We start from the raw sequence: 112793 nt of genomic DNA, 5'->3' as shown, positions 1-112793 counted from the left end.
CCGCGCTGGTGGCGGCCAACGCGGAGGGCGGCGGGGAACTGCGGCTCGCGCCCCGGTGCCGGTACACCCTCACCGAGGCGTTCCACGAGACCGACCAGTACGACGGCGGGATCCGTGACGCCCGGGAGCAGGCCGACGCGGCGGAAACCCCCGGCGACGCGGACGCCCCGCCGCACAACCCGGCCGACGACACGTCCGGCCTGCCGGTGATCTACCAGGCCATCACCATCGACGGCGCCGGCGCGACAATCGCCCGTGACGCCCAGGCCGCGCCGTTCCGCTTCTTCACCGTCCGTGACGGTGGCGAGCTGACCCTGCGCGACGTCGAGCTGCACAACGGCCGTTCGGCCATCGAGGGCGGCAGCGTGCACGTCGTGCACGGCGCGACGGCAGTGGTGGAGCGGGTGACTGTCACCCAGAGCACCTCGCTCTCGCCCGAGGGCGGCGGCGGCGGGATCTTCAACGACGGCAACATGGTGGTCAGCGACTCCACCTTCATCGGCAACAGCGCCTCCGGCGCCGCGGGCAAGGGCGGGGGCCTGCTCAACGGCGGCGTGCTGACGCTGAAGCGCTCGGAGTTCCGCCACAACAGCGCCAACGGCTACGGCGGCGGGCTCGGCAACTACCGGGGCGCGGCGGACGTGGACACCACCACGCTCGCCGAGAACAGCGCCGCGCAGGGCGGCGGGCTGGCCAGCTTCTCGGCCCGCACCAAGGTGTACGACACCGAGCTGCTGAACAACACCGCACAGGTCGGCGGTGGCGCCGCCAACTCCGACGCGGTGCTGGTGATGCGCAAGATGACCATCCGCGGCAACACCTCCACCGTCAACGGCGGGGCCATCTCCACGGTCAAGGGCCTGCTGCCCCTGGACGACAGCGTGGTCGCCGGCAACACCACGCACGGCATCGGGGCCGGCATCTACGCCGAGAAGTCCAACCTGCTCGTGCGCGGCAGCGACGTGACCGGCAACGAGGCGGTCGGCGCGACGTCCAAGGGCGGCGGCATCTACGCCACCGCCGGCTCGGTGGCGCTCTACACGAGCAAGGTCACCCACAACGCGGCCACGGTGAAGCCCGGCGGCATCTTCGCCGAGCACGCCCAGGTCAAGATCGACGATGAGAGCGTGGTCGTCGAGAACGAGCCGACCAACTGCGAGGGCAGCGCGGTGCCGATCGCGCACTGCTTCCGCTGAGGCGTCGACCCGCGCGCCTCGTCCCGAGCGCAGCCATCCTGAGCCCGCCCGCCCGGACAGCCGTCCGGGCGGGCGGGCGTTTCCGTGCGCCGCTGCCGGCGTGGTCGCACGCCGCGCCCCGACCGCGGTCGGTCCAGCGTCCGAGCTGGCGGGCTCAGCTCGGCGAGCGCAGCCGGCCGGAGAGGTCGGCGGCGAAGAAGTCGAGGAAGCCGTCGGGGTCGCCACCGGCGTTCTGCAGCACGATGTGGTCGAAGCCGGCGTCGACGTACGACCGGACCTTCGCCACGTGCGGCTCGGGGTCGGGGCCGACGGCGAAGAGCTCGCGGATGTGCTTCTCCTCCACGTGCGCGCTGGCCGCGTCGAAGTTGACCGGATTCGGCAGCTCGCTCATCACCTTCCAACCGGTGACCATCCACCGGCTGGTCTGCAACACCGCCTGCACCGCCTGGTGCTCGTCGGTGGCCCAGGCCAGGGGCACCTCTGCGTAGCGCGGGCCCGACCCGTCGGCACGCCGGTAGTGCTCGACGATCGAGGGGTCCGGATCGGTGGCGAACAGCCCGTCGCCGAGTTCGGCGGCGAGCCGGGCCGATGCCTCGCCGCTCGCCGCGACCGCGATCACCGGCGGGGTGTCCGGCAGGTCGAAGACCCGGGCGTCCTCCAGTTGCAGGTGTCGTCCCTCGTACGACTGGTAGCCGCCCTGCCAGAGCAACCGGATGATCTCCAGCGCCTCGCGCAGCCGTTCGTGCCGGCCCCGCACGCTGGGAAAGCCCTGGCCCACGACGTGTTCGTTGAGCCGTTCGCCGGCCCCGACACCGAGGGTGAAACGTCCGTCGGAGATCAGCGCCATGGTCGCCGCCGCCTGCGCGATGATCGCCGGGTGGTAGCGCACGGTCGGGCAGGTCACGCCGGTGGCCAGGCCCAGCGTGGTGGTGCGCGCCGCGATCGCGCCGAGCACGCTCCAGGTGAAGGACGAGTGGCCCTGCGCGTCCAGCCAGGGGTGGAAGTGGTCGCTCATCTCGACGAAGTCGAAACCTGCCTGCTCGGCCCGGACGGCCTGGCGGATGATCTCCTGCGGTCCGAAGCCCTCCGAGGCCAGCTTGTAGCCGATCTGCATGGCACGCTCCCGATTCCGTCCGCCCGCTGACGCGGGTCGGTTCCCGCCTGCGGGACCGACAAACGCCGCCCCGCGTCCAAACCAGCCTCCTAGGACGCCCTACGCGGTGTGGCAGCGCCCCCGGACTCCGGACAGCGGACGGCCCGCGCCCCTTTCGAAGGGGCGCGGGCCGGTGGGTCGCGTACGCGTCCTACTTGGACGGCTCGGGCAGCTTGCAGTCGACCTTGGGGTTGGCCCCGATGTAGTTCAGCGGTCCGGCCACGATGGTGACCAGGATCGTGCCGGCCTCGGCGCAGTTGGTGTCGTCGCCGCTGTAGTAGCCCCGCTGACCGCCGGCGATGGCGCCGATCACCAGCCAGATCACGACGATGACTCCGAGTATCGAGGTGCCGCGCATCGCTGCCTCCTGAAGGAATGTGGTGGATCTGAGGTGCAGGCGTTGTACCCAATCGGGTCGCGCGGCTAACGGTGGGCGTCCGACACCCCCGCCGGATCCTCCGTCCGGCCGATGCCGTCCGCCGTCGGTACCGCACCGGCATCGGCCGCCCGCATCGCGTACCGACCGTCGGCTATCGGATCGCCGACCGACCCGGCCCCCGGGCGGGCCACCGGACGTAGAACTGCGTCACGGCCCCGCCGAGGAGGACCCATGAACGCCCCGACCCCGTCCCTGTACATCGACCGCCCCGAGGACGTCGCGGTCGCGGCCCGCGCGCTCGCCGGCGGCGCGGTCGTCGCGGTGGCGTTCGCCAACTTCTACGCGATAGTCACCCGGCCCGACGCGGCCACCGTCGGCCGGGTCAACCTGGCCAAGGGCCGCCCGGTCCACCAGGTCGGCAGCATCACCACAGCCATCGGGCGGATCCCGGGAATGTTCGACTGGTCCCGGGTCTCGCCCCGGTTGCCGATCGCCCGGGTGCGGGCGCTGATGGACGCCCTCTACGGCGCCGGGCCGTTCGGCTTCCGGGGCCCCGCCGCCGACCGGCTGCCCGAGCACGTCACCCAGCGCGACCGCGGCCTGCGTACCACCCAGGTCATCGCTCCCGGTCTGACCTGCCCGTCCAACACGTTCTTCGAGCGGGCACTCGCCGAGACCGGCACCGATCACCTGTACATCACGTCGGCGAACCGGTCCCGGCACCACACCGGGGCCGTCGAGGAGCCGGCGCACTGGAAGGCCGGCGCGCTCGCCGCCGACTTCGCCCACCTCGACGACCTGCTGGTGCTGGCCCACCCGGACGAGGCGGCCGCCCGTGCCGCCTACCCCGGCTACCTCACCACGTCGGTGACCCTGCTCTCCTTCCACGCGCCGGAGTGCGAGCTGGAGGAGCCGCCGGTACTGACCGTGGACCGGCACGGTTCGCTGCACCTGGACGACGTGCGCCGGGCCGCCGCACCGCTGGGCCTTCAGGTGCGCCTCGGTACCGCCGCCGGACAACGGTTGCAGGTCCGGGGGTACGCGGGAGCGCTGGTGTGAGCCACCGCCGGGTCGGCCGGGTGGTGCCCGGCGCGGGGGCTCAGTGCGGCGGAGCGGGAGCCTCCGGCGGTTTGCCGCGACTGCGGCGGTAGTCGGCGTACGCGACGCCGACCAGCACCAGCAGGGCGCCGAGGGAGGCGCACAACGGCGGCAGGTACAGCACCCCCGGTGCGATCGTCAGCAACGCCAGGAGACCGCCGGCCCGCGACGGCGACACCCGGCTGAACACTTCGTACTCGAATGAGGACCGACCGACCAGGAACAGCGCCGGGCCGCCGAGGATCACCGCCGCCCAGGCCGGCGGCGTACGGCCGGGGTCGTCGTGCAGCACCAGGTCGAACCCGGAGGCCGTGACCACCACCCCGGCGATCATCAGCAGGTGGGTGTACGGCGCGGTGAGCAGGAACCGGCCCGGCGCTCCGGACATCTTGATCGCCGTCGGCAGCAGCTGGCCGGACTTGTGGACGTAGATCCGCCAGAGCACCAGGGTGGTCGCGAACGCCACGGCGAACGACGCGATGTTCTGCGCCTCGGAGTGGGACAGGTTGAACATGGTGCCGATGGTCAGGATGCAGTCGCCGAGGGCGATGATGAAGAACTGCTGGTACCGCTCGGAGAGGTGCTCGGCCGTGACGTTGCGCTGCGGCTCCGGCACCGCTCCCAACCCGGGCACCGGGTACGCGAGCCGGAAGCCGCTGTAGTCGATGGCGAGCGCGATGGCCCAGCACGCCAGCCGGGCGTCGCCGCTGACGTACGCCCCGATGATCCAGGGGATCGCCGACACCGCGAACCAGACGAAGATGCGCACCGCCCTGCGCTGGGTCTGCGGTTCCCGGCGCACGGCAGGCATCAGGAACAGCCCGCGCCCGAGGTGGATGGTCACGTACGTGGCGGCGAAGACGATTCCCCGTGCGCCGAACGCCTCCGGGATCGCGGTGGTCATCAGCAGGGCGCCGAACATGACGGCGCTGATCAGCAGCTTGATCTCGGTGCGTTCCGGGTCGTACAGGTCGGTGACGAGGGTGGTGATCGCCCACGTCCACCAGACGGCGGCCAGCAGGATCAACGACTGGCCGGCCCGATGCCAGTCGAGCTGGTTGACCATGCCCCGCGAGATGAGGGCGAGCGCGACCACGAACACCAGGTCGAAGAAGAGTTCGAGCAGCGTCACCCGGCGGGGGGCGTCCGGGTCGCGCACCGGCGGTCGGGTCTTGCGGTGCCCGGGCTCCGGCGCGGAGTACTGCACGATCGCTCCCGCGGTGCCGGTGGACTCGGCGAGCCGTCCGGCCCACCTTGACCGACGCTAGCCAGCGGCCGGCCGCGTCAGTGGCGATTCGTCCGGTCGTCCCCCGACCGGGGAGGGACCCCGTCCGCTTCGCCGAAACGACGGACCCCCGGGCCCGACCGTCGAGAAGACGGGCGGTCCCGGGGGTTCGCTGTCGGCACTCAGCCCTGGCTGCCGCCCGGCAACACCGCTGTCGCCTGGTCACCGGCGCCGGCCAGCACCCGCGCCTGCTGCGGCCAGGTGGCCAGCGCGGGTGCCGCACGCAGACCGGCGGCCCGGATCAGGTCGCGCAGCGCCGGCTCGTCCAGCTCGCCGAGCTGGCGGTAGGTGCGTACGCCGGCCGCCTGCAGGGCGGCCGCCATCTTCGGCCCGACCCCCTGGATCCGGCGGAAGTCGTCCGCCGGGCCCGTCGGCTCGGTGTCGACCTGCGTCGCCGTGGTGTCGGCCGTCCGTACCGGCGGGGCGGCCCGCACCGGCTCGGCGTCCTCGACGTCCGCCGAGGACGCGACCGCCGCGACCGCCGGCGCCGCCTCGGCCGGGGTGGCCTCGGCGTACGTGGTCTCGGTCTGCGGGGACTCCGCCGGCTCGGTCCCGGCGTCGGTGGTGTCCGCCGGGCTGGTCGCGGCCGGGCTGGTCTCGGCGTCGGTGGTCTCGGCCGGGCTGGTCTCGACGTCGCTGGTCTCGACGTCGGTGATCTCGGCCGGGCCGGTCTCCGCCCGCGGGACCTCCGCCGGGGTCACCTCGGCGTGGGACGCCTCGGACGGCAGGGTGTCGGTGCTGTCGTCCATCGGCTGGCGCGGGGCGATCACGGTCGCCGGGGCGGGCTGCTCGTCGACCGCTACCGGCTCGGGGTCCGTCGTGAACGCGGGCACCTCGTCGACCGCGCCGGTCCGCTCGGGGGCGGGCGGCGGCGCGTCGGTGAGGGCCATGTCGCTTGTGTCGACGGCGTCCGGGGCGGAGTCGTCACGCGTGGTCACCGCGGCCGGTGCGCTGACCGTGTCCACCGGGACCGGCTCCTCGCTGACCGCGGCCGGGGGAGCGTCCACGGCCGCCGCCGGGGTGGACTCGTCGGTGGCGGCCGGCGGCACCGGAGCGTCGATCACGGCCAGGCCGGCGACGGGGTCACCGTCCACGATCGACTGACCCCGCCCGCTGGCCCGCGTGTCCTGCCGGCCGCGCAGCAACCATCCGGCGGCCAGGCCCAGCAACAACGCCAGTACCACTATCAGCGAGTGTCCGATAGACCACTCCACGGCGAACCTCCCTCTCTGCTCGTCGAATAAGTCACGAGAAAAACTCGCCGCAGCTTTGCACACGCGCTTTGCCGACGACAGAGAGGACCGGCCGTCGGGACGGTCATCCCGTGGGGTGCCTGGCGGGTGACGCAGCGTCGCAGCCCCGACAGGACGTGACAGGCAGCGGCCACGCCACCGATGTGCGCGACGACGCAGGGCCGGACCCCGCACACGAAGCGACCCGGGCCGGCGCGGTCGCCGTGCCCGGGTCGGTGGTGCCGCGTTCAGTCCTGGTCGCCCTCGTAGGTGTGGAAGTCGTCGACGAAGCGGCGCCGCAGCGGGGGCACCCGGCTGGTCACTCCGAAGTAGCCGCGCGCACCGAGCAGCGCGAGTCGGCCCACCACCGGCCGGTACATCCGGTCGTCGCCGCTGGTGCCGCTGCGGTGCAGCGAGTCGGCGACCCGCGCGAAGCCGTACGGCACCATGGCGGCCTCGTAGTCCGCGACCGCCTGCACCAGCGTCTTGTCCCCGGCGGCGGCGCGGGTGAGGTGCTTGCAGAGCAGGCGTGCGTCGCGCAGCGCGGTGTTCGCGCCCACCCCACGCCCCGGCGTCATGGTGTGGATGGCGTCGCCGAGCAGGGTGACCGTGCTGCTCTTCCAGGGTGGCGTCGGCTCGGACGTGCTCACCTTGATCGGCAGGGCGCTGTCCGGATCGCTCATCCGCAACAGTTCCCGCAGGTGCGGATGCCAGTTGGGGGTGAGGTCCAGGGCGACGCGGATCAGGTCCGCACCTCGGCGTTGCAGCACGTCGGCCGGGAAGCGGCGGGCCGTGCTCCAGATGATCAGGTTGATGTAGTCGGCGCTGGTCTGCGCCGACAGGCCGGACCAGGCCCGCAGCAGGGCGGCGTCGTCGTCGCTGACGCCCGGCTTGATCGCCCGGTCGGCGTCCCACTTGAACTCCATCACGTGCAGCACACCCATGGTCCCGCCGGCGCCGAAGATCAGCGAGATGCCCTTGCGGACCCGCTCGGGTACGAGGTCGCGGGTCTGCGCCGTCAGCGGAATGCGGGTGGCGATGTTGATCGTGCCGGCGTCGCGGGTCACCGCGTGTGGCAGGTACTGGCGGCGGACCGCCGAGTGTGTGCCGTCCGCCGCCACCAGCAGGTCGCCGGTGGCGCTGGTCCCGTCGGCGAAGTGCGCGGTGACCGTGCCGTCGTCGTGCTGCTCGTACCGGACGAAGGTCTTGTCGAAGCGCACCACGTCGCCCAGGTCGGTCAGCAGCACCTGCCGCAGCACCATCCGGGCCACCGAGTGTTCGGTGTGCACCGGGTCGACGGCCGGCCGCAACTCGAACGAGGCGGTCTGGCGCAGCCGCTGGGTGACGACGTTGAAGTAGCTCGGCGGTCGGGCGCAGGTGGCCAGGAACGTGGCGAACAGCTTCGGCGGCAGGCACTCGCGCAGCGCCAGGCTGCCGGTGGGGCCGATGCCCACCCGGTAACCGAGCAGCCCTTCGGCGCTGTTGCGGTGGCGTTCGTAGACGGCGACGCTGATCCCGGCGCGGCGCAGCCCGTGCGCGAGGCACAGACCTCCGGTGCCGGCGCCGATGATCAGGACGTGCGGTCCGGCGGCGGACATGTCAGCCGGCCGGGTGGGGCGCTGCCACGTCGGCCGCGTCCCAGCGGTAGAAGCAGTCGGCGATGGCGTCGCGGGGGGAGCGCCAGGTCGACAGGTACGGCGAGGTGTGGGCCGCGAGCCGCTCGTTCACCTGCGCAAAGAGCGGGTGGTTGCGGGCTGCGGCGAGGGCGCCCGGGTCGACGTCCGAGGTTTCGATGAGGTGCACGAACACGTCGTGCAGGCAGTACAGGGACCGGTGCGTGACGCCGGTCAGACCCGGTAGTTCGGTGGCGTCGGACTCGGCGAAGATCTGGGCGACCCGCTCCTCCGCGCCCGGGATGATCCGGCTGACGATCAGTAGACGACTCATGGGAACCCTTCCGCCGGTGGCCGGTTCCGACCCGTGGGCCGGTGGTCACGTGCTCGTTGTGCCCACCGTGCCGCAGGGTGTGTCACGTCACCGTCACGTGGGCCGCCCGGCCGGTGACGGCCGGGCGGCGGTCACCGGGCCGACGGTCGCGGGGCGGGTGGCCGCCCGGATCGGGGCGAGCGTGTCGTCGAGCAGGGCGCTCATCGCCGGGCTGGGCTCCAGGCGCAGCTCCCGGCGCAACAGGTCGCGGTATACGTAGAAGGCGTGCACCGCCTCGAAGGCGTTGCCCTCGGCGAGATGGATACGCACCACCAGTCGGTGGGGCGTCTCGCGCAGCGGCTCGGCGGCCATCGCCTCCAACGCGGCCTCCAGCGCCTCGCCGTGCCGGCCCGCCGCGAGGTGCTGCGCGGCCACCTGCTCCAGCATGTGCAGGCGCAGTTGTCGCAACCGTTCCCGGTCCAGCAGGACCCAGTCGTCGTACCAGCCGGGCAGCAGGTCGTGCCGGCCGGCGGCGAGCGCGCCGGCGGTGGTCCGCGGGTCGTCGCCGTTGCGGACGCGGGCGGCCGTCTGGACGAGGTCGTCGACGTCGAGCCGTACCGCCGGGGCCAGTCGGACCGTGTCGCCGGCCACGACCATCGGGCAGCACGGGTCCTGCCGCAGCCGCCACAGCGCGGTACGCAGCGACGACAGCGCCCGCTCCTCCGACACGTCGGGCCAGAGCAGCCCGGCCAGCTGGCTGCGGGTGGCGCCGGGACGCAGCCCGATCAGCGCGATCACCCGTTGCAGGCCGCGCGGCACCACGATGTGCGCGGTGGCGTGCAGGAGCCGGAAGCCGCCGAGCAGATGCAGTGCGAGGTCGGCCTCGCCGGGACCTGCGGCGGTCGGCACGGACGGCTCAACGGCCACGGCGGCACCCCCTGCGGAACGCTCGTCCCGACTGTCTGCTGTGTCCCGGATCGGCTGCCGCCTCGCCACCGTCGACCCCGTCGATGGAATGCGACCACGGCTGTGAAGACGCGGCACCGCCCGCCGGAGCCGCCGGGCTGACCACCGTGAAGATTATCAATAATGGTCACGGTGAGTCAACGCCGATGTTGGCCTTCCCCCGACTGGGGGCAACCGTGAGATCGGTTCTGAACTGGTAAAACGTCATTCCTTTGGCTCGGGATGCACGCATGGGACGCATAGCTCATACACAGGTTGCGTCAACGCAGCGTCACCGTGCAGCGTCGACGGTCGGTTCGTCGCGGTGACGCCGCCGTGACGACGACTGCCGCATCGTGGCGGCAGTCGTCCAGCGCGACCGGAGGTTCACCGGCCGGCCCGGACGCCGTGGGGGGAGGCCCAGCCATGGAGCGATCGCTGATCGTCGCGAAGGTCGTACCGACCGCCGAGGAACAGGTCGCGGACATCTTCGCCGAGTCGGACGCGACCGAGCTGCCGCGCCTGGTCGGCGTCCGGCACCGCGCGCTGTACCGACTGCACGACCTCTACGTGCACCTGCTCGACACCGAGCATCCGGCGCAGGAGGCGGTGGAGTCCGCCCGTGGTCACCCCGAGTTCGTCCGGGTCAGCGAGCGGCTGCGGCCGTACGTCTCGCCGTACCTGCCGACCTGGCGCTCACCGCGCGACGCGATGGCGCACTGCTTCTACCGCTTCGACGCCCCGGACGCCGGAGGGCGCTCGTGACCGCCACCGCCGGGCCCGCGGAGCAACTCTGGTCCCGCTGCGCCGGCTGTGCGAGCCTGCTCTACCGTAAGCGGCTGCGCCGCAACCTGGACGTCTGCCCGGAGTGCGGTGAACACACCCGGCTCGGCGCCCCGGAACGACTGCGCCAGCTCGTGGACCCGGGCTCCCTGCGCCTCCTGCCCGACCGGCCGAGCGAGGCGGACCCGCTCGACTTCGTCGACGTGCTGCCCTACCCGCACCGGCTCAGCGCCGCGCGGGTCAGCACGGGCCTGGCCGAGGCGGTCCTGTGCGGCACCGCCACCATCGGCGGACAACCGGCCGCCCTGGCCGTGATGGACTTCCGCTTCCTCGGCGGCAGCCTCGGCTGCGCGGTGGGTGAGCTCATCACCCGAACCGCCGAGCAAGCGCTTGACGATCGCCTGCCACTGATCCTGGTCACCGCGTCCGGTGGGGCGCGGATGCAGGAGGGTGCCCTGTCGCTGATGCAGATGGCCACGGTCAGCCAGGCCATCGCCGCGCTGCGCGAGGCGGGTCTGCTCACCGTCAGCGTGCTCACCGACCCGACCTACGGCGGGGTGGCGGCGTCGTTCGCCACCAACACCGACCTGGTGCTCGCCGAGAGCGGCGCCCGGATGGGTTTCGCCGGACCACGGGTGATCCGCCAGGTCACCGGCCGGGCGTTGCCCGAGGGGTTCCAGACCGCCGACTTCCTGCTGCGCCACGGTCAGGTGGACATGGTGGTGCAGCGCCGGTCGCTGCGGGGTCGACTCGCGGCGCTGCTGGCCGCGGCCCGCGCCGGCCGTCCGGCGCGGGCACCCGTACCCCGTCAGGAGCCGGCGCGGCACCACGAACGCCTGGCCGGCGCGACCCCGACCGTCCCGCCGGCGGAGGCCGACGGCCACCGGCCGGCCGACGACGGCCCGACACCTGCGGTACGCGACGCGTGGGACACCGTGCGCACGGCCCGCCACCCGGGTCGACCCACCACCCTGGACTATCTCGACTCGGTCTTCGACGGGTTCGTCGAGCTGCACGGCGACCGGCTCGGCGGGGACTGCCCCGCCATCGTCGGCGGTGTCGCCCGGCTCGCCGGCCGGCACGTCATGGTCATCGGCCACCAGAAGGGACACACCACCGCCGACCTGGTCGCCCGCAACTTCGGGATGGCCAGCCCCGCCGGGCACCGCAAGGCGCTGCGACTCATGCGGCTCGCCGCGCGCCTCGGCCTGCCGGTGGTCACCCTCGTCGACACCCCCGGCGCGGACCCGGGGATCAGCGCCGAGGAGCAGGGCCAGGCGGCCGCCATCGCGGAGAACATCCTCACCCTCACCGTGCTGCCCACCCCCGTCCTCGCGGTGATCACCGGTGAGGGCGGCAGCGGTGGCGCGCTGGCCCTCGCCGTCGCCGACCGGGTGCTGATGCTCCAACACGCGGTGTACTCGGTGATCAGCCCGGAGGGCTGCGCCGCAATCCTCTGGCCGGACCGTTCCGCCGCGCCGCAGGCCGCCCGCGCGCTCCGGCTGACGGCGCCCGACCTGTGTCGTCTCGGCGTCGTCGACGAGATCGTCCCCGAACCGGCGACGGCCGCCCACGACGACCCTGCAGAGACCGCCCGACGGCTGCGCGCCGCGCTGCTGGCGAACCTGCTGCCGCTGCTGGACGTGCCGCCCGCCATGCTGGTCCGCCTGCGCCGGCAGCGGTTCCGCCGGTTCGGCGCCACCCGCGCCGGTGCCCGGGCGGGTGCCCGATGACCGCCACGCCCACGGCCTCCACGGTGGACAGCTCGAACGGTAGGCCGGACGCCGGGGCCCGCACCGACGAGGGCCGGGTCGACGCGGACGGCGGGCGCGTGGCGCAGACCGGCCCCGAGCCCGCCGACGCCGTCCTCCCGGCCGGACGTCAGCCGGCGGACGGGCAACCGGGGACCGACGCGGACGCCGAGGAGGTGCTGGCCGGGCTGCGTCGACAGGCACGGCACCTGCTCGCCGAACTCCCCGGCCCGGTGCGTCGGATCCGGCTGCGCAGCGGGACGACGGTGCTGGAGGTCCAGTGGCACCCGGACGAGCCGGCCGCCCGACCGGACGTACCCCCGGCACCGCCACCGGCCGGCGTCCCGCCCTCGGCGGGCGCGGGCGTGCCCGGCCCGCCGGCCGCGCTGATCCGGCCGCCGGTTCCCGGGCGTCCGGCGGTCCGGGCACCGATCGTCGGCACCTTCTACCGCGCGCCGGAGCCCGGCGCGAGACCGTTCGTCGCGGTGGGCGACCTGGTCCGCCCCGGCCAGCCGGTCGCGATCGTCGAGGCGATGAAGCTGATGAACGAGGTGACCGCCGACCGGGCCGGGCGGGTGGCCGCGATCCTCGTCGAGGACGGCCAGCCGGTGGAGTACGACCAGCCACTGGTCGAGCTGGATCCGGCCTGACGGCGGGAATGGGTGAGCGATGTTCGAGACCGTGCTGATCGCCAACCGTGGCGAGATCGCGCTGCGGGTGCTGCGGGCGTGTCGGGAGCTGGGCGTGCGCACGGCGGTGGTCTACTCCGCCGCCGACGCCGACTCGGCGGCCGTACGCCTCGCCGACCAGGCCGTGCGCATCGGACCGGCGTCGAGCCGGCGCAGCTACCTCAACGCCGCAGCGATCATGGAGGCGGCCCGGCAGGTGGGCGCGCAGGCCGTGCACCCCGGGTACGGCTTCCTGTCCGAGGACGCCGACTTCGCCGAGATCTGCGCGGACAACGGCCTGACGTTCATCGGCCCGCCGCCGGCGGTGATGGCGGCGCTGGCCGACAAGTCCTCGGCCCGGGCCCTCATGAGCCGGGCCGGGCTGCCGCTGCCGGCGGGCAGCGTCGCGCCGGTGGCGACCGCCGCCGCGGCGGCCGAGGTCGCCGAGGCCGTCGGCTACCCGGTCATCGTGAAGGCCGCCGCCGGTGGCGGGGGCCGGGGGATGACAGTGGTGCGCCACCCGGCCGAGCTCGCCCGGGCGTACGCGCGGACACGGGCCGCCGCGCAGGCCGCCTTCGGCGACGACCGGGTGTACGTCGAGCGGTACCTCACCGAGGCCCGGCACGTCGAGGTGCAGGTGCTCTGCGACTCCCACGGCAACGGCGTGCACCTGGGCACCCGCGACTGCTCGGTGCAGCGCCGGCACCAGAAACTCGTCGAGGAGGCGCCCGCTCCCGCGCTGTCCGCCGCCGTGCTCGACACCATCGCCGAGACCGCGCTGCGGGGCGCCCTGGAGGTCGGCTTCGTCGGCGCGGGCACGCTGGAGTTCCTGGTGGACGCCGAGGAACGCTTCCACTTCCTGGAGATCAACTGTCGGATCCAGGTGGAACATCCCGTCACCGAGATGGTCACCGGGATCGACCTGGTGCACGAGCAACTGCACATCGCCGCCGGCGTGCCGCTGCGGTGGCGGCAGGAGGAGATCCGGCTGCACGGCGTCGCCGTGGAGTGCCGCGTCAACACCGAGGACCCCGAGCGTGACTTCGCGCCCACGCCCGGCCGCCTGGAACGGTTCACCCCGCCCGGAGGGCCGTTCACCCGCGTGGACACCCACGCCAGCGCCGGCTACCTGGTCGGCCCCTGGTACGACTCGCTGCTGGCCAAGGTGATCGTCTGGGCGCCCGACCGGGAGCTGGCGCTCAATCGGCTGGAGCGTGCCCTGGAGGAGTTCGACATCGCCGGGCCGGGCGTGCACACCACCATCGGGTTCGTCCGGCGGGTGCTCGACGACGCCGCGTTCCGCAAGGGCCGCTACACCACCGGCCTGGTCGACCGACTGCTCACCACGCCGCCGCCGGTGCCCGCGCAGCGGTCGACGGCCACCCCCACACCCCGCGCCGCGCCCGCCGCGGAGCCCGACGTACCCAACCGGAGGACCCGATGACCGTCACCCATGGTCGCCCGATGACCGCCGAGATCACCGACATCCTGGTGGCGCACTGCGGGCTGGACGCCGACGCCGCCGCGCGGGCGCCCGCCGCGTCACTTGAGGAACTGGGCATGGACTCGCTCGCGCTGCTGGAACTTTCAGCGGTCGTCGCCGACCGGTGGCAGGTGAGCATCCCCGAGCAGGCCGGGCAGCTGAGCATCCCGGCGGTGGCCGACCTGGTCGCCCGGCGCACCGACCCGCCCGGGCACACCGAGAACTCCGTGGTCATCGACGCGCCGCTCCCGCTGGTGTGGGACGTCACCAACGACGTGGCGAACTGGACCGAGCTGTTCACCGAGTACGCAGTGGTGGAGATCCTGCACCGCGACGGGCACACCGTGCGGTTCCGGCTCACCATGTACCCCGACGAGAACGGGGTGTCGTGGAGCTGGGTCAGCGAACGCACCGCCGACCCGGTCAGCCGGCAGGTGCGGGCGCACCGGGTGGAGACCGGGCCGTTCGAGTACATGCGGATCCACTGGCGCTACACCGAGGAGGCCGACGGCACCCGGATGACCTGGACGCAGGACTTCGCCATGAAGCCCACCGCGCCTGTCGACAACGCCGGGATGACCGAGCGGATCAACACCAACAGCGTCATCCAACTCGCGGTGATCAAGGACCGGGTGGAACGGATCGCCCGCCAGCGCGAGGAGCAGAGCCGCGCGGCGACCGCGCAGGACAGCACGGTTGCCGGCGACGAGCCGACGGGGGCCCGCGATGAGTGACCTGGGCACCCGGCCGATCGCCGCGGCGGACGTACCTGCCGACCGGCGGCGCGGCGGCGAACTGCGGGTGCTGCTCGGACCCCGCACCGTCGGCAGCACCTCCGGCTTCCTCGGGGTGGCCACCCTCGCGCCGGGGGAGCGGATCGCCGAGCACTACCACCCGTACAGCGAGGAGTTCCTGTACGTGGCGCGTGGCGCGATCACTGTCGACCTGGACGACCAGCCCACCGAGGTCGCCGCGGGGGAGGCGCTGTTCGTGCCGGTCAACGTGCGACACCGGCTGCGCAACACCGGATCCGAGCCGGCCGAGGTGGTCTTCCACCTGGGCCCGCTGGCCCCGCGGCCGGAGCTGGGACACGTCGACACCGAGCTGGTCGAGCAACGGGGCGGGTCGTGAGCGCGAGGAGTGAGCCGGGTTTGCGAGCCCCGCAGTCGCGATCTGAAGGTGGCGTCGTGAGCGCGCGGAGTGGGCCGGGTTTGCGAGCCCCGCAGTCGCGATCTGGAGGTGGCGTCGTGAGCGCGAGGAGTGAGCCGGGTTTGCGAGCCCCGCAGTCGCGATCTGGAGGTGGCGTCGTGAGCGCGCGGAGTGGGCCGGGTTTGCGAGCCCCGCAGTCGCGAACAGAGGTGCCGCGATGACCGGGCGTCGCACGGTGGTGACCGGCATCGGGGTGGTCGCTCCCGGCGGCGCGAGCCGGGACCGCTTCTGGAAGACCATCACCGAGGGACGTACGGCCACCCGGCGGATCAGCTTCTTCGACCCGTCGCCGTTCCGCTCCCAGATCGCCGCCGAGTGCGACTTCAACCCGATCGCCGCGGGGCTCACCGACGCCGAACGCAGCCGCGCCGACCGGTACGTGCAGTTCGCGCTCGCCTGTTCCACCGAGGCGATCGCCGACGCCGGCCTGGTGCTCAGCGACGCCGAGCGGGACCGCGCCGGTGTGGTGCTCGGCACCGCAGTGGGCGGCACGATGGCTCTGGAACAGGAGTACGTGCGGGTCAGCGAGCACGGCCGGCGTTGGCTGGTCGACGCGGCGCTCGGCGGCCCATACCTGTACCAGGCGCTGGTGCCCAGCAGCCTGGCCGCCGACGTGGCCTGCCGGCACGGGCTGCACGGTCCGGCGCAGGTGGTCTCGACCGGCTGCACGTCGGGCATCGACGCCATCGGCTACGCCCACCAGCTGATCGTGGACGGCGAGGCGGACATCGTGCTGGCGGGCGCGGCGGACTCGCCGATCTCGCCGGTGACCGTCGCCTCGTTCGACGCGATCAAGGCGACCAGCCCCGACAACGACGACCCCGCACACGCCTCCCGTCCCTTCGACGCGGACCGGCACGGGTTCGTGCTGGCCGAGGGCGCGGCGGTGCTGGTGCTGGAGGAGGCCGGGTACGCCCGCCGGCGCGGCGCGCACGTCTACTGCGAGGTCGCCGGCTACGCGAGCCGCAGCAACGGCTACCACATGACCGGGCTGCGCCCGGACGGGCTGGAGATGGGCCTCGCCGTCACCGACGCGTTGCGGCAGGGCCGGATCATCCCGGAGCAGGTCTCCTACATCAGCGCCCACGGCTCGGGGACGCGGCAGAACGACAGGCACGAGACGGCCGCGTTCAAGCGGGCGTTGGGCCAGGCCGCGTACCGGGTGCCGATCAGCTCGATCAAGTCGATGGTGGGGCACTCGCTCGGCGCGATCGGGTCGATCGAGATGGCCGCCTGCGCCCTCGCGATCGAGTTCGGCGTCGTGCCGCCCACGGCCAACTGGAGCACCCGCGACCCGGAGTGCGACCTGGACTACGTACCCAACGAGGCGCGGGAGGTTCCCGTCAACGTGGCCCTGTCGGTAGGCAGCGGGTTCGGCGGTTTCCAGTCGGCGATGGTGTTCCGTCGGCTCCCCCCGGTGGCGGCGTGAGCACCGCCCGGGCGGTCGTCACCGGCATCGGGGTGGTCGCACCGAGCGGCGTCGGCGTGGACGCGCACTGGCGTACCGTGCTGGCCGGCACCCGGCGCACCGGGCCGATCACCCTGTTCGACCCGGCCAGCTACCCGACCCGCTTCGGCGGCGAGGTCCCCGACTTCACGGCCGGCTCCTACGCCGACAGCCGACAACTGGTGCAGACCGACAGGTGGACGCACCTCGGCTTCGCCGCCACCCGGCTGGCGCTGACCGACGCCGGCCTGCCCGAGCGGGCACCCGACCCGTACGGCTACGCGGTGTCCCTGGCCAGCTCGTCCGGGGGCAACCTGTTCGGCCAGCGGGAGCTGCAACGGCTGTGGGGCGGCACGTCGCGCACCGTCGGGGCGTACCAGTCGATTGCCTGGTTCTACGCCGCAAGCGTCGGGCAGCTCTCCATCCACCACCAGTTCAAGGGGCCGAGCGGGGTGCTGGTCGCCGAGACGGCCGGCGGGCTGGACAGCCTCGCGCACGCCGCCCGCGCGGTACGCCGGGGCACGCCCGTGGTGATCGCCGGGGCGACCGAGTGTCCACTGAGTCCGTACGCGCTGGCCTGCCAACTGCGCTCCGGGCTGCTCAGCGACGTCGCCGACCCGGAGCTGGCGTACCGGCCGTTCGACGCGGCGGCCAGCGGCTACCTGCCGGCCGAGGGCGGCGCGGTGTTCGTGGTGGAGGAGCTGGGGCACGCGCTGTCGCGGGGCGCCCGGATCTACGGCGAGGTGAGCGGCTGGGGCTCGACCCACGACGCCGCGCACACCACTGCCGACAGCGCCGGCGACCCGACCCAGTACGCCCGCGCGATGCGGCTGGCCCTGGACCGGGCGGGTGTCGCGGCGGCCGGGATCGACGTGGTGCTGCCGGACGCTCTCGGTGTGCCCCGCTACGACCGCAGCGAGGCCCAGGCGCTGCGCGTCGTGTTCGCCGACCGGCCGCCCCCGGTCACCACCCAGAAACCGTTGACCGGGCGGGCACACCAGGGCGGCTCGGCGCTGGACGTGGCGACCGCGCTGCTCGCGTTCGCGCACGACACGCTGCCCGCGTCCGCCGGCCCGGACGAGGTGGCCGACGGGTGCGAGCTGGACTTCCTGCGCGAGCACCGCCGGCCGCGCAGTCGGCTCGCGCTGGTCTGCGCGCGGGGCTTCGACGGATTCAACAGCGCGCTGGTCCTGCGGGGGGCCGCGCCGACGACGGGAGAGACGCCATGAGCGAGCAGCGGGCCCGAGTGGTCTTTCTGGTCCGGGTGCCGACGCCCCGCACCGAGGAGTTCCTCGCCGCGTACGAGCAGGTCCGGCATCTGGTCGCGGACGGCGTACCGGGGCATCTGGTCGACCAGGTCTGCCGCTCGTCGACCGACCCGGAGCAGTGGCTGATCACCAGCGAGTGGGCGAGCCTGGCCGACTTCGAGAACTGGGAGCGCACCGAAGAGCACCGGGACCTGGTACGCCCGATGCGGGAGTGCTTCACCGACGCCCGTTCACTGCGGTTCCACATCCACGCCCAGACCCCGGAGCGGGCCCGCGATGAGGTCACGGTCCGCTAGAACCGCCCGGCGGCGGTGACCGTCACCGCCGCCGGCCCAACACCTGCACCGCCTGCGACCGGTGGCCGTTCATCGTGGCGACCTCGATCCGGTCCTCCTCGGCCAGGTCGAAGTCGGCGAGCAGACCACGCAGGTGCGTTATCTCGTGATGCCGGCACACGGCACCGTCGTCCGTGGTGAAGACCCCGTACGGCGCCCCGAAACGCTGGGCGTGTGCGCGGTAGCGCTGACGGTTTCGCGCGTCGTCGTCCTGAAGGAGCCGATCGCTGACGTAGAGCAGTCCGCCGGGCACCAGGACACGGCTCAGCTCGGCGATCAGTGCCCGCTGAGCGTCATCGTCGGGGACGCAGGTGAGTACCGCGAACAGCACGACGGCATCGAAGCTCGCCGCGGGGTACGCGAGCGCCGGCGACGACTCCAGGACGGCGAACCGCAGATCGGGCCACACCTGACGGCCCCGCTCGATCAGGGCGGGGGACGGGTCCACGCCGGACACGTCGCGGAAGCCGTGTTCGGCCAACTCGCCCATGACCCGGCCGTAGCCGCAGCCAAAGTCCAAGATCCGCGCGGACGGCCGTAGCCCTGACAGCCACGTGAGATTGACCGGATGAGTGAACGTCTTGGTCGTGCCGACGCTGTCCCAGTACGCGATCTGATTTGCCGAACCGTTCATGCGCGGCGAGTGTACCCACGGCATCGGGGCACGCTCGCATATCACCCTCTGCACACCACCGGTTCGATCGGCGAACATCGCGGCGACAACCCTTGGAGAGGACACGTCCGCGCCGGTACGTCCGGGTCGCCGCAGGTGCTGGAGGTGCGTAGGGTCCTGGGGTCATGAAGGTCCTGATCTCTGTCGACATGGAAGGCATCTCGGGGATCGTGCATCCCACCGAGACGAATCCGGATCGGTACGACTACGAGCGCGGCCGTGCCCTGATGACGGCCGAGGCGAACGCGGTGATCGCCGGCGTTCTCGATGCCGCACCCGACGCCGTGGTGTGGGTCGCCGACGCGCACGGACCGTTTCGGAACCTTCTGCCGGAGGACCTCGATCGACGTGCTCATCTCGTGCGCGGCAAACCCCGCCCGCTGGGCATGCTGGCGGGGCTGGACGAGCACACGGATGCCGTCATGTTGATCGGGTATCACGCCCGGGCCGGCGCCGGGCCTGCCGTACTGGCGCACACGATGAGCGACGCGATCCTCGACGTACGCGTGGCGGGGCGGACGCTGGGCGAGATCGGTCTCAACACCGCCATGGCTGGGCACCTGGACGCTCCGGTCGTCCTGCTCAGCGGAGACGACACCGCCTGCGCGGAATTCGGTGAGCTGGTGCCCTCGGCGGTCACCGTCGCCGTCAAGCAGACCCTGGGCCAGGCCGCCGCAGTGGCCCTCCATCCGCAGGAGGCACGCGAGCGGCTGCGCCGCGCTGCCGCCGGCGCCATCTCCCGACGCGCCTCGATTCCCCCGTGGACGATGGCCGGGCCGTTGGACGTCGAGGTCGACCTGTACGGCCCGTACATGGTCGACCTCGCGGTGCTGGTGCCGGGTGTGACCCGCGTCCGCGGCGGCCGGACTGTCGCCTTCCACGCCGCTGACGTCGCCGAGGTCTACCGGCTCATTCAACTGCTCGTCCAGCTCGCCAGCATCAGACCGGACTAGTACGCCAGCCACCGTCCGGTTCCTGCTGCCCCTCAGCAGCTCAGGCCGTAGGCCGACAGGGCGGCGTCGAGCATGCGTTCCTGCTGATCCGCCGGGTACGCAGCGGGATCCGCGGCGGCGAGAGCCGCGACGCCCTCGGTCATCGCGATCAGCCCCAGGGCGACCGCGCCGACCTGGTCGACCGGCCAGTCCGGGGCGGCCGCGGCGACCAGTCGTTCGACCCGTTGCCGCCAGGCTCGGTTGTTGCGGCGGTGCATGTCGGTCAGTTCGGCGTCCGCCACCGCCGCGGCCAGGAAGCCCACCCAGACGACGCTCCAGGTGATCGTCTCCGGATCAGTCGCCATGCACTGGCGGAGCACCGCGCGCAATGCTTCCCGCGGCGAGGTGGCCGCGGCCTCGAGTGCCTCGACCCGTTGCCGGGTGGTGTCGTGCAGCAGTTGCCGGGCGTGCAGCAGCAGCGCTCGACGGTTCGGGAAGCGGTGCATGACCAGGCCCGTCGTGCAGCCGGCCGCCGCGGCGACCGCGCGCACAGTCAGCTTTTCCAGGCCCTGCTGCGCGAGCACGTCCCAGACCGCGCGCGACAGCGCCTCGCCCTGGGCCGCTCGGTCGGCGGGCGGCGGTGACACGGCTCTCACCCCTCCATCGTCGTAACGAATGTTACCGTAACGCTTGTTACCGAGTCTCGGTGAGGAGCGGCATGGCCTGGATCATCACGCAGCGGCCGTGGACCGACCCGGTGGGCGAGGCGTTGCGTGTGGCGCAGAAAGCCGAACTCGACCTCCGCTACGGTACCGACGAGCATGAGCCCGGCACGCCGCCGACGGCCGAGAACATCGACCTGTTCCTGGTCGCGGTCGACGACGCCACCGGCCAACCACTCGGCTGCGCCGCGCTGCGCCGCCTCGACCCGGTCACGGTCGAGGTGAAGCGGATGTACGTGGTACCGGAGAGCCGCGGCTCGGGGGTGGCGACCGACCTGCTCCGCAGGCTGGAGGAGGCCGCACGGGAGCGTGGTTGGACGACCGTCCGGCTGGAGACCGGGACCGCCCAACCGGACGCGATCCGTTTCTATGAGCGCGAGGGCTACCGCGAGATCCCGCTGTTCGGCGCGTACGTGGGCTCCGACGACTCGGTCTGCTACGAACGCGTCCTACCCGACGGAGCACCCCGGCCGCAGCCCACAGCGCGGCTCTGATCACGCGGTGGCCGCCCTGCGTCCACCGGCCCTGACGTGGATCCCCAACGGCGGCTGCCGTACCGGCGCGAGGCGCATGATCGACTCGGGTTCCCGGAAGCCGGGGTGTCCCGCTTGCCCGGACACCCCGCCTTCACGGAACCCGAGTCGATCATGCGCGGTAGGCCGGGATGGCGGCCCGCGTGACGGTGGGCACCGGTATGTGGCAATCGGTCCGGGCGCTCTGTTTGATCTAGCCATTTGCATCTAGCGATGCTCCGCGCGGCTGTCGTAGGGTTCCGTCAGCACCTAGAAAGTTGTTCACAAACGGTTGCTATGCCCTACTTTGTGCTGCGGGTTGAACGGCGAGGGCGATGGATCAATCGACAGGAAACCTTACGGCTGAAGACCCTGGATGGGTGGACGACATCCTGTTCTCCGGCCATCCGACCGACGTTTGTCTCCGCCTGCCGGAACCGATCGACCGGGTCACCCTGCACCGGCTGGTGACCGCCGCGCAGGACCGCCTGATCGCTGCCGGCCTGCGCCCCGGTGGCGCCGCCGCGCTACGACTGCCACCGTCACTGGCGTACGTGGTGAACCTGCTGGCCACCTGGCGCGCTGGCGCACAGGCGATCCTGCTCGACCACCGGCTGACCGACCATGAGGTGGATCGGGCGCTGACCCGACTCACCCCGCAGGTGGTGATCGCGCCGCTGCGCACGGCCGGCGGCGCGCTGAAGGTCTTCGTCGACGTCACCGAGAGCGTCACCCGCCACGCCGACCGTCCGGCGGTCAGCGGGCACGCCGTGATCCAGCTCAGCTCCGGCTCCACCGGCCCGTCCAAGGTGATCGGCCGTACCGCAGCCGACCTGGTCGCCGAGGTGGGCCGCTACACCCGCATCGACGGCGTACCGCTGCCCGGCGAACGCATCATCCTGCTGCCCTCCATGGTGCACGTGCTCGGGCTCGTCGGCGGACTGCTCTACGGCCTGCACGCCGGAGTCGAACTGGTGCCACCGCAGCGACTCAGCGGCGACGCCGTGCTGGCCGCGATCGCCGCCGACCCGACACCGGCCACCGTGCTGGGTGTGCCGTTCCACATCGGTCTGCTCGCCTCCACCCGGCCGTCCGGCCCCCTGCCACAGCTGCGGCGGATGACCACCGGTGGCGAACTGGTGCCGGCCGCTGTCGCACAGGCGTTCACCGACCGGTACGGGGTGCCGCTGGGCAACATGTACGGGATGACCGAGGTCGGGGTGATCGGCACCGACCTGCACGGAGCACACCGGCCGTCGATCGCCCCGGCGCCCGGCATCGAGGTCCGCGAGTCCGAGGGCGAGCTGTGGGTGTCCTGCCCGGCGTCGCCGTACGTCGGGCTCAGCGACCCGACCCGCTGGGCCGACGGCTGGCTGCACACCCGCGACGCCGGCACCGTCGACGCCGACTCCGGGCTGGTCACCGTGCGCGGCCGGCTCGACTCGCAGGTCTCGGTGGGCGGGATGAAGGTCGACCTCACCGAGGTGGAGGCCACCGTCGCCGAGCTGCCCGGCGTGGCCGCCGCCGTGGTGGTGTGGGACGACGGCATCACCGCGTACGTCCAGCCCGACGGCCCGCTGTCGGAGGAGATGCTCGACAAGCTCCTCGCCGAGCGGTTGGCCGGCTACAAGCGACCCCGGGTGCTGCGCCTGCTCGACGCGTTGCCCCGCACCACCACCGGCAAGCTGGTCCGCTCGACCGGCGCGCTGCGGTCGGCGGCGACACCGTGACCGGCCCCCTGCACCACCTCGACGTCGGGACCGGCCCCCTGCACCACCTCGACGTCGGGACCGGGCCACTGCGCCACGTCGGCCTCGACGTCGGGACCGGGCCCCTGCGCCACGTCGACGTCGGGACCGGGCCCCTGCGCCACGTCGACGGCGGGACCGGCCCGCTGCACCACCTCGACGGCGACCTCGACGCCCGCCTCGGCGCGTACCGCGACGGCCAGCACGAGACCGCCGCCCAGCTCCGGATGACCGACCCGCACGGGCTCGCCGCCGGGCACCTGACGCAGCGGCAGGCCGGGCGGAGGCATCTCCCGGAGCAGTCCGCCGCCGCGCAGCCCGACACCGAGCGCCTTGCCGACAGCCTCCTTGGCGGTCCACAGCCGCAGGAACTCGGCCGCCCGGCCGGCCTCGGGTCGATCGGCCAGCCAGGCCAGCTCGGCCGGCGGGAACCAGCGGCGGGCCAGCGCGAGCGCGGGCAGCGCACGGACCTGCTCCACGTCCACGCCGACCGGGCCGGCCGCACGGGCGGCGACCACCACGACCCGACCGGCGCGGCTGACGCTGACCGGCAGCTCGACGGACTCCGGCCCGGCGATACGTACGACCGGGTTGCCGGCGGGGCCGTGTGCCAGCACCACCTCCGCCTCGGCGCGGCCGAGCAACGCCGCGCCCGCCTGCCGCAGCAACCGCACGGCGGGACCCGGCCGACCGCCGGTGTCCCGACCGACCCACACGTACGCGGTGTCCCGATCGGACACCGTCAGTTGGTCCACGCAGAGAGGGTATCCATGAGAGCCGAGGTCCGCGCCTTCGTCGTCGAGCAGCTCGCCGACATGAACTACGACGTCGAGGGGCTCGACGACGACACCACGCTCGGCCCGTCCGGCGTCGACCTGGAATCGCTGGCACTGGCCGACCTGTCCGTCCGCGTCGAGGACCGCTACGGCGTGACGTTCGCCGACGACGAGTCGGAGAAGTTGGCCCTCATGACGGTAGGCGAGTTCACCACGATGGTCGCCGACCGTGTCGCCGAGGCGACGAGCGACAACGCCTGATGCCCGGTCAGCCCGACCTGGGGCGAGCTGACCTGCTGACCATGCTCGCCGAACTCACCGCGAAACCCGCCGCCGAGGTCCCCGACCGGATCGGCTCGATGGAACTCGCCTGGCTCGTGCACCTCATCGAGCAGCGCTACGAGCGTCGGCTCGACCTCACCGACGACGACCTGGCCGGCATCCGTACCGTCGACGACGCCCTGGCGGTCTTCCGGGCGTCGCTGACCGCTACCGCAGATGGCTGAGCCACCCGTCGCCCAGCTCACCGGTGTGTACGCGGTCAGCGCCCTCGGTCGCGGCGCCGACGCGCAGCTCGCCGGCGTCCTGGCCGGTGCGCCGGCGTTCGGCCCGGTACGCCGCTTCGACACCACAGGCCGCCGGGTCGCCGTGGCCGCCACCCTGCCCGACGTCGGCACCCTCGCCGACGAACTGGCCGCCGCGATCGACGCGGCCTGCGCGGCGGCCGTCCTGACCGACGTACGGCGGGCGGGGTGCGCGTTGCTGCTCGCCGTGCACGGGGGCCCGGCGCCGGGCGCGGGGCCCGCCCCGGCCGCGCTCGCCGGCCAGCTCGCGCTGCGCACCGGACTGTCCGGGCCGACCCGCGTCTACACCAGCGCCTGCGTGTCGGCGAGCACGGCGGTGGCCGACGCCGCCGCCCTGATCGCCCGGGGCGACCTGGACCGGGCGGTGGTGGCCGCCGGCTACCTCGTCGAACCGGACCAGTTCGCGCTCTTCGACGCCGGCAGGGCTCTCGCCGACGACGGTGCGGTACGCCCGTTCAGCGCCGGCCGACGGGGGTTGCTGCTCGGCGACGGGGTGGCCGCGGTGGTGCTCGAGTCCCGCGCGGCGGCCCGTCGACGGGACGGTGGACCGGTGGCCACAGTGGTCGGTTGGGGGCGGGCCGGGGACGCGTTCCACCCCTGCCAGCCGGACCCGTCCGGCACCGGGCTGGCGCACGCGGTCCGCGCCGCGCTGCGTCGGGCCGGGCTGTCACCGCAGGCCGTCGGCTACGTCAACGCCAACGCCACCGGCACCGCGCAGAGCGACGCCGCGGAGGCGGCGGCGCTGCGCCAGGCCCTCGACGGGTACGCCGCTCAGGTGCCGGTCAGCTCCACCAAGGCCCTGCACGGGCACGCGTTGGAGGCGTCCGGGCTGCTCGAACTGGTGGTCACCGCGCTGGCGCTGCGCCACGGTGAACTGCCGGTCAACGCCGGCTGGCGGGGCCCGGACGAGGCGTGCCCGCTGGATGTCATCACGGATCGTCCCCGGAGGACGACGGCGACGCACGCCCTGACCCTCAACGCCGCCTTCGGTGGCGCCAACACGGCACTTCTGGTCGGCGCCCCGTGACCACCCCGACCTCCCCGCGGTCCGGCACCTTCTGTCCCGACGAATCCGCTGACGCCCGCGAAACGACCACCGAAACCGCACGAGCGCGCCAGGCGGGGATGCGGGAGCTGGCGCGGGCCTGCTGGCCCGAGGCCGGCGACGGGGACGTGCCGGGCGTGCCGGGGTTCGTGTTCTCCGGGTTCGCACCGGTCGTGGTGGCCGTCGCCGAGCGGTGTCTGCGGCGACGGTACGGCACGGGACCGGTGCCGGCCGGGACGCGGACGGCGATCGTGCTGGTCACCGCCAGCGGCGACCGGGCCAGCGCCGAGCACGTGCGGGCCACTGTCGAGGCCGGCGGGCGGGTCGGCCCGTTGTTCTTCTACCAGTCCGTGCCCAACAGCGTCGCCGGGCACATCGCGGCTCGCTGGGGGCTGCGCGGCCCGGTGGTCTGCCTCAGCCCGACCGGTGACCCGTACGCCGACGGCACCGCCGAGGCGACCCTGCTGCGCGACGACGGCGACGCCGACGAGGTGTTGCTGGTCCTGATCGAACAGGCGCCCGACACGTCCACCGAGGCGGTCGCGGTGCTGCTGGGTGAAGGAGCACGACCATGAGGACACGGGGACTGCGCGGCGCACTGGCCGCCGACACCGAGCTGGGCGCGGGCAACATGCTGGCCCGGGTGCTGGCGCACGGCGCCGACCCGGACGGGCCCGGCCTGACCTTCGACACCGCCGTCGACGGGCACCCGGCGGACGAACCGCTCACGCTCGGCCAGCTCGACGAGCGGGTCACCGCCCGCGCCGCCTGGCTGCACGAGCGCGGGGTACGCCCCCGCGACCCGGTCGCCGTCTGGGCCACCGCTGCCGCCGACATGGTGCTGAGCTTCCTGGCGCTGGCCCGGCTCGGTGCGATTCCGGCGCTGATGAACGGCAAGCTCCGTCCCGAGATCGCCGCCGAGTACATCCGCCGCCTGCGCGGCGTCGGTGTGCTCGCCGACGACGCGCACACCGCGCTGCTGGCCGGGCACGACCTGGGCGTACCGCTGCTGGGCACGCCCGCGCGGGCCGGCACGGGCGACCCGGCTGCCGCACCGGCGCACTACCGGCACCACAGCGACGACCCGATCGTGATCACCCACACCTCCGGGACGACCGGGGTGCCCAAGGCGGTGCTGCACTCGCACGCGAGCCTCTTCGCCGCCACCCGGCACCTGCTCACCATGCCGCAGGCGCAGGGCACCCGCCGGATCCTCAACGCGCTGCCCGCACCGCACACCGCCACCGTGCTGATGGTCAACCAGGCGCTGGGCAACCGCGCGGAGATGTTCCTGCTGTCCGAGCAGGGCGGCGAGCGGGTGCTCGACGCCATCCAACGCTGGCGCCCCGACGGGGTGTTCGGTTTCTCGGTCACCTGGGCCGAGCTGGCCCGCTTCGACCTGTCCGGCTACGACCTGGACTCGGTGCGGCTGTGGTTCAACACCGGCGACTGCTCGCACGAGCCGCACATCCGCCGGCTGGTCGCGACCGGCTGGCGGGACACCGTCACCCGCGACGGCGTGGCCCGGGTGCCCGGCTCGGTCTTCATCGACGGGCTGGGCTCCAGCGAGATGGGGCACTCCATGTTCCACATCACCCACCGCGCCGACACCGACAGGTACGGCCGCTGCATCGGCCGGCCCTACGAGTTCGCCCGGGTCGCGGTGCTCGACGCCGACGGCGAGCCGGTGCCGGTCGGCGAGGTGGGTTTCCTGGGCGTGGACTCGCCGTCACTGTTCCGGGGCTACTGGAACGACTCGGTCACCACCCACCGGTTCCGCCAGCGCGGCTGGTACCTCACCGGCGACCTGGTCCGGGCCGACGCCGACGGCCGCTACTACCACCTGGACCGGGCGGTCGACTCGGTCGACGCCGGAGACGGCCGGCGGTTCTTCACCGCCCTGTCCGAGGAGAAGATCCTCGCCAGCTGCCCGGACGTCACCGACTGCACCGTGGTGATCGTCGCCGGGGCCGGGGGTGTGGTCACCGACGTGCTGCTGGAGTTGGCAGCCGGCGCCGACGAGGCGCAGGACCGCACCGAACGGGTCCGCGCGGCGCTCGGCGCGGACGTCGGCGCCACGCTGCGCCGGGTGGTGCCGGTGCGCTCGGACGACATCCCGGTCACCGTCACCGGCAAGGTCCGCAAGGTGGCCCTGCGCGAGCGCTACCTGACCGAGGCGTCGTCGTGAGCGGGCGATCCGGGGTGGCGGCGTGAGCGCGCTGATCACCGGGATGGGCCTGTTCACCCCGGTCGGGCGGGGCGTCGAGGAGACCTTCGACGCGCTGACCACCGGCCGTTCCGGGCTGACCCGGCCGCCCGCCGGTCATCCGGCGCGCGAGTCGCTGGACGTCGCCGGCCTGCTGCCGGACATCGACCCGCGCAGCGTCGTGTCCGGGCCGGAGAGCCGTGTGCTGGACCGGATCGTGGTGCTCGCTCTGCTCGCCGCCGCCGACGCGCTCGCCGACGCCGGCATCGAGGTGGGCCGCGACGTCGACGAGTCCCGGATCGGCGTGATCGTCGGCGGGGTCGGCGGGATGGCGACCCTGGAGACCCAGGTGCTCGCCCGGGCCGCGCGGGGTCGCGCGGCGGTCAGCCCGTACCTGCTCACCGGCATCCTGCCGAACATGCCGGCGGCGCGGATCGCCATCGCGCACGGCATCCGGGGCTACAGCTCGTCGGTCGGCACGGCCTGCGCGTCCGGCGCGCAGGCGGTCGCCGACGCGGTCCGGTTGATCCGGGCGGGGGAGGCCGACGTGGTGCTCTGCGGGGCCAGCGAGGCGCCGCTGTTTCCCACCTTCGCCGACACCTTCGGCAACGCGCGGGCGCTGGCCCGCGCCGGGGACGACCCGTCCCGGGCGAGCCGGCCGTTCGACACGTCCCGCTCCGGGTTCGTGCTGGCCGAGGGCGCGGCGCTGCTGGTGGTCGAACGTGCCGAGCACGCCGCCGCACGCGGTGCCACCGGGTACGCCGAGGTGGCCGGCTACGGCGCGACCACCGACGCGTACCACCCGACGGCCCCGCGCCCCGACGGCGCCGGCGCCGCCGCGTGCATCCGTGGCGCGCTGCGCAGCTCTGGCGTGCCGGCGGCCGCGGTCGGCTACGTCAACGCGCACGGCACCGGCACGAAGCTCGGGGACATCGCCGAGACCACCGCGCTCGGGGACGTCTTCGGCGACTGCGGTGTGCCGGTCAGCTCCACCAAGGCGCTCACCGGCCACCTGCTCGGCGCCTCCGGGGTGCTGGAGGCGGCGGTGACCGCGGTGGCGCTCGGTCGAGGGCTGCTGCCACCGACGTACCACCTCGACGACCCGGACCCGGCCTGCCCGGCGGACCACATCCGTGGCACGCCCCGCAAGGCCGACCCGGAGTACGCGCTGACCAACTCGTTCGGGTTCGGCGGCCAGAACGTGAGCCTGCTGCTCGCGCGGGTCGCCGAGCCGAGGAGGTGAGCGACGCGGCATCCCGGACGGGGGGCGTCCGGACGGCAACACGGGGGAAGCATGGGGAAGGGCACTGAACATGGACATCCGTGGGATCGACCACATCGAACTCTACGTAGGTGACGCCCGACAGGCGGCCTTCTACTTCAGCACCGCAGTCGGTTTCCAGATCTGCGGCCAGGGTGGCCCGGAGACCGGCCTGGCCGGGCAGCGCTCACTGCTGCTCTGCCACGGCGACATCCGCCTGCTGCTCACCTCCGGCCTGAGCGCCGAGCATCCGGCGGCCCGGTACGTGCAGCGCCACGGCGACGGCATCGCTGTCGTCGCGGTCGAGGTCGGCGACGTCGAGCAGGCGTACGCCGAGCTGGTCGGCCGGGGCGCGACAGGCGTGACGCCACCGACCACGCTGACCGGCGCGGACGCCGAGGTGGTGACCGCCGAGGTGGACGGCTTCGCCGACGTGCGGCACCGCCTGGTGCAGCGCCGGGGGAGCCGCGCCGACTTCCTGCCCGGCGTGATCACACCGACGCCGTTCACCGCGGACGAGGGCAAGCCGGTCCTGGCCGAGGTCGACCACCTGGCGGTCTGCGTGCCACCCGGCCAGCTGGACGAGACGGTCCGGCACTTCGAGGGGCTGTTCGAGTTCGCGCAGATCTTCGAGGAGCACATCGAGGTCGACGGGCAGGGGATGAACTCCAAGGTGGTGCAGAGCCCGTCCGGGCAGGTCACAGTGGTGCTGCTGGAGCCGGACCGGACCCGCCGGCCGGGGCAGATCGACGCGTTCCTCGACCAGCACGCCGGTGGGGGAGTGCAGCACCTGGGGCTGCGTACCGACGACATCGTGGCTGCCGTGGAGTCGCTGGGCCGGCGCGGGGTGCGCTTCGCCGGCACCCCCGCCAGCTACTACGAAGCCCTGGAGGCCCGGGTCGGCCGGGTGGACGCACCGCTGGAACGACTGCGCGAGCTGGGGGTGCTCGTCGACTCCGATCACGGCGGGCAGCTGTTGCAGATCTTCGCCGAGTCGATGCACGTGCGCCGCACGCTGTTCCTGGAGCTGATCGAGCGGCGCGGCGCGAGCGGCTTCGGCAGTGGCAACATCAAGGCGCTGTACGAGGCCAAGGAGCGGGAACTGGCCGCGGCCGCGGCGGTGGGCGCATGACCGCGACCGGTTACGAGTCGACGTTGACCACGGCCGAGCAGGCGCTGCTGCCGTCCGACGACGACGTGCGGCACTACGCCGAGCACGGCTGGTACCTGTCGAAGAAGCTGTTCACCGACGACGAGGTGGACGCGCTCGCCGCCGCCGCGCAGCGCTACTACGACGGTGAACGGGACCGGCGGCTGCCGGTGCGCCCACCGAAGCTCGCCTACTGGGAACCGTCGAAGGGGCCGGTGCAGCGGCACAACGACTACGTCCACCACGAGCACGACGGGCTGGGCGCGATCCTGCGCAAACCGCTGATCGGCGCGGTCGCCGCCCGGCTCGCCGAGGCCGACGAGATCCGCGTCTTCCAGTCCACGCTGATCTACAAGCCGCCGATCTCCGGCGAGCCGAGCAACATCGTGCCGTGGCACTTCGACAAGCACTACTGGGCGTCGTCCTCGTCGGAGAAGATGCTCACCGCGTTCATCCCGTTCCACGACTGCGGCCAGGAGATGGGCACCATCACCATGGTCGACGGCTCGCACCGCTGGAAGGAGATCGGCGCCGACGACACGGTCGTGCGGCACTTCGCCGACCGGGACCGCAGCCAGCTGGAGGAGATGCTGGCCGAGAATGCCGCGTACAACGGCGCGGAGATCCGCAAGATCCCGATGGTGATCCCCAAGGGACACGTGAGTTTCCACCACTGCCGCACCTACCACGGCAGCGGCCCCAACGTCAGCGGTCGCCCCCGACAGGCGATCTCGCTGCACCTGCAGGACGGCGACAACGCCTGGCGGGAGTATCCGCTCTCCGACGGCACGCTCGCCGCGTACAACCACGACGTGCTGGTCCGCCGCACCCACGACGGGCGGCCGGACTACGCGGACCCCGACTACTGCCCGGTCATCTGGCGCCACCGCGCCCAACAGGGAGGCTGACAATGTCACGGTACGACTGGGGTAGGACGCACCCGGGCATCGAGCGGCTCGAACAGGCGGTGACCGAGCGGCGCGACGCCGTGGTCAAGCACCCGCTCTACGCCAACCTCGACACCCACGAGTCGCTGGTCACCTTCATGGAGCACCACGTCTTCGCGGTGTGGGACTTCATGTCGCTGCTCAAGTCGTTGCAGCGGCAGTTGACCTGCGTGAACGTCCCGTGGATCCCGACCGGCCCGACCGGCAGCCGCCGCCTCATCAACGACATCGTCATGGTGGAGGAGAGCGACGAGCTGGGCGAGGGCTACATCAGCCACTTCGAGCTGTACGTGCGGGGCATGGCCGAGGCCGGCGCGGACACCACAGCCGTGAACAGCCTCGTCGACCTGCTGCGCGCGGGCCGGCCGGTGACCGGCGCGCTCGCCGAGGCGGGGGCGCCGGCCGCGTCCGCGCGGTTCGCCGCGACCACCTGGCACATCATCGAGTCCACCCCGGTGCACTGCCAGGCGGCGGCCTTCGCGTTCGGCCGGGAGGACCTCATCCCGGACATGTTCACCCAGGTCGTCGCGGTCAACGAGCGCAGCAACCGGCTGCACACGTTCGTCGACTATCTGGAACGGCACATCGAGGTCGACGGCGAACAGCACACCCCGATGGCCATGCAGATGCTCGCCGACCTGTGCGGCGACGACGACACCAAGTGGCAGGAGTGCGCCGACACGGTCAACACCGCACTGGCCGCCCGCGCCCGGCTCTGGGACGACATCCTCGCGGCGATCAAGGCGCCGGCGTGACCGACGCCGACCCGGTCCGGCTCTACCGCACGGTCCGGCTGATCCGCCGGTTCGAACAGCGTGCGGTGGAGCTGGTCCACGGCGGGCAGATCGTCGGCGGCATCCACCCGTACCTCGGTCAGGAGGGGATCGCCGCCGGCGTCTGCGCCGCGCTCGGGGCCGACGACGTGCTCGCCGGCACCCACCGCGGGCACGGGCACGTGCTGGCCCGCGGCGCCGACCCGGCCCGGATGCTCGCCGAGCTGTGCGGCCGGCTGACCGGCCTGAACGCCGGGCGGGGCGGCTCGATGCATGCCGCCGATGTCAGCATCGGCGTGCTCGGCGCGAACGCCATCGTCGGCGCGTCCGGGGCGATCATCACGGGCGCGGTGTGGGCCCGGCGACGGCAGGGCCGCGACACCGTCGGGGTGAGCTTCTTCGGCGACGGCGCGGTCAACGAGGGGATGCTGCTGGAGGCATTCAACCTCGCCGCGCTGTGGCGGGTGCCGGTGCTGTTCGTCTGCGAGAACAACGGCTACGCCACCACCATGCCGGTCGCCGGCGCGGTGGCCGGCAGCATCGCCGGCCGGGCCGCCGCCTTCGGCATCCGGGCCGTCGAGGTCGACGGCCAGGACCCCGAGGCGGTACGCGACGCCGCGGCCGCCGCCGTCGACCGGATGCGCGCCGGCGGCGGCCCCGAGCTGATCGAGGCCCGGACCTACCGCTTCGACGCCCACCACACCTTCGAACACGCGGTACGCCTCGACTACCGACCGCCCGACGAGGTGACCCGGGGTCGGGCCCGGGACCCGGTGCACATCCAGGGCGAACGGCTCTCCGACGCCGACCGCGCCGCGGTGGACGCCGAGGTGGAGGCGACAGTCGACGCGGCGGTGCGCTTCGCCCTGGACAGCCCGGAACCCGACCCGGCCGACGCGCTGACCTACCTGTACGCCAGCGGAATGACCGCCCGCACCGGAGGTGGCTGAATGACCCTGCGCACCGGAGGTGGCTGAGGTGCCCCGACTGTCGTACCGCCGGGCCCTGACCCGGGCCCTCGCCGACGAGCTGGCCCGCGACGAGGCGGTGTTCCTGCTCGGCGAGGACATCCAGGTCGGCGCGTCGCTGGTGACCACCGGGCTGGCCAAACGGTTCGGCGTCGACCGGGTCCGCGACACACCGCTGTCGGAGCAGGCGTTCACCAGCTTCGCCACCGGGGCGGCGCTGGCCGGGCTGCGGCCGGTGATCGAGTTCCAGATCCCGTCGCTGCTGTTCCTGGTCTTCGAGCAGATCGTCAACCACGCGCACAAGTTCCCGTTGATGACCGGCGGGCAGTGCGCGGTGCCCGTCACCTACCTGGTGCCCGGCTCCGGGTCGCGTACCGGCTGGGCGGGGCAGCACTCGGACCACCCGTACAGCCTCTTCGCCCACGTCGGCGTGGTCACCGTCGTGCCGGCCACCCCGGCCGACGCGTACGGGCTGCTGGTCAGCGCGATCCGGCACGACGACCCGGTGGTGGTGTTCGCCCCGGCGGGCGCGATGGACGTCCGCGACGACGTGTCCGATCTGGAGCCGGTGCCGCTGGGCCGGGGGCGCATCCACCGCTTCGGCGACGACGTCACGGTCGTCGCGGTCGGGCATCTCGTGCACGACGCGCTCGCGGTCGCCGCGGAGCTTGCCGACCAGGTCTCGGTGGAGGTGTTCGACCCGCGCACCCTGTACCCCTTCGACATCGACGGGTTGGCCGAGTCGGTGGCCCGCACCGGGCGTCTCGTGGTGCTCGACGACGCCAACCGCTCCTGCGGCATCGCCGCCGAGATCATCGCCTCGGTGGTGGAGCGGGTCCGACTGCTCGCCCCGCCGCGCCGGGTCACCCGCCCGGACGGGGCGGTGCTGCCGTTCGCCCCCGCCCTGGACCGCGCCGTGCAGCCCTCCCGGGCGCAGCTCGCCACCGCCATCCACCTGACCATGAAGGACTCATCATGATCGACCCGAACTACTCGTGGCCGCCGGCCGACCGGGCCTGGACCGACCTTCCGGAGCCGGCCCGCCAGGCCATGGTGGCCAGCGGCGCGGCCGCCTGGGAACGCGTCTTTCACGGACGGGCCACCTACAACAAGGAGTGGCGGTTGGCCCGCCCCCCGATCCTGACCGCCGACGCCTGGCGGGAGCTGAACGAGGTCTGCGACCGGCTGGCCCACCTCATCCTGGACACCTGCCGGCGCCGGGTGGACACCGCCGGCGAGTTGCGCCGGCTGCTCGGCGTCCCGGCGGGGGAGACCCGGCTGTTGGACGAGTCGGAGCCGCTGACCGAGGCGCTGCTGGCCGCCTACCGACCGGATGTGATCTTCACCGAGGGCGTGCCGAAGTTCGTCGAGTACAACATCGACAGCAGCCTCGGGGGAGGGTTCGACGCCGACACCGTCATCCAGCGGTTCGCGCAGCTCTACGCCGAGCACGGCATCCTCGACGACCTGCCGGTACGCGCCGCGCCGTCGCTGCTGGACCAGCGTTTCGTGGCGATCCGCGAGGAGCTGGGGTTGCCCGCCGGCGCCCGGTTGGCGCTGCTGATGGACTTCGACGCCGACTACCCGGGGCTGGACGACCCGGAGACGTTCATCCGCATCCTCAGCCCGCTCGCCGTGCGGGCCCGCGACTTCGGCATCGACCTGGTCATCGCGCCCCTGGCCACCGCCACCCTGGCGGACGACAAGCGGCTCGTGGTGGACGGTGCGCCGGTCGACGCGCTGTTCCGCCTCTTCGTGCCCAACCGGGTCACCCCGACCGCCGGCCTGGACGCGGTGGCCGGCGCGCTGGCCGCCGGCACGCTGCCGATGTTCGTGTCGGCGGCGGCCTGGCTGCTCGGCAACAAGACCACCTTCGCCTGGCTGTGGGAGGACGTGGACGCCCTGCCCGCCGACGACCAGACGCTGATCCGCCGGCACGTGCCGTACACGGTGCCGTTGACCGTCGCGGTGCTCGACCGGGCGATCGCCGAGCAGGCCGAGCTGGTGGCGAAGCCGGCGGACGGCTCCGCCGGGCACGGGGTGCTGATCGGCCCCGAGCTGAGCCCGGCGGAGTGGGCCGAGGGCCTGCGCGCGGCCGTCGACCGGGGCGGCAACATCCTGCAGCAGTACCTGCCGGCCGACCGGGTGCCGATGGACTTCGTGCAGATCGAGACCGGCGAGACGGTGACGGCCGACGTTCCGTACTCCCTCGCCCCGTACCTGTTCGGCCGCCAGGCCTCCGGCGGCCTGGCGAGGGTCGGCTTCCCCGGCGGCGACGGAATCCTCAACCTGGCCCACGGAGTCCTCCTGACCGGAGTCCTCCTGTCCGGCCCCCAACCCTCGGTTGATCATGAAGTTATTGCCGCGACACGCCGCGCCGAAGGGCAATAACTTCATGATCATCGGGCGCGGTGGGGCGGAGGCGTCGTCGGAGCGCGCGCAGGGTTTCGGCAGTCGCTATCGCGTCGCTGCGGGCGCTGCCGTGGCGGCCGTCGGTGCTGTAGAGGGTCGGGTCGGCCGTCAGCGGGTGGTCCGTGAGGTGCACGTGGACAGTTCCCAGGCGGTCGGCCAGCCGCGCCGTGTGCGCGGAGAGGCGGCGCATCCGTTCCCCGAGGCCGGCCCGCACGTGCTCGGGCACGGCCGGGCTGTGCGACACGTCGAACATGCCCACCGTGATCACGTCCGCGCCGACGTCCCGTAGCGCGCTGATCATCGCGGTCAGCTCGGCGTCCACCGCGTCCGCGTCGTACGCGGGATGAAAGGCGTCGTTGCCGCCGCAGACGACCAGCGCCAGGTCCGGCTCGAAGGCCAGCGCCGGGGCGAGCTGCGCGGCCCGCACCTGGTGCGCGTGCAGCCCGCGCCGACCCAGATTGCGGTACGCCAGCTCGGGGCGCACGGCCCTCAGCTCGGCGGCGACCCGGTCCACCCACTGCACGTCCGGGTATCCCGGCGTCGGCTCGCACATGCCCTCCACGACGCTGTCGCCGATCGCCACGAACCGCCGCCACGGGTGCCCGCGCAGCAGCTCGGTGGCCTCACCGGGGCGGAGACAGTACGGGTCTGTCGATTCGTCGAGCGTCGATGGCATGCCGGCACGCTAACCGACAGGCGCCTCCTCGGCCAGGCTGACCTCGGCCAGGTGGAACTGACGACGAACGACGAGGTTCGTTGCCCCTGTCGGATTGGCGTCGTCGGGGCGGTGGCGTCGGCGCGGTGGGCCGGTGTGCTGGCACGGGTCCGCCACGATGACGGTGGGCCGGCCGCCGTGGGGCTGGCGACTCGCTCGGAGGGAGGTGGCGGTGCTCAACGCCTTTCTGCAGGCGCTGGCGAGCAAGCTGGTCGAGGCGATCCTCGGCAAACTGACCGAGTGGCTCGCGCCGAAGGCGCTGCGGGCCGTGCCGCACCGTGCCTCGCCGGACTGTCCACGCTGCGGCGGGTACGGCGTCCGGCGATGGGCCCCCGGCGGCATGTGGGCGGTGTTCCTGCTGTCGCTGCTGGCCTTCGCGTGGGGCTTCGGGTTCACCCTGCTCGGCGTGCCGATGGTCGTTGTGGTCGTGGTCGGCGCGGTGCTGTCCGACGGCGTCGGCGCCCTGTGGCCCGCCCTGCTCGCGCCGCTGGGCCTGCTGGTCCCCGGTGCCCTGATGGTCGGGGGAGCGTTCGGGCTGGCCTGGTACAACAGCTACCCGCCGAAGTGGTGCGCCCGCTGCCACAGCCGGTGGCCACGGCGCGACCGCGCCGAGTACCTGCGCTCGGCCCGGGAGTTCACCTGCGGCTGCGGGCAGCGCCTGCGCGTGCCGACCGCCGTCGCCGGGTCGAAGCTGCGCTGCCCGCGCTGCCGGACCGAACACGCCACCCCGGTCCGAACCGGTCACTGACGAGACGCCCCAGCCGGGGCCGGTGCGCGGGGGATCAGCGGGACACGGCGTGCTCGGCGAGCAGTTCGCCGAGCACCCGCCGGGCCCAGGCCGCCGTGGCCGGCTCCGGGGCGTCAAGCGTGATGAGCGCCTTCCACAGCGCCCACCCGCGTCCGCGCGCCCAGGTGGCCGCGTCGACGTCGAGCGCGTCGCGGAACGCCGCCCGGGCGGCGCCGCGCAGCAGCGTCCAGGCGATCACCGTGTCGCAGGCGGGATCGCCGACACCGCAGCAGCCGAAGTCGATGACGGCGGCGAGCCGGCCGTCGCGGACCAGCAGGTTGCCGTCCGCGACGTCGCCGTGGAACCAGACCGGGGGCCCGTCCCAGGCGGCGTCGAGCGCGGCCTGCCAGATGTCGGTCACCACGTCGACGGGCAGCCGGTCGCGGTGCGTCCCGATGGCCGCGCGGGTCTCCGCGTCGTACGTGGACAGCGGGCCACCGCGCCAGGCGCTGTGCGGGCCGGCCGCCGGGCCCTCGGTGGTGTCGACGTCTCGCAGGGCCCGCAGGAAGGCGGCGAGGTCGGTCGCGAATCGGGTCAGGTCGTCGATCCGCTCGACGGCCGCGGTCCGGCCGTCGATCCAGCCGTAGACCGACCACGGGTACGGGTAGCCGGCCCCGGGCCGGCCCTGGGCCAGCGGGGTGGGGATGTCCAGCGGCAGCTGGCCGCCGAGGAGCGGCAGCCAGCGCTGTTCCTTGGCGACCTGCTGGGCGTAGCCCTCGCCGCTGGGCAGCCGGACGGTCATCTCGTCACCCAGGTGGAAGGTGCGGTTGTCCCAGCCGCCGACCTCGACCGGGCGCACCGGCAGCTCGGCCCAGCGGGGGAACTGCTCGGCGACCAGTCGACGGACCAGGCCCACGGTGATGCGCCGGGCCGTCGTCTCGTCGGTGTGCGGCGCGTCGGGTGCGGGCTGTGCGCTCATCCGCCCGAGCCTGCGGGCTCCGCCGGGCGCCCGCAACCGATTTGCGCCGACGGTGGGGCCGGTCGGGCCAGCGCCTGGGCCACGCGTGCGGGAGGTGCGCGCCTGGCCGTACCTCAACCGGCTCCTTTGCTCTGCTTCCACCCAGGCAACGGTTGGGGCCTCGTACTGTTGCCTCCGTTGAAGCAGAGCAAAGGCGGCGGGCGAGGTGGTCGCCACCCGCCCGCCGGCCAGCAGGACGTCAGGCGGCTGCAGGTGTGGGTCGCGTCGGTGTCTTCGGGTTGGATGCCCTGGCCACCAGGGGGAACGCGGTGACGAGCAGGCACGCCACGGCCATGACCAGCAGCGCCGGGGTGAGCCCGAGCGCGTCCACCGACCAGCCGCCGAGCAGCGCGCCGACCGGCAGGCCCACGAAGGCCAGCGATCCGGCGATGCCGAGCACCCGGGTCTGCAGATCCGGCGGCACCCGCTCGTAGAGCGCCACCCCGAGCAGCGGGTTGACCGCCGCGATGCCGATGCCGGACAGGAACGTCACCACGAGCACGACCGGCAACTCGTCGCTGATCGCCAATGCGATCAGTCGAGGCGTGCCGGCGACCATCGCCCCGAGCAGGAACGTCAGCCGGCCCGGCAGCCGCGGGCCGAGCGCGGTGAACAGCACGTTGCCCAGCAGCGCGCCGGCCGAGAACGCCGCAAGCACGAGGCCGAGGCCGCTCGGGCCGTGCAGCTCCCGGGCGATCCAGAACGGGATGTAGACGGCCACGCTGGCGTTGGCGACCATGTTCAGCGCCGAGACGACGACAAGCATCCCCAACAGCGGTCGGTCCCGGACGAGGTAGCCGAACCCGTCACCCAGCGCGCGCAGGTAGCCGACCGGGGCGGCGGGCTGCGCCGGAGCGGCCGAAGGGCGGACCAGGAGACCGATCAGCAGGGCGCAGATCGCGAAGCTGGCCGCGTCGATGAGGATCGCCTGGCTCACCCCGAACGCGGCGATCAACAGACCGCCCACGGCGGCGCCGAACAGCGTCACCACCCGGCTCAACCCGTCGTACGCCGAGGTCAGGCGGATCAGCGGCACCCCGGCGGCCTCGGCGACCGGCCGGAACATGACGTGCTTGACCCGGTCCCCGATGCCGCGCAGCGCGCCGGCCACCGCGACCAGCGCCACCAGGGGGGCGAAGCCCAGCCACGGAGTCAGCGCGACGACGACCATGGCCACCGCGCTGCCCGCGTCGCACAGGATGGAGGTGCGGCGCAGGCCGAACCGGTCCGCCCAGGGCGTGCCGAGGGCGCTGGACAGCAGGTACGGCAGCGTCTCGGCGAACGCGACCAGACCCATCTTGGTCGGGCTGCCGGTGGTGACCAGCACCAGCCAGGGGATGGTTACCACCGAGATGCGGGTGCCCAGGTTGGAGATCAGGTCCGCGCTGACCAGGACGACCAGCTGCCGGCGGGGGGTCATGTCCCGACCGCCGCCGTCCGGCGGGCGGCGTACCGCGCGCGCAGCGCCTGCTTGTCCACCTTCACCGACCGGTTCACCGGCAACCTGTCGACGAACTCCACCCCGGCGGGCGCCCACATCTCGTTGAGCTCGGCGGTCACCAGGTCGATCAGCTCCCGTTCGGTGACTGTCGCGTCCGGCGCCGGCACGACGTAGGCGTACGGCACCTCGCCGGCCGTGGGGTCCGGCACGCCGATCACCGCGGCGGCGCGTACCTGCGGGTGCCCGGCGAGCACGTCCTCGATCGGGCGGCTGTAGATGGGCCAGCTGCGCTGGCGGGTCAGGATCATGTCGTGGGTCCGGTCGACCAGGTAGAGGTAGCCGTCGGCGTCGAGGTGGCCGATGTCGCGGCTGCGGACCCAGCCGTCGACCAGCGTCTGCGCGGTCAGTTCCGGCTCGCCGTGGTAGCCGGCGAAGCTCAGCTTCGTGTGCACCCACACCTCGCCGTCGCGGCCCGGCGGCAGCACGGTGCCGTCGTCGTCGCGGATCTCGACGCGTACGTCGCCGTAGGGCCGCCCGCAGGAGCGCAGCCGCTCCGGGTGCTCCGGATCGTCGGTCAGACCGGGCAGAGCGGTGATGACCACGGCCTCGCTGAGGCCGTACACGATGCGCAGTACCGGGCCGAACCGCGCGATGGCCTGGCGCAGCCGGGCGGGCGCGGCGGGCCCGGCGCCCACGTTGAACATGAACATGGCCGAGAAGTCGGCGCCCACCAGCGCCGGATGGTCCAGCAGTTCGTAGAGCATCGGCGGGGTGACGAACGTGGAGTTGATCCGCTCCCGCTGCACGGTGGCCACGAACGCCGCCGGGTCCCAGTCGTCGCGCAGGAACAGCACGCCACCGGTGAACAGGTTGATCAGGGCGGTGATCTGGCCGCTGGCCAGCCACATCGGCGAGTGCGACAGGTGCCGCAGCAGGGGGAACCCGGCGGCGCGGAAGTCGGCCGCGAGGGTGAGGATCTGGGCGTAGAAGCTCTCGGTGTGGTGCACCAGCTTGGGTGTGCCGGTGGTGCCGCTGGTCTGCAGGAACGACTCCGGCGCGCGGGCGGCCGCCGGCAGCGCCATGGAACCGGCCGGATCGGTGTCGGCCGTGACGTCCGGGCCGGCGCCGCCGGGGCCCAGGCAGCACACGGGCACGCCCGGCAGCGCGGCGGCCAGCTCCGGTCCCAGGCTGGCGGGGTCGCGGGCGTCGTAGACGAGGGCGTCGGGGCAGGCCAGCCGGATGAACTCGTCGACCTCCCGGCGGGCGGTGACCGGGGCGACCCACATCGTCCGGCAGCCGATCAGGTGCAGGGCGAGCTGGAGCAGCGGCCCCTCCACGGCGTTCGCGACGGTCACCAGCACCGCCGAGCCGGGCCGTACGCCGTGCCGGGTCAGAGCCCCCGCCATCGCCCGCACCAGCGCGGCGGCCTCGGTGTACGTGATGCGGCAGTCACCGCCGACCAGCGCCTCCCGATCGCCGAAGTCGGCGAAGAGATCCAGCGCCCTGTCCACATAGGTCGCGTGCCCGGGCCCGTCAGTCATCCGGCAAACCCCCATCGTCGCAAGGAAGCGGCGGTCTCCGGGTCGGTCTTCCCGGTGACACCGCGGGCGGTGGGCGCGCGTTCGGCGACCGCACCGCCGCCGCCTGCGAGCCTAGGCCGGCGAGGGCGCTGCGGGACCGGGCCGAAGGGCGATCCGGCAGGCCCGGTGGACATTTGATCGCGTCGATCAGGTTGATTGACGCCCGTCATCGGCGGCGGCTAGGTTTCTGGACCATCGTCCAGGCGGGAGCCGTCAGCGGACGGCCCTGGGCTGCCACACGATGGAGGTTCAATGTCGACCCCGAAGAGATGGCATGTCGTCGCCGCGGCCGCGGCGCTGCTGGTCACGGCAACACCCGCCGTCGTCGCCAGCGCCGGCGGATCCCCGACCGTCGCGGCCCGGCCGGACCGGGGCGAGTGGGCGGGCAGCTGGGCCGCCGCGGTCACCCGGGGCAACTCGGTCGGGTTGACCAACACCGGCCTGAACGACCAGAGCGTCCGGATGGTCGTGCACGTCTCGGTGGGTGGCCCGGCGTTGCGCGTACGGCTGAGCAACCTCTACGGCGAGCAGGCGGTCCGGGTGGGCCGCGCCACAGTCGCCCGGCCGAACACCGCGACAGTCGACGACGTCTCCGACATCGACCCGGCCTCGCTGCGCGCGTTGACGTTCACCGGCGCCGCCTCGGCCACCATGAACCGGGGCGCCGAGCTGCTCAGCGACCCGCTGACCTTCACCGTCGCGGACGACAGCGACCTGGTGGTCACGCTGCACTTCCCGACGCCGACCGGGCCGACGACCTTCCACGGGCAGTCCCAGCAGAGCAACTTCATCGGCGCCGGCGACCTGACCGGGGCCGCCGACGGCGGCGGGTTCACCATCCGACCCACCTGCTGCTGGTTCTTCCTGTCCGGCGTCGATGTGCAGCGCAAGGGCAGTCCGGGGGCGCTGGTCGTGCTCAGCGACTCGATCGGCGACGGCAACGGCAGCACTGTCAACGCCAACCGGCGCTGGCCGGACCTGCTCTCCGACCGGCTGCTCGCGGACCGGCCGGACCGGCGCACCCCCGGCGTGCTCAACCTGAGCCTGGCCGGCAACCGCCTCAACCACGAGGGCACCGAGCCGGGCGCCGGCGACTACCCCGGCTACTTCCAGCTCGGCCCGAACGCGGCGGCCCGCCTCAACGAGGACGTCTTCCCCCAGACCGGGGTCCGTACGGTCGTCACGCACCTGGGCATCAACGACATCTGGATGTCCAACGACTCGCCGGAGGCGATCATCGCCACGCTCCGGCAGATCAACCAGCAGCTTCAGCAGCGCGGGCTGACCAGCCTGGTCGCCACGCTGACCCCGTACGAGGGGCACGGCGCCCCGGGTGTGTGGACGCCGGAGAAGGAGGCCACCCGGCAGGCAGTGAACGCGTACCTGCGGGGCAGCCGGGAGTTCGACGGGCTGCTCGACTTCGACCGGGTGGTGCGCGACCCGGCCCGGCCCAGCCAGCTGCTGCCCGCGTACGACTCGGGGGACCACATCCACCCGAACGACGCCGGCAACCAGGCGATGGCCGACGCCGTTCCGCTGCGACTGCTCAACCTGTGACACCGGTCCGGGGGCGGCGGCCGATCCCGCCGCCCCCGGGCACCGACATCCTGGGGAGGAGAACGTCGTGACGGTGCAGGACCTGCTCACCGGCCTCTACAGCGAAGAGGGCCGCCAGAATCCGTACCCGTGGTACGCCGAACTGCACCGGCTCGGGCCGGTCAGCGCGGTACCACCTCGGGCCGAGCACCGCACGGTGGCGGCGGTGGCGGTCGGGTACGACCTGATCGACGGGCTGCTGCGCGATCCGCAGTGGACCAAACAGCCGCCGCCGGGTTGGGAGGAGCACGAGATCCTGCGCACCTTCCAGACCTCGATGATGTTCCTCAACCCGCCCGATCACACCCGGATGCGGCACGTCTTCTCCCGTACCTTCACGCCACGGCGCCTCGGCGCACTGGAGCCGGTGATCCTGCGGGTCGTCGACGAGCTGCTGGACCGGATGGCCGACGCCGGTGGCGGGGTCGTCGACTTCGTGGCCGACTTCGCGTACCCGATCCCCGCCCTGGTCATGGCGGAGTTCATCGGCATCCCGGCGGGGGAGCTGCAGTGGTACCGGGACCAGGTGGAGCGCATCGACGAGTTCCTGGACGTGGCCGGGAAGACCCCGCAGCGGCTGGCCGCCGCGAACACGGCGGCGCAGCAGCTGCGGGCGTTCTACCGGGAGTTGCTGGCCCACCGCCGCCGCACTCCCGGCGAGGATCTGATCAGCGCGCTGGTCGAGGCCGTCGGCTCGGGCGAGGTGGAGCTGACCGAGGAGGAGCTGATCAGCAATCTGATCGTCCTGTTCAACGCCAGCTTCGTCACCACTGTCTACATGTTCAGCAACGGCCTGCCGCTGCTGCTGGCCCAACCGGGGGCGGTCGCCGCGCTGCCGACCGACGACGACCTCGCCCGGGGCTGCGTCGACGAGGTGCTGCGTCTGCAGAGCCCGGTGCACTTCCTCGCCCGGGCCGCGCCGCAGGACACCGTGCTGGCCGGCGTGCCGGTTTCCCGCGACGACAACGTGCTCATCATCATCGGCGCCGCCAACCGGGACCCGGCGCGGTTTCCCGACCCGGACGTCTTCGACCCCACCCGTTCCGGCCCGCCGTCGCTGGCCTTCGGCGTGGGCCTGCACTTCTGCCTCGGCGCGGCGGTGTCCCGGCTGGAGGGACGCCTCGCCCTGCCCCGCCTGTTCGCCCGGTTCCCCCGGCTCGCGGTCACCGAGACCCCGACGTACAGCGGCAGTCTCTTCCTGCGCGGCATCGACAAGCTGCTGGTCAGCACCGGCGGATAGGAGACCGGCATGGCCCTGCACCCGGAGGTGGCGGCCTACCGCGCCGCCCGCGTCGCGGCCGGCACGCCGCCGCTCTACACGCAGACCCTCGGCGAGGCGCGCGCCGCGGACCTGGCCGCGATCCGCGCCGGCGGCGGCGTGGTCGAGCAGGTCGATGAGGTACGCGACGAGCGGATCCCCGGGCCGGGCGGTGACCTGCCGATCCGGGTGTACCGGCCGGCCGGGCCGGGACCGCTGCCCACCCTGCTGTACTTCTTCGGCGGCGGGTGGACGCTCGGCAGCGTGGACACCGCCGACGGCATCTGCCGGCGACTGGCCAACGCGGCCGGATGCCAGGTGGTGACCGTCGGCTACCGACTGGCCCCCGAGCACCCCTTCCCGGCCGCGGTGCACGACTGTCACGCCGCCACCGTGTGGATCGCCGCGAACGCCGACCGGTTCGGCGTGGACCCGACCCGGCTGGCGGTGGGCGGGGACAGCGCGGGCGGGAACCTGGCCGCGGCGGTGACGCTGCTCTGCCGCGCCGACGGGCCCCCGCTCGCCGCGCAGCTGCTGGTCTATCCGAACACCGACGTCAGCGGCGAGCCGTCCGGCCCTCTCGACGACGACCCGGCGTTGTTCAACCGCCGGTCGGTGGCCTGGTATCGGACGCACTACCTCACCGACCCGGCGCACTCCCGGGATCCGCTGGCGTCGCCGCTGCTCGCCGACGACCTGTCCGGCCTGCCTCCGGCGCTCGTGGTCACCGCCGAGTTGGACCCGCTGTGCGCGGAGGGGCAGCGCTACGCGCAGCGGCTGCGCGCCTGTGGCGTGCCCGCCCGCCTCGACCACTATCCACGGATGATCCACGGGTTCTTCGCCATGCCCGGCGCCTTCACCGACGGCCAGCGGGCGCAGCAGCGGGCGGCGGCGTTCCTGCGGGAACGGTTCGGGCTGCCGCCCCGCCCGGACGAACCGGCCGCTGGTGAGGCTGACGGTGACCCGGCCGCCGCGGGCTCAGGTGTCGGCGCAGCCGCCGCCGCTGCCGACCTGGAGGTGCGCGGTGGCTGAGCCGGTGCTGGCGGACCTGCCGACGGTTCCTGCGGCGGCGGTGACGTTCGCCGACTACGGCCAGCGGGCGCGGGCGGTGCTGGCCCCGGACGTGTGGGACTACATCGCCGGCGGCAGCGCCGCCGAGGTGACCCTGGCCGCCAACCGGGCCGCGCTGGACCGGGTGGCCGTGCTGCCCCGGGTGCTGCGCGGCAACGACGCCGCGGACCTCGGCGCCCGGCTGCTCGGCCGGCCGTACGCGATGCCGGTCGGGGTCGCGCCGATGGCGTACCAGCGGCTCGTGCACCCGGACGGGGAACCGGGCCTCGCGGCGGCGGCCGGCGCCGCGGGCGTGCCGTACCTGGCGAGCACGTTGAGCAGCACGCCGATCGAGGAGATCACCGAAGCGGGCGCGGACGTGTGGTTCCAGCTCTACTGGCTGCGCGACCGGGCGCTGGTCCGCGATCTTCTGGACCGGGTCGTCGCTGCGGGCTGTCACGCGCTGGTGGTCACCGTGGACGTGCCGGTGCTCGGCCGACGCCCCCGCGACCTGCGCAACGCGTTCCGCCTCCCGGCCGACGTGGTCGCCGCGAACCTGCCGCACGGCCGGGACGCGCTGGCGCACGCCGGCGCCCCCGGTGTGTCCGCGATCGCCACCCACACCGACGCGTCGTTCGAGTCGGCCCTGCGCTGGGCGGACCTGGCCTGGCTGCGGGAGCACGTCGACCTGCCGCTGGTCGTCAAGGGGGTGCTCGATCCCCGGGACGCGGTCGAGGCGGTACGGATCGGGGCGGACGCGGTCGTGGTGTCCAACCACGGCGGGCGTCAGTTGGACGGAACGCCGGCCAGCGTCACCATGCTGCCCGAGGTCGTCGACGCCGTCGGCGACGGTGCTCAGGTGCTGCTGGACAGCGGCATCCGTGGGGGCACCGACGTGCTGCGGGCGCTGGCGTTGGGCGCGGCGGGCGTCCTGGTCGGCCGTCCGATGCTCTGGGCGCTGGCCGTCGGGGGACGGCGCGGCGCGCAGGACGCGCTGGCGCTGCTCGCCGCGGAGGTGCGGGACGCGCTGATCCTGGCCGGCTGCGCCGATCCGGCGGCGGCGGCCGAGCTGCGGACGCTCGGGGTGGGCTGAGCGGTGACATCGACCGAGGCGGTCGACCTGAGCGTCGCCGACCTGCACCCCGCGCTGGGTGACCCGGCGCTGACCTCGATGAACTTCCTCAATGAGGTGTCCGAACGCTATCCGGCGGCGGTGTCGCTCGCGGCCGGACGCCCGTACGAGGAGTTCTTCGACGTCGCGGCGGTGCACCGGCACCTGGACACGTTCCACCGGCACCTCGTCGACGACCTGGGTCACACGCCCGAGCAGGCCCGACGGCTGCTGTTGCAGTACGGCCGGACCAAGGGCGTCGTGCACCACCTCATCGCCCGCAACCTCGCGGTCGACGAGGGGATCACTGTCGACCCGGAGTCCGTCGTGGTGACCGTCGGCTGCCAGGAGGCGATGTTCCTGGTGCTGCGGGCGCTGCGGGCCGGCCCGCAGGACGTGCTGCTGGCGGTCGCCCCGACCTACGTCGGGCTGACCGGGGCGGCCCGGCTGGTGGACCTGCCGGTGTGGCCGGTCGCCGGTGGACCGTCCGGTGTGGACCTGGCCGACCTGCGCGCGCAGGTGCGTCGGGCCCGGGCGGAGGGTCTTCGGCCGCGCGCCTGCTACGTGCTGCCGGACTTCGCCAACCCGTCCGGGATCAGCATGACCGTCCCGGACCGGCAGCGGCTGCTGGCGCTGGCCGCCGAGGAGGACCTGCTGCTGCTGGAGGACAACCCGTACGGGCTGTTCCCCGTCGACGACGGGCCGCGCCCGCCCACGCTCAAGGCGCTGGACACCGACCGGCGGGTGGTCTACCTCGGCTCGTTCGCCAAGACGGTGCTGCCCGGGGCGAGGGTCGGCTACGTGGTCGCCGACCAGCGGGTGGCCGGCTCCGACGGTCGGGTCGGCCCGCTCGCCGACCAGCTCGCGATGATCAAGAGCATGGTCACGGTGAACACCTCACCTATCGCGCAGGCGGTGATCGGTGGACGGTTGCTGGAGCACGGGTGCAGCCTGGTGCCCGCGAACACCCGGGAGCGGGCCGCGTACGCCCGCAATCTGCGTCACCTGGTCGCCGGGCTGGCCCGGCGTTTCCCCGATGAGCCGGACCGGCCGGCGGCGGTGCGGTGGACGGTGCCGGCCGGCGGGTTCTTCGTGGTGGTGACGGTGCCGTTCGCTGTCGACGACGCGCTGCTGGACACCTCGGCGCGTGACTACGGGGTGCTCTGGACGCCGATGGCGCACTTCTACGACGACACGGCGCCGGTGTGCGCGCTGCGGTTGTCGGTGAGCGCGGTGACACCCGAGCAGATCGACAGGGGGTTGGACCGGCTCGCCGCCCTCATCGCTGACGAGCTCCTGCGTGGACGGTCATAATGGGCCGCATGGTTGCCTGGGAGTACGCCTTGCTCGTCCGCCGCTATCAGGGGCAGGGCCGCAATTTCACCGTCTCGTTCGTCTGGTACGGCCCGGACGGGTCGCGTAAGGACATCACCCCCTACGGCGACACGGCCATCGCGCACCTGAACCGCGCCGGCCGGGAGGGCTGGGAACTGGTCTCGGCCGCCGAGGACGTGAACAACGTCCAGGGCAGCACCGAAGTCCACCGCTACCACCTCAAGCGCCCCCTGAACTAACCCCCCGCCCCGCGCCCCGCGCCCCGCCCCCGCCCGCGTCGATCATGGGGTTGTGGTGGTGGACAAAGGTTGCCACCCGCCCTGATTCGGGCACCACGACTCCATGATCGACGCGGAACTCACGTGGGGGTCCGGGCCGGCGTCAGGTCAGGTTGATGGCCGGGTAGAGCGGGTGGGGTGCCAGCAGGTCGGTGGCCTGGCGTGCGATCTTGTCGGCCAGGTCGGCGTCGAGCGTGTACTTCGCCTTGGACGGGGTGCCGTCGGCGTTGGCACCGGCCGTGGTCTGGGTCAGCACGGTGTGGATCAGCTCGGCGGTCTGGTCCATCTCGGCGGTGCCCAACCCGCGGGTGGTCAGCGCCGGGGTGCCGATCCGGATGCCGGACGTGTACCAGGCGCCGTTCGGGTCCTGCGGGACCGAGTTGCGGTTGGTGACGATGCCGGAGTCGAGCAGGGCCTGCTCGGCCTGCCGGCCGGTGAGCCCGTACCCGGAGACGTCGATGAGCACCAGGTGGTTGTCGGTGCCGCCGGTGACCAGCTTCGCGCCCCGGCGCAGCAGCCCGTCGGCGAGGGCCTGCGCGTTGTCCACGATCCGCTGGGCGTAGTCGGCGAAGTCGGGGCGGCGGGCCTCGGCGAGAGCGACGGCCTTCGCGGCCATCACGTGCGGCAGCGGACCGCCGAGCACCATCGGGCAACCCCGGTCCACCTGGTCGGCCAGCTCCGGCTGACAGAGAACCATGCCGCCGCGGGGGCCGCGCAGCGACTTGTGGGTGGTGGTGGTGACGATGTGCGCGTGCGGCACCGGGTCGAAGTCGCCGGTGAAGACCTTGCCGGCCACCAGGCCCGCGAAGTGCGCCATGTCGACCATGAAGGTGGCGCCGACCGAGTCGGCGATCTCCCGCAGGATCCGGAAGTTCACCTTCCGGGGGTACGCCGAGTAGCCGCCGACCAGGATCAGCGGCTTGAACTCGCGGGCGGCCTCGGCGACCCGGTCGTAGTCGATGAGGCCGGTGGCCGGGTCGGTGCCGTAGCTGCGCTGGTCGAACATCTTGCCGGAGATGTTCGGCCGGAAGCCGTGGGTGAGGTGACCGCCCGCGTCCAGCGACATGCCGAGCATCCGCTGGTTGCCCAGCTCGCGGCGCAGCGCGAACCAGTCGGCCTCGGTGAGGTCGTTGACCTGGCGGACCTGGGCCTTCTTCAGGGCGGGGGACTCCACCCGGTCGGCCAGCACCGCCCAGAACGCGACCAGGTTGGCGTCGATGCCTGAGTGCGGCTGCACGTACGCGTGGGCGGCGCCGAACAGCTCCCGGGCGTGCTCGGCGGCGAGCGCCTCGACGGTGTCGACGTTCTGGCAGCCGGCGTAGAAGCGACGGCCGACGGTGCCCTCGGCGTACTTGTCGCTGAACCAGTTGCCCATGGCCAGCAGGGTGGCCGGGGAGGCGTAGTTCTCGCTGGCGATGAGCTTGAGCGACTCCCGCTGGTCGGTCAGCTCGGCGCCGATGGCGTCGGCCACCCGCGGCTCGACAGCTCGGATCACCTCGAGGGCGCTCCGGAATGCGGTGGACTCGGCGTTGTGCGACATACGACCTCCTACAGACGTGCGGAAGGCCCAGGCGCTCGGCAAAAACGTCCTCGTGACGGGACCGCTTCCCGATGGTTGTCCATCCCCACGCGCCAGTAACGGCCCGCGCCGATCCTACCGGGCCGGCCCGGGGCGACCCGGCCGACCTCCCGACGTGCGCCCGGCGAGGTGGTGGCACGGTGCTGCCGCCCGGCCGGACACGACGAGGGGCCCGGTCCGGCCGGGCCCCTCGTCGAACGGTTGGTGGCTCAGGCGGTCACCGCGTCGCGCGCCTTCTTGATCGCCTTCGGCTGGGTGGGGGTACGCGGCGCGTCCGCGCGCAGCGCGATCATCTTCTCGCCGATCTCCTGGAGCTGCTTACGGCCCAACGCCTCGCGGACCTTGGGGAACCACTCCTCCTCTTCCTCCTCGACGTGGTGCGTGACGTTCTCGATCAGCACCGTCGTCTTGGCGGTGAAGCGCTCGTCGTCGGCGTCCATCGCGGCCAGTTCGAGGCAGAGCACGTCGGCCACGTGGTGCTCCTCGTACGACTCGAGGATGTCGTCCTCCAGGTCGGGCAGGAGCCGGCGGACCTCCGGGTACATCACCTCGTTCTCCAGGTAGGTGTGCACCGTCAGGGCCTCGAGGATCTGGTTCACCAGCTTCTGCCGCTGGCTCGCCGGCCCCTCCTCGGCGTCCTGGAAGGCCTTGAACAGGCGACGCATCTCCTTGTGGTCCTCTTTGAGCAGGACGATGGCATCGGTTGACACCGGCGTGCCCCCTTTCGTAGCTCGGCTGGGTGTTGATCCGGTACCCCGACGGTCAGTGGCGAAACGGGCGAATGTGGCCGATCTCGCCTGGTCAGACGGTGGCCAGTGTGCGCGGGATCTCGTCGAGCAGTTCCCGTGCCAGGAAACCGATCCGGCCGTAGCGGGGGATCAGCCGTTGGCCGCTCACGGCGTGCGCGAACGCTCCCCAGCAGGCGGCCTGCGCCGGGTCGGCGCCCCGGGAGAGCAGCCCGGCGAGCAGGCCGGCGAGCACGTCTCCGCTGCCGGACGTGCCGAGGCCCGCGTCGCCGCTCTCCTCCCGCCACCCGCGCCCGTCCGGAGCGGCCACGTGCCCGTAGAGCGAGACGACCGCCTCGTACCGGTGCGCCAGTTCGGCGGCTTCGGCGCCCAGGTCGTCGCCGGGTTCGCGGCCGAGCAGGTGCCCGGCCTCGGTCACGTTGGGGGTGAGCACCACCGGACGGCCCGAGCCGACCAGCAGCTTCGGCTCGTGGCTGAGCGCGCCCAGGGCGTACGCGTCGAGGACCAGCGGGGTGCGCGTCCCCGCCGCCTCCAGGACGAGACCCAGCAGCTCGGTGGTCTCGTCGATGCCCTTCAGTCCGGGGCCGAGCGCCACCACGTCGGCCGCGCCGACCAGTTCGCCGAGCTGGCCGGCCCGGTCTGCGGCGACCGCGCCGTCGGGCGTCTCCGGCAGCCCGACCACCAGCGCCTCGGGCACCTGGATGCTCAGCGTGGCCGCGGTGGACTCGGCGGCGGCGAGCTGGAGCACCCCGGCGCCGGCGCGCAGCGCGGCCACCCCGGCGAGCAGGACCGCCCCGGGCGTGAAGCGGGAGCCGCCGATCACCAGGACGGTGCCCCGGCTCTCCTTGCCGCCGGCCGGCACCGGCAGCTCCCAGTCGCGCAGCAGCCCCGGCGTGATCACCTTGACCTCAGACCGGTTCGGCATGGATCTCGTCCTCCCTGGTCGACTCGGCGCCCTGCCGGTGCAGGTGGCCGACCTCGTTGAAACCGCCAAGCGTCAGCCTGCCCTGGTCGTCGGCGGACCAGTCGGTGATCGAGCAGTTGGCGATGACGTGTTCGCGGGTCAACGCCATCAGCTCCGGCTCGGTCAGCCCCTCCACCAGGTACCGCAGGAGGAAGACCAGCGCGTCGTGGCCGAAGAGCAGCACCCGCTGGCCCTCGTGGTCGCGGCGCAGGTCGCCGAGGAGCGTGCGCAGCCGCAGCGCCACGTCGGTCCAGGCCTCACCGCCGGGCGGCCGGTAGTAGAACTTGCCCAGCCGGGTGCGGCGCTCGGCCTCGTCGGGGAACCGGCGGCGGACCCCGTGCCCGGTCAGGCCGTCGAGGATGCCCAGCTCCCGGTCGCGCAGCCGCTCGTCCCGGCTCACCGGCACCCCGGTGCCGTGCAGCGCCAGCTCGGCCGTGGACACCGCCCGCAGGTACGGCGAGACCACCGCCACGTCGGGCCGCCGATCCTCGGGCAGCCCGGCGAGCCAGCGGCCGGTCGCCCGCGCCTGCTCCTCGCCGGTGCCCGAGAGCGGCACGTCGGCGTCGCGGTGGCTGAGCCCGATCACGTCCGCGCCGTTCTCCTCGGCCCGGGTGGCCGCCACGTTCGCGGTGCTCTCACCGTGCCTGATGATCCAGAGGGTCGACATTTCCGCCATGCCGACCCCCTACCCGGGCGCCGGGCGCGGTAACCGCGCCCGGGTGGGCACCGGACGGCTGGTTCGTCGCCTCAGCCGCGGCGCCACGCTGGTCCCCGGCCGGTGGCCCACCGGGCCCGCCGGGACGTCGTACCCTCGGGGGCGTGGCCACGGCGGCGGAGGAGATCCGGGTGGGGGAGCGGCTGGTCCGCGTCTCCAGCCCCGACAAGCCGTACTTCCCGGAACGCGGACTGACCAAGCTGGACGTGGTCCGCTACTTCCTGGCGGTCGGCGACGGCATCCTGCGGGCGCTGCGCGACCGGCCGACCATGCTGGAGCGCTGGCCGCGCGGCGTCTTCGAGGGCGCGACGATCGCCACCCGGCAGACCAACCGTGGTGACGCCTTCTATCAGAAGCGGCTGCCGGCGGGCGCTCCGGAATGGGTGCGGACCGCGCACATCACCTTCCCCAGCGGCCGGACCGCCGACGAGGTCGCGCCGAGCGAACTGGCCGTGGTGATCTGGGCGGCCAACCTGGGCACCCTGCGGTTCCACCCGTGGCCGGTCACCGCCGCCGACGTGGAACGCCCCGACCAGCTGCGCATCGACCTCGACCCGATGCCCGGCGTGGGTTTCGAGCAGGTGGTGCCGGTGGCGCACGAGGTGCGGGCGTTCCTCGCCGAGCTGGGCATGACCGGCTATCCGAAGACCACCGGCGGGCGCGGCCTGCACGTCTACCTGTCGATCGAGCCGAGGTGGAGTTTCGGCGAGTGCCGCCGGGCGGTGCTCGCGCTGGGCCTGCAGATGCAGCGCAGGCTGCCGGATCTGGTCACCACCACCTGGTGGCGGGAGCAGCGGGACCGGCCGGTCTTCGTCGACTACAACCAGATGGCCCGCGACCACACGGTGACGTCGGCGTACTCGATCCGGCCGACACCGCAGGCCCTGGTGTCGGCGCCGCTGGACTGGGCGGAGCTGGACGACGCCCGACCGGAGGACTTCGACGTGCTCAGCATGCCGGCCCGCTTCGCCGAGCGCGGCGACCCGCACGCCGGCCTCGACGGTGACCGGCACTCGCTGGAGCCCCTGCTGGAGCTGGCCGACGCCGAGGGCCTGGAGGCGCCGCCGGAGCGGTGAACGGCGCGGCCCGCCCTACTGCCACGGGCTCTGCGTGCCGTCGAACTCCTCGAAGACCAGCCACGACCGCGTCGACAGCACCCCGGCGATGCGCTGCACCCGATCGAGCACCACGTCGCGCAGGGCGGCGTTGTCCGGCGCCCGAACCAGGGCCAGCACGTCGTGTTCGCCGCTGAGGAGCGCGACGTGCTCGACGTAGCGCACCTGGGCCAGCTCGGCCGACACCTCCCGCCAGGTGTTCTGCTCGATCGTCAACGCCATGTACGCCGACGTGCCCAGCCCGGCGGCCTCGGGCGCCACCTGCGCCCGGAAGCCCGTGATCACGCCTTCGCGCAGCAGGCGCTCCACCCGGGCGTACGCGTTGGTGCGTGAGATGTGGATCCGTTCGGCCAGGGTGCGCACCGACGTGCGCCCGTCGCGGACCAGCTCGTCCAGGATCCGCCTGTCGACCTCGTCCATGGCTCGGGCCGATCGTCCCGATCCGGTTCCCCGGCTCGCTCCGTCGCCGTTCTCCTGGCTCACCGATGCGCCTCCCACATGCCAGACGTCCCGCCTTCTGCGTGGATCTTGAGTCAATCATCCGTCAGGCGGAAGCATAGGCTCACCACACGTCCCAGGAGGTCCCGCCGTGACGACCACACCCCAGGCGGTCCGCAGGGCATCCCCGCGCGCCCGTCGGACGGTCACCCCGCCCGACCCGGCACGCCCGCTGCTGCCGGCCACCGAACCGGTCCGCCTGCTCGATGAGACCGGTACGCCGCTGCCGGCCCGTACCGACTACCCGGAGCCGCCCGTCGAGGCGCTGCGCGAGCTGTACCGCCGGATGGTGCTCGGCCGCCGGTTCGACACCCAGGCGACCGCGCTGACCAAGCAGGGCCGCCTCGCCGTCTACCCGTCGTCGCGGGGCCAGGAGGCGTGCCAGGTCGCCGCCGTGCTCGCCGTCCGCGACACCGACTGGGTGTTCCCCACCTACCGTGAATCGATGGCGCTGGTTGCCCGGGGCATCGATCCGGTCGAGGTGCTCACGCTGCTGCGCGGCGACTGGCACTGCGGCTACGACCCCACCGAGGTGCACACCGCGCCGCAGTGCACCCCCCTCGCGACCCAGTGCGTGCACGCCGCCGGTCTCGCGCACGGCGAGGCGTACCAGGGGCGCGACACAGTGGCGCTGGCCTTCATCGGCGACGGCGCGACAAGCGAGGGCGACTTCCACGAGGGCATCAACTTCGCCGCCGTGTTCAAAGCCCCGGTCGTCTACTTCGTCCAGAACAACAGGTACGCGATCAGCGTCCCCCTGTCCCGGCAGACCGCCGCGCCGTCGCTGGCGTACAAGGGCGTCGGCTACGGCGTGCCCAGCGAGCAGGTCGACGGCAACGACCCGGTCGCGGTGCTCGCCGTGCTGACCCGCGCGGTCGCGCACGCCCGCGCCGGCAAGGGGCCGTTCCTGGTCGAGGCGCACACCTACCGGATGGAGCCGCACACCAACGCCGACGACGCCACCCGCTACCGCGACGGCGCCGAGGTCGACGCCTGGCGCGACCGCGACCCGCTCGCCCGCCTGGAGACCTACCTGCGCGCCCGTGGCGTGCTCGACGACGCGGCGGTCGCCGAGATCGCCGAGCAGGCCGAGGCGTACGCGGCGGACCTGCGCACCCGGATGAACACCCAGCCCACGGTCGACCCGCTGAGCCTCTTCGACCACGTCTACGCCGAGCCCACCCCCCAGCTCGTCGAGCAGCGCGAGCAGGTCCGCGCCGAGCTCGCCGCCGCGCACGACGAAGAGGGTGACGCCTGATGGCCACCACCATGGCGAAGGCGCTCAACTCCGCGCTCGCCGACGCCCTCGCGGCCGACGAGCGGGTAGTCGTCTTCGGCGAGGACGTCGGCGCGCTCGGCGGCGTCTTCCGGATCACCGACGGCCTCCAGGCCCGCTTCGGCGAGAAGCGCTGCTTCGACACCCCGCTCGCCGAGGCCGGCATCGTCGGCTTCGCCGTCGGCCTGGCCATGTCCGGGCTGCGGCCGGTGGTCGAGATGCAGTTCGACGCGTTCGCGTACCCGGCGTTCGAGCAGATCGCCTCGCACGTGGCGAAGCTGCGCAACCGCACCCGGGGCAAGCTCAGCGTGCCGATCGTCATCCGGGTGCCGTACGCCGGTGGCATCGGCGGGGTGGAGCACCACTGCGACTCGTCCGAGGCGTACTACGCGCACACCCCCGGCCTGAAGGTCGTCACCCCGGCGACCGTCGAGGACGCGTACTCGCTGCTGCGGGAGGCGATCGACGACCCCGACCCGGTGGTCTTCATGGAGCCCAAGAAGCTCTACTTCGGCAGCGCCGAAGCCGAGCTGCCGGTGCGTACCGAGCCGTTCGGCCGGGCCGTCGTGCGCCGTACCGGACGCGACGCCACCCTGGTCGCGTACGGGCCGGCGGTGCCGGTCGCGCTGGAGGCCGCCGAGGCCGCCCGCGAGGAGGGCTGGGACCTGGAGGTGGTCGACGTGCGCACCATCGTGCCGTTCGACGACGCCACCATCACCGCGTCGGTCCGGCGTACCGGCCGGTGCGTGGTGATCCAGGAGGCGCCCGGGTTCGCCGGCGTCGGCGCGGAGATCGCCGCCCGGGTGCAGGAGCGCTGCTTCCACGCGCTGCACGCGCCGGTGCTGCGGGTGGCCGGGCTGGACATCCCGTACCCGGCGCCGATGCTGGAGCACACCCACCTGCCCGGCGTGGACCGGGTGCTCGACGCGGTGGCCCGCCTCCAGTGGGACGACCAGCCGGACGCGCGTTGGGCGGCGGCATGACCACCGTCGAGCGGACGCAGGTCTTCCTCCTGCCCGACCTGGGCGAGGGGCTGAGCGAGGCCGAGATCGTCGAGTGGCGGGTCGCCGTGGGCGACATCGTCACCGTCGACCAGAGCGTGGTCGAGGTGGAGACCGCCAAGGCGGTCGTGGACGTGCCCTGCCCGTACGCCGGACGGGTCGTGACCCTGCACGGCGCGGCGGGTGAGGTCCGGCCGGTCGGCCAGCCGCTGATCACCATCGCGCCGCTGGACGGCGCCGGCGACGAACCGGCCGGGCACGCCACCTACCGCGAGGAGGAGCGGGCCGGCTCCGGCAACGTGCTGATCGGGTACGGCACCGGGCACGGCGGCGCGACCCGTCGTCGGCGACGGCCCCGGCTGGCGCTGGCGCCCGAACCGGCCGACGCCGCCCCGGCCGACGCGGTCCGGCCCGACGCGGGCCCGACGGGCGGCACCGGCCCGTCGGCCGGCGCTTTTTCGGCGGGCGGCACCGGCCCGGCGGCGGCACAGGCGGCCCCGGTCGCCGGCAGCGTCGCCGCCGAGGTGCGGTCGGCGAGCGCCCTGGTCATCTCGCCGATCGTCCGGCGGCTGGCCCGGGAGCGCGGCGTCGACCTGGGCACCGTCCGTGGCAGCGGGCCCGGCGGGGTGATCCGCCGCGCCGACGTCGAGGCGGCGCTGGCAGTCCCCGTCGCCCGGCTCGCCGCCGTACCGGACGCGCACGCCGAGCCGACCCCGCAGGGCGACGGCGACCTGATCGTCCCGCTCACCGGCGTGCGCAAGGTGATCGCCGACAAGCTCTCCCGCAGCCGGCGGGAGATCCCCGAGGTGACCATCTGGGTCGACGTCGACGCCACCGGGCTGCTGGAGACCCGCGCGGCGATCAACGCGGCGACGCCCGACGCGCCGGTGAGCATCCTGGCCCTGCTGGCCCGGATCTGCCTCAGCGGCCTGCGCCGGTTCCCGCAGCTCAACTCCCGGGTCGACACCGAGGGTCAGCGGATCGTCCAGTCCGCCGGGGTGCACCTGGGCATCGCCGCGCAGACCGACCGGGGCCTGCTGGTGCCGGTGCTGCGCGACGCCCAGCGACTCACCACCGCCGAGCTGGCCGCCGAGCTGGCGGCGACCACCGCCGCGGCGCGGGCCGGGACGCTCGCGCCGGCCCGGCTCACCGGCGGCACCTTCACGCTGAACAACTACGGGGTGTTCGGCGTGGACGGCTCCACGCCGATCATCAACCACCCCGAGGCGGCCCTGCTCGGCGTGGGCCGGATCGTGGACAAGCCGTGGGTGGTCGACGGGCAGTTGGCCGTGCGCAAGGTGACCCAGCTGAGCCTCACCTTCGACCACCGGGTCTGCGACGGTGGGGTGGCCGGTGGCTTCCTGCGGCACGTCGCCGACTGCGTGGAGCGCCCGGCGCTGCTGATCGCCGCCGTCTGAGGCGTACCGCCGGCCCCGGCACCGCCCGCGCGGCGCCAGGGCCGGCGTGCGTCCCGGGGTTTCGCGGTCCCGTCATCGGGAAGTCGGCCCCGCCGGTACGCACCGCAGGCGTCGAAGGGAGCCGATCCGTGGTCGTGGCGAACGAGCTGCTACTGAATTCGGTACGGGTGCGGCGACCCGCCGCGGCCGGCGCACCGCTGTACTGCGACGCGCTGGAGTACGGGCTGACCGGTGACGGCGCGACCAACGACCAGCCGGCGTTGGCAGCCCTCGTGGAACGTCTCGGCGCTGGATACGCCTCGGACGGGCGGGCCCGCGTCATCTACTGCCCGCCGGGCATCTACTCGATCCGGGACGCGGGCACGGTGTGGCGCAGCGGCGTGTCGCTGATCGGGGCCGGCCCGGCGGCGACCCGGTTCATGCTCAGCAACGAGGGCAACCGGGCCGATCCGACGCCGCTGGCCTTCTGGACCACCGTGCAGCACGGCGCGGACCGGGACCGGCACATCGCCGACTGCACCTTCGCCGACTTCCAGATCGACGGCTCCGGCGTGGCGATGGCCGAGTACAACTACCTGGCCAAGGGCCTCGGCCTGCAGTACGTGGTGCGGGGCGTCTTTCGCAACCTCTACATCCACCACACCGCCGCCACCGGGTTGGGCTGCGACTTCCTCCAGGATTCGCTGATCGACGGCGTGGTGACTGTCGGCTGTGGTCGCCTCGACAACGGCGAGCAGATCGGTGGCGCCGGCATCGGGGTCGGTATCGGCGGGTGGGGGCCGGTGGAGCGGTTGACCATCGCCAACTGCACCGCCCTGGCCAACGGCACCAACGGGATCTTCCTGGAGCTGCAGAAGGACTACTGGGAGCCGCCACGCGGCTACCGCATCGTCGGCTGCCACAGCCAGGGCAACCGGTTCGGCATCTCCGACTGGGGCGCCGACGGTCTGATCGTCTCGGCCTGCACGATGACCGGCAACCTGGAGACCGGCTTCGACGTGTCGTCGCAGGGCACGGCGTCGGTGGCGGGCCGGGGCGGGCTGCTCACCGACTGCGTCATCGACGGCAACCTGCGCGACGGGGTCAGCATCGGCAACACCCCCGGCCCGTACACCGTCCGGGGCAACCGGATCAGCGGCAACGGCCAGCACGGATATCACACGCGGAACCTCGGGCGCGGCTACCAGGGCGCGATCCGGGACGTGGTGATCGAGAGCAACGAGCTCTGGGGCAACGGGTTGGACGCGGTGCGCGTCGACCACCAGATGACCGACGCGGTGGTGCTCAACAACCGGATCCGCAACAACGGGCAGCAGTACGCCGAAGGCACCGGCGGGACGGGTGACGCCGTGCGCTACGGCGAGCGGTCGCTGGTGGACCGGTCGGCCGCCTGGCCGCACGACGGGCACCGGGGCAAGATGCTGCGGGTCGGACGCGCCGTCGCCATGGTCGCCTCCAACACCGGCGACGAACTCACCCTCGCCCCGGTCCGCCCGGACGCGTTCAGCGCGTGGAGCGGCGACATCCCCCCGCCGGGATGTCGATACGAACTGGGTGCCGCACCGCAGCGGCGGGCCGGTATCACCATCGACGCGCCGTTCGACTCGGCCACGATTCGCGGCAACCGGATCTGGGACAACCACGACCACCAGACCCAGACGCACGGGCTGTGGATCACCGACCGCGGCAGTTGTGTGGACTGCCGGGTCGAGGACAACGACCTCGCCGGCAACGCCGACGAGGGGATGCGGCTGGACACCCCGCCGGTGGGCGGACGCTGGCGGGACAACCACGTCGACAGCGACTGGACCTGAGCGACCCGGCGACGGCGCCCACCCTGGCGACGGCCGTCGCCAGGGTGGGCACCTGTGGTGCGACGCGCGGCGGCGGCGTACGGCCCGGTTCGTCGTCAGGTGGTCCCCGAGGTGGTCAGTACCGGAGTGCGGCGAGGTAGTCGAAGCCGACCCGGGCGGTGTCGAGGGCGTCGGCGGGGGCGCGCGGCGGGGTGCCCGCGTCGTCCCGCTCCACGATGTACTCCTCGATGCCCGCCTCCCGCTCGTGGTCGAAGATCCGGCCGAAGTCGATGACGCCGTCGCCCAGGTCCGCGAAGCCACCCTCGACGTCCAGGTCCTTGACGTGCACCTGGCGGATCCGGCCGCGGTTGGCCCGGATCACGTCGACCGGGTCGTGCGCCCCTCGCCAGGTCCAGTACAGGTCGAGCTCGAAGTGGACCAGCCGGGGATCGGTCTGCCCGGTGAGGATCTCGAAGCCGGTCGAGCCGTCGGTAAGCGGCACGAACTCCAGCTGGTGGTTGTGGTAGCCGAAATCGAGCCCGGCGCGCTGGGCCAGCCGGCCCGCCTGGTTGAGATCCCGGGCCAGGGCCCGGTAGACGGCGGGGTCCCGGTACGGACGCCCCTCGGCGTCCCGACCGAAGTACGGGTGGACGATCTTCTCGCAGCCGACCGTGTTGGCGTCCTCGAGCGCACGTTCCCAGGTGGCGGCGTCGAACGGCTGCGGGATGCCGGTGTGACCGGAGGTGGAGCGCAGCCCGGCCGCGTCGAGCGCGGCCCGGAACTCCGCCGCCGTACGCCCCACGAAGCCGGCGTGCTCCACCCGCCGGTAGCCGATGCGCCGCAGGGCCGTCAGGGTGCCGGGCAGGTCGGCGGCGAGCTGGTCGCGCACGGTGTAGAGCTGGATGCTGATGCGGTCCACCGGCACCCGACGCCGGCCGTGGGACTGACCCCGGGCGGCGGTGTCGCCGGCGGGCGCGGCGCTCGCCGGGCCGGCGAGAAGCCCGGCGGCGCCGACGGCTGCGGCGGAGACGGTCGCGGCGCGGAGCAGTCCGCGCCGACTGACCGACTCGGCGGTCGCTGTCGGCTCCGAGCGGTTGGTCTGGCGATCCATGGTGGTGGTCCCTTCCTGACGGCTGGTGTGCCGTCGACCGCTTGCCGGTGCCGGAGCGCGCTGAACCGGCCGGAGGCGTGCTCCGGCGGAACGGTGAGGACGACGCGTGGGCGCGGTCGGCGCCCCTGAAGGGGGACCGCGGCCGACCCGGGCAAGGGAGGCAGGCAGGCTGATCGACGAATGGGCAACCTTCTATCTGAAAATCGACCTTACCCTTGCCTCCGGACGAAGGCAAAGCTCCGTCTCGACGAGCAGAAGCTTCGCTCCACCTGACAAAAGTCCTCCCGGCAGGTGCGGCAGCCGCCCCGACCCCCGCGCGGCCGTCGCGCACGCCATCGCGGGCGAGCGCGACCCGAGGGGTGAAGTCGTGCAATGGCGGCGATAGGTGCGGGCGTGGCGGGGTCGGGGTGGGACGGGACGTTGCGGGTCTGGTGACGTGCGGGAGTGCGGACGTTGCCTCAAGGCGGCACTCGTGCGCTTTTCTCGTCAACGGCGCAGGGCCGGAAAATGCGCCGATAAATGCGCCGCCGATTATTTCCGAATGCCCTGGATACTCCTGTCGGGGCCGACAGAATGTGGCAGAGGGAAGTCGAAAACGGGGGGACTGAACATGACACCTAGGCGGCGATTGACGCTGTTGGCGGTAACTATCGCGGCCGCACCGCTCGTGCTGGCCGGATGCACCGCCGACCGGGACTCGGCGGCCGGGCCGGCCAAGGGGCACGTCGCGGCGCCGGAGCTCACCGTGACACCGGGGGACAAGACCCGGGACGTGCCGATCAGCGCCGAGGTCGGCGCGGTGGTCAAGGGCGGCCGCGTCACCGGCGTCCGGCTCACCGACGACAAGGGCGCGCAGGTCAAGGCGGAACCGCGTGAGGATGGCTCCGGTTGGGTGCCGAGCGCGCCGCTGCAACCTCGGCGTACGTACACCGCGGAGGTGACCGCGACAGGTGACTCGGGTGCGACCACGACACGGACCACCACGTTCACCACGATGGCCAAGTCCACGAAGCCGCAGATCACCAGCACCCTCTATTTCGTCGGCAACCGGACGTACGGCACGGCGATGCCGGTAACCGTGGCGTTCGACCCGGCAATTCCGAAAGAGGCCAGGGCGGATGTGCAGCGCCGGTTGTTCGTGAAGACGAATCCGCCGCAGCCGGGTACCTGGTCGTGGCTGGAGGACGGAAGTCAGGTCTATTACCGGGCACCCGATTTCTGGCGACCGGGGACGACGATCAGTGTCCGGGCGGGGCTGGAGGGCTTGCCGATCGGCAAGAACCTGGTCGGGGACGCCGAACGGACCGCGACCTCGAAGATCGGCAAGCAGGTCTCGCTGGAGATCGACAACGCCACGAAGCAGATGACGGTGCTGCGCGACGGAAAGTTGGTTCGCCGTATCCCGGTGAGCCTGGGCAAGCCGAGCACGCCCAGTTCCAGCGGCAAGATGGTGATCATGGAGAAGCACGAGCGGACCACCTTCGACACCCGGGGTGAGCCGAACGGCGGCTACGTGGTCGACGTCGACGACGCCCAGCGGCTCACCTGGGGTGGCGAGTTCATCCACTCGGCCCCCTGGTCGGAGGGCGAGCAGGGCTACACCAACACCTCGCACGGCTGCGCGAACGTCTCCGCCACGGCCGCGGACTGGCTGATGGGGGTGACCCAGGTCGGCGACCTGGTCACCGTCAAGGGCACCGAGGTCGACCTGCAACCCGGCAACGGCTGGACGGCGTGGAACGTGAGTTGGGACGAGTTCGTCAAGGGCAGCGCCCTGCCGGTGCCGTCCGGGCTCAAGCCCGCGCCGGTCGCCCCGGCGCACCCGGGCGCGGTGGCCGGCGGGTCACCCGCGCCGGCGCCCTCGGTCAGCGGACGCTGAGGCACCGGGCCGACCCACCATCGCGGTGGGTCGGCCCGTTCGCCGTGCACGCACCCCGGCCGCGCCGGGGTGGGGCGCGCACTACAGGGGTACGCGGGCCACGCCCGGCCCGATGAGGCTGCCCAGCCAGAGCTGGTCGCCGTGCTGTCGTACCCCGGTGATCATCCAGTAGTTCCCGGCCGGGCCGTGCAGCGTACGACAGACCGTGCCCTCGCCGTCGACGAGCGCGACCAGCCCGTAGCGGCGCGGCTGCGGCTGCATCGCGTCGGGCAGCAGCGCGGCGAGCTGACGCAGCCGCGGGTGTGGCAGCAGCCGTTCGGCGATGGGCACGCGAGGGCTGGGCAGGGCGATCCAGTACGTCCCGTCGCCAACGGCGGAGAGATTGTCCGGGTACGCGGGCAGGTCGGCGAGCACCCGCACCCCGCCGCGCAACTCCACCCGGAGCAGCCGGTGGGTGGTGGTCTCGACCAGCATCAACGCCGACTCGTCCGGGGTCAACGCGATCCCGTTGGGGAAGTACAGCCCCTCGGCCACCACCTCGGTGCGCCCGCTGCCCGGATGGTGGGCCAGCACGCGGCCGTTGGGGCGGTGCTCCAGCAGGTCCCGCTTCCAGTGCGAGACCGGAAACCGGTCCGACGAGTCGGTGAAGTAGACCGTGCCGTCGCGGGCCACCGTCGCGTTGTTGGCCAGGTGCACCGGCGGCGCCGTGCCGGTCAGCTCGCGGACCGCCCCGTCCGGCGTGACCCGCAGCAACCCCCGGTACGCGTCGCAGACGATGAGGGCCTCCCCGGACGGATCCGTCTCGATGCCGAGCGGCCGGCCGCCGGTCTCGGCCAGCAGCCGTCCTCGCGTGCCGGCCGGCGCGTCGGCCGGCCACCACCAGAGGTTGCCGTCCTCGTCGCCGCTGATGACCCGGCCGCCCGGGTCGACGAGCACGTCCTCCGGCCCGACGGCCCCCTCGGGGAGGGGCAGGAGGTCGACCTGGTCGAGCCGCCGGTCCGTGGCCGCCCACACCCCGTTGAGCGGAGGCGGGACGGTGGCCGGTTCGCGGACGGGACGGATCAGCCGTGGCGGCCGGGGCCGGGGGATCACCATCGGGTCATTGTCCACCGCCGATGCCCTGCGTACCCGGAGCGCCGTGCACGCGGCGCGGCACCGGCCGTTCGGTCGACCGCGAGGCCCCTGGCCTCCACCCCTAGGGGGATGAGGGGCACCCCGGGGGATGACCCTGGGCGTACCCGGAATCACTCCGCCGAGGGGCGAAACTGTCGGTGGTGGGGGATAGATTTCACGTCATGGAAGAGCGCAGCGACCGGATCGACGTGCAGGTCAACGTCGGTGACCGGGTGGTCCAGGTGCGGGTGGCCGGCGAGGTCGACATCGCCACCGTCGCCGCGTTCCGCTCCGCTCTGTGGTCCGTGCCGGCGCGACCGGTCGTGCAGCTGGAGATGTCCGGGCTGCGCCTGCTCTCCGCGGCCGGGGTGCGCGCGTTGCTCGCCGCGCACCTGCGCGTGCGGGCCCGGGGCGGCGAGCTGGTCCTTGTCGATCCCACCCCGGTGGTGGCCCGGGTGCTGCGCGCCACCGGCCTGCACCGGGTGATGCCGATCCTCGAGCCCGCCCGGGTGGTCGAGGCCGCCCGTCGTCCGCTGCCAGCCGACCTGGTCGAGGCCGCTCGTCGTCCGCCGGCCGCGGCCGGCGGCCTGGTGCTGGCGGCCTGAGGCTGACCGGGGCGTGAGCCGGCGGCACGCCCGACCTCGGACGTGCGCCCGCCCACCCGGCGCCTGACGCCGACGGCGGACGCGCCCGGGGGCCGCCCGGCATCGAGCCGAACGACCCCCGCCACGTTCGATCAGCGCACGCCGAGCAGGTCGACGACGAAGATCAGCGTCTCGCCCGGCTTGATGACGCCGGCGGCGCCGCGGTCGCCGTACCCCAGGTGCGGCGGGATGGTGAGACGGCGACGGCCGCCGACACGCATCCCCACCACGCCCTGGTCCCAGCCGGCGATGACCTGACCGCCGCCGAGCGGAAACTCGAAAGCCTCGCCCCGGTTCCAGGACGAGTCGAACTCGCCGCCGGTCGAGTGGGACACGCCGACGTAGTGAACGCTTACCAACTGGCCCGGCTCGGCCTGCGGGCCGTCGCCCACGGTGATGTCCTCGGTCACGAGGTCGGCCGGCGGCGCACCCTCGATCGGACCCACCTCGGGCTTGCCCGATCGGGCGCCTGCTGCCTGGTTCATGCGGGGATCTCCTGCCGTGTTGGGTGATGTGTCCGGTCACCGTCGATCCTGCCGGATAGCGCGTCACCGATGTGCGGCGGACCCGCCACCTGCCCCGACACGTCCGGACCGACCCCCGGATCACCGAACTGGGGACACGTCTCGGCGGGCGTCACCTGTGGTGACGCCCGCCGTGCGACGGTGCGGTGGTGCTCACCGCAGCCAGGGCACCCGCGTGACGATCGGCAGCTTCGCCCAGAGCTTCCCGAGGCCCCAGGTATCGCCGGCGTTGACCAGCGCCAGGACCGCGAGCACCCCGGCGTAGATCAGGTGGTCGTCCATGAAGAGGTTGTTCTCCGGAGGCAGGACGGCGGTCCACATGAGGACCAGCAGCAGCCCACCGGCCACGGCCGCGACCCGCATGCCGACGCCGAGCAGGAGGGCGATGCCGATCCCGGCGAGGCCGGCCATGAACAGCCAGTCGGCCCAGGCGGCGCCGGCGATGCCGGTGTAGACGTCCTTGAACGGGCCGGCGACCCCGAAGGTGAGGAAGCCCTTGGTGGGGCTGCCCCCGTTGATCCAGGCGTTCTTCGACTCGGTCTCGTGGCCGAGGCCGAACAGCTTGTCGAGGAACGCCCAGAGGAAGATCCAGCCGAGCGCCATCCGGACGCCGGCCAGGACGTAGCGGGTGGCCTTCTCTCGGGTGGTGCCGGTCGCCGGAGCGGTGGTCTCGGCGGTGGTCCGCTCGATCGTCGCGGTCATGGTGTCCACGTCCCTTCTCTGCCTCGCACCGCGCTTCCCGGTGACATCTCCATCAGACGCTCTCGGCGGCGCCCCCGGCAGGGCCGACCGGACCGCACCGGCCCGGGACCTTGGACCCCTGACGGCCCGGGCCGTAGACCCTGACCAAGGCCGCCGTCCGGCCGTAGCGTCCGAGGTGGAGGTACGAAAGGGAGGCCGTGATGAGGACCTGGCAGGTGGGTGACGTGATGACCCGGGAGGTCGTGACCGTGGAGGCCGGGACCCCGTACCGGGAGATCGTCGATGTGCTGCTGCGCCGCGGCATCAGTGCCGTGCCGGTGATCGACGGCTTCCGCCGGGTGCTGGGTGTGGTGTCCGAGGCCGACCTGCTGCACCGGATCGAACGAGCCGGTGAGCCGGCGCAGCGGCGGGTCTTCGAGAGCCGGCGTCGGCGCGACGCCCGGGGCAAGGGCGAGGCGTTGCTGGCCGGCGACCTGATGACCGCGCCGCCGGTGACCACCGGCCCGGATGCGGCACTGTCCGCCGCCGCGCGGCTCATGGATCGCGAGCAGGTCAAGCGGTTGCCGGTCCTGGACGACCTCGGTCGGCTGGTCGGCATCGTCAGCCGTGCCGACCTGCTGCGGGTGCACCTGCGCTCGGACGCGGAGATTCGTGCGGACATCGTCCAGGAGGTGCTGCACCGGGTGCTCGCCGTGCGGGACGGCCTGGTGACTGTCGAGGTCCGCCACGGTGACGTCACCCTGGCGGGCCGGTTGGACCGTCGCTCCGCCGTCGACCTCGCCGGCCGGCTGGCGGGCCAGGTGAGTGGCGTCGTGCGGGTGACCAACGCGATCGCCTACGACGCCGACGACACGGTCGTCGATCCGGGGCAGATCATGCCGGTCGCCTGAGCGCTCCCCGACGGAGCAGACCGCCGGGCCAGCCGTTGACCCGACGGAGCCTGACGACCGGCTCAGGGGTGCACCGGCTCGATCCGGGCCGTCACGTCGAGGTGTGCCGGTCGGCAGCCGGCCGTCGTGGCGAAGCGGCGGACGGCGTCGTGGACGTGCTCGCGGACTCCGCCGGCGCGGGCGTCGCTGGCCAGGTCCACCCGGACCCACACGTCGGGGCACGGTGGCGTGCCGGTGAGCACCACCCGGGCCCGCCGCACCCCGGGTGCGCGCAGCAGGTCCCGTTCCAGCGCGCGGACGAGCACCTCGCTGGCCAGCCGGGTGCGACCGGGCAGACGTCCGGTGCGGCTCAGCGTGCCCCGCAGTGCCCGGTCGGGTCGGCGTAGCGCCCGGTGCAGCAGGCGCTGGCCGGCGACGGCGGTCAGCAGCCCGGCGACCGCCGCGGCCAGGGTGCTCCAGGGCGTAGCGACCCGCCAGGCGTCCACCAGGCCGCTGCCGAGCAGGACCGCGTCGGGTTCGCCGAACGGCAGCGCGCCGGAACCGGCTGCCAGCGCCGTCGCCCCGCCGGCCACCAGCAGCAGCGCGACGATCGTCCACAGCAGGCGGTGCGCGGCGTCGGTCATGCCGGCCGCCGGTGGGGCAGCAGCCGGACGTCGACGCGGTCGGCGCGTGGCGAGGCGAGCTGACGCAGTTCCTGGCGCACGGCGAACTCGACCTCGGCACGGGCCGCCGGGTCGCCGGTGGCGCGCAACCGGGGCCGCCACCGGTCGCCGTGGCGCCGGACCCGCACCCGGGTCCCGCGCACGCCCGGCACGGTGTCCGCCGCGTCGGTCAGCCGGCGCTCCACGCACCGCCGGTGCAGGTGCCAGCCGTCGCGCTCGTCGACTCGCAGTCGGACCGGCGTCCACCGGCGCAGCTGGGCGACCAGGACGAGCAAACCCAGCAGTACGGCTGCGCCGGCCGCCGCCTGTACGACGGGATCGTGCCACCGGGTGGTGGTCAGCGCGTCGTACCAGCCGGGGCGGATGAGCAGCGGCGTCGGGCGCCCCAGCGTGACCAGCAGCGTCTGCCCGGCCAGCAGGACGCCGCCGGCGAGCAGGGCGAGGCCCAGCAGCGCGGACGCCACCCGGTTGACGGTCGCGGTGGTCAGCTCGGGGCGTGGGCCCGATGGGCGCGACGGGGCGTCGTCGGCCGAGCCGATGACCACCACGTCCCGCACCGTGATGGTCACCGTGGCCACCGCGCGACCGGTGCCGGCGAGCACCTGTTCGGCGACCGTTTGGCGGACCGCGTCGGCGACGGCGGGCACGCTGTGGCCGTACCCGATGACGAGGTTCAGGTCGAGGCCCACGGACCGGTCGCCCACGCGGACCGTGGCCGGGCGGACGTCGGACACGCCCGGCACCTGAGCGGCCGCGTCGGCCGCGATCCGCCTGATCTGCGCCGCCGCACCGGTTTCGCCGCCGGGGCGCGGCCCGCCGCCGGTCGGCGCGACGCTCCGGGCGGAACGGGTGGGGATGGGGCGCGGGGGAAGCCGGTGGTGTCGTCCGGTTCGGTCGGCGTTCGGTCGGCGGCGGATGGTCGGATCCCCGGAGGGGCGCGGCTGGCGAGCCTGACGCGGGCGGTCCCTCCGGGGGCGGCGAGCACCCGGCCCGCGCGCGGCGAGGGTGCCGAACTGCTGACGCGACATGCTCTGACCTCCCAGCCGGTCCGCTACGGGCGACCTCGCTGGATACACGCCGCCGGGTGCTCTGGAACGCGAACGAGATGTGATCCGGGTCACAGCAACAGGTCGAGCGCTGGCGTCGCCCGTCGACCCTTGCCACGCTTCTACAACGTTGTAAGACCTGCGTCGTCCGCCCGAGGAGGCTCCGATGCGCGTACCCCCGGCTCAGTCAGCGGCACCCGCCACCCACCCCGCGGCCGACGACGACGTCCCGGTCGAGGCGCTCGGCGACCTCTACCGCGACGGCATCACCGCCTGTCGGGGCGCCTTCGACCCGGCCTGGGTGGAGCAGGTCGGCAGGGACGTGGCCGCCGCGTTCGAGGAGGCGCGTTCGCGTCCCGACGGTGCGGTCGGACGCGGCCCGCAGCGGTGGTACGTGGAGATCCATCCGGAGCAGCTGACCGGTTTCGTGGCACTGGTCACCCATCCGTGGGTGATGTCGGTCTGCCGGGCGGTCCTCGGCGACGACTACGAGATCGTCGAGCTGGGCTTCGACATCCCCTTCCCCGGGGCGGCGATGCAGCCCTGGCACCGGGACTTCCCGATGCCGGACGAGACCCGCCGGCAGCGCAGGCTCACCTCGCTGGCGTTCAACCTGACCACCGTCGACACGGTGGAGGAGATGGGGCCGTTCGAGATCGCCCCGGGCACCCAGTGGGACGACGGGACCGACTTCGACCACGAGATGTTCCCCCCGAGGGAGCGCTATCCCCGCTACCAGCGGCGGGCCGTGCGCAAGTACCCGCGGCGCGGTGACATCTCGGCCCGGTCGGCGCTGACCATCCACCGCGGCACCCCGAACGTCTCGGACCTGGCCCGCCCGGTCCTGGTGCTCGGCGTCGACGCCCCCGGCGCGGGCAACGCCGCCCACCATGACCTGGCCGTCACCCGGGGCTACTGGGAGCGGTTGCCCGTGACGGTTCGGGAGCATCTGCCCTGCCCGGTGGTGGACCAGCTGGAGCCGATCCGGCAGAAGCACACCATCGAGGGCCTGGTCATGGGCGCTGCGGAGTAGGCGCACCGGCGACCCCTGCTCGCGCGCCGGAGGGGTGCGCCCGGCGTCGCCAGCCTTGACTTCCGGCGTCGACCGGAGCGAGGATCCAGTGACGTTTATCGATGACGGGGGTCGTTGATGAGGAACCGGGTCGTCTCTCTGGCCGTCGCCGCGCTCGCCGCCGCCTCGGGTGTTCTCGCCGTGGTCGTCCCGGCATCCGCCGCCAGCGGGTGTGCGGCGCAGCTCCAGGTCCGCTTTCAGTACCCGTCGATGCTGCGCGGCGACCTCAGGGTGCTGAGCGTCGGCCAGCCACTCACGGACTGGACGTTGAGCTTCCCGCTGCGCTACCCGACCGAGCAGATCAAGAACGTCGACGGTGTGCGCTGGGAACAGCACGGCGGTGAGGTCACGATCCGCAACCTACCCGGTGTCACGTTGCCGGCCGACGAGCAGCAGTTCTTTCCCTTCGTCATGACGCACGGGGTCCGGACCGGCCTGCCGCAGAACTTCACGCTCAACGGCGTCACCTGCACGACCGTGCTGCCCCCACGCCCGCCTCCGTCGACCCCGCCGCCGGTCTCGCCGAGCCCGCAGCCGACCGGGTCACCCAGTCCCGTTCCCGACCCGAACCGGCCGTCCGTCGCGATCATCAGGCCGGAAGATGGTGACCACTTCTTCGCCCCGGCCACCATCAACGCGGAAGCCGTCGCCACGCCCGCGCCCGGCCGGCGGATCACCCGCGTCGAGTTCTTCGGCTGGGGCAGCGGGCTCGACACCATCTCGCTCGGCACCGACACGACCGCGCCATACACCGCCCAGTGGCGTGACCTGCCGGCTGGCTCCTACTACCTGCACGCCCAGGCGTACGACGACCAGGGCGCGACGCGGTGGACCGACCTGAACCCGTCCGTCCGCGTGTTGACGCCGGGCGAGGAGCGGCAGGCGCCGTACGTCAGCGTGGTGCGCGACCAGCTCTGGGGCATCTCCCCGGTCATCGACGCGGCCGCCCCCCGACGCCTGACACCGCTCGTGCGCACCGGCGCGGAGGCCCGCTGCGTGCAGGGGCGCGGCATCTGGGACGGCCCGGTCGACGCCACCGCCGTGGCCAGGCTCGCCGCCCGCGGCGTCCAGGCGGTGTACGTCCCGCTCAACGAGGCCTGCTGGCTCGGCCTGTCGTACGTGGACCCCCGCTACGGCGGTGAGCCGTACCGGCAGGCGATCGTCGCGTACACGCAACGCTTGACGGTCGCCGGCATCACGCCCATCCTCGCTCTCGGCTGGAGCCACGGCCGCTACACCGGGCCGGGGGCGACCTGCCGGGACGAACGTGCCGTCTGCGCCAAGCCGGCACCCGACCTCGAGTACGCCCTCGACTTCTGGCAGAGCGTCGGTCGGACCCTCTACTACGGCGAGACGGTGATGTTCGACCTGTTCTCGGCACCGTACCCGGATCGGGCGATCGCCGACCCGGCCCTCGCGTGGAAGTGCTGGCGTGACGGTGATGTGGCGTGTTCCGCGCTCGGCTATCCGGCGGTCGGCATGCAGCAAATGCTGGCCGCGCTCCGGGTGGGAGGTTCCAACGGTGTGCTGCTCGCCAGTGGCCTGAACGGCGGCAACGACCTGTCCCGGTGGGCCGAGTACGTGCCGGAGGACATGGTCCACAACGTCGCGGCGGCCTGGCGGCCGGCAGCGCCCGGGGCCTGCCACCCGCCGACCCTGCCGCAGGCCCCCGTCGTCGTCACGGCGGTCTGCCGCTAGGGCAGCGGGAGCGGCGCTGCGCAGCCGGCCGGGCCGCAGCACCGGGACGGGTGATCGACCGCCTAGACTCGGCGCGGTTCGACCGACCGGCGGATGGATCAGGCACATGACGAGCAGTGTGGATCGCGGCTGGCTGCGGGCGATGCCCGCCGATGGTGGACGCGACGCGCTGTTCGACCGCGCCGGCCACCGGGTGTACGGGACGCGCCGGCTCAGCGAGCTGGTGCAGGGGCGCCCGCCCGGCGTCACCGGCAGCCAGTGGGGGTCGGCCAGCCGGACGGCGTTCGACCTCGTGGTCGGTGACGCCGACACCGGGCGGCCGGTCGTCGCCGTGGCGATCGGCCCGGTCCCGCCCGCCGGGTCGGCCGAGCAGCGCGCCGAGCGCCTCACCGACGCCGTGAGCGCGGCCGTCGGGCTGCCCGTGCTGCGCGTCGGGTCACCGACGTTGCGGGCCGCCGAGCACGGCCGGCGCCTCGTCGAGTACGTGCTCGACGCGCGCGCCTACGCGGCCGGTGCCACCGTGGCGGGCGCCGAGGACGAGCCCGCTCCGGTGGGCTTTCGCGACATCCTCGGGCGGCTTCCGGACGGCCGGACCGGCCCGGTGAACGACCTCGGCGCGCTGACCCGGGCGGCGGCGGTCGAGGCGTACGTGGCCGGGCGCCTGGCCGACCCGATCGTGCGCGGGTTGCACGTGCACTGGACCGAGGGCCCGGCGCAGGGCTGGAGCTGGGTGCAGGTGCGCCCGGACGCGTGCCTGATCGAGCGGGTCTCGGTGACCGCGCAGCGCTTCTCCTGCGGCGTCGACGTGGCCCGGCTGGCCGAGGACCTCGCGACCGTCGCGATCGGCGAACGGCTGCGCGCCGTACGGCCGGACGGCCCGGACCTGCTGGCGCGCGCGGACCTCACCACGGAGATCGTCGCGCTGAGCCGGCGGCGGGACGAGCTGGTGGGTGGTTTCGCGTTCGACCACCTCTGCGCTGACTGACCGGCCACTTTCCCTGCTGAACCCCGCTCCGCAGCCGATTCGCTCGGCGGCGGAGCAATTTTCTGTGCGCGGGTTGAACCTTCGCCGTCGCCGTCCCGTACTCCTGCGCGAACGAAGAGGATCTCCCCGACCGCGTCGACCGGACGCGGGAGACGGTGCGGAAAGGGCATCGTCGGCCATCGACACGTTACCGGGTAGGTCGCGGTGGTCGCCGCCGTGGCGTGCCATCTCACATCCGTCGGTCCGCCGAGGGCAGGAATCCACTACCGGATCGAGAAGGAGAGCAATTCGATGCGCAGGTCCACTCGGGCGGGCCGGTCACCCGGCATCGCGCGGAGCAAGCGTCTGCTGGCCGTTGTCGGCACGCTCGTGGTGTTCGGCGGAGTAGTCGCCGTCACCCAGATCTCGTCGGCCCAGGACCGGCGGACGAACAAGCCCCGGCCCGCCGCCGGACAGTGCGTGGAGCCGAGCCCCGGCTCGACCGCGCCGAGCGGCGCCTCGACCAGCCGTACCTGGCAGAACGGTCGGTGGGTGCGTAACCACTGGGGTGACGGTCAGGAGTCGGTGGCGGAGTGCGAGGACGGTAAGGACGGCACGGTGGGCACCGGCTCGGCCGTCGCCTGCCCCGATGTGGCGGCCAAGCTGCCGCAGGTGCCGGATCGGGCGCGAGCCGAGGTCGACCGTAATCTCGCGCAGTTGCAGACCCAGATCGCCGAGGCCGATCGCCGGCTGGCCGCCGAGGGCAACAAGGGCGCCGCTTTCATCCGCAATGCGATCCTGCAGCCGCTGGCCGGTAAGCGGAAGGCGGTGCTGGACCGGATTACGACCGCTATCGACCGGGTCGGACCGCGTCCGCAGGGTTTGGCGCAGCTCGCCGAGTGCCAGGTGCAGCCCACCGGTAACAACAACGGCGGCAGCACCGGCGGTGGGAACAACAACGGTGGGAACACCGGCGGTGGCACCAACAACGGTGGGAACACCGGCGGTGGAAACAACGGTGGCGGCAACAACGGCGGAAACAATGGTGGCACCGCCCCCGGCGCGGGTCTCGGCGTTCTGGCCAACAACTGCGACGAGAGCCAGTTGCAGGCGCACGACGGTTTCCAGAACGGCAACCGGTGCGTGAGCACCGAGTTCGGTGAGGTGGGCGCCGCCGCCAACAACCCGTCGCTGCTGATCACCCAGTTCCCGCAGCAGGTCGGCCGCAACCAGCCCTTCACCCTGCGGGTCAGCACCAAGAACCTGGTCCGTGACCGCTTCCTCGCGGCCGGTCAGGGTGGCTACTACGTGGAGAGCTCGCTGCTCAACGACCAGGGCCTGGTCCGGGGTCACTTCCACACCGCCTGCCGGATGCTGGACAGCCTGACCGCGCCGCCGGAGCCGCAGGAGGTGCCGGCGTTCTTCGTCGCGACCGAGGATGGCCGCGGTGGCGCCCAGCCGGACGAGGTGACCATTCAGATTCCGGGCCTGCCGGAGTCGGGTACGGCGCAGTGCTCGGTCTGGGCCGGTGACGGCTCGCACCGTCTGCCGATGATGGAGCGGGCCAACCAGACCCCCGCGTTCGATTCGATCCGCATCAACGTCAACTGATCGTCGATCGGCGGCCGGCCACCTGGGCGGACAGCACCCGGGTGGCCGGCCGCGCACACAGCGACGGGGTTCCGCCGTATTGGCGGGACCCCGTCGTCGTGCGGTGTGTCAGCGGCTCTTGTACGCCTCGACGACCTCGACCGGGATCCGGCCCCGCTCGGAAATCTTGTAGCCGTTCTGGACGGCCCATTCCCGGATCGCCCGGTTCTGCTCGCGGTCCATTCCGGCGCCGCTGGGTCGCCCCGGCCGCCGAACTGTCCGCGTGTTCTCCGCAGGGCCCCGACCGATCCGCCGACCCGCATTGATGTACGGGTCCAGCGCCTTCCGCAGGACGCCGGCATTCTCGTCCGAGACATCGATCGTGTAGGCCACGCCGTCGAGACTGAACTCGACCGTCCGGTCGGCCTTCCCGCCGTCGAGGTCGTCGGTCAGCACCGTGATTACTTTTCTCGCCATTGCCGATTACTCCCTGTGTGTGGCGGGATGTGTCCAAAGTCTGACCTACTACCCGGGGAATCCGCAACAATATGCGTCCCATTCATTTCGGCGCGTCGCGATTGAGTGCGTACAAAACCGTGAACCGACGCGGAATCGCGGGCGTTGAACCCCGCGTCAATCGGTAAGCAGGCCGGCGTGGCCGGCGACGGCCGCCGCCTCCGCGCGGTTGGCGACCCGCAGCTTGCGCAGCAGCGCGGCGGTCATCCGTTTCACCGTCCGTTCCGAGACGTGCAGTTCCTCGGCGACGTCGACGGTGCTGCGGCCGGCGGCGATCGCTCGCAGCAGGCGGCGCTCCTCGGCGTCGAGGTCGACCGACGCGGCGCGGGAGGGCCCCAGCAGGGCGCGCAGCAGCTCGGCCGGCAGCACCGCCCAGCCGTCGAGAATGGCCAGCAACGGGGGCAGCAGCTCCTCGGGTTCGCTGGTCTTGGGCAGGAACCCCTCCGCGCCGGCCCGCAGCGCCTCCAGCGCGGGTGTCGGATCGGTGGAACCGGACATGGCGACCACCCGTACGCGGGGCGTGGTCCGCCGGATGGCGGCCACCGCCCGAACGCCGCCGGGCGGTGGCATGTGCAGGTCGACAAGCGCCAGGTCGGGGTGGCAGCGGCTGACCAGGGTGGCCGCCGCGGCGGCGTCGCCGGTCGAGCCGACCACCTCGGCGCGTCCGTCGGTGGTCGCCGGAAGCAGCAGCTCAAGGCCACGGACGAAAAGGGGGTGGTCGTCCACGACAGCGAGTCTGAGGGTGGGGGCGTCCGGCATGTCTACGCCGTTCCCCAGCGGGTACCGATCATGCGGGTACGCACCGAACGGGGGGAGTCGGATGCATGCGGGCACGCCACGGCTGGCAGGGGTTGTTGCGAGGTTTGCGTCGGACCGGGCCGGAACCGGGCGCCGAGCCGACCGCGGGTGTCGACGCCGACCTGCTGCTGCGCGTGTTGTGCCACGAGTTCCGTACCCCGGTCAGCGCCCTGACCTCGTTGACCCGGGCGTTGGCCGATGAGCGCCGGACGCTGACCGGCGCGGACCAGCGGGCCATCATCGAACTCGCTCGTGACCAGGCCGTCCACCTGCAGGGCCTGCTGCGGGACGCGACGGCCGGCGCCGGCGCGTTGGCGCCGACCGCCCCACCGGATGCCACAGTGCCACTGGCGGGGCTCCTGCGGGAGGCCGCCGCGCTGGTGCCGGCGGGCCGGCGACGGGCCCGCGTCACCCGGCGGGCGGGTTCCTGGCCGGTCCCGGCCGGCCGGACCCGGCAGGTGTTGGTGAACCTCGTGGAGAACGCGCTGCGCCACGGGCCGGCCGGGGGGCACGTCGGGATCTACGCGGCGCTGCGCGGTCCCGGCCTGAGTATCGTCGTCACCGACGAGGGGCGGGTGGACGAGGCGCTGCTGGTGGCGCTGCGCCGTCCGGCGCCGGCAGCCGGGATGTCCGGGCTGGGGCTGTGGATCGCGCGACACCTGGTGGCCGCCGACGGGGGAGTGCTGCGCGCGCACCGGCTGCGGCCCCGGGGCGTGGCGCTGGAGGTGCTGCTGCCGGTGGTCCATCCGCTGCGCTGACCCCGGCGGGACACGGGTTGGCACCCTCGGGTCAGCGGGGCGGGAATCGTCCTCGATGCCAGCATGCCGGCACCGAGGAGGTCGAATGTTCAGCCACGTCAAGGACCTGCAGTTCGAAGCCAAGCCGGACGCTCCGGACGCCGCGTTCGCCCGCCGCCTGCAGGAGGTGCTGGGCGGCAAGTGGGGCGAGATGACCGTCGCCAACCAGTACCTGTTCCAGGGGTGGAACTGCCGGCTGCCCGGCAAGTACAAGGACCTGCTGCTCGACGTCGGCACCGAGGAAATCGGCCACGTCGAGATGATCGTCACGATGATCGCCCGGCTGCTGGACAACGCCCCGCTGTCGCTCTCGGAAGCCGTCGCGGACAACCCGGGCGGTGGGGCGGTCTACGCCGGGTCGAACCCGGCGCACTTCATCCACAGCGGCGGCGGGGCGCTGCCCGCCGACAGCAACGGGGTGCCCTGGAACGGAGCGTTCATCACCGCCAGCGGCAACCTGCTGGCCGACTTCCAGCTCAACGTCACCGCCGAGGCGCAGGGCCGCCTGCAGGTCTCCCGGCTGTTCAACATGACCGACGACCCCGGCGTCAAGCAGATGCTGCGCTTCCTGCTGGCCCGCGACACCATGCACCAGAACATGTGGCTGGCCGCCATCGAGCAGCTCCGGGAGGACGGCCTGGAGGACATGCCGGTGCCCGACGCCTTTCCGGATTCCGGGGAGTTCACCGAGGAGTTCAGCTACACCTACCTGGGCTTCTCCTCCGGCACCGACGCCGCCCAGGGGCGCTGGGCGTCCGGGCCCGCCCCGGACGGCAAGGGCGAGTTCCGCTACGACGACAATCCGCGCGCGAACGCCCCCGAGCCGGTCCTGCCGCCGGGCGACCCCCGGTTGTACGGCACGAACCCGGCGGCGTCGTGAACACGGTCGGGAGCCTGTCGCGTACCCGGGTGAAGCTGGTGGTCTGCACGGTGTTGACGGCGCTCGCCGTCGGCGTCGGGCTGCCCGCCCGGGTGGTGCTGGCCCTGGTGCTGACCAGCCTGGCCATTCCCGTCGCCGTGGCGCTGGCCGGCGGCGTCCGGGCGGTCCGCGAGCTGCTGCTGCCGCTCCGCCGGCCGGCACCGGGCAGTGGTGTGGGTCACACCCCGGAACAAGGGGAACGCTTTGTTACTTGAGTGAGACACGCTCAACTCAACGCGATAGCAGGTGTTCGATGGCAACTCTTCCGGTACTTCCCCTGACCGACGCCGTGCTGCTGCCCGGCATGGTCATCCCGGTGACCCTCGACCCGACCACCCAGGCCGCCATCGACGCGGCCCGGGCGACCGGCGACCGCAAGCTGCTGGCCGTGCCGCGCATCGACGGCGAGTACGGACCGGTCGGCGTGGTCGCCACCATCGAGAAGGTCGGCCGGCTGCCCGACGGTGAGCCCGCCGCCGTGGTCCGTGGCCTGTCCCGGGCCCGGATCGGCTCCGGCGTGCCCGGCCCCGGCGCCGCCCTCTGGGTCGAGGCGACCGAACTCGACGAACCCGCTCCCGCCGGCCGCGCCCGGGAACTCGCCCGCGAGTACCGCGCCCTGGTGACCTCAGTGCTCCAACAGCGCGGCGCCTGGCAGGTCATCGACGCGGTGGAGCGGATGACCGACCTGTCCGAGCTGGCCGACTCGGCCGGCTACGCGCCCTGGTTGACCCTGGAGGAGAAGACCGAGCTGCTCGCCGCGCCGGACGTCACCGCCCGGCTGGAGCTGCTGGTCGGCTGGGTCAAGGCGTACCTGGCCGAGCAGGAGGTCACCGAGCAGATCAACAGCGACGTCCGCGAGGGCCTGGAGAAGTCGCAGCGGGAGTTCCTGCTGCGCCAGCAGCTCGCCGCGATCCGCAAGGAGCTGGGCGAGGACGAGCCGGACGGCTCGGCCGACTACCGCTCCCGCGTGGAGAGCGCCGACCTGCCGGACAAGGTCCGCGAGGCGGCGATGCGCGAGGTCGGCAAGCTGGAACGGGCCAGCGACGCCTCCCCGGAGGCGGGCTGGATCCGCACCTGGCTGGACACCGTGCTGGAAATGCCGTGGGGTACGCGTACCCAGGACAACACCGACCTGGCCGCGGCCCGGGCGGTGCTCGACGCCGACCACGCCGGCCTGGCCGACGTGAAGGACCGCATCCTGGAGTACCTCGCGGTGCGCAACCGCCGGGCCGAGCGCAACCTCGGCGTGGTCGGCGGTCGCGGCTCCGGCGCGGTGCTCGCCCTCGCCGGTCCTCCCGGGGTCGGCAAGACCAGCCTCGGCGAGTCCGTGGCCCGGGCGCTCGGGCGCAACTTCGTCCGGGTGTCGCTCGGCGGCGTCCGCGACGAGGCGGAGATCCGCGGTCACCGGCGCACCTACGTGGGTGCCCTGCCCGGCCGGATCGTGCGCGCCCTGCGCGAGGCCGGCTCGATGAACCCGGTCGTGCTCCTCGACGAGGTGGACAAGCTGGCCGCCGGCTACGCCGGTGACCCGGCCGCCGCCCTGCTGGAGGTGCTCGACCCGGCGCAGAACCACACCTTCCGGGATCACTACCTGGAGGTCGACCTGGACCTGTCCGACGTGCTGTTCCTGGCCACCGCCAACGTGGTGGAGTCCATCCCCGGCCCGCTGCTGGACCGGATGGAGCTGGTCACCCTGGACGGCTACACCGAGGACGAGAAGGTCGCCATCGCCCGCGACCACCTGCTGCCCCGGCAGCGGGAGCGGGCCGGTCTGACCGCCGACGAGGTAGGCGTCGCCGACGAGGCGTTGGCGCTGATCGCGGGCGAGTACACCCGGGAGGCGGGCGTCCGCCAGCTCGAACGGGCTCTGGCCAAGATCCTGCGCAAGGTGGCGGTGACGCTGGCGACCGACCCGTCGCCGGTACGCGTCGACACCGACAACCTCACCGGCTACCTGGGGCGGCCGAAGTTCACCCCGGAGTCGGCCGAGCGCACCGCGGTGCCCGGCGTGGCCACCGGCCTCGCCGTCACCGGCGCCGGCGGGGACGTGCTCTTCATCGAGGCGACGAGCATGGAGGGCGAGCCGGGGCTGACCCTGACCGGCCAGCTCGGCGACGTCATGAAGGAGTCGGCGCACATCGCGCTGTCGTACCTGCGCTCCAACGGGCGTCGGCTCGGCATCGACCCGAACGCCCTGGCGGGACGCCGGATCCACCTGCACGTCCCGGCGGGCGCGGTGCCCAAGGACGGCCCGAGCGCCGGCATCACCATGGTGACGGCCCTGGCGTCCCTGGTCACCGGGCGGGCGGTGCGCCCCGAGTTCGGGATGACCGGTGAGGTGACGCTCTCCGGTCGGGTGCTGCCGATCGGCGGGGTGAAGCAGAAGCTCCTCGCCGCGCACCGGGCCGGCCTCACCGAGGTGATCATCCCGGCGCGCAACGAGCCGGACCTGGACGACCTGCCGACCGAGGTGCGCGAGGCGCTGACCGTGCACACCCTGGCCGACGTGGCCGACGTGCTCGCCCTGGCGCTGCGCCCGGCCGACGTCCAGGCGCTGGACGGTCCGGCGCTCTTCGCGGCCTGACACTCCGAACCAATGGCCCCCGCCGTCTCTCCGACGGCGGGGGCCATTGATGTACGCGCACCGAGGGCTACTGTCTCGCTGGAACCCCTCAATCACCTCTCCGCCGCGAGGCGGTGCCCCCGGAGGTAACCCCCGTGAACCTGGTGCTCTGGATAATCCAGATCCTGCTCGCCGTCGTCTTCGCCGGCGCCGGCCTGGCCAAGCTGACCCAGCCCAAGGACAAGCTGCGCGACATGATGCGGTGGGTGGACCCGGTCCCGCCGTCGCAGGTCAAGGCCCTCGGCGCGGTCGAGGTGCTGGCCGCCGTCGGGCTCGTGCTGCCCGCCCTCACCGGCATCGCCACCGTGCTCACCCCGCTGGCCGCCCTCGGGCTGGTCATCGTCATGGTCGGCGGCATCCTGGTGCACCTGCGCGACCGGAACAAGCGCGACACGGCGGCCGAGCGTCGGACGGAGATCCAGGGCGCGATCACCTGCGCGGTGCTGCTCGTCCTCGCCGCCGTCGTCGCCTGGGGCCGCTTCGGGCCGTACTCCTTCTGAGGCTGACACGCCGGCGACCGTCGTACCCCGGCGGTCGCCGGCGGCGTGCTCAGCGCCCCTCGCCGCCGCGGTCGCGACGAACCGTGGCCTTGCGGCCCTTGATGGTGCTGGAGCGCAACCCCGAGATCACCTCGTCGGCGACGCCCTGCGGCACCTCCACCAGGGAGAACCGGTCGGCGATCTCGATCGAGCCGATGTCCCGGCCGCGGATTCCGGTCTCGCCGGTGATCGCGCCGACCAGATCCTGCGGGCGCACCCCCGCGCGCCGGCCCAGACCGACGAAGACCTGGACGGTGTTGCCGCCGCCCGAGCGGGGACGACCGCCGCCGCGCCGGTCGCCGCCCCGGCCACCGGCCTCCGGCCGACCCTCGCGCGGGCCGCGCACCGGCGCCTGCGGGATCTCCTCCTCGTCGTCCGAGCCCGGCGATGTCACCTCGTGCGCCAGCTTCACCGCGGCGAGCGCGACCTCCATCAGGTCGAACTCGTCGGTGAGCGTCTCCACGATGACCCGGAACGGGTCCAGGTCGTCCTCCAGCAGGCTCTCCCGCAGCGCCGCCTGGGTCAGCTCCAGCCGGCGGGTCCGCATGTCGGCCACCGTGGGGATCTTGTCGATGGTGATCCGCTGGCCGGTCACCCGCTCGATCGTCTTGAGCATCCGGTGCTCGCGCGGCTCGGCGAGGGTGATCGCCACGCCCTCCCGACCGGCCCGGCCCACCCGGCCGATCCGGTGCACGTACGACTCCGGCGCCGACGGCACGTCGTAGTTGACCACGTGGGTGAGCTGCTCGACGTCCAGCCCACGCGCGGCCACGTCGGTGGCGACCAGCAGGTCGGCGGTGCCGGCCCGCAGCCGGCCCATCACCCGGTCGCGTTGCTCTTGGCTCATCCCGCCGTGCAGCGCCTCGGAGCGGTAGCCCCGGCCGTTCATCGTCTCGGTCAGCCGGTCCACCTCCTCGCGACTGCGGCAGAACACGATCGCCGCCGTGGGCGACTCCACGTCCAGGACCCGGCCCAGCGCGGCCGGCTTGTGCGCCCGCGTCACGATGTACGCGCTCTGGCGCACCCGGGGCGCCTCGCCGGCCACCGTCGGCTCCCGGCCGATCTCGATGCGGACCGGCTCGCGCAGGTGCTGGCGGGCCATCCCGTCGATCCGGGACGGCATGGTGGCCGAGAACAGCACCGTCTGGCGCTGCGCGGGGGCGTGCTCCAGGATCGCCTCGATGTCCTCGGCGAAGCCCATGTCGAGCATCTCGTCGGCCTCGTCGAGCACCACCGTGGCCAGGCCACCGAGGCGCAGGGTGCCGCGAGCGATGTGGTCGAGGGCCCGACCCGGGGTGGCCACGACCACATCGACGCCGCTGTCCAGTGCCCGCAGCTGCCGCCCGATCGGCTGCCCGCCGTAGATCGGCAGCACCCGCGCACCCAGGTCCTTGCCGTAGCGGTGGAACGCCTCGGACACCTGCACCGCCAGCTCCCGCGTCGGCACCAGCACCAGCGCCACCGGGTCCCCGCCGTCGCGGTGCGCCTCCATCCGGTGCAGCAGCGGCAGCGCGAACGCCGCCGTCTTGCCGGTGCCGGTGGCTGCCTGACCGAGCAGGTCCCGGCCGTCGAGCAGCGGCGGGATGGCCTCGCGCTGGATGGGGGTCGGCTCCTCGTAGCCGAGGGCGGACAGCGCGCCCAGCAGTTCGGCGCGGAGCCCCAACTCCGTGAAGGCGTTCACCTCGTCGGCGCCGGCGGGGGTGGTGTCGGTCGGTGCGTCGTGCTGTGCAGGTGCGGAACTCATGGGGTCAAGCCTTTCATCACGACTCAGCGGGCGCTGAGCCGACCGGCACAAGAGCGCGTGCGCCCCTCAAGATCCGCGCAACTTCGGGGAAAGTGCTGCCTCCGCGACGCCCGAAGCAGCACTTTCACCGAACTTGTGTGGATCACGAGCGACGTGGGCGTGTCAGACATCGGTGGTGAGGATCGCGAGGATCATGATGCCGGCCAGTGCCGTGTCCAGGACCCCGCAGAACTCCGCGTAGCCGTGGGGCACCACCCGGCCGCTGCGGTGGTGCACCACGTCCCAGCCGGCGTGCGCCAGCCAACCGAACGCCACCAGCCACGCGGCCGTCCGCCCACCGGCCAGGATCGTGATCACCATCAGGGCGACCCAGACGGCCAGACCGGCCAGCTGGCTGGCGAGCACGCCCGGCCCGCGCAGCGTGCGCCGCACCACACCGATCAGCAGGTACCCGCCGGGCAGCACCAGCAACGTCCACGGGCTGAGCACCGTCGGGTCGACCCACATGTCCACGGTCACCAGCAGCGCCAGCCCGGTCGGCCAGCGGCGGGCCAGCGCCAGCGCCGCCGGGTGCCGGCGTACCGCCGCCGGTGTCTCGTGCCGGTGTCGCACCGCCACCAGCACCATGGCCGGCACCATCAGCAGGTGCCCGCCGACCATCAGCGCGTCGCCGTCCAGCAGGCCGGCCCAGAACGGCAGGAGCAGCAGCAGGAACGGGACGTACATCGCGGCGACCATCTCGCCGATCCCACGCCAGTGGTGCGCCCGGTAGCGCATCCACACCGTCATCCCGACGCTCATGTTGGTGGCCATCACCAGGGCGGCCACCTCGGGGCGGTCGAGCGTCCCGGCGACCCCCGACGCGCCCCCGGCCGCGTCCCACAGCGGGCCGAGCAACACCATCCCGGCGATCATCGCCAGTGCCATCTCGCCGAGATGCCACAGCAGCCGTCGTGTGCCGCCGACCGACGCCGCGTCCGAGGGCGTCGCGTCGGCGGGTGCCGGGCAGTCGCCCGGCAGCGATCCGGGCTGCGGTACGGAGGGAGCGTGGTCCGCGTACATCCGTGTCTTCTCCATGGCGTTGACCCTGCCGGCGGTCCGGGGCGGTGGGCAGGTTCGTCCATCACGGGAAATCCGTGCGAAGCGCGCGGTCCGACCGTGACAACTCGCACGGGTGGACCGGGCGCGGGGCGGTCCTACGATCGACGCGTGACGAGCGAGGTGTCGACGCCCCGGGCGGATCGCCGGCTGCGCCGGGCCCGGCTGGTCACGTTGCTGTCGCTGGCCGGCGGTGTGTGGGCGACCGTGCTGCTGCCCGCGGTCGGCCTGACCCGGGAGCCGCACGCCGGCCGCGTCGCACTCGGCGCGGTCGGGATCCTCGCCTTCGCGGCCACCCAGACCGCTGTGCTGTACGCGGCGGTCACCCCCTGGCTCGCCCAGCGGTGGCGACGCCGCGCCCAGCTCGCGCTGGCCGTCGTGGCGGCGCTGACCGTGCCGCTGGTGGCCCCGGTCGCGGCCGGGGTCTGGCCCACCTGGGCCTGGATCGGCGCTGCCCTGGTCGGGATGGCCCCGCTGGTGGTCCGTCTCCCCGGCGCGCTGGCGGTCACCGCCGGCACCCTCGGGGTGTCGGCGGCGGTGGCCTGGTGGACCGGCGGCCCGGTCGGGCGGTCCCTGGCCGTGACGGGCGGGATCGGCGTGGCCGTGGCCGCGGTGAACTGGTTCCAGGTCTGGTTCTGGGACCTGCTGGTGGAGGCCCGCCAGGGTCAGGCCGCCCAGGCCCGGCTGGTCGCCGCCGAGGAGCGGCTGCGCTTCGCCCGCGACGTGCACGACCTGCTGGGGCACAGCCTCACCGTGATTGCGTTGAAGGCCGAACTGGCCGCGCGGCTCGCCCCGGTCGACCCGGCGCGGGCCGGCCGGGAGGCCGCCGAGGTGCAGCGGCTCGCCGCGTCCGCGCTCACCGAGGTCCGCGAGAGCGTGCACGGCTACCGCGCGGTCGATCTCGGTGAGCAGTTGCAGGCCGTGGCGGAGGTGCTCCGGTCCTGCGGGGTGCGCTGCACGGTGCCGTCGCTCCCCGTCGACCTGCCGCAGCCGGCCGCTACCGAGCTGGCGGCGGTGTTGCGCGAGGCGGGCACCAACGTGCTGCGGCACAGCCGCGCCGACTGGTGCCGGATCCGCATCGACCGAAAGGAGAACGTGGCCAGGATGACCGTCACCAACGACGGGGCCGACGAGAGCGGCCCGGACGCGCACAGCCACGGCCTGCGGGGTCTGGCCGACCGGCTCGCCGCGGCCGGGGGAGAGCTGCGGGTACGTCGGCAGGACGCGGTGTTCACCATCGAGGCCACCGTGCCGGTGCCGTCGTGATCCGCGTCCTGCTGGCCGACGACGAGGACCTCATCCGGGTCGCGGTCGCCGCGCTGCTCGGCCTCGAACCGGACATCGAGGTGGTGGCCCAGGCCGCCGACGGGCCGACGGCGGTCACCGCGACGCTCGCGCACCGCCCGGACGTGGCGGTCGTGGACCTGGAGATGCCCGGCCTGGACGGCATCGCCGTCGCCGCGGAGCTGGCCCGGGCGCGTCCCGAGTGCGCGGTGGTCGTGTTGACCGGGCACGGCCGGCCGGGGCACCTGCGCCAGGCGCTGACCGCCGGGGCGCGGGGTTTCGTGCCCAAGGGCTCGCCCGGCGGCGCGTTGGCCGACGTGATCCGCCGGGTGCACGCCGGCGGCCGGTACGTCGACCCGTCCCTCGCCGCCGACGCGCTGACCCTGCCGGCGTGCCCGCTGACGCCACGGGAGTTGGAGACGCTGCGGCTGGCCGAGTTCGGCGCACCGGTCGCGGTGATCGCCCGTCGGGTGCACCTGTCCACCGGCACCGTGCGCAACCACCTCTCCGCGGCCGTGCAGAAGCTCGGCGCGACCGACCGGGCCGAGGCGGTGCGGGCCGCCAGGGACAACGGCTGGCTCTGACCCGCGCCCATCCCGGGGGAGGGCGTTGATCAACGGGCCCGTCCCGCAGGGCCGGCACTCGGGTCACCGCGTTCGGGCTAGCGTGTCTGCGTGCGTACGGTGGAACTGGTCTGCTCGCCCGGGTTGGACGTCGCGATCCGGACGGCCTGGGGTCGGTTGGCGGCCGCCGGGTTGCCGAGCCTGGCCGGCAACATCCATCCGACGAACCGGCCGCATCTGACCATGGCGGCCGTGGACGGGTTCCCGTCCGGTGTCGAGCACCGCCTGGCCGAGTTGTTCGACGCCGCGCTGCCGGTGCCGGTGACGCTCGACCGGGTCGTCGTCCTCGACGGCAGCGCCCCGCTGGTCTGGCTCGTGCGGCCCACGACGGCGTTGACCGCGCTGCACGCCGCCGTCTGGGACGTCCTCGACCGGGCCGACGGGCACCGCCCCTGGCACGCCCCGGGGGCGTGGGTGCCGCACCTGAGTCTGGCGCTGCGGTTCCGCGACGCGGACCTGCGGATGGCCCGCGCCGTGACCGGTGGGCAACGGCCGACGGGTGCGTTCGACGCCGCCCGCAGCTACGACGGTACGGACCGGACGGTGACATCGCTCGGATGAGCGCGGTCGGTGGCAGCTCAGAGTGCGACACGCCGAGTGTCGTCCTGCTGAACTGCCACCGATCGCCGCGTAGTGCCGACCAGGGGCGACGCGTCAGCGGTAGAAGCGCAGGTAGTCGAACTGCGCGGTGACGGCCGGCTCGGCGCCGCCGTGCGCGACCAGCCCGATCCGGGGGGTCGTGTCGGCGGGGAACGTCCACACCGCACCCCACGTCCAGGTACGCCCGTCCCGGCTGGACCCGGCCCGGAACTCGTGCTCCCCGGTGGCCCGGTCGACGTGGTGTGCGAGGCGTAGCCAGGTGGTGCTGGCCGGCGTGCCGACGATGCTGCCGCCGTACACCGGCTGGCCGGCGAAGGGCAGCTCGTAGCCGTACTCGACCTGGCGGGTGTTCCAGATCGCCACCTGGGTCAGCCGGGCGAACCGGTCGTCGTCCACGTAGGCGACCAGGCCGGCCTGCTGGTAGTTGCGGACCGTCTCCTCGCCCAGGTCCAGCGTCACAGTCGTCTCGACGACGTAGTCGCCCCTCGGGGCGTCGCGTAGCAGCACGCCTGCCGTGTTGCCGGTGCCGGTCAGGTCGGCGGCCTGCACGGGCCAGCGCAGCGCCCCGTCGGCGACGGTGGCCGCCGGGTCCGCGCGTACCCACCGCCAGTCGCCGTCGAGCCCGCCGTCGAACTCGTCGGAGTACGCCGGCAGCGGCGCACCGACCCGGGGCTCGGGCACGGCCCGCCTGGCCGGCTGGTACAGCCGCGCCACGCTGACGTTGTCGAACTGGGCGGTGCCGCCGGTGGCCGTCAGCCCGGGTCGGCCGGCGACCGGGCGGTCCAGCCGCAGGGACACCACGGCGAGCTGGTCACCGAGACGGGCGGGGCTCAACTCGGCGACGAGCTGCTGTCCGCGTACCTCGATGGCCAGGTTGTGCCGATCGCCCACGTCGAGCCCGGCGGGCAGTGGCGTGCTGGCCTGGCGGCGGCCGTCGCGGGCGACCAGGCGGCCGGCGGCGGCGTCCACCCGGACCTCGACCCGGTCGCCGAGGGTGACCCCGGCGCTGCTCGCGCCGGTGAGCCGCAGGTCGGCCTCCGCGCGCACGTCCCCGCCCACTGGGGTACGGCTGGTGAGCGCGCCGCTGCCGCTGAGCCGGCCGTCGGTGACCCGCCACTGGCCGCCGCGCTGCCAACCGGCGAGGCTCGCGGTGTCGAAGCGTTCGTCGACGCGGCCGGTGGTGACCGGCGCGGGTCGGGTGCCCTCGGACGGGCCCGCGCCGGCGTTGACCGTCGGCCAGCCGTCGATCCAGTCCAGCCGGTCGAGGAGCATGGGGCGCTCGTTGATGCCGAACGGCTCGTCGAGGTACGGGTCGGCCCGGTCGATGGCGTGGTAGACGATCCAGTCCTGACCGGACAGGTCGGTGAGGAACCCGTTGTGCCCGGTGCCGATCCAGCGGTTGCCGTTCTGGGTGAGCACCGGTGTGCCACCGGCCCGGGACGCGGTCAGCGCGACGCCGTCGCGGTCGGTGAACGGGCCGCGTGGGCTGCGGGCGCGTCCGACCTGGACGGAGTAGCCGGTGGCCGGGCCGGCGCAGCAGTTCGCGGTGGACGCGAACAGGTAGTACCAGTCGTCGTGGCGCAGCACGTAGCTGCCCTCGAACTTGTTGTCGATGGCCACCGGCGTCGGGGCGCCGACCGCGCGCAGGCCGTCCGGGCTGAGTTCGGTGACCGAGATGCCGCCGTAGTAGCTGCCGTAGTAGAGGTAACTACGACCGTCGACGTCGGTGAACTGGCTCGGGTCGATGGTCCACAGCCAGCCGCCACCGCCGCCGGGGCGCGGGGCGACGACCGGCTGGTCGGCGAACGTCCACGGCCCGGCGGGGCTGGGGGCGGTGGCCGCCCCGATCGCGTAGTCACTGCCCTCGGCGGAGACTGTGGTGTCGGTGACCGTCACGTACATCACCCACCGGTCGCCGAGCCGGCGGACGTCCGGGGCCCAGTACGCCGCGCCGGGCGCCGCGTAGGGCGGGCGCTGGTCGGGGCCGAACGCGTCACCGACGGACGTCCAGTCGACCAGGTCGGCCGAGCGGGCGGTGGGCACCCGGTGGAACGCGCCCTCGCCCTCGCGCAGCGGGTCGGTGGTGCCGTAGGCGTACCAGAAACCGTCGTCGCCGCGCACGACGACCGGGTCGGCGAAGGTGTCGCCGATGTCGGCGGAGACCGGGTTGCGATAGCCCGACGGGCGGTCGGGGGCGGTCGCCGCAGCGGAGGCGGAAGCGGTGGCGGCCAGGATCAGACCGAACGCGGCGGCGAGCGCGCCGCCCCGGCGGAGGTGTCGCATGGGGCCTGCCTCTGGTGTGGGGGAGTGTCGACAAGGGTCGCTGTGTGCCTCGTTTCTACAACGATGGATACAACGTTGTAAAGGGTCGGCCCGCTGCTGACGCGGGCGGCGACCGGCACTTCTCGACCAGGCCTGTCCGATCGATACACCTGGCGCTCGGCGATGATGGCGCCATGAGTGGTGGCGTCGACGGCGGGGGAATGGCCGAGCTGGCAGCCCTGCTGGCCGACGGCACCCGGGCCGGCATCTGCCTGGCGCTGCTCGACGGGCGGGCCTGGACCGCCGGCGAGTTGGCCCGACGTGCCGGGGTCGCCCCGTCCACGGCCAGTGAGCACCTCAATCGGCTGGTCCGGGGTGGGCTGCTGGTCGAGGAGCGGCAGGGCCGGCACCGCTACCTGCGCCTGGCCGGACCGTCGGTGGCCCAGCTGATCGAGGACCTCGCCGGGCACGCGCCAGCCCCTCCCGCGCCGACCACGTCACTGCGCGCGGCGGGTGCCAGCGCCGCCCTGGCGTACGCCCGGACCTGCTACGACCACCTCGCCGGGCGGCTGGGCGTCCTGCTGTACGACGCGCTGCTTGCCGACGGCCGGCTGGACCGATCCAGTGGGTTGGCGCTGACGCCCGACGGGTGGGCCTGGGCGGCCGGGCTGGGCGTACCCGTGGACGTGCTGCGCGCCGCCCGCCGACCGGTGGTCCGCGACTGCCTGGACTGGACCGAACGCCGGCCGCACCTCGCCGGAGCGCTCGGCGCGGCACTGCGCCGCCGCTTCGCCGAGCTGGGCTGGATCACCCAGGGCGCCGGGCGGGCGGTACGCCTCACCCCGATCGGCCGCGCCGCCCTGGCCGGGAGCCTGGGCGTGCCCGAGCACATCCTCATCCGCGACACGCCCGCGGCACCGTCCAGCGGCCGAGCCTGACCCGCCGCCCGCCGCCCGCCGCCCGCCGCCCGCCGCCCGCCGATCGAGCACGATCTTGTGGTGTGCGGCGCGGAACTGTTCGGTGAGGAGCGAACGGTTCGGGTCCTACGGTCGAGCGGTGATCGACATCTGGCCGGACATCGCGCCCGCCGCGGGAACGCCGGCGTGCGGCCCGCCCACCTTCGAGCCGGGCGGCGGGTGGTGTGTGACCCGGCACGCCGACGTCCGGGCGGCGCTGACCGACCCGGCGTTGCGGGTGCCCGCCGTCGACAGCGGTCCGCCCGGCACGCTCGCCTGGCTGCGTGCCTCGGTGAGCAGGTTCAGCCCGCCCCGGCGGCACGCCGAGCGCCGCGCGATCGGGGTGACCGCGCTGGCCGGGCTGGACCCGGACGAGTTGCAAAACGAGGCGGCCCGGCTGACCGTCGCAGTGCTCGACCGGGCCGACGGCCACCTGGACGTGATGCGTGACCTGGCCCGGCCGGTGCCACTGCGGGTCCTGGCCGGGCAACTCGGTCTCGTCGATCCGGCAGCCGCCGGGACGGCGGTCGCGGTCGTCGCCGCGGCGTACCACCCGGGGGTCGACCCGGCGCTGGCCGCGCGGGCCGACCGGGCGGTGGCGGCGCTGCTGGCGCTCTGCCCGCCGGCCCCGCCGGAGGTGCGGGCCAACCTGATCGGTCTGCTGGTCCAGGCGTGCGACGCGACCGCCGGCCTGATCGGCGCCGCCGCCCACCACCTGCTGAACCCGGCCGTCGCGACCACGGCGGCGACCGCCGACCTGCTGGCCGAGGTGCTGCGCCTGGACCCGCCGGTCCGGGCCACCCGACGGGTCACCGTCCACGCGGTACGACTGGGCGGACGGGACCTGCCCGCCGGCAGCGCGGTGCTGCTGCGCTTCGACGCGGCCAACCGTGACCCGCGGGCGTTCGGCGAGCCGGCGGCGTTCCGCCCCGGCCGACCGGGCGCTGGTCTGCTCACCTTCGGCGCGGGAGAGCGCGGCTGCCCCGGTGACCGGCATGCCTTCGCGCTGGCCGGCGGGGTGCTCGACGTGCTGCGTAAACGCTGCCGGCGCACCGCGACTCCGCTGCGCCACGAGCCGCACCCGACCCTGCGCGTCCCGACCACAGTCGAGGTGAGCGTCCGATGATCGAGCGCCGTGCCGCGTTCCATGCCCTGCACCACACCGGTCGTCCCCTGTTGTTGCCCAACGCCTGGGACCACGCCTCGGCGGCGGCGCTCGCCGCGCGTGGCCATCGGGCGGTCGGCACCACGAGCCTCGGGGTCGCCGCGACCGCGGGCCTTCCCGACGGCGCGGCGGCCACCGCCTCCGAGACCCTGGCCCTGGCCCGCCGGCTGGCCCGGTTGCCGGTGCTGCTCACCGTCGACGTGGAGGCCGGGTTCAGCGACGACCCGGCCCAGGTCGCCGGGTACGTGGCGGAGTTGGCCGGCCTCGGTGTGGTCGGGATCAACCTGGAGGACGGGCGCTGTGACGGCACCCTCGCCGACCCCGAGTGCGTCGCGGAGAAGATTGCGGCGGTCAAGGCGGCGGTGCCGGACCTGTTCGTGAACGCGCGCACCGACACGTGGTGGCTGAACGTGCCCGACCCGCTGCCGCAGGCCCTGCGCCGCGCCCACGCCTACCGGGCGGCCGGCGCGGACGGCATCTTCGTGCCCGGCGCCGTCGACGTGGCGACGCTGCGCCTGCTCACCGAGCGGCTCGACGCGCCGGTGAACGCGCTGTACCAGCCGGGCGGCCCTGGGCTGACCGAGCTTGGTCGGGCCGGGGTGGCCCGGGTCAGCACCGGCTCCCTGCTGTTCCGGGCCGCGCTGGGGGCTGCGGTCGCCGCTGCCGACGCCATCCGCGCTGAAGGGGGCAGCGCGGCGGGACTGCCGTCGTACGCCGAGGTGCAGGACCTGGTTCCGGCGGACGGCGACTGAGGGTCCCCGCCCGCCTGCCGGTGGTGGTCGCGCCCGTTCGGGGGTAGATCGGAGGATTGTTCGGTAGTTGCCTGGTCCGGACGATTACGGTGTGTTTCAGGGCGATTCATCCCGCGCCGTGACCGGAGAAGGGACCCCGTCATGCGAGTGCCCAGCCGTAGTCCGGGGCAGCAGCCCGGACCGCCCGCGTCGCCCACCGCCCCCGCCCGCCGCCGGCCACCCGGCGCCGCCGCCCACCGGCTGCCCACCGCCGCGCCCGACCTCGCCGCCTACCGTGCTGCCGTGGCCGACCTGCTGGTCGAGGTGGGCGCCCTGGCCGACGCCACCAGCACCCGCGCCCGTCAGGTGCTCATCGACGAGCGACTGCGCGAGCCGGCCCTGGCGGCCGTGCTCGACGCCACCCCGCAGGGTCTGCTCGGCGCGCGCGAGACGTTGCTGCTGGAGATGGCCCGCTACCAGCCGAACGAACGCACCTCGGCGCGGGACCTCACCGCGCTGGTGCGGATCTACCTGCTCTCGCGCATCGACGTGCTGTGGTGGCAGGACGCCCCGATCTTCGTCACCGACGACCAGGTCAACGGCAGCGCCGACCTCGTCGACCTGGAATGGCTGCGCCGCCGGGACCTGCTGCGCTTCCGGTACCAGGAGCAACCCGCCACCGTCCTGGGCCGCGCCGCGCGCGGACTGCGCCGGCGACTGCGGCCCCACGCGAGCCCGCACACCGCCGGACTGCTGTTCCGGCGTGCCCGCCGGGAGGTGGTGGCCCTGCTCAACGAACTCGGCCGGGAGTTCGCCGCCGCCGCGCCACCGGCCACCCCGCCGCTGTGGGTGACCAGCCTCGTGCGCAGCACCGAGCACCAGTACCGGCTGCGCCGCCTGGGCTACGCCGCCATGCTGCCCAGCGGGCACTGCCTCGGCTACTCGGCCGACGTCGAGCTGGCCTGGTTCGAGCGGTTCGGCGCCCGCGACACCCTCGCGGAGCTGCTGTTGGCCCGCCAGGACGCCGGCGAGCTGAACGTCATCGACGAGGGGCAGGCCTGGCACCTGTGCCTCGCGCCCTCCGCCCGGCGTCGTCTGCGCCGGGCGTACGAGGCCGAGATGGGGGTCTGAGCCCATGTGCGGCATCGCGTTGAGCCTCGGCCCCGAGGCCGACCCCGCGACCTTCCGGCGGATGCTGGCCGTCCTCGCCCCACGCGGCGAGGTCACCGAGACCCGCTCGGAGCGCGGACTGCTCGCCGGCACCCGCCGGCTGCGCGTCGTCGACCGCGACCGGGCCGTACAGCCCTGGACGTCGACCGACGAACGTTGGCTGCTCTGCTTCAACGGCGAGATCTTCAACCACCGGGAGCTGCGCGCGCAGCTCACCCGGCTCGGGCAGGTGTTCCGCACCGACAGCGACACCGAGGTGCTGCTGGCCGCGTTCCAACAGTGGGGCGAGGCGGCGGTGACCCGGCTGCGCGGCGAGTACGCCTTCGCGGTCGTCGAACGCGCCAGCGGCCGGGCGTACCTGGCCCGCGACCCGCTCGGGGTGAAACCGCTGTACTGGTCCCGCCGGCCCGGCTGCCTGCACCTCGCCTCCGAGGTGAAGGCGCTCGTCGGGCACCACGCCCCGGTCGCCGAGGTGCCGCCCGGACACCACGGCTGGGCGGCGCCGGACGGGCCCGTGCGGCTGCGCCCGTACGTCGACCTGCTCACCATCGGCGAGGGTCTGCCGGTCATCGACGACCCGGACGAGGCCACCCTGCTCGTCCGGGCCGCCCTGACCGACGCCATCCGGATGCGGGTGGAGACCGACCTGACCGTCGGGGTGGTGCTCTCCGGCGGGCTGGACAGCTCGTTGACGCTGCGGCAGGTACGCGACATCCACCCGGACTGCGTGGCGGTGACTGTCGGCGTGCCGGACAGCCCCGACGTGGCGTACGCCCGGCGGCTCGCCGCCGACCTCGACGTGCCGCACGTGGTCGTCGAGCTGCGCCCGCGCGACATCCGGCTGGCCGACGTCCGCGAGGCCATCCGGATCTCCGAGCTGACCGAGTACGGCGACATCATCAACGCCGTCGTCTCGGTGCCGATCTTCCGGCGGCTGCGGGACCTCGGCGTGAAGGTGGTACTCACCGGCGACGGCTCCGACGAGCTGTTCGGCGGGTACCCCATGTACCGCCAGGTCGACCCGATCGCGTCGCGTCGGCTGTTCCTGCACCGCATCCGCAACCTGTGCCGTACCGAGCTGCAGCGGGTCGACCGGACCGCCATGGGGCACGGGGTGGAGGCGCGGGTGCCGTTCCTCGACCTCAGCGTGGTGGAGTTGGCGATGCGTCTGCCGATGGATCTGAAGGTGCGCGACGGCCAGGAGAAGTGGATCGTGCGTCGGGCGTTCGCCGACGTGCTGCCCGAGTACGTCCTGCGGCGGCCGAAGAACCCCATGTCGTACTCCTCGGGGCTGCACGAGCGGGTCCGGCTCTACAAGCCGCTGTTCGCGCGGATGCACCGGACGTTCGGCTACGACCTGCTGGAACCGGTCCGCCGTGACTTCGACACGGTGCTCAGCCGCTGTGGCAACGACCTGGACCGGGCCATCGCCGACGGGATGAACCGGCCCGACTACACAGTCCTGGAACACGCCCGCGACCTGGTCGGGGCGGCGAGGTGGAACGCCGCGCCGATGGTCCGTCGGCTGGTCGGGCCCCGCCCGCCCCGCCGCTCACCCGTCGGCTGAGCACCCACCCGACGCTTGACTCTGACACCGTGTCAGGGACGAGCGTGAGGGGACCATGTTCAGCATCGGAGACTTCGCCCGCCTCGGCCGCGTGTCGGTGCGGATGCTGCGCCACTACGACAGCATCGGCCTGCTCCGCCCGGCCAGCGTCGACGCGCACACCGGCTACCGCTCCTACCGGGCGGACCAGCTGCGCCGGCTCAACCGGGTGCTCGCCCTCAAGGACCTGGGTCTCACCCTGGAACAGGTGCGGGCGATCCTGGACGACGCCGTCGACACCGCCGAGCTGCGCGGCATGCTGCGGTTGCGCCGCAGCCAGCTGACGGCGCAACTGGCCGCCGACACCGCGCGGCTCACGGCCGTCGAGGCGAGGCTCCGCATGATCGAGTCGGAGGGTCGGATGACCGCCCAGGACGTCGTACTCACGCAGATCCCGCCGGTGCGCGTCGCGGAGCTGAGCGCTGTCGCGCCCAGCTACGAGACCCAGGACATCGGTCCGGTGATCCAACCGCTGTACCCGGAGCTGTTCCGCCGGCTGGCCGAGGCCGGGATCACGCCGACCGGCCCGGCCATCGCCTGGTACGAACCCGCCGGCGATGACGACGGCGACGCTGTCGTCGTGCACGCCGGGGTGACCGTCGGCGCCGGCGTGATGGCACGGTCCGACCTGGCGGTACGTGATCTGCCCGCGGTGGGCACGGCCGCGACGATCGTCCACCACGGCGCCATGGACGACGTCGAGCAGAGCATCCAGGTGCTCGCCCGGTGGATCGAGGAGAACGGCTACCGCACCGTCGGATTCGCCCGTGAGGTGTACCTGGAATATTGTCAGGACTCCCCGGAGCAGGGCGTCACCGAGCTTCAGCTCGCCGTCGACCGCGCCTGACTGTCGCTTTCGCCGTCGCGCCGAGCGCGTCGGCGGCTGGTCCCAGCGCCAGGTCCGATCGCCGCCAGCACCCGCACCCTGGCCGGGGCAGGCTGGACGCATGACGATCACCGCCACCTTCCGCGTCCACGCCGTGCCGGCCGCGGCGCTGGACCTCGTCCGTCGGACCGGCCGCGACGCCGCGGGCCATCGCGTCGAAGGGCGCCCGGCCGACGGCGGGGAGCCGCTGCGCTGTTGCCTGCGCGACGCCGAGGCCGGGGAGGCGCTGCTGCTCTTCGGCTACGCCCCGCCGATCGCCGCCGTCGCGTACCGGGAGATCGGGCCGGTCTTCGCGCACGCCTCCGCCTGCCCCGGCCCGGACCACCGCGGCGGCCACCCGCCGGCCTGGCGGGGACGTCCCCAGGTCCTGCGGGCGTACGACCGGCAGGGACGGATCTGCGGCGGCAGGCTGCACGACGGCACGGACCCGGAGGCGGTGATCGCGGAGCTGTTCGCCGACCCGCAGGTGCACCAGCTGCACAGCCGCAACGTGGTCTACGGCTGCTTCATGTTCGTGGTGGAGCGGGCCGCCGGGTGACGGCCCTCAGCTGACCAGCAGCAGCGCGCCGACCGCCGCGAGCGTGCCGACGACGGCGAGCAGGGTGCTGGTCAGCACGAACCGCTTCACCGGCACCGTCACACCGGCAGCCCGGCACCGTTCGAACCACAGCAGGGTGGCCAGCGACGCCCACGGCGCGGCCAGCGGGCCGACGTTCGTGCCGATCAGCAGGGCCAGCAGGCGGGTGTGGTCGGCCGTCGGCAGCACCGACTCGCCGGCCAGGTAGGCCGGTAGGTTGTTCACCGCGTTGGCCAGGAGCGCCCCGGTGCCGCCGGCACGCAGCGCGCCGGCCGCCCCGCCGTCGGCCCCGACCAGGCCGGCCACCAGGTCGTCCAGCCCGTGCCGGCCGAGGGTCTGCACCACCAGGAACAGGCCGACGACGAAGAGCAGCAGGCGTACGGGCACCAACGCGGGGCGCAGTGTCGCCGGGGAGCGGATCACGAAGCCCACCAGCACCAGCGCGAGCGCGACGCTGGAGGCGAGCCCGATCTCCACCCCGGCGAGGATGCCGGCGACGAAGAGCAGGCAACCGGCGAACGCGGTGCGGTGCAGCACCGCATCGGGCGGCACGTGCCGGGCCGGCGGTACGAAGCGACCACCGGCCGGCCGTTCACGCCGCCACCAGCCGTACCAGAGCAGCACCATCGTGACCGCCACGGCGGCGAGCTGCGGCAGCGCCATCCGCTCGGCGTACGCCAGTGGCGTGAGGCCGACCCGGTCGGCGGCCAGCAGGTTCGTCAGGTTGGACACCGGCAGCAGCAGGCTCGCGGTGTTCGCCAGCCAGACCGTGGTGACCGCGAGCGGCCCGGCCGGGACGCGCAGGCCGCGGGCCAGCGCGAGCAGCACCGGCGTGAGCAGCACGGCTGTGGTGTCGAGGTTGAGCACGAGCGTGGTCACCGTGGCGAGGCCGCCGCAGAGCAGGAACAGCGCCGCCCAGCGGCCCCGGGAGGCGATGGCCAGCCGGCTGGCCAGCACGTCGAAGACCCCCGCCACGGCGGTCAGCTCGGCCAGCACGATCACGGTGCCGAGGAAAAGCAGCAGCGGCAGGATGCGGTGCAGGGTCGCTGTCGTCTCGGCGCGGGGCAGCAGCCCGCTCAGCGCGCAGGCCGCACCGGCCACCGCGAGGACGACCGCCACCACGTCGAGCGGGTGGGGACGCCAGCGCACGGTCGGCTCGGGCGGGGCCGGCGGCGTGCCGGCGGCAGACTTCACAGCTGAGCACGTTGGCACATCACCCGCCGGAGCGGCCCGGCCACCCCCGCCCAGGTGACGGGCCCCACCGGGCTGCCCTCGACCGAGGCGCCGGCCCGCCGGACCGGGCCTGATCCACGTCGTGACATGGCCGGGCCCGGCCCCTTCGAGAAGGAGGCCGGGCCCGGGTCACGCGGTGCGTGCTACCAGCTCAGGTAACCGGGCTGGGTCTGCACGTTCAGCTCCGGGAACCGGGTCAGGTTGGCCGTCCAGGTCCGCCAGTCGTTCAGCTCCAGGACGTCCAGGCCCTTCTGGATGTCGTTGGAGTAGATGTTGCCGTTGTAGTAGTACGTCGACCAGGCGCCGCCCGTGATGGCCTGGGTGTCGGACAGCGGGCCCCGCTCCCAGTACGCGATCTCCTTGGGGTGGCGCGAGTCGGTGAAGTCCCAGACGGAGATGCCGCCCTGGTACCACGCCTGCACCATGATGTCCCGCCCGAGCACCGGGATCAGCGAGCCGTTGTGCGCCACGCAGTTCTCGGTCTCGGCGTTCGTCCGGGGGATCTTGTAGTAGCTGCGGAACTCCAGCTTCCGGGCGTCACCGCGGCCGGTGATGTCGTAGACGGCGTCCGCACCGCGGTTGGGGCCGACGGTCTCGTTGCAGGTGGCCGCCCCGCCGCCGCCCAGCTCGTCGGTGAAGACGACCTTGGTGCCGGCGTTGTTGAAGGTGGCCGAGTGCCAGAAGGCGAAGTTGACCGTGTCGCGGACCTGGGTGATCACCCGGGGCGCTTCGCGGTTCTTGATGTCGAGCAGGACGCCGTCACCCATGCAGGCGCCGGCGGCGATGTCCTTCGACGGGTACGCGGTGATGTCGTGGCAGCCGGTGGTCGCCGAGCCGGTCTCGCTGCCCGGGAAACCGCCGTCCGGGAAGAGGTTCGGCGTCGAGATGACTGCCGCCTGGGTCGGCTTCTTCACCGGCACCTTGATGATGGAGATGGAGTCGTGCGGCGGCTGGCAGTCGGGGAACTCGGCCCGCGGGCTGTACGACGAGACGTACAGGTAGACGTTCTTGCGGTCCTTGCCCGGCACCAGCGTGTGGGTGTGCGAGCCGCAGGCGGTCTCGACGGACTTGATGTAGCGCGGGTTGGCCTTGTCGCTGATGTCGAAGACCTTGATGCCCTCCCACGACTCCTTCACCGACGCCGGCTGCGCCACGCTCGCGCACGAGTCGTCGCTGCGTGACGAGTCGGTGGAGACGAAGAGTAGGTTGCCGTAGACGGAGATGTCGTTCTGCGAGCCCGGGCAGTTGACCTGCGCGGTGATCTTGGGCGCGCTGGGCCGGGAGATGTCGTAGACGACGAACCCGTTGTAGTTGCCGGCGAAGGCGTACTTGCCCTGGAACGCCATGTCGCTGTTGAGCGCGGCCGTCGTGTCGAACGGCGCCTGCTTCGGCAGGTTGGCGATCTGCCGCAGGTTGGGGCTGCTGCGGATCTCGTCGACACCCGGGATGTCGCTGGCGGCGGCGGCCGGTGGTGCCGCGGCCGGCGCTGCCTCCTGCGCGCTGCTCGGCGTCGCCACGGCGACGCTGGTCAGCAGCAGGCCTGTTGCGGCCAGGCTGACGATGCGGAGTTGTCGGAGCCGTGCGGTGGCCAACTTGATCATCGGCGGCGCCCTTCGAAAGGGGGGATGACGTTGTCGGTACCTTACCGAGCCACGGAGATCATCGATGTGAGCTGGGTCACATCTACGCCGACTCGTCAATGGATAGGATCGCTGCGACCTCGACCTGAGGGGGGTGCGACATGACTGTCCGACGTGGCCGGTTACTGGCCGTCGTCATAGCGGCGGCCATCGTTGTGGTGCTGGGGGTGCTGGCGGTCCGTGCCGGCGGCGACCCCGGCCGGCCGGCAGCCGAACGCGGTCCGGCGTCACCGTCTCCGACGGCCAGCCCGACCGGTCCGCCACCCCCGCCCGTGCTCGTGCCCGGCCGTCCGGGTGAGCCGGCGGTCGCCCGGTCCGCGCACGAGCTGCGCGACGACAGCCCACCCCGCTACAACGGCCTGGACACCATCTACGTCCAGATGATGATCCCGCACCACCAGCAGGCGCTGGAGATGAGCACGCTGGCCCAGGAGCGGGCGGCCGACCCCCGGATCCGCGCCTACGCCGACCGCATCCGCGCCGGCCAGGGCCCGGAGATCAAGGTCCTGCGCGGCTGGCTCGCCACCCGCGGGCTGCCCGAGACGGCGCCCGGCCACGACCACGCCGGCATGCGGGGAATGCAGTCACCCGAGGCGATGAACAGGCTGACCGCTGCCCGGGGCGTCGAGTTCGACCGCCTCTTCATCGCGATGATGACCGACCACCACCAGGGCGCCGTCACCATGGCCACCGACCTGCTGTCGGTAGGCGTCGATGCGACCCTCAACGAGCTGGCCACCTCCCTCGCCACCGAGCAGGCCATCGAGATCACCCGCCTGCGCGAGCTGACCCCGCGCTGACCAGCCACCGGCCGCCCGCCACCGGCCACGACACGTACGCTGGGTGACCGTGAGACGCACGCTGTTCGGCCGCCCCCTGCGCGGCGTCGCCTTCGACGTGGCCGTCTCCGCCGTGGTGGCGTTCGTCGGCCTCGCCTCGGCGGTGGCCCAGCCCGGCGGTTGGGCCGCCACCGGCGTCGGCGTGGCCATGGCGGTGGCGCTGCTGTTCCGCCGCACCCACCCGGGCGCGGTGACGGTCGTCGTGGCGGCGCTCGCCCTGGTCCAGGTGATCGCCCAGTGGGGTCCGCTCGCCTTCGACGTCGCCGTTCTCATCGCGCTCTACAGCGTCGTGAAATACGGCGAACGCCTGCGCGACGGCGTGCTGGCCGGCGCGGTCGCCGCCGTGGGCGTGCTGCTCGCCGCCGCGCAGACCCCCGGCGTCATCGACTGGTGGGTGACCGCGCTGTGGTACGCGCTGGTCACCGGCGCGGTCTGGCTCGTCGCGCTGAACGTACGGACCCGCCGCCTGTACGTGCTCAGCCTCGAGGAACGGGCCGCCACCCTGGAACGCGAGCGGGAGGCCGAGTCCCGGGTGGCGGTCGCCGAGGAGCGCACCCGCATCGCCCGCGAGTTGCACGACGTGGTGGCGCACAGCATGGCGGTGATGATCGTCCAGGCGGACGGGGCCCGGTTCATGCTCGACCGCGACCCCGAGCAGGCCCGCACGGCAGTGAAGGTGGTCGCCGACACCGGCCGTTCGGCGCTGGAGGAGATGCGCCGGCTGGTCGGGGTGCTGCGCGACGCGGGCCCGTCCGGCGTCGGCGGGTCGGTGGTGGCCGCCGACCCGGAGCACCGCCGGCTGGCCCTGGCCGAGCTGCCCGACCTGCTGGCCCGCTTCCGCGACGCCGGGCTGCGCATCCACGACACCGCCAGCGGTCAGCCGCCGGCCCTGCCTCCGGGCCTGGAACTGACCGTCTACCGCGTGGTGCAGGAGGCGCTGACCAACGCGCTCAAACACGCAGGTGTCGGGGCCGCCGTCGACGTCACCCTGGCGTACACCGCCGACGCCGTCGTGGTCCGGGTCGTCGACGACGGCCGAGGCCGCCCGGTGGTCAGCCCGGCGCCGTCGGGCGGTCACGGCCTGCTCGGCATGCGCGAGCGGGTGGCGGTGTACGACGGCAGCCTCACCGCCGGCGCCCAGCCGACCGGGGGTTGGCAGGTCCAGGTCCGGCTACCGCTACCGTCGGAACCCTCAGCGGAGGTGATCGCGGCATGACGGTCCGGGTGGTGATCGTGGACGACCAGGCGCTGGTGCGCGCCGGATTCCGGATGGTGCTCAGCTCCCAACCCGACCTGGAGGTGGTCGGGGAGGCCATCGACGGCGCGGACGCCCTGCGGGTGCTGTCCCGCACCGAGGCCGACGTGGTGGTGATGGACATCCGGATGCCCACCATGGACGGGGTGGAGGCGACCCGCCGGCTCTGCGCCGACCGGCCGTCGGGCCCTCCCCGGGTGCTCGTGCTGACCACCTTCGACACCGAGGCGGACGCGTTCGCCGCGCTCCAGGCCGGTGCCAGCGGCTTCCTGCTCAAGAACGTCCCGCCGGAGGAACTGCTGGACGCCATCCGGGTGGTGGCGCGAGGCGACTCGGTGGTCGCCCCGTCGATCACGCGGCGGCTGCTGGACCGCTTCGCCGGCCAGCTCGGCGCGGGCCCGACCGCCGACCCCCGGCTGGCCCAGCTCACCGAGCGGGAGCGGGAGGTGCTGCTGCTGGTCGCGCAGGGCCTGTCCAACGCCGAGATCGCCGCCAAGGTGCACGTGGCCGAGGCCACGGTGAAGACCCACGTCGGGCGCATCCTGGCGAAGCTGCACCTGCGCGACCGGGTCCAGGCGGTCGTGCTGGCGTACGAGAGCGGCCTGGTCACGCCCGGCCGGTGACCCGTCGTACGACCCGGGTCGTACGGCCGGCGGGCCGAGCGCTACCTCGGTCGTACGCACCTCGAGCGTCCAGGTGGAGATCGATCGGGTCGGCCCGGCCATAGCGTCGAAGGCGTCCGATCCGCGCCTGCACCGGGAGCCCGCACATGATCCGATCGACCCTGCGCTCGCTGCGCGCCGAGGCGCTGCGCATGCTGCTCTCCGCGCTGGCAGTCGTGCTCGGCGTCGCGTTCATCGCCGGCACGCTGATCTTCGTCGACGGGATGCGCGCCGGCGCGTACGAGCGGGCCGGGACCTTCGACCGGCACACCGACCTCGGCGTCTACCCGAGCGGCGACAGGGCGCTGCCGGCGAGCCTGGCCGACCGGGTCCGCGCCGTCGACGGCGTGGCCGCCGCGGCCGGGGAGCTGATCGGCACCGCGGGGCTTCTCGGCACCGACGGCCGGCCGGTGCTCGGCTACGCCGTGCTCGCCGGCATCCCCACCGAGGCTGCTCTGCGCTCGTACGACGTGGTGTCCGGCCGCCTACCCGACCGCGCGGGCGAGGTGGTGCTCGACGCGGCCACCGCGGCCGAGGAGGGCTTCACCCTCGGCGCCCCGGTCCAGGTCGGCGGCACCGGCGGCGCGGCCCGTCCGTACACCCTGGTCGGTACCGTCGACGTGGCGGGCAGCGTCCGCGACGTCGGCGGGCCGTTCATCGGCCTGGTCGGCCCGGACGCGCTCGCGGTCAGCGGCGCGCGCGGTTATGACCGGATCATGGTGGCGGCGCGACCGGGAACGTCCGAGACAGTGCTGACCGACCGGCTGCGCGCGGTCGTCGGGGGCGCCGACGCCAGCGTGAAGGGCCGGCAGCAGATCCTCGACGAGGCCGTCGACGACGCGGTCCGGGACCTGAACCAGTTCATGATGCTGCTGCTCATCTTCGTCGGGGTCGCGGTGGTGGTGGCCGGCTTCGTGATCGCCAACACCTTCGCGATCGTGCTGGCGCAACGCACCAGGCGCACCGCCCTGCTGCGCCTGGTGGGCGCGACGCGGGGGCAGGTCTTCCGGGCCGCCCTGCTGGAGTCGGCGCTGGTGGGCTTCGTGGCGTCCGTGCTCGGGGTGCTGCTCGGGATCGCTCTCGCGGCCGGTATGCGGCTGCTGATGACCCGGCTGGACGTGCCGTTCTCCGGTGGGCTGACCGTCGCCGGCTCGACAGTGCTGACCAGCCTGCTGCTTGGCACCGCGCTCACCGTGGCGTCCGCCCTGCTGCCCGCCTGGCGGGGGACCAGTGTCGCCCCGGTGGCCGCGCTCACCGACGCCGCGGTGCAGCCCGGTCGGGGCGCCGGTCGGCTGCGCCTGATCGTCGGTGCGGTGGTGCTCGGTGCCGGCGTCGCGGCCCTCGCTGGCGCCGCCAGCGCCGGTCAGGTGCTGCTCGTGGCCGTCGGCGGCGTGTTGGCGTTCTTCGGGATCGTCCTGTTCGGGCCGGTGCTCGTCCCGGCGCTGGTCCGGGCGATCGGCTGGCCGGCTCGGCGGCTGTTCGGGATGACAGTGGGTCTCGCGGTGGCCAACGCCGTGCGCAATCCGCGCCGGATCGCCGCCACGGCGACCGCCCTGGTGATCGGAATCGGACTCGTGTCGGCGTTCGTGGTCGGTGCGCGCAGCACCAAGGACGGCATCGAACGCAGCGTCGACGCCGAGATCGGGACGGACTTCGTGGTGAGCGGCATCGGCCAGAACCTGCCCGCCGCGCTCGCCGGTGAGCTGGCCGCGCGCCCCGAGTTGGGCGTGGTGCACGAGCAGCGCAGCACCGTCACCGGCGACATCGAGGTCCGCGCCGCCCACCCGGCGCTGGTCGGCCGGACGCTGACCGCCGTGCTGGCCGGCGACGTCGGGCGACTCGGGCCGGGGCAGGTCCTGGTGTACCGGGAGCTGGCGCAGGCGCGCGGCTGGCAGGTCGGTTCCCCGGTCACCATCGCGGGCCGGTCGTTCCGGGTGGCGGCGGTGGTCGCCGACGACGCGCCGGACATGGTCGCCGGCGCGGCGCCCAAGGGGCACGTCATCGACCTGGACGACGTGGACTTCGCCGTGCTCTTCCCCCGCGAGCGGGGCTTTCTGGCCGAGATCGACCCCGCCGCCGGCGTGAGCGCCGACGAGGCCCGCGACGCGATCGAGACCGTCCTGGCCCGCTATCCGACGGTGAACCTGATGGACCAGGGCGCGTACAAGAAGATGCTCACCGGCACTGTGGACATGCTGTTGGCCTTCGTCACCGCGCTGCTCGGCCTGGCCGTGGTGATCGCGCTGGTCGGCGTGGCGAACACGCTGAGCCTGTCGGTTGTCGAACGCACCCGGGAGAACGCCGTGCTGCGGGCGGTCGGGCTGACCCGGGCCCGGATGCGGGCCATGCTGGCGGCGGAGGCGGTCCTGATGGCACTTGTCGGCGCGGTGCTCGGCGTCGGTCTCGGCACCGGCGTCAGCGCCTCCGCGATGGCGCTGCTGGACCGTCTCGGTGGGGACTTCCACGTGGTGCTGCCGTTCGGCCAGCTCGGGTTGATCCTCGGCGTGGCCGTGCTGGCCGCCCTGCTCGCGTCGGTGCTCCCGGCCCGCCGGGCGTTGTCCCGGCCCGTCGTCGAGGCGCTCGCCGACACGTGATCCGGTCTGCCCCGTCTCGCGGGCGTCGAGCGGACATCCGCCGGCCGGTCCCGCCGTCTTCCCCGGCGGCGGGACCGGCCAGCGGTGCCGGGTCTAGAGGCGCTCGACCATCTCGCCGGCGCACCGGTTGCGGGTGTCGAAGACGTAGCGGGCGTGCCGGACCACCAGGTCGTAGTCGAAGCTGTCGTGGTCGGTGACCACCACCACCGCGTCCGCGGCCCGCACCTCCCGCTCGGTGAGCCCGACGATGGTGACCCCGGCGGGAATGTGGTGGGCCTGGGCGTACGGCTCGACCGCGTGGACCTCGGCGCCGAGGGCCTGCAGACGGCGGGCCACGTCGACGGCGGGGGAGTCCCGCATGTCTCCGGTGTTCTTCTTGTACGCGAGCCCCAGCAGCAGCAGCCGGGCGCCGCTCACCGCCCGACCGGAGCGGTTCAGCCCCGCCATGATCCGCTGGGCGACGTGCTCGGGCATCTCGTGGTTGACGTCGTTGGCCAGCTCGATGAACCGGAACTGCCGGCCGAGGCGCCGTTTGACCTGCCAGGACAGGTAGCACGGGTCGATCGGCAGGCAGTGCCCGCCGACGCCGGGGCCGGGCCGGAACGGCAGGAACCCGAACGGCTTGGTCTCGGCGGCGTCGATCGCCTGCCAGACGTCGATGTCCAGGTGGTGCGAGAGCATCGTCAGCTCGTTGATCAACGCGATGTTGACCTGGCGGAACGTGTTCTCGATCAGCTTGGTCAGCTCGGCGACCCTGGTGGAGTCCACCGCTACGGTGCGCTCCACCAGGCGCTGGTAGAACCCCTGCACCTGGGCCAGCGACGCCGGGTCGACACCCGAGACCACCTTCGGGGTGTTCTCCAGTCGCCAGGTCGGGTTGCCCGGGTCGATCCGCTCGGGGCTGTAGCCGAGGTGGAAGTCGCCGGGGCTGGTCAGCCCGCTGGCCGACTCCAGCAGCGGTCGAAGCAGCTCCTCCGTCGTGCCGGGATAGGTGGTCGACTCCAGGATCACCGTGCAACCCGGCCGCACGTACGGGCCGATGCCGACGCCGGCCTGCTCGACGAAGCTCAGGTCCGGGGTGCCGTCGCGCAGCGGGGTGGGCACGGTGATGACGCAGATGTCGAAACCCTCGGCGTCGGTGTACTCCGTGCTGGGGCGGTACCGACCGCTGCCCAGCGCCCGGCCCAGCCGGTCGGTGGGGATGTCCTCGACGAAGGACTCACCGGACGCGAGCCGCTTCACCCGGTCGGCGTCGACGTCGAGGCCGACGACGTCCAAGCCCGCCTCGACGGCGCGCATGGCCAGCGGCAGCCCGACGTACCCCTGACCGATCACGACCAGCTTCTCAGCGCTCACCCGGGCTCCCGCGGCAGATGGTGGAAATGACCTGCGGAGAGCCTAGAGTGGTTATCGGCGGCGTAAGTCCGTTTTGGTGATATCGGTGCTGGTGAGGCGGCTGGTCAGTTGCCCACCGGATCGTCCGGACCGGTCGACGCCTCCGAGCTGGGGGGCGGGCTGGTCGGGGGCGGGTCGGTCTTCGGCGGGTCGGTCTTCGGCGGGTCGCTGGGCGGCGGCGCGGTGGTCGCGTTCGGCGTCGCCGACGGCGGGCTGGACGACTGCGAGGGCTGCGTGCTCGGCGTGGCGGTGACCGACGCCGACGTGGTGGCGTCCGGGACGTTCGGCCGGTTCGGGCGCTCCGGGTCGTCGGTGCTCTGCTCGTTCGCCGCCGGCAGCTCCGCCTGCTGGCTGGGCGCCTGCGTCGCGGAGGTCGTCGGCAGGTTGACCGCCGGCTCCTCGTCGCCGGTGTTGCGTGCCGCACCCAGCGCCGCCCCGAGACCGATCAGGGCTACCAGCATGGCGGCTGCCGCGCCGACAAGTGGCCCGCGACGTCGCTGACGCGCGACATCCGCCGCGCTCGCCACCGCCGCGCCGACCGGCACGTCGGTGCGGGTGCCCGGTCCGGCCTCGCGCAGCGGGACCGACGCCGCCATCGCCGTCGGCGGCTCGCCGCCGGTGACCGCCGTGCGGGCGGCCTCGGCCATGGCCGAGCCGCTGGTGAAACGGTCGAGCGGATCCTTGGCGAGGGCCCGCGACACCAGGGCGCGGACCGCCTCGGGGATCTCGTGCGGCAGCTCCGGCGGCTCGTCGTCGAGATGCCGGACGGCGACCTGGAGGGGGTTGTCCCCGGTGAACGGTGGACCGCCGGTCAGGCAGCAGTAGGCGACCGCGCCGAGCGCGTAGATGTCGGTGGCGCCGCTGACCGGACGACCGGCGGCCTGCTCGGGCGCCATGTAGAGAGCCGTGCCGGGCACCGCGTTCGTGCTGGTGATGCTGGTCACGTTTGTGGAACGGGCGACGCCGAAGTCGACGAGGACGACAGTGCCGTCCTCCTGGACCAGCAGGTTGCTGGGCTTGACGTCGCGGTGCACGATGCCGCCGCGGTGTGCCGCGCTCAGCGCGTGCGCCGCCTGGGCCACGATCGACATCGTCTCGGCCACGTCGAGCCGACCCGCCGCCTCGATCCGCTTGGACAGCGGCTCGCCCTCGACGAACTCCATGACCAGGTAGTCCGCCCGACCGCCGTCGGGCAGGTCGTCCTCGCCGCAGTCGTACACCTGCACGATCCCGGGGTGCCGCAGAGCGGCCATGATCCGTGCCTCGGCCCGGAAACGGGCGATGAAGTCCGGGTCGGAGACCAGCGCCGGCAGCAGGACCTTGACCGCGACCTGCCGGCCGAGGACCAGGTCCGAGGCACGCCAGACGTCGCCCATGCCGCCGGTGGCGACACGTTCGTCCAGGCGGTACCGCCCGCTGAGCACGACCTCCGATGACAACACAGCATTACCGTACCCAGAGTGGCGGCCAACGGCGCGCTGCGGCTGATCGGCCAGGCGGTCGTACCCACCGGTCCGACCGGTCCGACCTCAGTGGACACGGCCAGATCTGTGACGCCATGATGACGGCACGTGACAAAAGGCGACACATCCCGGCGTACGATTGCCGGATCACCGCCGGGGGCCGTCTCCCGGCCCCGGGAGCGTCCGCTGGTGCCCAGCTGTTACGGCGGCACGCCGTCCGGACGGCTTGATAATTGTCACTCTTCCGTGACGCGATCCCGACTTGTCGCTCGGATGGTCCCCTCCTAGCGTTAGCCCGGCTCGGGGCCGCCCGGCCGACCGCCTCGAGAGTCGAGAGCCATCGCGCCGGGGCGGAGGCCCCCGGCCGGCCCGGACGCGGGCGCGAAGCGGATGCGGATTCGGGGGAGGGCGGTGCGGGTGCGGTCGACGGTGCGCGCGCGGACAGCGCCGCCATGGCGCGTCGGGCCGGGCCGCCGTCCCGAACGATCCGTGAGCCGCGGATGACCGGCGAGTTGTCCGAGGCGGTCACCGCGGCGCAGGCCGGCGACGAGGACGCCTTCCGCTTCCTGTACCGCAGCCTGCAGCCGGGTCTGCTGCGCTACCTGACCGCCCTCGTCGGCGCGGACGCCGAGGACGTGGCGTCGGAGACGTGGTTGCAGATCTCCCGCGACCTGCCCACCTTCACCGGCGGTGAGTTCCGCGCCTGGACGGTCACCATCGCCCGTAACCGGGCCATGGATCATCTGCGCCGGCTGCGTCGGCGACCGTCGCTGCCCGTCCCGGTGCAGGCGCTCACCGAGTTGGCCGGCGACGTCGACACCGCCGAGCGGGCCGGCGAGACGATCAGCACCGAGGCGGCCCTGGCACTGATCGCCACGCTGCCGCCGCGCGAGGCCGAGGCGGTGCTGTTGCGGGCCGTGATCGGGTTGGACGCTGAGTCGGCCGGTCGGGTGCTGGGGCGTCGGGCCGGGGCCGTCCGGACCGCCGCCCACCGTGGGCTGCGGCGGCTAGCCACCCTGCTGGATCGACAGACGGTGACCGTGGCGCCGCCCAACGGTGCGGTCCCCACCGGGACGACCGACGCGCAGGGCGGGGTGTCGACGCCTGACGCTCCGATGACGCGGTCCGCGCCTGCCGTGCCGGCTCACGGCGCCGACGGCGTCACACCGTCGGTCGGCGCCGAGGTGGTCCCGCCACCTCGCGGACGGACCGGCCGATCCCGGCGGACGTCACACGCCGAGCAGGCGGACGGCTGACGTGAGGGGATTCCGGATGAACCCGTACCGGCCGGACCGGCACGCCGGCCGTGCCGAGACCGAGCGGCTGCTCGACGCCACCCGCATCGACGCTGCCCTCGACCCCGAGGCGCCTTTCGGCCCGGACACGTCGTCGGCCTCCGCCGCGGCCCCGCACGTCGACACCGCCGTCGCTTTCGACCTCGATGCGGCCGAGCGGTCCCGTGCGTCCGCCGCCCCGCAGTCGGCGACCGACCCGCTGGCGCGGCTGCTCGCCGCCGCCGCCGGCCCGGCCCGGCCGGGGGAGCTGGCGGGCGAGGAGGCAGCGCTGGCCGCGTTCCGGGCCGCCCGGGCCGCCGCCCCGGAGCCCTCGGCGGGCCGACGACCACGCGGCCGCCGGCTCACCGCCGGCGCGTTGGCCTGGATCGGCGCGCTGGCGGCCACCGCCACCGCGGGCGCCGCGTTCGCCGCGGCCAGCCTGGACCTGGACCCGGCGCCGGAACCGGCGCCTCCGGTGCCGAGCAGCGCGCCGCGACCCTCCAATGCTCCCGAGGCCACCCCGTCCGCCGCTCCGAGCCGGTCGACGCCTGCTGGCTCGCCGTCGGTGACCGGCACCCCGTCGGCTGGCGTGACGCCGGGGGGTCAGTTGCACGGGCTGTGCCGCGCCTGGCGGGCCGGGAAGCCCGAGCAGCGGGAGAAGAAGTTGCGGACCCCGGCCTTCCAGCGGCTGGTGGCGGCCGCCGGTGGCGTCGCCGCAGTCGAGGAGTACTGCCAGCGACTGGTGCCCGAGGCGAAGCCGTCCGCTCCGGCGCGAACGTCCCCGTCAGCGGAGCCGTCCGCTCCGGAGCGGACGCCGCCCCCCGCCGAACCGTCCGCGGCGGCGACGCCGCCGGGATCGGCGAAGCACAAGCCCTCGCGCCCGGCGGGGCCGGCCGCGAACTGAGCATCCAGCCGGCGCGGTTCGTTCTGCCGTGCCCCGGGAAATTCGTCTGTTAGACAGAGGTTGGTGGCACCCTCGACGCCGCCGACAGTGTCGGTGGGTGGGTTTACGGTGGCACAGTGTTCCGGAGTTGGCGCACGACGAAGGAGGCTGCACCGATGGTGACGTCGCCCGAGCTGGACCGCAGCGCGATCCTGCGTGAGTCCGCCGCCGCCAGCCGACATCTCGCTCGCATCTGCTTCAAGACGGGCCCCCCGACATACACCGGCGTCGAACTGGAATGGACCGTGCACGACGCCGCCGACCCCGCCCGACCGGTCGACCCGGTGCGGCTGCGGGCGGCGCTGGGGCGCCACAGCCCCGTCACGCTGGACCCGGCGAGCCCCGCCGAGCCGCTGCGACACGGCGGCACGGTGACCCTCGAACCGGGCGGCCAGTTGGAGATCTCCACCCCGCCGCGCTCCTCGGCCGGCGCGCTGATCCAGGCCACCGAGGCCGATATCGCCCAGGTCACCGGCCTGCTGACCGCCGCCGGGCTGACCCTCGGCCGCAGCGGAATCGACCCGCACCGTCGGCCCCGCCCCGTGGTGGACACCCCCCGATACCGCGCGATGCGCCGCGCCTTCGACAGGCGGGGACCGGCCGGCCGGACGATGATGTACAGCACCGCCGGTCTGCAGGTCTGCCTCGACATCGGCGAGCCGGACCAGGTCGCGCCGCGCTGGGCGGCGGCCCACGCGGTCGGGCCGCCGTTGCTGGCGGCGTTCGCCTCGGCCAGCCGGCACGCCGGGCGGCGCACCGGGTGGGCGTCCGCGCGGATGGCCGCCTGGCTGGCCATCGACCCGACCCGCACCCGCCCGGTGTGGGTGCCCGGCAACGCCGACGAGGATCCGACGACCACCTGGATCCGGTACGTGCTGGCCGCGCCGCTGCTCTGCCTGCGCCGACGCGGCCCGGACTGGGCGCCGCCGCCGGGTGTCACCTTCGCCGACTGGCTCGACGGGGCGCTGCCCCGCCCACCCACCACCGACGATCTTGACTATCACGTCAGCACCCTCTTTCCGCCCGTGCGTCCGCGCGGCTACCTGGAACTGCGCTATCTGGACGCCCAGCCGGACCGGGACTGGCGTCTCCCGCTGGCGGTGTTGAGCGCGCTGTTCGCCGACGCGGACACCGTGCGCGCGGCGTACACGATCGGTGCGCCGGTGGCGCACCGCTGGTCGGCGGCCGCGCGGCACGGTCTGTCCGACCCGACGCTGGCCGCCGCCGCGGCCGCGCTGCTCGACCTGGCCCTGGCCGCACTGCCCCGGCTGGAGCTGCCGGCCGGCATCCACGACGAGGTCCACCGAGGCGTACGACGGCGGCTGGCCGCCGCACAGCGGGGAGACCGGTGAGTGCGAGGAGTGAGCCGGGGTTGCGAGCCCCGCAGTCGCGAACGGAAGGCGGACTGGGTGAGTGCGAGGAGTGAGCCGGGGTTGCGAGCCCCGCAGTCGCGAACGGAAGGCGGACTGGGTGAGTGCGAGGAGTGAGCCGGGGTTGCGAGCCCCGCAGTCGCGAACGGAAGGCGGACTGGGTGAGCGCGAGGAGTGAGCCGGGGTTGCGAGCCCCGCAGTCGCGAACGAAAGGGAGACCGGTGAACGGCGAGACGGTGGCTGTGGGCACGACTGACCATCCCGAGGGGGAGCGGTTGCGGGGGCGGATCGCGGCGGAGTTGGCGCGTGCCCGGTCCCGTACGGCGCTGCTGACCGAGGCCGTCGACGAGGCCGACCTGATGCGCCAGCACTCTCCGTTGATGTCGCCGTTGGTGTGGGATCTGGCGCACGTCGGCAACCAGGAGGAACTCTGGCTGGTCCGTGATGTGGGTGGCCGCGAGCCGGTCCGCTGCGACATCGACGAGTTGTACGACGCGTTCAAGCAGCCCCGCCGCGACCGGCCGGCGCTGCCGCTGCTGCCACCGGCGGAGGCGCGTGCCTATCTGGGCACGGTCCGCGACAAGGTGCACGACCTGCTCGACGCCGTGAGTTTCACCGACCGGCCGCTGGTCGCCGACGGGTTCGCCTTCGGCATGATCGTTCAGCACGAGCAGCAGCACGACGAGACGATGCTCGCGACCCACCAGCTGCGCGCGGGTGCGGCGGTTCTGCACGCCCCGCCACCACCCGAGCCGACCGCCCGCGTCGGCGGTGAGGTGCTGGTGCCGGCCGGGGAGTTCACGATGGGCACGGACACCGATCCCTGGGCGCTGGACAACGAACGTCCCGCGCACCGCGTCGACCTGCCCGCGTACGTCATCGACGCCGCGCCGGTCACCAACGGCGAGTACGTGGCGTTCATCGCCGACGGCGGCTACACCGACCCACGGTGGTGGAGCGCGGCGGGTTGGGAGCACCGGGTGTCCGAGCAGCTCGTCGCGCCGATGCACTGGCGTCGCGACGGTGACGGCTGGGCGTACCGCCGCTTCGGCAGGTGGGATCCGGTGCGCGCCGACGAGCCGGTGGTGCACGTGTGCTTCTACGAGGCGCAGGCGTACGCCGCGTGGGCGGGCAAGCGTCTGCCGACCGAGGCGGAGTGGGAGAAGGCCGCCCGGTGGGATCCGGCGACGGGTCGGTCGCGCCGTTACCCGTGGGGCGACGAGGACCCGACCGAGGCGCACGCGAACCTCGACCAACGTCACCTGCGGCCGGCGCCGGTGGGCGCGTACCCGGCGGGGGCGTCGCCGTTGGGTGTGCACCAGCTCATCGGGGACGTCTGGGAGTGGACGTCGACGACCTTCCGCGGCCATCCCGGCTTCACCGCGTTTCCCTACCGGGAATACTCGGAGGTGTTCTTCGGCGAGGACTACCGGGTGCTGCGTGGCGGCTCGTTCGGCACGGACCGGTCGGCCTGCCGGGGGACGTTCCGCAACTGGGACTATCCGATCCGGCGGCAGATCTTCAGCGGCTTCCGCTGCGCCCGGGACGCCGCGCCGGACGAGTCGCACCCGTGACGTCGCGCCGGGCGGCTGCGCCGGCGGCCGGCTTGCGCTGATGTGCCGTCACCTGGCCTATCTGGGGCCGCCGGTCACGCTTGCCGAGCTGCTGTTCGAGCCGGCGCACGCACTCGTACGCCAGTCCTGGGCGCCTCGTGACATGCGCGGCGGCGGCACGATCAACGCCGACGGGTTCGGCGTCGGCTGGTATCCGAGCGACGGCGAGCCGGTGCGGTACCGGCGTGCCCAGCCGATCTGGAGCGACCCGACGATCGCCGACCTGGCGGCGGTGACCCGGGCCGGCGCTGTGCTGGCCGCGGTCCGCTCGGCGACCGTCGGGATGGCGGTGCTCGACGGTGCCGCCGCGCCGTTCGCCGAGGGGCGCTGGCTGTTCAGCCACAACGGTGTGGTCCGGGGCTGGCCGGACGCGGTGGTGCCGCTCGCCGCCGGCCTGCCGGTCCGTGACCTGCTGACCCTGGACGCGGCGACCGACTCGGCGTTGCTGTGGGCGCTGGTGCGGCACCGGCTGCGCGGCGGCGACGATCCGGCGGAGGCGGTGGCCCGGACGGTGGCCGAGGTCGCCGTGGCCGCCCCGGGGTCGCGGCTGAATGTGCTGCTCACCGACGGGCGGCGCGTGGTGGCCACCACGTTCGGCCACGCGCTGTCGGTACGTGCGGCGGCGGGCTCGGTGCTGCTGGCCTCCGAGCCACACGACGACGATCCCGGGTGGCGGCCGGTGCCGGAGGGGCACCTGGTCACGGCCACCGTGGACGAGGTGCGGATGTGCCCACTGCCGATCCGGTGAGCGGCACCGGTCGGGCAACGCGAGGTGTGTGACCGAGGAGAGAGGCAGGACCGATGACCGCGGAACCGTTGGAGATCTACCTTGAGCCGCAGGACCTGGAGCGTGGCCTGCGGGAGGACGTCCGGGCCGGGTTGACCGCCGAGGCGAAGTGGCTGCCGCCGAAGTGGTTCTACGACTCGCGGGGCAGCGAGCTGTTCGAGGAGATCACCCGGCTGCCCGAGTACTACCCGACCCGGGCGGAGCGGGCGGTGCTGGCCGAGCGCGCGCCGGACGTGGCGGCGCTGACCGGCGCCAAGACCCTGATCGAGCTGGGCTCCGGCTCGTCGGAGAAGACCCGGCTGCTGCTGGACGCGCTCACCCGTCAGGGCGGGCTGGGCACGTTCGTGCCGCTGGACGTGTCGGTAAGTGCCCTGCTGGGGTCGACCGCGCAGATCGCCGCCGACTATCCGGGGCTGCGGGTCCGGGGCATCGTGGGTGACTTCACCCGTCAGCTCGACCGGCTGCCCACCGGCGGTCGGCGGCTGGTGGTGTTCCTGGGCGGCACGATCGGCAACCTGCTGCCGGCCGAGCGGGCCGACTTCCTGGCCGCGATGCGCGCCGCGCTGGAGGTCGGCGACTGGCTACTGCTCGGCACCGACCTGGTGAAGGACCCGTCGGTGATCGTGCCCGCGTACGACGACGCGGCCGGCGTCACGGCCGAGTTCAACCGCAACGTGCTGTACGTGATCAACCGGGAGTTGGGCGCCGATTTCGACCCGGAGGCGTTCGAGCACGTCGCCCACTGGGATCCGGACCACGAGTGGATCGAGATGCGGCTGCGGGCGACGCGCCCGATGCGGGTCCGGGTGCTGGATCTGACGGTCCAGTTCGCCGCGGGGGAGGAGCTGCGCACGGAGGTGTCGGCGAAGTTCCGTCCGGAGGGGGTGGCCGCGGAGCTGCGCGACGCGGGCTTCGCGGCGGCGAACTTCTGGACCGACCCGGACGGGCTCTTCGGCGTGACCCTGGCCCGGGCGCGGTGAGGCTGCACCCACGATCTCCGGCCCGGGCGCGGTGAGGCTCTTCACCCGCGGCGTCCGGGCCGTTCGGTGATCGGTTAGGCTGGTCGCGCGAAGGGGAGTAGCCCCCAATGTCGTGGTCGACATACTGGTGCGTTCCGCACCCGGCCACGCGGCCCCGGTCTCCGGGGCGGGCGAGACCTTCGACTCAGGCTGTCGCAGCCGGGTCGAGGGCGCCCCCGTACCTCCTCCCGGCGTGAACGGGAAGGATGTCATGGAGGGATTCCTCGCCGCGCTGGTCGTCAGCTTCGGTGTCATTTTCGTGGCCGAGCTGGGAGACAAGTCCCAGTTGATGGCGCTGACGTTCGCCACGCGGTTCAAGCCGATTCCGGTGTTGATCGGCATCACCGTCGCCACGGCGGTGGTGCACCTGGCGTCGGTCGCCATCGGGTCGGGTCTCGGCGCCGTGCTGCCCACCGAGTGGATCTCCCTGGTGGCCGGTGTGGCGTTCCTCGGCTTCGGCGCGTGGACCCTGCGCGGTGACAAGCTCACCGAGGAGGAGAAGCGCAAGGCCGAGAAGACCAGCAAGACCGCGATCGTGGCGGTGTCGGTCGCGTTCTTCCTGGCCGAGCTGGGTGACAAGACGATGCTCGCGACGATCACCCTGGCCACCAAGTACGGCTGGTTCGGCACCTGGCTCGGTTCCACGATCGGCATGGTGGCCGCGGACGCGCTGGCCATCCTGGTGGGCCGGATGCTCGGCCGCCGCCTGCCGGAAAAGACCATCAAGTACGGCGCCGCGGTGCTCTTCGCCATCAGTGGCCTCTGGCTGATCCTGGAGGCCGTCAACGAGCTGACCTGAGCACCGACTAGCTGCCCCGCTGGCGGGTAACGGCTCCGGGTGGAGCCGGCGGAGCTGCTGCGCCACGGCGACGAGGTGCTGGTCGCCGTGGTGGAGGTGGCCGGGGCTCTGGTGATCTTCGTGGGTGCCGTGTGGGCGGCGGTGCGGTTCGTGGTCGAAGGACTGCGGCACCGCACCGCCGCCGTCTTCACTCCGATCCGACTGTCCCTGGGCCGGTTTCTGACGCTCGGTCTGGAGTTCCAGCTGGCCGCCGACGTCCTGCGTACGGCGGTGTCACCGTCGTTCACCCAGATCGGCCAGCTGGCGGCGATCGCCACGATCCGGACGGCGCTGAACTACTTCCTGGGCCGGGAGATCCGGCAGGAGCAGCGGCAGGTCACCGACGGGCAGCCACGGCCGTGATCGGTGCGCTGGTCGAGGTGGTGACCGCGCTGGCCCTGGTCGTGGGTGTGGTCACCGCCCTGTGCACAGGTGCCGTCCGGGTCGCGGTTCGGGTCCTGCTGGATCTGCTCACGGCGGCCGGCCTGCTCCGTCTGGCCGGCGATCCGCAGTGGGGTGCCCTCGCTGCCGCGGCGGCGATCGTCGCGCTGCGCCAACTGCTCGCGGCGGCGTTGAGTCTCGCGCCGCCGTGGTCGCGCCGACAATCCCCGCCGCGCTGCGCGGACGACGATCACCACTTACCGTGGGCGGTAGCAGCGAAACAGGGAAAAGCGGGAGGATAACCACATGGCCCGGCACGACGAACCGAACGAGTACGGCTACGCCGGTGGCGCCACCGCTCCCGAGCCCCAGCCCGGCGGCAAGCCCGACGAGCAGGACCTCGCGGAGGAGGTGGCGGTGCCGGGCGACGATCTCACCGCGCCGGCGACCGACGCGTTGGCCGACGAGACCGAGGAGCGTCGCCCCAGCGAGCGTCGCCGCTGACCTCCGCACGCATCGCCGGCGGTCGCCCCACAGGGGCGACGGCGTTCACGGCCGCCGCCGACCCGGACGCGCTGACCGCGCTGCGGTCGGTGCACCTGGGGACCGGTCACCGG

105 protein-coding genes, 3 pseudogenes and 1 riboswitch (1 of these 109 running past the window's edge) are annotated in these 112793 nt (G+C 73.3%); of the genes and pseudogenes, 74 read left to right on the top strand and 34 right to left on the bottom strand.

Annotated elements, in window-relative coordinates:
• Positions 1-1196, top strand: the 3' portion of a protein-coding gene (locus tag AB0B39_RS08230) for a hypothetical protein (RefSeq protein ID WP_357573845.1). Its footprint begins 313 nt before the window's first position; only the last 1196 of its 1509 coding nucleotides appear in the window; its start codon lies off the left edge, out of view; its stop codon occupies positions 1194-1196.
• 154 nt (positions 1197-1350) lie between these two features.
• On the opposite strand, the gene AB0B39_RS08225 is transcribed toward AB0B39_RS08230, so the two are convergent.
• On the bottom strand, positions 1351-2310 hold the full coding sequence (locus tag AB0B39_RS08225) for a TIGR03557 family F420-dependent LLM class oxidoreductase (protein ID WP_357573844.1): 960 nt from the start codon (positions 2308-2310) through the stop codon (positions 1351-1353).
• A gap of 190 nt (positions 2311-2500) precedes the next feature.
• Entirely contained in the window at positions 2501-2707 is a 207-nt protein-coding gene (locus AB0B39_RS08220) for a hypothetical protein (RefSeq protein WP_007460667.1), read from the bottom strand.
• A gap of 252 nt (positions 2708-2959) precedes the next feature.
• Here AB0B39_RS08220 and AB0B39_RS08215 point away from each other — a divergent pair, with 252 nt between their 5' ends.
• Positions 2960-3787 carry a hypothetical protein gene (locus AB0B39_RS08215; protein WP_357496993.1) on the top strand — a complete coding sequence of 276 codons (828 nt, stop codon included), beginning with the start codon at positions 2960-2962 and terminating at the stop codon, positions 3785-3787.
• A gap of 40 nt (positions 3788-3827) precedes the next feature.
• On the opposite strand, the gene AB0B39_RS08210 is transcribed toward AB0B39_RS08215, so the two are convergent.
• From AB0B39_RS08210 to AB0B39_RS08190, 5 genes and pseudogenes are all read right to left on the bottom strand, one after another.
• Entirely contained in the window at positions 3828-5033 is a 1206-nt protein-coding gene (locus tag AB0B39_RS08210; RefSeq protein WP_357496991.1) for a low temperature requirement protein A, read from the bottom strand.
• A 200-nt stretch (positions 5034-5233) separates the two neighbouring features.
• Positions 5234-5470, bottom strand: a pseudogene (locus AB0B39_RS08205) (hypothetical protein); the annotation flags it as partial.
• 1121 nt (positions 5471-6591) lie between these two features.
• The gene (locus AB0B39_RS08200) at positions 6592-7941 is read right to left on the bottom strand and encodes an NAD(P)/FAD-dependent oxidoreductase (protein WP_357496989.1); all 1350 of its coding nucleotides are present in this window, start codon (positions 7939-7941) and stop codon (positions 6592-6594) included.
• Position 7942: 1 nt separating this feature from the next.
• The gene (locus AB0B39_RS08195; protein ID WP_357496987.1) at positions 7943-8290 is read right to left on the bottom strand and encodes a TcmI family type II polyketide cyclase; all 348 of its coding nucleotides are present in this window, start codon (positions 8288-8290) and stop codon (positions 7943-7945) included.
• A gap of 93 nt (positions 8291-8383) precedes the next feature.
• Entirely contained in the window at positions 8384-9196 is an 813-nt protein-coding gene (locus AB0B39_RS08190) for a BTAD domain-containing putative transcriptional regulator (RefSeq protein WP_234587055.1), read from the bottom strand.
• 444 nt (positions 9197-9640) lie between these two features.
• On the opposite strand from AB0B39_RS08190, the gene AB0B39_RS08185 reads away from it, so the two are divergent.
• The 9 genes from AB0B39_RS08185 (at position 9641) to AB0B39_RS08145 (ending at position 18119) form a co-directional block, all read left to right on the top strand.
• Positions 9641-9979, top strand: coding sequence for a TcmI family type II polyketide cyclase (locus AB0B39_RS08185; protein WP_234587057.1), 339 nt, complete (start codon positions 9641-9643; stop codon positions 9977-9979).
• Positions 9976-11730, top strand: a complete 1755-nt coding sequence (locus AB0B39_RS08180) for an acetyl-CoA carboxylase carboxyltransferase subunit alpha (protein WP_357573843.1) — start codon at positions 9976-9978, stop codon at positions 11728-11730. The genes AB0B39_RS08185 and AB0B39_RS08180 overlap by 4 nt, the downstream gene beginning before the upstream one ends.
• A gap of 194 nt (positions 11731-11924) precedes the next feature.
• The gene (locus AB0B39_RS08175) at positions 11925-12398 is read left to right on the top strand and encodes a biotin/lipoyl-containing protein (RefSeq protein ID WP_357574367.1); all 474 of its coding nucleotides are present in this window, start codon (positions 11925-11927) and stop codon (positions 12396-12398) included.
• Between the two features lie 19 nt (positions 12399-12417).
• On the top strand, positions 12418-13860 hold the full coding sequence (locus AB0B39_RS08170; RefSeq protein ID WP_357496982.1) for an acetyl-CoA carboxylase biotin carboxylase subunit: 1443 nt from the start codon (positions 12418-12420) through the stop codon (positions 13858-13860).
• Positions 13857-14633 (top strand): SRPBCC family protein, encoded by a 777-nt coding sequence (locus tag AB0B39_RS08165; RefSeq protein WP_357573842.1) that lies wholly within the window; start codon positions 13857-13859, stop codon positions 14631-14633. The genes AB0B39_RS08170 and AB0B39_RS08165 overlap by 4 nt, the downstream gene beginning before the upstream one ends.
• Positions 14626-15030: a cupin domain-containing protein gene (locus AB0B39_RS08160; protein ID WP_357573841.1), complete on the top strand. Its 405-nt coding sequence runs from the start codon at positions 14626-14628 to the stop codon at positions 15028-15030. Before AB0B39_RS08165 ends, AB0B39_RS08160 begins: the two co-directional genes overlap by 8 nt.
• A gap of 235 nt (positions 15031-15265) precedes the next feature.
• Positions 15266-16537, top strand: a complete 1272-nt coding sequence (locus tag AB0B39_RS08155; protein WP_357573840.1) for a beta-ketoacyl-[acyl-carrier-protein] synthase family protein — start codon at positions 15266-15268, stop codon at positions 16535-16537.
• A complete protein-coding gene (locus AB0B39_RS08150; protein WP_357573839.1) occupies positions 16534-17784 on the top strand; it encodes a beta-ketoacyl synthase N-terminal-like domain-containing protein in 1251 nt (416 codons plus the stop codon). Before AB0B39_RS08155 ends, AB0B39_RS08150 begins: the two co-directional genes overlap by 4 nt.
• Positions 17781-18119: an antibiotic biosynthesis monooxygenase family protein gene (locus AB0B39_RS08145; protein ID WP_234587077.1), complete on the top strand. Its 339-nt coding sequence runs from the start codon at positions 17781-17783 to the stop codon at positions 18117-18119. The genes AB0B39_RS08150 and AB0B39_RS08145 overlap by 4 nt, the downstream gene beginning before the upstream one ends.
• A gap of 22 nt (positions 18120-18141) precedes the next feature.
• Here the strand turns inward: AB0B39_RS08145 and AB0B39_RS08140 are convergent, their stop codons facing one another.
• Entirely contained in the window at positions 18142-18792 is a 651-nt protein-coding gene (locus AB0B39_RS08140) for a class I SAM-dependent methyltransferase (RefSeq protein ID WP_357573838.1), read from the bottom strand.
• A 164-nt stretch (positions 18793-18956) separates the two neighbouring features.
• Between AB0B39_RS08140 and AB0B39_RS08135 the strand changes: the two genes are divergently transcribed.
• Positions 18957-19784: a M55 family metallopeptidase gene (locus AB0B39_RS08135; protein WP_357573837.1), complete on the top strand. Its 828-nt coding sequence runs from the start codon at positions 18957-18959 to the stop codon at positions 19782-19784.
• 32 nt (positions 19785-19816) lie between these two features.
• Here AB0B39_RS08135 and AB0B39_RS08130 read toward each other — a convergent pair whose 3' ends face one another.
• Complete coding sequence (locus tag AB0B39_RS08130; protein ID WP_234587085.1) at positions 19817-20419, bottom strand: TetR/AcrR family transcriptional regulator; 603 nt, start codon at positions 20417-20419, stop codon at positions 19817-19819.
• Between the two features lie 62 nt (positions 20420-20481).
• Between AB0B39_RS08130 and AB0B39_RS08125 the strand changes: the two genes are divergently transcribed.
• The gene (locus AB0B39_RS08125; protein WP_357496966.1) at positions 20482-20979 is read left to right on the top strand and encodes a GNAT family N-acetyltransferase; all 498 of its coding nucleotides are present in this window, start codon (positions 20482-20484) and stop codon (positions 20977-20979) included.
• Between the two features lie 353 nt (positions 20980-21332).
• The gene (locus AB0B39_RS08120; protein ID WP_357496964.1) at positions 21333-22727 is read left to right on the top strand and encodes a class I adenylate-forming enzyme family protein; all 1395 of its coding nucleotides are present in this window, start codon (positions 21333-21335) and stop codon (positions 22725-22727) included.
• Here the strand turns inward: AB0B39_RS08120 and AB0B39_RS08115 are convergent.
• The gene (locus AB0B39_RS08115) at positions 22622-23500 is read right to left on the bottom strand and encodes a 4'-phosphopantetheinyl transferase superfamily protein (protein ID WP_357573836.1); all 879 of its coding nucleotides are present in this window, start codon (positions 23498-23500) and stop codon (positions 22622-22624) included. The genes AB0B39_RS08120 and AB0B39_RS08115 overlap by 106 nt on opposite strands.
• Positions 23501-23515: 15 nt before the next feature.
• On the opposite strand from AB0B39_RS08115, the gene AB0B39_RS08110 reads away from it, so the two are divergent.
• The 12 genes from AB0B39_RS08110 to AB0B39_RS08055 all read left to right on the top strand — a co-directional run bounded on the left by AB0B39_RS08110 (position 23516) and on the right by AB0B39_RS08055 (position 34846).
• The gene (locus AB0B39_RS08110; RefSeq protein ID WP_354862635.1) at positions 23516-23782 is read left to right on the top strand and encodes an acyl carrier protein; all 267 of its coding nucleotides are present in this window, start codon (positions 23516-23518) and stop codon (positions 23780-23782) included.
• Positions 23782-24027 (top strand): acyl carrier protein, encoded by a 246-nt coding sequence (locus AB0B39_RS08105; protein WP_357496960.1) that lies wholly within the window; start codon positions 23782-23784, stop codon positions 24025-24027. The genes AB0B39_RS08110 and AB0B39_RS08105 overlap by 1 nt, the downstream gene beginning before the upstream one ends.
• Complete coding sequence (locus AB0B39_RS08100) at positions 24020-25132, top strand: beta-ketoacyl synthase N-terminal-like domain-containing protein (RefSeq protein ID WP_357496958.1); 1113 nt, start codon at positions 24020-24022, stop codon at positions 25130-25132. Before AB0B39_RS08105 ends, AB0B39_RS08100 begins: the two co-directional genes overlap by 8 nt.
• A gap of 98 nt (positions 25133-25230) precedes the next feature.
• Positions 25231-25725, top strand: coding sequence for a beta-ketoacyl synthase chain length factor (locus AB0B39_RS08095; protein WP_357496956.1), 495 nt, complete (start codon positions 25231-25233; stop codon positions 25723-25725).
• Positions 25722-27338 (top strand): class I adenylate-forming enzyme family protein, encoded by a 1617-nt coding sequence (locus tag AB0B39_RS08090; RefSeq protein WP_357496954.1) that lies wholly within the window; start codon positions 25722-25724, stop codon positions 27336-27338. The genes AB0B39_RS08095 and AB0B39_RS08090 overlap by 4 nt, the downstream gene beginning before the upstream one ends.
• Before the next feature lie 22 nt (positions 27339-27360).
• Positions 27361-28599, top strand: coding sequence for a beta-ketoacyl-[acyl-carrier-protein] synthase family protein (locus tag AB0B39_RS08085; RefSeq protein ID WP_357496952.1), 1239 nt, complete (start codon positions 27361-27363; stop codon positions 28597-28599).
• A gap of 70 nt (positions 28600-28669) precedes the next feature.
• Positions 28670-29749 carry a 4-hydroxyphenylpyruvate dioxygenase gene (gene hppD, locus AB0B39_RS08080; RefSeq protein WP_357573835.1) on the top strand — a complete coding sequence of 360 codons (1080 nt, stop codon included), beginning with the start codon at positions 28670-28672 and terminating at the stop codon, positions 29747-29749.
• Entirely contained in the window at positions 29746-30675 is a 930-nt protein-coding gene (locus AB0B39_RS08075) for a phytanoyl-CoA dioxygenase family protein (RefSeq protein ID WP_357573834.1), read from the top strand. Before hppD ends, AB0B39_RS08075 begins: the two co-directional genes overlap by 4 nt.
• Before the next feature lie 2 nt (positions 30676-30677).
• Positions 30678-31469 (top strand): DUF3050 domain-containing protein, encoded by a 792-nt coding sequence (locus tag AB0B39_RS08070; RefSeq protein ID WP_357573833.1) that lies wholly within the window; start codon positions 30678-30680, stop codon positions 31467-31469.
• Positions 31466-32437: a thiamine pyrophosphate-dependent dehydrogenase E1 component subunit alpha gene (locus AB0B39_RS08065; RefSeq protein ID WP_357573832.1), complete on the top strand. Its 972-nt coding sequence runs from the start codon at positions 31466-31468 to the stop codon at positions 32435-32437. The genes AB0B39_RS08070 and AB0B39_RS08065 overlap by 4 nt, the downstream gene beginning before the upstream one ends.
• Positions 32438-32465: 28 nt before the next feature.
• Positions 32466-33434 (top strand): transketolase C-terminal domain-containing protein, encoded by a 969-nt coding sequence (locus AB0B39_RS08060; RefSeq protein WP_357573831.1) that lies wholly within the window; start codon positions 32466-32468, stop codon positions 33432-33434.
• A complete protein-coding gene (locus AB0B39_RS08055) occupies positions 33431-34846 on the top strand; it encodes a hypothetical protein (protein ID WP_357573830.1) in 1416 nt (471 codons plus the stop codon). Before AB0B39_RS08060 ends, AB0B39_RS08055 begins: the two co-directional genes overlap by 4 nt.
• On the opposite strand, the gene AB0B39_RS08050 is transcribed toward AB0B39_RS08055, so the two are convergent.
• Positions 34812-35543 carry an SGNH/GDSL hydrolase family protein gene (locus AB0B39_RS08050; protein ID WP_357573829.1) on the bottom strand — a complete coding sequence of 244 codons (732 nt, stop codon included), beginning with the start codon at positions 35541-35543 and terminating at the stop codon, positions 34812-34814. The genes AB0B39_RS08055 and AB0B39_RS08050 overlap by 35 nt on opposite strands.
• A 211-nt stretch (positions 35544-35754) precedes the next feature.
• Here AB0B39_RS08050 and AB0B39_RS08045 point away from each other — a divergent pair, with 211 nt between their 5' ends.
• Positions 35755-36330 carry a hypothetical protein gene (locus AB0B39_RS08045; RefSeq protein ID WP_357573828.1) on the top strand — a complete coding sequence of 192 codons (576 nt, stop codon included), beginning with the start codon at positions 35755-35757 and terminating at the stop codon, positions 36328-36330.
• Between the two features lie 34 nt (positions 36331-36364).
• On the opposite strand, the gene AB0B39_RS08040 is transcribed toward AB0B39_RS08045, so the two are convergent.
• The 3 genes from AB0B39_RS08040 to AB0B39_RS08030 form a co-directional block, all read right to left on the bottom strand.
• Positions 36365-37288 carry an aminoglycoside phosphotransferase family protein gene (locus AB0B39_RS08040; protein WP_357573827.1) on the bottom strand — a complete coding sequence of 308 codons (924 nt, stop codon included), beginning with the start codon at positions 37286-37288 and terminating at the stop codon, positions 36365-36367.
• Between the two features lie 238 nt (positions 37289-37526).
• Positions 37527-38747 carry an MFS transporter gene (locus AB0B39_RS08035; protein ID WP_357573826.1) on the bottom strand — a complete coding sequence of 407 codons (1221 nt, stop codon included), beginning with the start codon at positions 38745-38747 and terminating at the stop codon, positions 37527-37529.
• Positions 38744-40309 (bottom strand): AMP-binding protein, encoded by a 1566-nt coding sequence (locus AB0B39_RS08030; protein ID WP_357573825.1) that lies wholly within the window; start codon positions 40307-40309, stop codon positions 38744-38746. The genes AB0B39_RS08035 and AB0B39_RS08030 overlap by 4 nt, the downstream gene beginning before the upstream one ends.
• Before the next feature lie 291 nt (positions 40310-40600).
• On the opposite strand from AB0B39_RS08030, the gene AB0B39_RS08025 reads away from it, so the two are divergent.
• From AB0B39_RS08025 to AB0B39_RS08000, 6 genes and pseudogenes are all read left to right on the top strand, one after another.
• Positions 40601-41905: an SGNH/GDSL hydrolase family protein gene (locus AB0B39_RS08025; RefSeq protein ID WP_357496928.1), complete on the top strand. Its 1305-nt coding sequence runs from the start codon at positions 40601-40603 to the stop codon at positions 41903-41905.
• 67 nt (positions 41906-41972) lie between these two features.
• A complete protein-coding gene (locus AB0B39_RS08020; protein ID WP_357573824.1) occupies positions 41973-43184 on the top strand; it encodes a cytochrome P450 in 1212 nt (403 codons plus the stop codon).
• Between the two features lie 9 nt (positions 43185-43193).
• Positions 43194-44114: pseudogene (locus AB0B39_RS08015) on the top strand (alpha/beta hydrolase); the annotation flags it as partial.
• 127 nt (positions 44115-44241) lie between these two features.
• Positions 44242-45345 carry an alpha-hydroxy acid oxidase gene (locus AB0B39_RS08010; RefSeq protein ID WP_357574366.1) on the top strand — a complete coding sequence of 368 codons (1104 nt, stop codon included), beginning with the start codon at positions 44242-44244 and terminating at the stop codon, positions 45343-45345.
• Positions 45346-45423: 78 nt separating this feature from the next.
• A complete protein-coding gene (locus AB0B39_RS08005; RefSeq protein WP_357497341.1) occupies positions 45424-46677 on the top strand; it encodes a PLP-dependent aminotransferase family protein in 1254 nt (417 codons plus the stop codon).
• Positions 46677-46937, top strand: coding sequence for a hypothetical protein (locus tag AB0B39_RS08000; RefSeq protein ID WP_234587138.1), 261 nt, complete (start codon positions 46677-46679; stop codon positions 46935-46937). The genes AB0B39_RS08005 and AB0B39_RS08000 overlap by 1 nt, the downstream gene beginning before the upstream one ends.
• A gap of 142 nt (positions 46938-47079) precedes the next feature.
• On the opposite strand, the gene AB0B39_RS07995 is transcribed toward AB0B39_RS08000, so the two are convergent.
• The 4 genes from AB0B39_RS07995 to AB0B39_RS07980 all read right to left on the bottom strand — a co-directional run bounded on the left by AB0B39_RS07995 (position 47080) and on the right by AB0B39_RS07980 (position 50941).
• The gene (locus tag AB0B39_RS07995) at positions 47080-48516 is read right to left on the bottom strand and encodes a glycine hydroxymethyltransferase (protein WP_357573823.1); all 1437 of its coding nucleotides are present in this window, start codon (positions 48514-48516) and stop codon (positions 47080-47082) included.
• Between the two features lie 18 nt (positions 48517-48534).
• Positions 48535-48626: riboswitch (ZMP/ZTP riboswitch) on the bottom strand.
• A 138-nt stretch (positions 48627-48764) separates the two neighbouring features.
• Positions 48765-49265 (bottom strand): hemerythrin domain-containing protein, encoded by a 501-nt coding sequence (locus AB0B39_RS07990; RefSeq protein WP_234587142.1) that lies wholly within the window; start codon positions 49263-49265, stop codon positions 48765-48767.
• Positions 49266-49356: 91 nt separating this feature from the next.
• Positions 49357-50226, bottom strand: a complete 870-nt coding sequence (locus AB0B39_RS07985) for an NAD(P)H-hydrate dehydratase (protein ID WP_357496918.1) — start codon at positions 50224-50226, stop codon at positions 49357-49359.
• On the bottom strand, positions 50210-50941 hold the full coding sequence (locus AB0B39_RS07980; protein WP_234587147.1) for a histidine phosphatase family protein: 732 nt from the start codon (positions 50939-50941) through the stop codon (positions 50210-50212). Before AB0B39_RS07980 ends, AB0B39_RS07985 begins: the two co-directional genes overlap by 17 nt.
• 143 nt (positions 50942-51084) lie before the next feature.
• On the opposite strand from AB0B39_RS07980, the gene AB0B39_RS07975 reads away from it, so the two are divergent.
• A complete protein-coding gene (locus tag AB0B39_RS07975) occupies positions 51085-52056 on the top strand; it encodes a DNA primase small subunit domain-containing protein (RefSeq protein WP_357573822.1) in 972 nt (323 codons plus the stop codon).
• A 15-nt stretch (positions 52057-52071) separates the two neighbouring features.
• On the opposite strand, the gene AB0B39_RS07970 is transcribed toward AB0B39_RS07975, so the two are convergent.
• The gene (locus AB0B39_RS07970) at positions 52072-52515 is read right to left on the bottom strand and encodes an Lrp/AsnC family transcriptional regulator (RefSeq protein WP_234587152.1); all 444 of its coding nucleotides are present in this window, start codon (positions 52513-52515) and stop codon (positions 52072-52074) included.
• Positions 52516-52651: 136 nt separating this feature from the next.
• On the opposite strand from AB0B39_RS07970, the gene pdhA reads away from it, so the two are divergent.
• The 4 genes from pdhA to AB0B39_RS07950 all read left to right on the top strand — a co-directional run bounded on the left by pdhA (position 52652) and on the right by AB0B39_RS07950 (position 58102).
• Positions 52652-53851 carry a pyruvate dehydrogenase (acetyl-transferring) E1 component subunit alpha gene (pdhA, locus tag AB0B39_RS07965; RefSeq protein WP_357497339.1) on the top strand — a complete coding sequence of 400 codons (1200 nt, stop codon included), beginning with the start codon at positions 52652-52654 and terminating at the stop codon, positions 53849-53851.
• Positions 53848-54852, top strand: a complete 1005-nt coding sequence (locus tag AB0B39_RS07960) for an alpha-ketoacid dehydrogenase subunit beta (RefSeq protein WP_234587160.1) — start codon at positions 53848-53850, stop codon at positions 54850-54852. Before pdhA ends, AB0B39_RS07960 begins: the two co-directional genes overlap by 4 nt.
• A complete protein-coding gene (locus AB0B39_RS07955) occupies positions 54837-56288 on the top strand; it encodes a dihydrolipoamide acetyltransferase family protein (RefSeq protein ID WP_357574365.1) in 1452 nt (483 codons plus the stop codon). The genes AB0B39_RS07960 and AB0B39_RS07955 overlap by 16 nt, the downstream gene beginning before the upstream one ends.
• Positions 56289-56422: 134 nt before the next feature.
• Positions 56423-58102 carry a right-handed parallel beta-helix repeat-containing protein gene (locus AB0B39_RS07950; RefSeq protein ID WP_357497334.1) on the top strand — a complete coding sequence of 560 codons (1680 nt, stop codon included), beginning with the start codon at positions 56423-56425 and terminating at the stop codon, positions 58100-58102.
• A 115-nt stretch (positions 58103-58217) separates the two neighbouring features.
• On the opposite strand, the gene AB0B39_RS07945 is transcribed toward AB0B39_RS07950, so the two are convergent.
• Positions 58218-59192: a sugar phosphate isomerase/epimerase gene (locus AB0B39_RS07945; protein ID WP_357496914.1), complete on the bottom strand. Its 975-nt coding sequence runs from the start codon at positions 59190-59192 to the stop codon at positions 58218-58220.
• A 610-nt stretch (positions 59193-59802) separates the two neighbouring features.
• On the opposite strand from AB0B39_RS07945, the gene AB0B39_RS07940 reads away from it, so the two are divergent.
• Complete coding sequence (locus AB0B39_RS07940) at positions 59803-61071, top strand: Ig-like domain-containing protein (RefSeq protein WP_357496912.1); 1269 nt, start codon at positions 59803-59805, stop codon at positions 61069-61071.
• Between the two features lie 81 nt (positions 61072-61152).
• On the opposite strand, the gene AB0B39_RS07935 is transcribed toward AB0B39_RS07940, so the two are convergent.
• Positions 61153-62166 carry an SMP-30/gluconolactonase/LRE family protein gene (locus AB0B39_RS07935; protein WP_357573821.1) on the bottom strand — a complete coding sequence of 338 codons (1014 nt, stop codon included), beginning with the start codon at positions 62164-62166 and terminating at the stop codon, positions 61153-61155.
• A gap of 200 nt (positions 62167-62366) precedes the next feature.
• Here AB0B39_RS07935 and AB0B39_RS07930 point away from each other — a divergent pair, with 200 nt between their 5' ends.
• Entirely contained in the window at positions 62367-62789 is a 423-nt protein-coding gene (locus AB0B39_RS07930) for an STAS domain-containing protein (protein ID WP_357573820.1), read from the top strand.
• A gap of 131 nt (positions 62790-62920) precedes the next feature.
• Here the strand turns inward: AB0B39_RS07930 and AB0B39_RS07925 are convergent, their stop codons facing one another.
• Together AB0B39_RS07925 and AB0B39_RS07920 are read right to left on the bottom strand one after the other, a co-directional pair.
• Positions 62921-63313: an FKBP-type peptidyl-prolyl cis-trans isomerase gene (locus tag AB0B39_RS07925; RefSeq protein ID WP_234588781.1), complete on the bottom strand. Its 393-nt coding sequence runs from the start codon at positions 63311-63313 to the stop codon at positions 62921-62923.
• Positions 63314-63505: 192 nt separating this feature from the next.
• Positions 63506-64063: a hypothetical protein gene (locus tag AB0B39_RS07920; RefSeq protein WP_357573819.1), complete on the bottom strand. Its 558-nt coding sequence runs from the start codon at positions 64061-64063 to the stop codon at positions 63506-63508.
• A 191-nt stretch (positions 64064-64254) separates the two neighbouring features.
• Here AB0B39_RS07920 and AB0B39_RS07915 point away from each other — a divergent pair, with 191 nt between their 5' ends.
• Positions 64255-64944 (top strand): CBS domain-containing protein, encoded by a 690-nt coding sequence (locus tag AB0B39_RS07915; protein ID WP_357496906.1) that lies wholly within the window; start codon positions 64255-64257, stop codon positions 64942-64944.
• A gap of 62 nt (positions 64945-65006) precedes the next feature.
• On the opposite strand, the gene AB0B39_RS07910 is transcribed toward AB0B39_RS07915, so the two are convergent.
• Both AB0B39_RS07910 and AB0B39_RS07905 read right to left on the bottom strand, forming a co-directional pair.
• Complete coding sequence (locus AB0B39_RS07910) at positions 65007-65567, bottom strand: hypothetical protein (RefSeq protein ID WP_357573818.1); 561 nt, start codon at positions 65565-65567, stop codon at positions 65007-65009.
• Positions 65564-66340, bottom strand: a complete 777-nt coding sequence (locus AB0B39_RS07905) for an Asp23/Gls24 family envelope stress response protein (protein ID WP_357573817.1) — start codon at positions 66338-66340, stop codon at positions 65564-65566. Before AB0B39_RS07905 ends, AB0B39_RS07910 begins: the two co-directional genes overlap by 4 nt.
• A gap of 478 nt (positions 66341-66818) precedes the next feature.
• On the opposite strand from AB0B39_RS07905, the gene AB0B39_RS07900 reads away from it, so the two are divergent.
• From AB0B39_RS07900 to AB0B39_RS07885, 4 genes are all read left to right on the top strand, one after another.
• Entirely contained in the window at positions 66819-67685 is an 867-nt protein-coding gene (locus AB0B39_RS07900) for a phytanoyl-CoA dioxygenase family protein (RefSeq protein WP_357573816.1), read from the top strand.
• A 117-nt stretch (positions 67686-67802) separates the two neighbouring features.
• A complete protein-coding gene (locus tag AB0B39_RS07895; RefSeq protein WP_357573815.1) occupies positions 67803-69422 on the top strand; it encodes an Ig-like domain-containing protein in 1620 nt (539 codons plus the stop codon).
• A 106-nt stretch (positions 69423-69528) separates the two neighbouring features.
• On the top strand, positions 69529-70407 hold the full coding sequence (locus AB0B39_RS07890; RefSeq protein ID WP_357573814.1) for a hypothetical protein: 879 nt from the start codon (positions 69529-69531) through the stop codon (positions 70405-70407).
• A 291-nt stretch (positions 70408-70698) separates the two neighbouring features.
• A complete protein-coding gene (locus AB0B39_RS07885; RefSeq protein WP_357496894.1) occupies positions 70699-71997 on the top strand; it encodes a hypothetical protein in 1299 nt (432 codons plus the stop codon).
• A gap of 108 nt (positions 71998-72105) precedes the next feature.
• On the opposite strand, the gene AB0B39_RS07880 is transcribed toward AB0B39_RS07885, so the two are convergent.
• Together AB0B39_RS07880 and AB0B39_RS07875 are read right to left on the bottom strand one after the other, a co-directional pair.
• Positions 72106-72453 (bottom strand): Lsr2 family protein, encoded by a 348-nt coding sequence (locus AB0B39_RS07880; RefSeq protein WP_234588764.1) that lies wholly within the window; start codon positions 72451-72453, stop codon positions 72106-72108.
• Between the two features lie 156 nt (positions 72454-72609).
• Positions 72610-73218, bottom strand: coding sequence for a response regulator transcription factor (locus tag AB0B39_RS07875; protein ID WP_234588763.1), 609 nt, complete (start codon positions 73216-73218; stop codon positions 72610-72612).
• 98 nt (positions 73219-73316) lie between these two features.
• On the opposite strand from AB0B39_RS07875, the gene AB0B39_RS07870 reads away from it, so the two are divergent.
• The 5 genes from AB0B39_RS07870 (at position 73317) to AB0B39_RS07850 (ending at position 78129) form a co-directional block, all read left to right on the top strand.
• Positions 73317-74048 (top strand): HAMP domain-containing sensor histidine kinase, encoded by a 732-nt coding sequence (locus AB0B39_RS07870; protein WP_357496888.1) that lies wholly within the window; start codon positions 73317-73319, stop codon positions 74046-74048.
• A gap of 85 nt (positions 74049-74133) precedes the next feature.
• Positions 74134-74967: a manganese catalase family protein gene (locus AB0B39_RS07865; RefSeq protein WP_357573813.1), complete on the top strand. Its 834-nt coding sequence runs from the start codon at positions 74134-74136 to the stop codon at positions 74965-74967.
• Positions 74964-75221: a hypothetical protein gene (locus tag AB0B39_RS07860; protein ID WP_357496884.1), complete on the top strand. Its 258-nt coding sequence runs from the start codon at positions 74964-74966 to the stop codon at positions 75219-75221. The genes AB0B39_RS07865 and AB0B39_RS07860 overlap by 4 nt, the downstream gene beginning before the upstream one ends.
• A 38-nt stretch (positions 75222-75259) precedes the next feature.
• Positions 75260-77590 carry an endopeptidase La gene (lon, locus tag AB0B39_RS07855; RefSeq protein WP_357496882.1) on the top strand — a complete coding sequence of 777 codons (2331 nt, stop codon included), beginning with the start codon at positions 75260-75262 and terminating at the stop codon, positions 77588-77590.
• A 134-nt stretch (positions 77591-77724) separates the two neighbouring features.
• Entirely contained in the window at positions 77725-78129 is a 405-nt protein-coding gene (locus AB0B39_RS07850) for a DoxX family protein (RefSeq protein WP_234588757.1), read from the top strand.
• Positions 78130-78178: 49 nt separating this feature from the next.
• Here the strand turns inward: AB0B39_RS07850 and AB0B39_RS07845 are convergent, their stop codons facing one another.
• Together AB0B39_RS07845 and AB0B39_RS07840 are read right to left on the bottom strand one after the other, a co-directional pair.
• Complete coding sequence (locus tag AB0B39_RS07845) at positions 78179-79912, bottom strand: DEAD/DEAH box helicase (protein ID WP_234588756.1); 1734 nt, start codon at positions 79910-79912, stop codon at positions 78179-78181.
• 162 nt (positions 79913-80074) lie between these two features.
• Positions 80075-80989, bottom strand: coding sequence for a hypothetical protein (locus AB0B39_RS07840; RefSeq protein ID WP_357496878.1), 915 nt, complete (start codon positions 80987-80989; stop codon positions 80075-80077).
• 132 nt (positions 80990-81121) lie between these two features.
• Here AB0B39_RS07840 and AB0B39_RS07835 point away from each other — a divergent pair, with 132 nt between their 5' ends.
• The 3 genes from AB0B39_RS07835 (at position 81122) to AB0B39_RS07825 (ending at position 83478) form a co-directional block, all read left to right on the top strand.
• On the top strand, positions 81122-82276 hold the full coding sequence (locus AB0B39_RS07835; RefSeq protein WP_357573812.1) for a histidine kinase: 1155 nt from the start codon (positions 81122-81124) through the stop codon (positions 82274-82276).
• Complete coding sequence (locus tag AB0B39_RS07830; protein WP_234588753.1) at positions 82273-82878, top strand: response regulator transcription factor; 606 nt, start codon at positions 82273-82275, stop codon at positions 82876-82878. Before AB0B39_RS07835 ends, AB0B39_RS07830 begins: the two co-directional genes overlap by 4 nt.
• Before the next feature lie 90 nt (positions 82879-82968).
• Positions 82969-83478 carry a 2'-5' RNA ligase family protein gene (locus AB0B39_RS07825; protein ID WP_357573811.1) on the top strand — a complete coding sequence of 170 codons (510 nt, stop codon included), beginning with the start codon at positions 82969-82971 and terminating at the stop codon, positions 83476-83478.
• A gap of 93 nt (positions 83479-83571) precedes the next feature.
• On the opposite strand, the gene AB0B39_RS07820 is transcribed toward AB0B39_RS07825, so the two are convergent.
• Complete coding sequence (locus tag AB0B39_RS07820) at positions 83572-85800, bottom strand: family 43 glycosylhydrolase (protein WP_357573810.1); 2229 nt, start codon at positions 85798-85800, stop codon at positions 83572-83574.
• Positions 85801-85973: 173 nt separating this feature from the next.
• On the opposite strand from AB0B39_RS07820, the gene AB0B39_RS07815 reads away from it, so the two are divergent.
• The 7 genes from AB0B39_RS07815 (at position 85974) to AB0B39_RS07785 (ending at position 92831) form a co-directional block, all read left to right on the top strand.
• Positions 85974-86717, top strand: a complete 744-nt coding sequence (locus tag AB0B39_RS07815; RefSeq protein WP_234588742.1) for a winged helix-turn-helix domain-containing protein — start codon at positions 85974-85976, stop codon at positions 86715-86717.
• Between the two features lie 118 nt (positions 86718-86835).
• Positions 86836-87861, top strand: coding sequence for a cytochrome P450 (locus AB0B39_RS07810; RefSeq protein ID WP_357573809.1), 1026 nt, complete (start codon positions 86836-86838; stop codon positions 87859-87861).
• Positions 87858-88652 (top strand): isocitrate lyase/phosphoenolpyruvate mutase family protein, encoded by a 795-nt coding sequence (locus AB0B39_RS07805; RefSeq protein WP_357496865.1) that lies wholly within the window; start codon positions 87858-87860, stop codon positions 88650-88652. Before AB0B39_RS07810 ends, AB0B39_RS07805 begins: the two co-directional genes overlap by 4 nt.
• Positions 88653-88793: 141 nt before the next feature.
• A complete protein-coding gene (locus tag AB0B39_RS07800; protein ID WP_357496863.1) occupies positions 88794-89762 on the top strand; it encodes a hypothetical protein in 969 nt (322 codons plus the stop codon).
• A 4-nt stretch (positions 89763-89766) separates the two neighbouring features.
• The gene (locus tag AB0B39_RS07795) at positions 89767-91368 is read left to right on the top strand and encodes an asparagine synthase-related protein (RefSeq protein WP_357496861.1); all 1602 of its coding nucleotides are present in this window, start codon (positions 89767-89769) and stop codon (positions 91366-91368) included.
• 55 nt (positions 91369-91423) lie between these two features.
• Complete coding sequence (locus tag AB0B39_RS07790) at positions 91424-92254, top strand: MerR family transcriptional regulator (protein WP_357573808.1); 831 nt, start codon at positions 91424-91426, stop codon at positions 92252-92254.
• A 100-nt stretch (positions 92255-92354) separates the two neighbouring features.
• A complete protein-coding gene (locus AB0B39_RS07785; protein ID WP_357496857.1) occupies positions 92355-92831 on the top strand; it encodes a DUF1203 domain-containing protein in 477 nt (158 codons plus the stop codon).
• A gap of 6 nt (positions 92832-92837) precedes the next feature.
• Here the strand turns inward: AB0B39_RS07785 and AB0B39_RS07780 are convergent, their stop codons facing one another.
• Both AB0B39_RS07780 and AB0B39_RS07775 read right to left on the bottom strand, forming a co-directional pair.
• Entirely contained in the window at positions 92838-94064 is a 1227-nt protein-coding gene (locus tag AB0B39_RS07780; RefSeq protein ID WP_357573807.1) for an SLC13 family permease, read from the bottom strand.
• Between the two features lie 182 nt (positions 94065-94246).
• A complete protein-coding gene (locus tag AB0B39_RS07775; protein WP_234582829.1) occupies positions 94247-95704 on the bottom strand; it encodes a hypothetical protein in 1458 nt (485 codons plus the stop codon).
• Between the two features lie 140 nt (positions 95705-95844).
• On the opposite strand from AB0B39_RS07775, the gene AB0B39_RS07770 reads away from it, so the two are divergent.
• The 4 genes from AB0B39_RS07770 to AB0B39_RS07755 all read left to right on the top strand — a co-directional run bounded on the left by AB0B39_RS07770 (position 95845) and on the right by AB0B39_RS07755 (position 101093).
• A complete protein-coding gene (locus AB0B39_RS07770) occupies positions 95845-96543 on the top strand; it encodes a DUF305 domain-containing protein (RefSeq protein ID WP_357573806.1) in 699 nt (232 codons plus the stop codon).
• A gap of 43 nt (positions 96544-96586) precedes the next feature.
• Positions 96587-97798 carry a histidine kinase gene (locus AB0B39_RS07765; RefSeq protein ID WP_357573805.1) on the top strand — a complete coding sequence of 404 codons (1212 nt, stop codon included), beginning with the start codon at positions 96587-96589 and terminating at the stop codon, positions 97796-97798.
• Positions 97795-98460: a response regulator transcription factor gene (locus AB0B39_RS07760; protein WP_357496849.1), complete on the top strand. Its 666-nt coding sequence runs from the start codon at positions 97795-97797 to the stop codon at positions 98458-98460. The genes AB0B39_RS07765 and AB0B39_RS07760 overlap by 4 nt, the downstream gene beginning before the upstream one ends.
• Positions 98461-98606: 146 nt before the next feature.
• On the top strand, positions 98607-101093 hold the full coding sequence (locus AB0B39_RS07755) for an ABC transporter permease (protein WP_357573804.1): 2487 nt from the start codon (positions 98607-98609) through the stop codon (positions 101091-101093).
• 93 nt (positions 101094-101186) lie between these two features.
• Here AB0B39_RS07755 and AB0B39_RS07750 read toward each other — a convergent pair whose 3' ends face one another.
• Both AB0B39_RS07750 and AB0B39_RS07745 read right to left on the bottom strand, forming a co-directional pair.
• Positions 101187-102449 (bottom strand): nucleotide sugar dehydrogenase, encoded by a 1263-nt coding sequence (locus AB0B39_RS07750; RefSeq protein WP_357496845.1) that lies wholly within the window; start codon positions 102447-102449, stop codon positions 101187-101189.
• A 104-nt stretch (positions 102450-102553) separates the two neighbouring features.
• Positions 102554-103930, bottom strand: coding sequence for a serine/threonine-protein kinase (locus AB0B39_RS07745; protein ID WP_357496843.1), 1377 nt, complete (start codon positions 103928-103930; stop codon positions 102554-102556).
• A gap of 521 nt (positions 103931-104451) precedes the next feature.
• Between AB0B39_RS07745 and AB0B39_RS07740 the strand changes: the two are divergent.
• The 10 genes and pseudogenes from AB0B39_RS07740 to AB0B39_RS07695 all read left to right on the top strand — a co-directional run.
• Positions 104452-104979, top strand: a pseudogene (locus AB0B39_RS07740) (RNA polymerase sigma factor); the annotation flags it as partial.
• A 244-nt stretch (positions 104980-105223) separates the two neighbouring features.
• The gene (locus AB0B39_RS07735) at positions 105224-106129 is read left to right on the top strand and encodes a hypothetical protein (protein WP_357573803.1); all 906 of its coding nucleotides are present in this window, start codon (positions 105224-105226) and stop codon (positions 106127-106129) included.
• Between the two features lie 155 nt (positions 106130-106284).
• Positions 106285-107520, top strand: coding sequence for an ergothioneine biosynthesis glutamate--cysteine ligase EgtA (egtA, locus tag AB0B39_RS07730; protein WP_357573802.1), 1236 nt, complete (start codon positions 106285-106287; stop codon positions 107518-107520).
• Positions 107521-107759: 239 nt separating this feature from the next.
• Entirely contained in the window at positions 107760-109112 is a 1353-nt protein-coding gene (gene egtB / locus AB0B39_RS07725; RefSeq protein WP_357573801.1) for an ergothioneine biosynthesis protein EgtB, read from the top strand.
• 40 nt (positions 109113-109152) lie between these two features.
• On the top strand, positions 109153-109899 hold the full coding sequence (gene egtC, locus AB0B39_RS07720; RefSeq protein WP_357496835.1) for an ergothioneine biosynthesis protein EgtC: 747 nt from the start codon (positions 109153-109155) through the stop codon (positions 109897-109899).
• Between the two features lie 53 nt (positions 109900-109952).
• Positions 109953-110918 carry an L-histidine N(alpha)-methyltransferase gene (gene egtD, locus AB0B39_RS07715; RefSeq protein WP_234591224.1) on the top strand — a complete coding sequence of 322 codons (966 nt, stop codon included), beginning with the start codon at positions 109953-109955 and terminating at the stop codon, positions 110916-110918.
• 250 nt (positions 110919-111168) lie between these two features.
• Positions 111169-111756: a TMEM165/GDT1 family protein gene (locus AB0B39_RS07710; RefSeq protein ID WP_234591222.1), complete on the top strand. Its 588-nt coding sequence runs from the start codon at positions 111169-111171 to the stop codon at positions 111754-111756.
• Between the two features lie 39 nt (positions 111757-111795).
• Positions 111796-112158 (top strand): DUF1622 domain-containing protein, encoded by a 363-nt coding sequence (locus AB0B39_RS07705; protein ID WP_234591220.1) that lies wholly within the window; start codon positions 111796-111798, stop codon positions 112156-112158.
• The gene (locus tag AB0B39_RS07700; RefSeq protein WP_357496832.1) at positions 112155-112478 is read left to right on the top strand and encodes a hypothetical protein; all 324 of its coding nucleotides are present in this window, start codon (positions 112155-112157) and stop codon (positions 112476-112478) included. The genes AB0B39_RS07705 and AB0B39_RS07700 overlap by 4 nt, the downstream gene beginning before the upstream one ends.
• A gap of 4 nt (positions 112479-112482) precedes the next feature.
• Positions 112483-112680 (top strand): hypothetical protein, encoded by a 198-nt coding sequence (locus AB0B39_RS07695; RefSeq protein ID WP_234591216.1) that lies wholly within the window; start codon positions 112483-112485, stop codon positions 112678-112680.
• Positions 112681-112793: the final 113 nt, after the last annotated feature.

Source organism: Micromonospora sp. NPDC049114 (assembly GCF_040648635.1).
Lineage (GTDB): Bacteria > Actinomycetota > Actinomycetes > Mycobacteriales > Micromonosporaceae > Micromonospora.
Note: the sequence above shows the minus strand (reverse complement) of the source record. Positions and strands in the feature narration are given on the sequence as shown.

Excerpts from the sequence above, each read along its gene's own strand:
- AB0B39_RS08225 (WP_357573844.1), bottom strand. The coding sequence starts at position 2,310 with ATGCAGATCGGCTACAAGCTGGCCTCGGAGGGCTTCGGACCGCAGGAG.
- AB0B39_RS08220 (WP_007460667.1), bottom strand. The coding sequence starts at position 2,707 with ATGCGCGGCACCTCGATACTCGGAGTCATCGTCGTGATCTGGCTGGTG.
- AB0B39_RS08215 (WP_357496993.1), top strand. The coding sequence starts at position 2,960 with ATGAACGCCCCGACCCCGTCCCTGTACATCGACCGCCCCGAGGACGTC.
- AB0B39_RS08200 (WP_357496989.1), bottom strand. The coding sequence starts at position 7,941 with ATGTCCGCCGCCGGACCGCACGTCCTGATCATCGGCGCCGGCACCGGA.
- AB0B39_RS08195 (WP_357496987.1), bottom strand. The coding sequence starts at position 8,290 with ATGAGTCGTCTACTGATCGTCAGCCGGATCATCCCGGGCGCGGAGGAG.
- AB0B39_RS08185 (WP_234587057.1), top strand. The coding sequence starts at position 9,641 with ATGGAGCGATCGCTGATCGTCGCGAAGGTCGTACCGACCGCCGAGGAA.
- AB0B39_RS08170 (WP_357496982.1), top strand. The coding sequence starts at position 12,418 with ATGTTCGAGACCGTGCTGATCGCCAACCGTGGCGAGATCGCGCTGCGG.
- AB0B39_RS08165 (WP_357573842.1), top strand. The coding sequence starts at position 13,857 with ATGACCGTCACCCATGGTCGCCCGATGACCGCCGAGATCACCGACATC.
- AB0B39_RS08160 (WP_357573841.1), top strand. The coding sequence starts at position 14,626 with ATGAGTGACCTGGGCACCCGGCCGATCGCCGCGGCGGACGTACCTGCC.
- AB0B39_RS08155 (WP_357573840.1), top strand. The coding sequence starts at position 15,266 with ATGACCGGGCGTCGCACGGTGGTGACCGGCATCGGGGTGGTCGCTCCC.
- AB0B39_RS08145 (WP_234587077.1), top strand. The coding sequence starts at position 17,781 with ATGAGCGAGCAGCGGGCCCGAGTGGTCTTTCTGGTCCGGGTGCCGACG.
- AB0B39_RS08140 (WP_357573838.1), bottom strand. The coding sequence starts at position 18,792 with ATGAACGGTTCGGCAAATCAGATCGCGTACTGGGACAGCGTCGGCACG.
- AB0B39_RS08135 (WP_357573837.1), top strand. The coding sequence starts at position 18,957 with ATGAAGGTCCTGATCTCTGTCGACATGGAAGGCATCTCGGGGATCGTG.
- AB0B39_RS08125 (WP_357496966.1), top strand. The coding sequence starts at position 20,482 with ATGGCCTGGATCATCACGCAGCGGCCGTGGACCGACCCGGTGGGCGAG.
- AB0B39_RS08120 (WP_357496964.1), top strand. The coding sequence starts at position 21,333 with ATGGATCAATCGACAGGAAACCTTACGGCTGAAGACCCTGGATGGGTG.
- AB0B39_RS08110 (WP_354862635.1), top strand. The coding sequence starts at position 23,516 with ATGAGAGCCGAGGTCCGCGCCTTCGTCGTCGAGCAGCTCGCCGACATG.
- AB0B39_RS08105 (WP_357496960.1), top strand. The coding sequence starts at position 23,782 with ATGCCCGGTCAGCCCGACCTGGGGCGAGCTGACCTGCTGACCATGCTC.
- AB0B39_RS08100 (WP_357496958.1), top strand. The coding sequence starts at position 24,020 with ATGGCTGAGCCACCCGTCGCCCAGCTCACCGGTGTGTACGCGGTCAGC.
- AB0B39_RS08095 (WP_357496956.1), top strand. The coding sequence starts at position 25,231 with ATGCGGGAGCTGGCGCGGGCCTGCTGGCCCGAGGCCGGCGACGGGGAC.
- AB0B39_RS08090 (WP_357496954.1), top strand. The coding sequence starts at position 25,722 with ATGAGGACACGGGGACTGCGCGGCGCACTGGCCGCCGACACCGAGCTG.
- hppD (WP_357573835.1), top strand. The coding sequence starts at position 28,670 with ATGGACATCCGTGGGATCGACCACATCGAACTCTACGTAGGTGACGCC.
- AB0B39_RS08075 (WP_357573834.1), top strand. The coding sequence starts at position 29,746 with ATGACCGCGACCGGTTACGAGTCGACGTTGACCACGGCCGAGCAGGCG.
- AB0B39_RS08070 (WP_357573833.1), top strand. The coding sequence starts at position 30,678 with ATGTCACGGTACGACTGGGGTAGGACGCACCCGGGCATCGAGCGGCTC.
- AB0B39_RS08055 (WP_357573830.1), top strand. The coding sequence starts at position 33,431 with ATGATCGACCCGAACTACTCGTGGCCGCCGGCCGACCGGGCCTGGACC.
- AB0B39_RS08050 (WP_357573829.1), bottom strand. The coding sequence starts at position 35,543 with ATGCCATCGACGCTCGACGAATCGACAGACCCGTACTGTCTCCGCCCC.
- AB0B39_RS08040 (WP_357573827.1), bottom strand. The coding sequence starts at position 37,288 with ATGAGCGCACAGCCCGCACCCGACGCGCCGCACACCGACGAGACGACG.
- AB0B39_RS08035 (WP_357573826.1), bottom strand. The coding sequence starts at position 38,747 with ATGACCCCCCGCCGGCAGCTGGTCGTCCTGGTCAGCGCGGACCTGATC.
- AB0B39_RS08030 (WP_357573825.1), bottom strand. The coding sequence starts at position 40,309 with ATGACTGACGGGCCCGGGCACGCGACCTATGTGGACAGGGCGCTGGAT.
- AB0B39_RS08025 (WP_357496928.1), top strand. The coding sequence starts at position 40,601 with ATGTCGACCCCGAAGAGATGGCATGTCGTCGCCGCGGCCGCGGCGCTG.
- AB0B39_RS08005 (WP_357497341.1), top strand. The coding sequence starts at position 45,424 with ATGAACTTCCTCAATGAGGTGTCCGAACGCTATCCGGCGGCGGTGTCG.
- AB0B39_RS08000 (WP_234587138.1), top strand. The coding sequence starts at position 46,677 with ATGGGCCGCATGGTTGCCTGGGAGTACGCCTTGCTCGTCCGCCGCTAT.
- AB0B39_RS07995 (WP_357573823.1), bottom strand. The coding sequence starts at position 48,516 with ATGTCGCACAACGCCGAGTCCACCGCATTCCGGAGCGCCCTCGAGGTG.
- AB0B39_RS07985 (WP_357496918.1), bottom strand. The coding sequence starts at position 50,226 with ATGCCGAACCGGTCTGAGGTCAAGGTGATCACGCCGGGGCTGCTGCGC.
- AB0B39_RS07980 (WP_234587147.1), bottom strand. The coding sequence starts at position 50,941 with ATGGCGGAAATGTCGACCCTCTGGATCATCAGGCACGGTGAGAGCACC.
- AB0B39_RS07970 (WP_234587152.1), bottom strand. The coding sequence starts at position 52,515 with ATGGACGAGGTCGACAGGCGGATCCTGGACGAGCTGGTCCGCGACGGG.
- AB0B39_RS07945 (WP_357496914.1), bottom strand. The coding sequence starts at position 59,192 with ATGGATCGCCAGACCAACCGCTCGGAGCCGACAGCGACCGCCGAGTCG.
- AB0B39_RS07940 (WP_357496912.1), top strand. The coding sequence starts at position 59,803 with ATGACACCTAGGCGGCGATTGACGCTGTTGGCGGTAACTATCGCGGCC.
- AB0B39_RS07935 (WP_357573821.1), bottom strand. The coding sequence starts at position 62,166 with ATGGTGATCCCCCGGCCCCGGCCGCCACGGCTGATCCGTCCCGTCCGC.
- AB0B39_RS07930 (WP_357573820.1), top strand. The coding sequence starts at position 62,367 with ATGGAAGAGCGCAGCGACCGGATCGACGTGCAGGTCAACGTCGGTGAC.
- AB0B39_RS07925 (WP_234588781.1), bottom strand. The coding sequence starts at position 63,313 with ATGAACCAGGCAGCAGGCGCCCGATCGGGCAAGCCCGAGGTGGGTCCG.
- AB0B39_RS07915 (WP_357496906.1), top strand. The coding sequence starts at position 64,255 with ATGAGGACCTGGCAGGTGGGTGACGTGATGACCCGGGAGGTCGTGACC.
- AB0B39_RS07910 (WP_357573818.1), bottom strand. The coding sequence starts at position 65,567 with ATGACCGACGCCGCGCACCGCCTGCTGTGGACGATCGTCGCGCTGCTG.
- AB0B39_RS07900 (WP_357573816.1), top strand. The coding sequence starts at position 66,819 with ATGCGCGTACCCCCGGCTCAGTCAGCGGCACCCGCCACCCACCCCGCG.
- AB0B39_RS07895 (WP_357573815.1), top strand. The coding sequence starts at position 67,803 with ATGAGGAACCGGGTCGTCTCTCTGGCCGTCGCCGCGCTCGCCGCCGCC.
- AB0B39_RS07890 (WP_357573814.1), top strand. The coding sequence starts at position 69,529 with ATGACGAGCAGTGTGGATCGCGGCTGGCTGCGGGCGATGCCCGCCGAT.
- AB0B39_RS07885 (WP_357496894.1), top strand. The coding sequence starts at position 70,699 with ATGCGCAGGTCCACTCGGGCGGGCCGGTCACCCGGCATCGCGCGGAGC.
- AB0B39_RS07880 (WP_234588764.1), bottom strand. The coding sequence starts at position 72,453 with ATGGCGAGAAAAGTAATCACGGTGCTGACCGACGACCTCGACGGCGGG.
- AB0B39_RS07870 (WP_357496888.1), top strand. The coding sequence starts at position 73,317 with ATGCGGGCACGCCACGGCTGGCAGGGGTTGTTGCGAGGTTTGCGTCGG.
- AB0B39_RS07865 (WP_357573813.1), top strand. The coding sequence starts at position 74,134 with ATGTTCAGCCACGTCAAGGACCTGCAGTTCGAAGCCAAGCCGGACGCT.
- lon (WP_357496882.1), top strand. The coding sequence starts at position 75,260 with ATGGCAACTCTTCCGGTACTTCCCCTGACCGACGCCGTGCTGCTGCCC.
- AB0B39_RS07845 (WP_234588756.1), bottom strand. The coding sequence starts at position 79,912 with ATGAGTTCCGCACCTGCACAGCACGACGCACCGACCGACACCACCCCC.
- AB0B39_RS07840 (WP_357496878.1), bottom strand. The coding sequence starts at position 80,989 with ATGGAGAAGACACGGATGTACGCGGACCACGCTCCCTCCGTACCGCAG.
- AB0B39_RS07820 (WP_357573810.1), bottom strand. The coding sequence starts at position 85,800 with ATGCGACACCTCCGCCGGGGCGGCGCGCTCGCCGCCGCGTTCGGTCTG.
- AB0B39_RS07815 (WP_234588742.1), top strand. The coding sequence starts at position 85,974 with ATGAGTGGTGGCGTCGACGGCGGGGGAATGGCCGAGCTGGCAGCCCTG.
- AB0B39_RS07805 (WP_357496865.1), top strand. The coding sequence starts at position 87,858 with ATGATCGAGCGCCGTGCCGCGTTCCATGCCCTGCACCACACCGGTCGT.
- AB0B39_RS07800 (WP_357496863.1), top strand. The coding sequence starts at position 88,794 with ATGCGAGTGCCCAGCCGTAGTCCGGGGCAGCAGCCCGGACCGCCCGCG.
- AB0B39_RS07795 (WP_357496861.1), top strand. The coding sequence starts at position 89,767 with ATGTGCGGCATCGCGTTGAGCCTCGGCCCCGAGGCCGACCCCGCGACC.
- AB0B39_RS07790 (WP_357573808.1), top strand. The coding sequence starts at position 91,424 with ATGTTCAGCATCGGAGACTTCGCCCGCCTCGGCCGCGTGTCGGTGCGG.
- AB0B39_RS07785 (WP_357496857.1), top strand. The coding sequence starts at position 92,355 with ATGACGATCACCGCCACCTTCCGCGTCCACGCCGTGCCGGCCGCGGCG.
- AB0B39_RS07775 (WP_234582829.1), bottom strand. The coding sequence starts at position 95,704 with ATGATCAAGTTGGCCACCGCACGGCTCCGACAACTCCGCATCGTCAGC.
- AB0B39_RS07770 (WP_357573806.1), top strand. The coding sequence starts at position 95,845 with ATGACTGTCCGACGTGGCCGGTTACTGGCCGTCGTCATAGCGGCGGCC.
- AB0B39_RS07760 (WP_357496849.1), top strand. The coding sequence starts at position 97,795 with ATGACGGTCCGGGTGGTGATCGTGGACGACCAGGCGCTGGTGCGCGCC.
- AB0B39_RS07755 (WP_357573804.1), top strand. The coding sequence starts at position 98,607 with ATGATCCGATCGACCCTGCGCTCGCTGCGCGCCGAGGCGCTGCGCATG.
- AB0B39_RS07735 (WP_357573803.1), top strand. The coding sequence starts at position 105,224 with ATGAACCCGTACCGGCCGGACCGGCACGCCGGCCGTGCCGAGACCGAG.
- egtA (WP_357573802.1), top strand. The coding sequence starts at position 106,285 with ATGGTGACGTCGCCCGAGCTGGACCGCAGCGCGATCCTGCGTGAGTCC.
- egtC (WP_357496835.1), top strand. The coding sequence starts at position 109,153 with ATGTGCCGTCACCTGGCCTATCTGGGGCCGCCGGTCACGCTTGCCGAG.
- egtD (WP_234591224.1), top strand. The coding sequence starts at position 109,953 with ATGACCGCGGAACCGTTGGAGATCTACCTTGAGCCGCAGGACCTGGAG.
- AB0B39_RS07710 (WP_234591222.1), top strand. The coding sequence starts at position 111,169 with ATGGAGGGATTCCTCGCCGCGCTGGTCGTCAGCTTCGGTGTCATTTTC.
- AB0B39_RS07695 (WP_234591216.1), top strand. The coding sequence starts at position 112,483 with ATGGCCCGGCACGACGAACCGAACGAGTACGGCTACGCCGGTGGCGCC.